Genomic DNA, 112,547 nt, shown 5'->3' with positions numbered 1-112,547 from the left:
CGCCCTCAAGAAGGGCAACCTCGCCGAGTACCAGAACCAGCTGAACCAGATGAAGCAGGCGCTCGACCGGGCATCTGCCGGTGCGGCTGTCACGCCTACGCCCACACCGAAACCGTCCGGCAGTCCGTCGTCGTCGACGACACCGTCGACAACACCGTCAGCGGGCGGCTGACCCGTAGGGCACTCCCGGGGCGGCGACACCGACACCAGTCGGGTCGCCGCCCCGTTCGTCTGTCCGGGGTGGTTGCCTACGGCATCAGGATGCTTCCGGGTGGAACCCGGCCGCGGTGTCGAGCACGTCCTCGTCGGTGAAGCGGTCGTGGTCGATCGTCACCTCGGCCGCGACGCCCGGTTCGACGAAGTAGAACACCTCGTCGCCCGCGAACAGGCCGTCGTACCCACCGACCTTGACCGGGGTGAGCTGCCAGCCCGGATCCCGCTCCTCGTACGCCACGAGGAAGTCCTTCAAGGCCTCGAGGTCGGTGAGCTTCTCACCACGGATCGTCTTCACCGTCAGGTCGACCTTGAACGCGCCGTTTTCGTCCGGGCCGGTCTCCCAGACCCGGCTGTGGAACGACACGTCCTCCCACTCGTACTCGAAGTCGCTCGGCGTGCCGATGCCGTCGGGCAGGTTCTCGATCACGAAGCCGTCCAAGGTGTCAGCCCTCTGCTCGGTCGATGGGGATCCGGATACGGCGGAGTACGTCGCCGCGGTTGCCGCGTCGGCGGTCGTCGCGAGGCAGAGGCAGGCCAGGACCACCACGCTCCCGGTCACGATACGACGGGCGGACGATACAAACGATGAACGTGACATGACAGCCTCCTGGGACCGGTGGCGTCCCGCCGGGTGCGAGACGCCTTTCGTGTCCAAGAAGGTGCACTGATCGGCCCTCGTCCGGACCGGCGAATTCGAACCTGTGGACAACCGGCCCGATCAGTGCCCGATCAGCCGGTGCAGGCGGTGGAACGTCTGCCGGAACCCGAGCCGCGGCCAGGTTCGCGAGGACAGCAGGTTCGTCACCCGCCAATCCGTCACCACTGACGTGTACCCGGTCTCCGCCGACCACTGCAGTACGGCCTCGCCCAGCGCCCGTCCCGCACCGCGTCCGCGCGCCGACGGCAACACGGCCGCGAAACCGAGGAATCCCGCGTTGTCCGGCTTCGCCAGCCCGCTGTGCGCGCTCGACTTGTCCAGCGAGCAGCCCACCGACGAGCCGATGACCTCACCGTTGTACGAGGCAACGAACGTGGCGTAGTCGTGGTCGTCGATCGACTCCTCCCAGTCGGCCACCGCCTCCTCCAGCGTCGGCACCTCGCCCGACGAGAACACCGGCGACCGCCCCTGGTGCTGGGGCAGTACGAGATCGAGCTCCGCGAGTACAGGGATGTCCGCGCGCGTCGCCCGGCGTACGACGAGATCCTGGGGTGGAGCAGTTGGCGTCGTGGGTACGGCGCGCACCGCGTGCGCGTGCTGCGAGCCGAACGCAAGCCGGAACCACGCGTCGATCAGCTCCGCGTCGTCGGGCACGAGGACGTAGTGCGCGGTGCGGCCGGCGTCGACCCAGCTTTCGGCGGCAGCGCCGTACAGGTCGCGGATGTGTTCTGGCTCACGTACCGCGTGACCGGCGGCCTCGACCCAGACGTTCGGCCCCCAGGTCGGCGACGGTTTAGGTGCTGCGAGCAAGTAACCGGTGACCTCGCCGGCCTCCACCATGACGGCTCCGGACGCGCCTTCGGTCTCCCAGGCCGCGGTGACCTCGGTGAGCGCCAGCCGCTCGTCTTCGTAGTCGGCGGGAAGCAGCGGGTGACGCTTGCGATGCGTCCTGTGCCGCTGGGCGAGCAGGCCGGCCGCGGCCGGCAGATCCGCCTCCTCGAACGGGCGGACGACGTGTCGGGACATACTCCGGACGGTACGCCGCGGAGCCGCCCACAGACACGGGTTTTCGCCGCACCGGGAACCGATTTGGTTGCTCGGCCCGGATCCTCTAAACTAAAGACACAACGACGCGGGGTGGAGCAGCTCGGTAGCTCGCTGGGCTCATAACCCAGAGGTCGCAGGTTCAAATCCTGCCCCCGCTACGGAAGAAGGCCCGGACCATCAGGTCCGGGCCTTCGTTTTGCTGACTAGGTCCTGACCTGGGCGTTTGCCTGGGCTTACTTGCTGACGTGTTCTACGTTCTTGCGGTCTTCTTGGTCCTGGCTGGGCTCGGCGGCGAACCAGGCGTCGAGGATCTCCTTGAGGAGGGGTACTGAAGTCAGTCGCAGGCTGAGCGCCAGTACGTTGGCGTCGTTCCAGCGGCGGGCGCCGTCGGCGGTGTAGGCGTCGGTGCAGAGCGCGGCGCGTACCCCTGGCACCTTGTTGGCCGCGATCGACGCACCTGTGCCGGTCCAGCAGCACACGACCGCCTGGTCCGCGGTGCCGTCGCCGACCTCGCGCGCCGCGGCCTCGGAACACACGGCCCATTGCGGGTCGTCGCCCGGCTTCAAAGCGCCGTACTCGACAACCTCGTGTCCGCGCACTCGCAGGTCCGCGACGAGCGCGCGCGCCACAGGCTCATCCATGTCCGACGAAACCGAGATCCGCATCTTCCGAGCCTAACCGGGGGCGGCGGCGACCCGTGACAATGGTGCGATGGGCATCCTGGACAAGTTCTCGTTAGCTGGGCGTACGGCGTTGGTGACCGGTGGATACCGGGGGCTTGGGTTCGCGTTTGCGAGAGGGTTGGCCGAGGCCGGGGCGGACGTGGTGATCGGCGCACGCGATGCGGCTGCGTCGAAGCGAGCTGCCGAGGAGCTCGCCGCGGCGACCGGACGGACCGTCGTCGGTCTCGGTCTCGACGTCAACGATCGGGCGTCCGGGCAGGCCGCCATCGCGGCGGCGCTGCAGGCGACCGGGCGGTTCGACATTCTGGTGAACAACGCCGGCGCCTGTGTCCACCGGCCGGCGCTCGACGTACCGGATGACGAGTGGGACGCCGTGTTCGCGACGAATGTCGACGGTCTGTGGAAGCTCAGTCAGGAAGCGGCCCGCCATTTCACCACGGTGGGTGGCGGTTCGATCGTCAACGTGGGATCGATCTCGGCGCAAATCGTGAACCGGCCGCAGTGGCAGCCGGCCTACAACGCGTCCAAGGCGGCGGTGCACCAGCTCACCAAGTCGCTGGCCGCGGAGTGGGCGCCGTTGAACATCCGGGTGAATGCGGTTGCCCCCGGTTACGTGAAGACCGAGATGGCGCCGGTCGACGAGCCACAGTTCAAGGCTCGCTGGATCGACGACGCCCCGATGCAGCGGTACGCGGCGCCCGAAGAGATCGCGCCGACGGTCGTGTACCTCGCCTCCGACGCCTCCAGTTTCATGACCGGCTCAGTGGTCGTGATCGACGGCGGCTACACCCTCCACTGAGAGGTGCCAGCTATCCGGCGGCGGCCAGGCGGAGAGCGAGGATGAAGGGGAGGCCGTTGGGGGTTCCCACGCCGGTCACGGTGTCGTAGCCCATGACGGTCACCTGGTCGGTTTCCGCCCGGTTGTGGGAGTCGAAGACGTCGACGGCTGCGCTGTCGGTGTCGTTGGCTGGGGTAAAGGCGGCGCGGTTCTGCTGCGGTGTGGACGCGGGCAGTGGGAGGACGTCGCGGTACGCCGCGGTGCCGTGCATGCGGTAGAGGAGCGGGTTGGCGAAGCCGAAGGCAGTACGCCGGCCTTGCTGTGCGTTGGCGACCATCCCGGCGACCAGTGGTGCGGACAGGCTCGTCCCCGCGTTCACCTGCGTCCGGTAGTGGTTGTCGTCGTCGGTGTAGGCGGTCGCCATGCCCGTGTCGATGTCCCCGAGTGCGGAGATGTCCGGAACGGTACGGTTCACGACGGTCCGTCCGCCGGCCCGGATGTGCGACATCGATGCTGGTACGACGCCCTTCTGGTACGCAGGCTGCGCGTAGACCTCGCTCGTCCCGCCGCCGCCCGACGTCAGGCCGACGTCGCTCCACTTGCCCGAGTCCGGGATCGCGGAGTCGGTCGACCAGCCCGTCTCGAACACCCGGCGGCCCCGGGCGTCGAGGCCCATCGTCGTACCGCCGACCGCGGTCACGAACGGGTCCGACGCGGTGGTCGTCAGGCCTGGCGTGTCGCCGGAGGAGAAGTACAGGCCGACGCCTTCGGCGGCCGCGCGTACGGCGATCGCGTGGACGGTCTGCGGCGGTACCTCGCCGATCGGGATCTGCCAGGAGTTGGACACGATCGAGGCACTCGGACGGCGGCCGTTGCCGTTCAGCACGGCGAGCACCGCGTTCAGCAGAGCCTGGTCTTCGTCGCAGCCCCCACCGACGACCATCAGCTGCTTCGCGTCCGGCGCCATCGCGTACACCGCTTCCGAATCCATCTCGGCCTCGTCGTTGTACGGTGCTGCGCTCCGCGCGTCCTGCCCGCAGCTCGAGCCGCCGACGTGGATCTCCTCGTACTGGTCGGCCTTCGGAGCGGGCAGGTGGTTGCGCCGGGCGTACTCACGCAGCGTCTGGAGCATCTTGTTGGGAGCCAGACTCTCCGTCAGGGCGACTGTCTGCCCCTTGCCGGTGAAGGCCTTGTTTGCTCCGTAGGCGCTGCGCAGTTGCTGAGCGGAATACCCGCAGATCGGCAGGGAGGCCTTGGTGAGCCCGCGGTAAGCCGGCTTGATCGACTGCACATGCTGACCCCAGTACTGCGAGCAGGTCGGCCGCACCGCTTGAGTGGTCGCGGCTGACTGCGAGCTGCCAAGCCCTGTGATGCCAAGAATGCCCGGTGGGGTAGCGGTCAGCCGCCCGGTCGCCGTGATGTACGAGCGGTCGCTACTGACCCGCACGCCGGTCATGCCGTGCCGCTTCAACCAGTCCGCGACCGTCGCGGCCGAGAAGGCGGACGGGCCGAAGCGGGCGATGTACTCGTTGGGGCTCAAGTAGTGATGGAACTCAGGACTGCCAGGCGTCGAGACGGCCGTCGCGAACCGCTCGGCACCGGCCAGGTCCGGCTTCAGCCACACCTGGATCGTCGAGCCGACGTCAGCCTGTGCCGTGGAGGCGGCAGTTGCGCCACTCGCCACCAACGCCGCGCAACCCACCATCGCAACAACAGCTCTGATCACAACATCTCCCCGTTGAGTAATAGCTCGATCACTCTATGACGCTCGAGGAGGTGCTGAGGTTGAGGTCAGTTGACGGCGAGTTCGCCGAGTTCGGACCAGTCGTCCTGCGGGAGTTTGAAGTTGACGATGCGGGGTGTCTCGACCAGGTGTGGCGGCAGGTGCTGCTGAGCGGCCTTGAAGTGGTCGGAGGTCACGTGGTGCGTCGCGGCCTCGTCGTCGGCGAACGCCTCGACCAGTACGTACTCATGCGCATCGTCGAGCGACCGGGACCAGTCGAACCACAGGCAGCCCGGCTCCGCGCGGGTCGCGGCGGTGAAGTCCGCGGTGATGGACGGCCAGTCGTCGGCATGCTCAGGCTTCACACGGAACTTCGCGGTGATGAAGATCATGAGGATCAACCTAGCGGTCACCCGCGGCAAGCTTTGTCGCAATCTGAGATCAGCGCAGCGTGAACCCGGTGCCCAAAGTGTCGCGCGGGTCGAGGGCGAACGTCGCGGTCCCGGTGCGGTACGCGGTGCCGTGCACCTCGGTGATCACGCCCTCCGGGGTCTCGGCGACGACCCGGCCGCGGAACGTCGTACCGACGATGGAGTCGTGGCGCAGAGTCTGGCCGGGACCGAGTCGGCCCTCGTCGTACAGCAGCGCCAGGCGGGCCGATGTACCGGAGCCGCACGGAGAACGGTCCGCCTCGCCGTCGGCGAAGACCGCGAGGTTGCGCTGGTACGGGCCTTCCGCCCAGGAGCCGAGGTCGTCGTACAGGATCGTCCCGTACAGGCCGCTGAGCCGTGGATCGCTCGGGTGTACGGCGACCGGGTCGAGCGCCCACTTGATCTCGCGACCGATCGCGATGAGGTCCGCGTACGACGCCGGTGTCACGGAGAGGCCGACCGACGACGCGGGCACCGAGGCGTAGAACGCACCGCCGTAGCTGATGTCCGCGGTCACTTCACCGCGGGACGTCGACGCCTGCACGGCTCGCCGCAGTACGTACGAGGGAACGTTGCGGAAGGCAACGCCATCAGGGGACACGTGAGCGGTGACTCGTCCGGACGGTACGTCGATGACGACGTCGCCCGGCGGGACGAGGCCGGTGTCGACGGCCCAGGTCGCGAGCGCGATCGTCCCGTGGCCGCAGGCGGTCGAGTACCCGTCCTTGTGCCAGAACACGACGCCGAAGTCGGCGCCGTCGTCGTCAGCCGGTACGACGAATCCGCCGTACATGTCGGCGTGCCCGCGCGGTTCGTTCACGAGCATCCGCCGAACCGCGTCGATCTCGTCGGACGACTGCGCGACGACCCGGCGATCGGCGACCGTAGCGCCGGGGAGCTGCACCGACGTCACGATCCGGAACGGCTCGCCGGCCGTGTGGTAGTCCACGACGCTGACATCTTCCACCCGATCACCCTAGACAGAACAAAGCCGCTGTCGCCCGCAGGGGGCTGACAGCGGCTGGAGCGACCTGAGGAGATCAGGCAGCTTGCGGAATCCGGTTGCGGGCGGCCCAGACTGCTCGGCGCAGTTTGGCCTTGTCGGGGTAGCCGGCCTCGCAGCCGATCACGTACACGTCGTGGCTGCGCATGTTGACCATGCCGGCCACGTACCAGACCGGGCTGCCCTCGGCCAGCATGGTGACGATCATGTTCCGGGTGTCGGTGGTGGTGTTCATTCTGACCCTCTCCTTTGGTCGCTCTTACTGATACGTCGAAGGAGAGAGGCCGGAATCGACACCTGTCTGAAAACAAAAACAGAGCGCCCCGATCGGTGATCGGGGCGCTTGTCCGTGTGGGTCCCGGGGGGATGGGACCACCACACGTTGGGGGGGACTTTGACGTTAACAAGACGAAGGGGTCACGGTCGGTCGAATTCGGTGCGTGTCCGTCGATCACTTGCCGGTACGTCGCCGGTACAGCGAAGTCGCCAGGACGATCGAGAACAGGAGCAGACCAGAACACCACGCCAACGCCAGCCGGCCGTTGTCGCCGAGCGGTGTTCCGATCAGCAGACTGCGGACCGTCTCGATCACCGGGGTGATCGGCTGGTGCTCGCTGATCGGCCTGAGCCACGCAGGCATCGACTCCGGTCGTACGAACGCGCTGCTGAGGTACGGCAGAAACAGCATGATGAAGCTGAGCGCACTGGCCGACTCGACGGACTTGGCGATCACACCGAGAGCAGCCGCAAGCCAGGACAGTGCTACGACGTACAGAAGAAGCAGACCGATCGTCCCTAGCCAGTCCAGCAACCCACCGCTCGGGCGGAAGCCCATGGCGAGCGATGCAACGATGACGATCGCCGTAGAAGTCGCGTTGCGAGCCACGCTCGCCACGACGTGTCCCGTGAGCACGGCGAAGCTGTGGATAGGTAGTGAGCGCAACCGGTCGATCATGCCGCTGTTCATGTCGTCAGCGACCGCCATGGCAGTAGAGGCAGCACCGTACCCAGTAGTGAGCAGGAGAATCCCCGGTACGACGTAGTTCACGTACTCCGTCCCCGTGTCGATAGCGCCGCCGAAGACGTACACGAACAACGCCATCATCAGTAGCGGCAGTAAGAGCGACACGAACAACGTGTCGACGTTCCGCCGCGCCAGCCGGACGCTGCGGGAGATCATGGTCATCGCATCGGCGACTGCATGTGTCATCAGGAACCTCTCAAGCCGTCAGAGCGAGGAAGACGTCGTCCAGCGTCGGCCGGTGCGACGAGACCCGCTCCGGCTCCAGCCCGTTGTCCCGCAGTACGTCGAGCACGTGGTGCAGGTGTGCCGCCGTACCGTCCGACGGGACGTTCAGTACGAGCTCACTGACCACGCCGTCGAGCACACCGTTCGCCTTGAGTACCTGTGCTCCGTCGGCGAAGCGCAGCTCGATCCGCTCGCCACCGATCTGGGTCTTGAGCGCATCCGCCGTACCCTGAGCAACGATCCCGCCTTGGTCGAGCAGCACGATCCGGTCGGCCAGCCGGTCCGCCTCCTCCAGGTACTGCGTGGTGAGCAGGATGGTCGTGCCGTCGCGGACCAGTTCGACGATCGCGTCCCACATCGCCGACCGGCTGGCCGGGTCGAGCCCGGTCGTCGGCTCGTCCAGGAAGATCACCCGCGGTCGCGCGATCAGGCTCATCGCCAGGTCGAGCTTGCGCCGCATGCCGCCGGAGTACGTCTTCACCCGCCGGTCCATCGCGTCGGTCAGCCCGAACTGCTCGAGCAGCTCGCCGGTACGACGTCGCGCCGGGCCGCGGCCAAGGTGCATCAGCCGGCCGACCATCACCAGGTTCTCCCGGCCGGTCTGGTTCTCGTCGACCGCGGCGTACTGCCCGGTCAGGCTGATCGCGCCGCGGACCTTCGCCGGTTCGCGGAGCACGTCGTACCCCGCGACCGTCGCCGTACCGGCATCGGGCCGGGTCAGCGTGGTCAGGATCCGCACCGTGGTGGTCTTGCCCGCGCCGTTCGGACCGAGCAACGCGAGCACGGACCCCTCGGTCACGCTCAGGTCGACCCCGGTCAGCACCTCGGTCGCGCCGTACGACTTCCGTAACCCGGTCGCCTCGACGATCATCGGCCCTCCCTTACTGCGTATTAGGTACGCTAAATAGCGTAGCAGGTACGCAGTACCGATGCGCAAGCCCTAAACTGACCTGGTGGAGAACAACGAGCTGCCGGCCGACGTCGCGCTGATGTGGCGGCTGCGGGAGACGCCGCGCCGCGGGCCGAAGCCGTCGCTGACCCTCGACGACATCGTCCGGGCCGCGATCGAGATCGCCGACGCCGAAGACCTGGGCGCGGTGTCGATGGCGCGGATCGCGGAACGGCTCGGCAACTCGACGATGGCGCTGTACCGGCACGTCAAGAGCAAGGACGACCTGCTGGTGATCATGTCGGACGCCGCGCTCGAACGTCCGGAGCCGTTGCCGGAGGGGATCGATTGGCGCACCGGCCTGACGTTCTGGGCCGACGGCGTGATGGCCGCGATCCGCAAGCACACCTGGTACGCGCGGGTGCCGATCTCGGGGCCGCCGGCCGGCCCGAACAACCTCGCCTGGTTCGACTCCGCGCTCGGGGCACTGAAGGACACCGGCCTTCCGGAGGCGGCGAAGGTCGGCGTGGTGATGGGCTTGATCACCTACGTCCAGGGCGAGATCCGGATGGCGTTCGACCTCGCCGCCGGGTACGCGGAGAACCCGGACTCGTTCCAGCGGTTCGGGTCGACGCTGCGGCGGGTCGCGGACCCGCGGGTCTATCCGGCGGTCGCGCGGACGGTCGAGGCGGGCGTGTTCGACGAGGTCGGCAGCTTCGAGGAGGACAACGAGGCCGACTTCGACTTCGGCCTGCAGCTCTATCTGGACGGGGTGGCCGCGTTCATCGAGCGGGTTGGATGATCGCGTCGGCGCGCGGCGCGGTGGCCGCGATCAGCTGCGCGTTGCGTTCGTCGGAGCCGTAGGTGCGGTCGTGGGCCTCCGCAGGCGACCGGCCGAAGGCGCGGTGCCTTGCTTCCAGCCGCTCGTGGCGCAGGTCCTCGGGTACCTCGACGTACCAGCACTCGTCGAGCAGGTTCCGGAGGGCGGTCCAGGGTGTCTCGTCGAGCAGTAGATAGTTCCCCTCGGTCAGGACCAGCGTGACCTCGGGGGCGACGCCGATGCTCGCGGCGATCGAGTCCTCGATGCTGCGATCGAACCGCGGCGCCCAGATCTGCTCGTCCGGACTCTCCTTCAGTCTCCTGAGCAACGCGACAAAACCGCCCCCGTCGAAGGTGTGCGGCGCGCCTTTGACATCCGCGAGTCCCAAAGCCTCGAGAACGGACTGCGCGAGGTGGTACCCGTCCATCGGTACGAGTGCGACCTTGTGACCGTCGGCGGTCAGTCGTGCGGCGAGGTGTTCGGCGTACGTCGACTTGCCGGCCGCCGGTGCTCCGGTGATGCCGAGGATCTGCCGCCGCCCATACGTCGCCAATTCGACAGCGCGCTGATAAGCGGCGGCTTCGGCCAAAGTCTGCATCTATGCAAGGTAGCCGTCCGGTCGGACGAGGATCTCGTCGCCCGGCGCCGCGTGGTAGATCGCGTACGCCTCGGGTGAGGTGATGTCGACCGTGTACGGGTGGGTCGACGGGGTGGTGGGGGAGAAGCGCAGCAGGGTCTCGTGCGGGCCGCGGAACAGCTCGAAGAGACGGGTTTTGTTGCCGTCGGCATCGGTGATGGGTGAGTCGGGTGCGCGGTCGCCGCTCGCCAGCGGGCGGGTGTCGGCGGGGTCGCGGTACGAGACGTCCAGTTGGCGGGTATTCTCGCCGCGCTCCAGCGCCGACTCGTCGCCGTCGACGTGCTTCTGCATCAGGTCCTCGCTGATCCCGAGGACACGCTGTGCGTTCGTACGGCGCTCGGTCTCGTATGTCGCGAGCACCTCCTCGCGGCCGTCGGCCAGTTTCCAGCCGAGGTTGTACGCGTCCTGGACGCCGGTGTTCAGGCCCTGGCCGCCCGTCGGCGGGTGGACGTGCGCGGCGTCGCCGGCGATGAAGACGCGGCCGACCCGGAAGCTCGCGGCCAGTCGTACGTTCGGGCGCCAGGCGGTCGACCAGGTCAGGTCGCGCAGTTTCGCCGTACCTTCCCCTGCGTACTTGTCGACGAGTGCCTGTAGCCCTTCGAGCGAGGTGTCGCCGTCCAGCGGTGCGCCGAACTGGAACTGGTCGCCGCCGGACAGCGGGGTCAGCGCGATCCCCTCCATCGGGTTGTCCAACGATCCGAACCAGTACCCGTACTGGTGGTCGAGACCGTCAGCGGCGACGTCGCCGAGCAGCATCCGGATCGACTCGTCGGTCGTCCCCTCGAACGCGATCCCGAGGTGCTTGCGGACGAAGCTCTTCCCGCCGTCGGCACCGACCAGGTAGTCGACGGTCAGGGTCTCGCCGGTCGACAGTTCAGCGGTCACCGCCGTGTCGGTCTGGGTGAAGCCGGTGATCGCGGTGCCGAGTTCGACGCTCACGCCGTACTCCGAGAGCTTGTCGCGGAGGATCTTCTCGGTGCGCGACTGGCCGAGCATCCAGGCGTTCGGGTACGGGATGTCGGGGGTGGGCTCGACCGGGTCGGCCATCCGGCGCTCGCCGACGAGTTGACCGCCGACGTGGATCTTCATCAGCGGGACGTCGCGGCCCTGCGCGAGCACCTGGTCGAGTACGCCGAGGTCCTCGAACGCCTCGAGGGTCCGCGGTTGGAGGCCGTCGCCGCGCGAACCGTCGAAGTACTCGGTCGCCTTGTCGATCAGCCGGACCGCGATGCCGCGCCGGGCCAGTTCGATGCCGAGGGTCAGGCCGGTCGGTCCGGCGCCCGCGATCAGGACGTTCACAGTGGTCTCCTTGGGTGAATTATGATTCACTGAATTCGGATTCAGTGTGGGTGTGGCTAGGGTTCGCTGTCAAGGAGGTACTCGTGACGGACACAGTGAGCCGCCGGCAGCGGGCGGCCGGGACCGAGGCGGCACTGAAGCAGGCCGCGCGCGACGTCTTCGCCGAGCGCGGGTACCTGAACACGAAGATCACCGACATCACTGCGGCGGCGGGGCGCGCGACGGGGTCGTTCTACAACCACTTCGCGAGCAAGGAGGAACTGCTCGAGGCGTTGCTCCGCGACATGCTCGCGGCCGCGGACGATGCGGTGGTCGACGTCGCCGGACACGACGCAGATTTCAGTAAGCGGTCAGCGATCCGCTGGCACGTGGCCGCGTTCTGGCGGTTCTACAAGGCGCATCTGCCCGAGATGATCGCGATCAAACAGGCCGCAATGGTCGACCCGGACCTCGGCCGGCGCCTGCAGCAGATCATGACCGACGACCGGCAGCACATGATCGAGCACTTCTCCCACCTGCCTCATCCACCGGCGGATCCACTGGTCGCCATCTCCGCGATGAACGCACTCCTGGAGGGCTTCGCCTACACCTGGCTCGTGGTGAATCCGGCCGACGGCCAGACGATAAGTGACGATCTCGCAATCGACACACTGACCGACCTCCTGCACCATGGACTGGGATAGCAGCAGTTGCGCATACGTCATGCATGCAGCGTCCGGCCGTGTGTTGGGGAGGCATCGTGGCCGACATCAAGCAGCCCAGGATCTCGCTCGGTCGCAAGGTGCGAGCCGGACTCGGCGCTCTGCTCGCCCTGCTGGTGCTGGTGACCGGCGTGGCGATCGCGCTCGTCGTCGATCTCAGCCAGGGCGACACTCGGGTGAAGGACGATGTTCCCTACGCGACGGCCATCGCCTCCGCCTCGTTGGACGCGAAGAGCGTGGCCAACGATCAGCGCGGCTTCCTGCTCACCGGCGACTCGATGTATCTGCGGGAAGCCGACCAGCGCGTCGCCGCTGCACGCCGGGATTTCGCGGCCGCCGTGCAAGCAGCCACCACAGAGGACGAACGCCGGGCCGCGGGCGACTCGAGCACCGGTTTCGAGCGCTGGTGGACGGCGACGCGGGCCGAGTTCGTGGCGTACCAGGCCGGTGACGAACAAGCGGCGATCGCGGCGTCGGTGGGGCCGGACCGGGCGCTGCGTAAGGCGTACGAGAACTCGCTGCAGCGGACGCAGAGCATCGGACAGAGCTCGCTCCAGTCCGCGACCAACTGGCTGCCCGGTTCGGCGACGAAGGCTGTGCTGATTCTGGTCGGGTGCCTGCTCGTCGCGCTTGTCGCCGGCGCGGTCATCGCTTCCTGGCTGCTGAGGCAGATCTCGCTGCCGATCTTCAAGCTGGCGGCGATGCTGACCGCGGACCCGCTCTGACGCCTACTCCTCCGGGGGCGGGGGTTCCTCGGCGCCTTCGCGTTCGTCGCGGTCGGCCCACTCCATCAGGGTGGCGAGCGAGTAGACGTTCTCGTCGATCGTGGCGTGGAGATCGCCGAGCTCGGCGTACCTTCCCGGCACGGTCGCGATCGTGAAGTCCTTCGGGTTCACGTCGTCGACCTCGTCCCAGTGGATCGGGGTCGACACGGTGCCCTCGGGGTTGCCGCGGACCGAGTACGCCGCGGCGATCGTGTGGTCGCGGGCGTTCTGGTTGAAGTCCACGAAGACCAGTCGAGGGTCCCGGTCCTTGCGCCACCAGGTGGTCGTCACGTCCTCGGGCGCGCGTCGTTCCACCTCGCGCGCGAACGCGAGCGCGGCCCGCCGTACGTCGGTGAACCCGTACTCCGGTTTCACGCGGACGTACACGTGGATGCCGCTGCCGCCGGACGTCTTCGGGTAGCCGACCGCGCCGAGTTCGTCGAGTACTTCGTGCACGACGTGCGCGACCCGGCGTACCCGATCGAACGGGCAGTCGGGCATCGGGTCGAGGTCGATCCGCCACTCGTCGGGCTTCTCGGTGTCGGCACGCCGCGAGTTCCACGGGTGGAACTCCACGGTCGACATCTGTACGGCCCACGCGACGTGCGCGATCTCGGTGACGCACAGCTCGTCAGCGGTCCGGTTGTACCTGGGGAACTTGACCCGTACGGTCTCCATCCACGGCGGCGCGCCGTGCGGCAACCGCTTCTGGTGCACCTTCTCGCCGGACACCCCCTCCGGAAACCGATGCATCATGCACGGCCGCTCGCGCAGCGCGTTCACGATGCCGTCCCCGACGGACAGGTAGTACTTCACGAGATCCAGCTTGGTCTCCCCGCGCGCGGGAAAGTACACCCGGTCCGGATTGGAGATCCGGACCGTGCGGTCACCAACTTCGAGCTCGATCGCCGGAGACTTGGCCGCCATGGAGCCAACCTAACCGGCGCCGGGGACAAACGGCATCAAGCGAGCCGGGTCAGCCAGCCGCGGGTGTCGGGGGTGCGGCCGTACTGGAGGTCGAGGAGGCTACTGCGGATCTTGGCGGTGACCGGGCCGACGCCGTGGTCGATGGAGTGGTCGCCGATCGTCAGGTCCCCGTCGGGCCAGGCGAGGCGGCCGATGGGGGTGATGACGGCGGCGGTGCCGGAGGCGAAGGCCTCGGTGATCTCACCGTCGCGGACGCCGGTCTGCCACTCCTCGGCGGAGATCCGGCGTTCCTCGACCGGGTGGCCGAGATCGGCGGCGAGTTCGAGCACCGAGGCGCGGGTGACGCCTTCGAGGATCGAGCCGGACAGCTCCGGCGTGGCGATCCGGCCGTCGGCGTACACGAAGAACATGTTCATGCTGCCGATCTCCTCGAGCCACTTGTGCTCGGCGGCGTCGACGAACGCGACCTGCTCGCAGCCGTTCGCGACAGCCTCTGCCAGGCCGACCAGGCTCGCGGCGTAGTTGCCGCCGCACTTGGCCGCGCCCGTACCGCCTGGCGTCGCACGGATCGTGGAGGTCGTCAGCCAGATCGACACCGGCTTGGGACCGGTGTTGAAGTAAGGACCGGACGGGGATGCGATGACACCGAAGAGGACCTCGTTGGAGGGCCTGACGGCCAGGGCGGCTTCAGTGGCCATCATGTACGGACGCAGGTACAGGCTGGTCTCGCCGTCCTCGGCCGACGGCACCCAGGCCTCGTCGACGGTCACCAGTGCACGCAGCGCCGCGACGAACTCGTCCTCCGGCACCTGCGGGAGCGCGAGCCGCTGTGCGCTCGCGCTGAACCGAGCGGCGTTCAGGTCCGGGCGGAACGCCCACACCGACCCGTCGGCGTGCCGGTACACCTTGAGGCCTTCGATGATCTCCTGCGAGTAGTGGAAGACAGCAGCCGCGGGGCTGAGCTTGAGCGGTGCGTACGCCGTGACCTTCGAGTCGTGCCAGCCGCGATCCGGTGTCCAGTTGGCAATCACCATGTGGTCCGTGAAGGACTGACCGAATGCAGGGTCTTTCAGTGCAGCAGCCCTGGCCTCTGCACTGGTCGGGTCGCTCCGCAGCTCGACTGCGAAGTCCCATGCGTCTGTCACTACCGTTGCCCGCTGTTCACCTGTCACTCACCGCACGCTACCCCTGCCCTCAGCTCCGCCTCGACCCGCTGCCCACACTCCGGCCATCAGCCGCCGTAGCTCGCTCGCACCGGGCTCCGCCTGTACGACGGACAGCACCCGGGCGGCAGCGTCGTACACCAAGGTGTCGTGCCACTCGTCCGGAAGCTCCACCAGGACGCGGAGGGACATCGCCAGGCCGGCAGCGACCTCTCCCGCGACAGCCAGGCACTCGGCAAGACACAGGTCGAGCCGGGCGCGCTCACCGATCCACCTCTCCGGGCAGAGCTCCCGCGCACGCTGCAGCAGCACACAGCCGGCCACCCCGTAGCCAAGGAGAGTGCACATGCGTCCCTCGACCCAGTGCATTTGGTACGTCGGGGCGAGCTCGACGCCGATCAACTCCTGCAACGCGTGACGCGCCTCCTCGCTGCGACCGAGCTCAGCCAGGACCAGTGCTCGTGCTGCCCGTGGCAGGTAACCGTGATGGTCAAGGGCGACCGCTTCCTCTGCCAGCTCCAGCAGCTCCGGCAACGGACGTCGCCCGGACAGCCCGCTCAGCACCTCCCTCGCACGCACCGTCGCGCCCGCGCCGACGTCGTCTGCCGCCGCGCGAGCAGCCCACCACCAGCGGCCTGCAGTACTCCGATCGTCCAGCCTGGTCAGGGTTTCCGCGATCAGGATGCTCAGCTCGGCCGCCTCCGGCCGGTCCGCACCGGACAGTTGGCGCACCAGTGCCGGCAGCAACGCGGCCGGAGGGACGCTGCGGAAATCACCGAGCTGCTGGTTGGGAGCTGTGCCGACGAGGCCACGCCACGCCGCCTCCAACGGATCCGGGCGCACGCGTGCACGCCTTTGCTCGAACGTGGCGGACAGCCGGCCGTCGGTGCCGAGCTCCTGGTCGCAGAGTCGCGCCAGGTCCGCGGAGCCCGGCCGCTGCCCACGCTCCACCTGCGACAGGTAGCTGTGGTCGTACCCAACCTGTGCTGCGAGTTGCCGCAGGCTCAGCCCGGCCGTCTGCCTGCACTGCCGCAGTAGGGAACCGAAAGTCACAGGACCACCCCGTTCGTCGCTTCGAGCTCATGTGGTGCGTGCCGGGAACGCTACAAGCCCTCGCCGACAAAAACCGTTCAAAACAAGGACATGTGGGCTGTGGGCTGTTCCCACAGCCCACAGCAAACACCTGTTGTCCGCAGTGTGTTCTGGGCAATTCTGAAGAGGTGAACCCGCTGCAGCCCAAGGCCCGCCTCTTCCGTCTGGTCCGCCACACCAACCCCACCGCGATCCTCGCCGAGGGCGTGGAGTGGTCCGACGGCGCAGCCACCCTCCGCTGGCGCGGCCCCTGGCCCAGCACCGCCACCTGGGACGCCGGCATCCCCGCCCTCCTGGCCACCCAAGCCCCCGACCCCCGCACCCAACTCCACTGGACCCACGAGCCCCTCCCAAGCCCACCCGACGACCCCACCCCACCCACGGATCCCACCCCCACCATCTGGCTACCATCCCCAACCCCCGAAGGCCTCTGCTCCCGCTGCGGCCAACCCTGGCCCTGCCTGAGCTGCGGTCCCTGAGCGCCGTTGCAGGTAGAGCCTTTCCCCGATTGCAGCTACATGCAGCGGGGTTGCCCTGGAACCCCTTCGAACGATACAAATTCTGTCTGACCTTCGCCGGTGTCGCTCGGGGTGCGCCGGATCCGCCCAAGTCTGGAGAGTTGATGCGTCGCGCCCGCCTGCTGCTGACGTCTGCCCTTGTCCTGTCCCTGCCGTTGAGTGCAACGATCTCTGCGGTCGCTGCGCCACAGCCGTCCATACAGATACGTGTGGAGCCCGTTCCTGCTGCGCCGACAGCCGTACAGACCTTCCCTGCCCTCGGTGGTGTCGGCGTCGCGTGGAGTGCGCCGCTCGATGCCGGGGGAACTGTTGAGGGGTACCTGGTTCAGTCGCAGCGGTCCAACGGTGTGTGGGCCGATGCCTCGAAGAAGCTGCCGGCCGGTACAACGAGCTGGGTCGACACACACGTGAAGGCGAGCGCGAGCGCGACCTACCGCGTGATCGCGGTGAACGCCGACGGTGCGGGTGATCCGAGCGCGGCCGTGACCGGCACCAGGCCCGCGACCGATCCCGCAGTCGGGCCTGACAACGTCCTCGTTCTCGATACGGATGTCGCCGCGCAACCACAGGAACTGTTCACGGACGAGGTAGCTCGTTCCGTCGTGGATTCGTCCGCGGACAGTCTCCGGACTCTCTCGGCCGGGGGGCTGCAGATCGCCGGGCCAAGCGTCTTCTCCGGTCCCGGAACGTACTCGCTCGGCGGCGCCGGTTCGTCCTTCGTCCTGCGTCAGCAGGACCATCAGTGCAGCGTTGACGGCACGCTGAATATCGCCGAGATCGCCTACACAGCGGACCTGCAGGTCGCGACGATGAGCGCGACCTACTCCGGTTCCTGTACTGGCGTCGGTTCGGTGTACGGCGACATCCGCGTCCACAGCACACAGCCGTACGCGGCGCTGTCGATCGATACGCCACGGGTAGAACTCGGTCAGGTGGCGCTGAACACGGCTTCGAGGATCGTTCGGGTCACGCTGACGAATGCCGGCACCGAGGAACTCCACGCGGGCATCAAGCCGTTGGGGAACGATCCCACCTGGACACGCAACGAGGATTTCGCCTGCCAGCAACTTGCACCGGGAGCATCGTGCAGCGTGGCGGTGACGTTCACTCCGGATCACCCCACCGATGAAACTGAGCTGCTCACTATCGAGGACAACACGGCGCGAGCGACGCACCACATCCGTCTCCACGCCAGCGTGTACTCGATGCCTGATGCGCCCGACAAGGTGAAGGTGACCGCGACGTACAGCGGTGTGGACCTGAACTGGCGAGCGAACTCCTGGGGCAACGCCGCGCCGGTCGGATTCGTCGTGGAGCGGACGGTCGACGGAATCGCGACGAGGTTCACGGTGCCGCCGTCGCAGACCAACTGGACCGAGCAACGGACCGGAACCTCGCGCTCGGTGACGTACCAGGTGTCGGCGGTCAACGAATTCTTCGAAAGCCGGCCCAGCGCCTGGGTGTCACCGGCGCCGGTCGGTCAGCAGATTGCGGCGTTTGTCGCGCCGTCGTCGGGTGGGACTGCCGTGCTCGGGAGTCTCGCAGTACCGTCGGCGTCGCAGGTTGTGCCGGTCGAGGATGCTCCGGCCGGTGACGGGGCCGAGGTTGCGAGTGGGCCGAACGGGATCGACCTTGCGTACGTACTCGCCGATGGTCTGTGGGTACGGCGGGACGGTGTCGACACGCTCGTTCGTCCGGGGACCGGGATTGCGCATCCGGCCTGGTCGCCGGACGGTACCCGGATCGCCTTCAGTACTGCGGGTTGCGTCGATGTCCTGACGTTGTCCGACGCCTCTGTGGTCAGAGTCGGCTGCAACCTCGATCATCCGATCTGGTACGCCGACAACCACTCCCTGATCGTCAACGACACAAGCCTCTCCGGGGCGCCGCTGACTCGCGTCGAGGCGGCGGAGCAGGGGGCCCGTATCGCGACCATCGAGGGCTCCGAGGGCGCCACGCAGACGGTGCTCTCGCCGACCGGGAACCTGCTGGCCTTCGTACCGGCGGGAACCGTCGGTCAGGTGGCCTTCCTGTCGCCCGAAGGTGGAACCGCGACCGTGGCTGACCTCGGCTTGGTGGAGGCGAGCATTGCCGGGATCGAGTGGGACACGGTCGGCCGACAACTCGCCGTTCTGGTCAGGCGGGACGGCCGCGACATTCTCGAGACCTTCCAGGCGGCGGACTTCCTCGGCGGCGCCCCGCTCGAGTTCGGTGTCCCCCTGTACAACACGACGACCGAGCGTCTGTCCGACTTCGCCTGGCAGGGGCACAACGTCGTCATCGGCGACACACCGGCAGCCATGGGCGCGGACGTATCGATCCCGTTCGACACGTCCGCCGTGAACGGTGAGCCGACCCAATGCATTCTGGACGGCGACTTCCTCGGTACCTGTACGTCGCCTTTCACCGCGAGCGGACTGTCGAGCGGGCCACACGTGCTGCAGATTCAGCCTGCGGCTCAAGGGACGTACCGCGCCACCGCAACCCGCATCTTCACCGTCCGATAGCGACTAGGAACAAGATCTTGACGGTCAGCTGAGGTGTGACTGGGATCACTTCTGGGGCTGGATTGCATTGGGGTACTCAGGTGTTCTGGGTTTCATTGTGCAATTCAGCTCTGGAAGGGATCTGGCGTGAGTACCAGCACTCTCGAACTGACTGCGGCGCGGGCGCCGCGTGCTTTGGGTCGGCGGGCCGGCTTTTGGGTGGCTGCTTCGGTTGCGGGTCTGAGTTTGTGGACCAGTGCGGCTCCGACTACTACGTATCCGTTGTATGCCTCGGCTTGGCATCTGACTCCTACTGCTACTACTGCGATCTTCGCCGTCTATCCGGTGGTGCTGGTCGCGTTCCTCTTGGTCTTTGGGCAGCTGTCCGACTACATCGGGCGGCGGGCGGCCATGCTGTATGGCGTTGGCGCGCTGCTCGCCGGTGTGCTGCTCTTTGCGGTTGCTCCGTCCGTGGGCTGGGTGTACGCAGGGCGCGCGCTGATGGGTGCTGGGGTCGGCCTGGCGCTCACGCCCGCGACGGCCGCGGTCGTTGAGTTCAGTCCGCTCGGCAAGGCGGCGCGTGCCTCGTCCGTGACAACTGCTGCGACAGCGGTAGGCCTCGGGCTGGCGACGACCGTCGGCGGTGGGCTGATCCAGTACGCGCCGCTGCCGCTGCACCTGGACTTCTGGGTGCTGCTCGCGGTGATCGCGGTCGTCTTCGGGTTCGTCTGGCGGCTCCCGCGCCACACCAAGGACGAGAGCCGGGGGCACTGGCGGCCACGGCCTATCTCCGTTCCCAGGAGCATCCGGGTGCTGTACGTCGCGTCCGCCCTGGCCGTGACGACTGCTTATGCGTTCGGCTCGGTCTACCTGGCACTGGGTGCGCAGATCGCGCACCAGTTGATCGGGACCGCGAATGTCTTCGTGATCGGTCTGGTGCTGGCGATCATGTCGATCACGATTGGCGTCACCGCGATCGCCGGACGTCGCTTCCCGGCTGGGCGTCTCGTCTTGGCCGGCGCAGTCGCCACTCTGGTGGACCTGGCTGTTCTGGAAGCGTCCGCGCGGCTGCACTCGCTCCCGCTGTTCATGACGGCCACAGTGCTGGGTGGCGTCAGCTACGGTCTCCTGTTCTCTGGTGGTCTTGGTCTGATTACCACGCACGCACCTGCTCATCACCGCGGCGGCACGGTGGCTGCCGTGTACCTCGTGGCGTACGTCCTGCAGGGAGCGATCGCGCTGGCACTCGGACTGGTGGCGACCGCGTCCGGCCTCGAGACGGCATTGCTGCTGGGTGCGATTGTCATCGGTAGCCTGGCGTTGCTCGTGATCGCGGCCGCTCGGGCCCTGGCGGCGAAGGAGGTCTGATGGCAACGCGTACGGCGTCCCGGCCGAACTGCTCGATCGCTCGGTCACTGGAGCTGGTCAGCGACCGGTGGACGTTCATGATCCTGCGTGAGGCGCACCTCGGCACCACGCGGTTCGCGGACTTCCGTGACTTCCTCAAGATCGCGCCGAACATCCTGGCAAGCCGGCTGACCACCATGGTCGACGCGGGGTTGCTGGAGAAGCGTGAGTATCGCGAGGAAGGCGAGCGGACGCGGTCGTCGTACCACCTGACGCCTGCAGGTGCCGACCTGAAGCTCGTACTCGCGGCCTTGCAGCAGTGGGGCGATGTGCATGTGCCGCGGGCGGACGGGCCAACCGTGCTGCGGCGGGACACGCGGTCCCAAGGCCTTGTGGACGTGGGTTTCGTGGACAAGCGCGGTCGGCAGGTTCCCGACGACGACGTGGTCTTCGAACCTGTACCCGGGACCTCCGCAGACCGCAGTACCTGGCGTTGACGGTATTCGACAGCGTCGGGTTCCCGCCGTCGTGATGCATTGACCAGGAGTTATGGAACATCTCTACTAAATAGCTATGCGATGGCTTGCGATAGTTCTGGGGGTGCTGAACGGTGCAGTCACCAGCTCCGACTACGCCCAGTGCAGCCAGACCGTGACCGTGCTGCATGTCCAGGACTACAACTCCGGTCCCGTGATGGGGCTCGACAACCAGTACCACACCATGGGTGGCGCGGATTTCCACATCGCGATGACCGACATGGTGAAGGCCGGGTTCCCCGTGGCGAACACCGGCCGGACGTTCCCGGGACTGCGCGACGACCAGATCGGTCTCGGGCTCCCGGCAGCGGTCAGCGCGGGCAACGGCTACACCGCCCCGGCAGCCGTGCACGAGGCGCTCGACTGCTTGGTGAAGGGCAAGAACTGCGGCGGCTACAGCCTCCGTGGTGGTCCTTCGCCGGGGTTCCGTGGCCTGATGACGTGGTCGGTCAACTGGGACCACTACTACGACTGGGAGTTCCAGGACAGCCACGCGCCGTACCTCGACGCCCTTCCGTAGGCCGCCCCTCGCACCCGGTTCGCGAATCAGCCCCTCGCGAACCGGGTGTGGGCCTGTGGATTACCGATCCCTGTTTGTAGGCATCCGCTGGTATGAAGGAGGCATGACAGCGTCAACGACCCGTGCGGTGATCCTCACCGTGGACGACGATCCCGGCGTTTCCCGGTCGATAGCCCGTGACCTCCGCCGCCGGTACGGCGAGGAGAACCGCATCGTCCGGGCGGAGAACCCGGCCCAGGCGCTCGACGCCCTGAAGGAGCTGAAGCTCCGCGGCGAACCGGTCGCGCTGCTGCTCGCCGACTACCGCATGCCCCAGATGTCCGGCATCGAGTTCCTCGAGGCCGCGATGGACCTGTTCCCGCTCGCTCGCCGGGTCCTGCTCACGGCGTATGCCGACACCGACGCGGCGATCCAGGCGATCAACGTGGTCGACCTCGACCACTACCTGCTGAAACCGTGGAACCCGCCGGAGGAGAAGCTGTACCCGGTGGTCGACGCGATGCTCGACCTGTGGAAGGCGACCCCGGAGCCGTCCGGCGACGAGACCCGGGTGATCGGGCACCGCTGGTCGGCGCCGTCGTTCGCGGCCCGCGACTTCCTCGCCCGCAACGCCGTGCCGTACCGCTGGCTCAACGTCGACGACGAAGAGGCCAAGCGCCTGCTCGACGCGGCCGGCGTGGACGGTACGACCCTGCCGGTCGTGATCACGCCCGACGCCGGCGTCATGGTCGCGCCGTCCGAGGCGGAGCTGGCCCAGAAGGTCGGCCTCACCACGGCGCCGGCCAAGGACTTCTACGACCTGGTCGTGGTCGGCGGCGGGCCGGCCGGGCTCGGTGCGGCGGTGTACGGCGCCAGCGAGGGCCTGCGGACCGTACTGGTCGAGCAGTTGGCGACCGGCGGTCAGGCCGGTCAGTCCAGCCGCATCGAGAACTACCTCGGCTTCCCGGACGGGGTGTCCGGGGCGCAGTTGACGGACCGGGCCCGGCGACAGGCTGTCCGGTTCGGCGCCGAGTTGCTGACCACCCGGCAGGTCGTCGGGCTGGACACGCTCGGCAACGCCCGGCGGCTGGTGTTCGCGGACGGCAGCGAGATCTCGGCGCACTCGGTGATCCTCGCGACCGGCGTCTCGTACCGGACGCTCCAGGCGCCTGGCGTCGACGATCTGTGCGGCCGCGGGATCTACTACGGCTCGGCCACCACCGAGGGACCGGCCTGCGCCGGCGCCGAGGTCTACATCATCGGCGGGGCGAACTCCGCCGGGCAGGCCGCGGTCTATTTCTCCAGGCATGCCAAGCGTGTGCATATGCTGGTAAGAGGACCATCGCTCACCGCGACGATGTCGTCGTACCTCATCGACCAGATCGACGAGATCGACAACATCGAGGTGCACACCTGCACGCAGGTCGTTTCCTGTATGGGCTCGGAGCACCTGGAACATCTCACCCTGCTGAACAGTGAGACCGGGGAGAAGCGCGAGGTGGACACGGAATGGATGTTCGTGTTCATCGGCGCGGCGCCGCGGACGGACTGGCTGCCCGGTGACCTGCTCCGCGACGAGCGAGGCTTCGTACTGACCGGTCCCGATCTGCACGGCAAGCCCACCGGCTGGCCGCTCGAGCGGGAGCCGTACCACCTCGAGACGAGCATGCCCGGCGTGTTCGCCGCGGGTGACGTACGGGCCGAGTCGGTGAAACGGGTCGCGTCGGCAGTCGGTGACGGGGCGATGGCCGTGACACTGGTGCACCGATACCTGGAGATGCTCTGATGACTGACCAGACCGTGCAGCCGCGGCGGCTGACCCCGGATGAGCTGCGCACGCTGTTCCTCTTCGAGAGCCTGACCGACGAGCAGCTGGCCTGGCTCTCCGACGCGGGGCACGTCGAGGAAGTGCACGACGGGACCGTGTTCAACGAGGGCGACGAGGCGACCTGCTGCTACGTCCTGCTCAGCGGTGAGATCCGGCTCTGCAAGCTCTCGCACGGAGAGCTCGTGGAGATCAACCGGACCGGCCAGCGCGGGGTGTACTCCGGCGCCTTCAACGCGTTCTTCGGCGCCAACGACCACAAGTCGTACACGGCGACGATGCAGGTGACGCAGCCGTCGGAGTTCTTCGTGATCAGCGCCGAGACGATGGCGACGATGATGAACACCTGGTTCCCGATGGCGGTGCACCTGATCGAGGGCTTCGTGATGGGCATGCGCCGGACCAACGAGACGCTCGGAGAACGCGAACGGCTGCTCGCCCTCGGGTCGTTGTCCGCGGGCCTGACCCACGAGCTGAACAACCCGGCCGCGGCCGCGGTCCGGGCCGCGGCGACGCTGCGGCAGCGGGTGTCCGGGATGCGCTCGAAGCTGGCGATGCTCGCGGACGGGACACTCGACGCGACCAAGCTGCACCAGATCGTCGCTTTACAGGACGACGCGGTCGAGCGGCTGGACAAGAACAAGGACAAGGACATCCCGCCGCTGGAGCTGTCCGACCGCGAGGACGCGCTCACGGACTGGCTCGACGACCACGACGTACAGGCCAGCTGGGACGTCGCGCCGGTGCTGGCCCAGGCGGGTCTCGACGTGCCGTGGATGGAGGAGGTACTGACGGCGGTCGGCCCGAAGTACCTCGAAGGCGCCGTGCGGTGGCTGATGTACACGATCGACACCGAGTCGCTGATGAACGAGATCGACGACTCGGTCACGCGGATCTCCACCCTCGTTGGTGCGGCCAAGCAGTACTCGCAGATCGACCGCGCGCCGTACCAGACGGTCGATCTGCGCGAGCTGCTGAAGTCGACGCTGGTGATGATGTCGGGGAAGCTCCAGGGGTACGAGGTCGTCAAGGACTTCGATCCCGAGCTGCCGGCGATCCCGGCGTACGCCGCCGAGCTGAACCAGGTGTGGACGAACATCATCGACAACGCGGTCAGCGCGATGGGCGGTTCCGGGACGCTGACGCTCCGGACCCGGCGCGACGGCGCGTACGCCGTCGTCGAGATCGGCGACACCGGGCCGGGCATCCCGGAGGAGATCCGGCGGCGGATCTTCGAGCCGTTCTTCACCACGAAGCCGATCGGCGAGGGCACCGGCCTCGGGCTCGACATCTCCTGGCGGATCGTGGTCAAGAAGCACCACGGCGACCTGCGCGTGGAGTCCGAACCGGGCCGCACGGTCTTCAAGATCGTGCTCCCGCTCGAACCGGAGCGCGAACTGGAGTCCGACCCGGCGCTGCTTGCCTAGGGCAACCAGTCGAGGATGGTGGTGACGACTGCCGGGTCCACGTGTCCGGGGACCTGGTAGTCGGCTGTCGTTGACGGTTCGGTGCCGGGGAAGAAGTAGTGGTTGTCGGCGTCAAGGACCGTGATCGTGGCGTCGGGGAGTCCCGCGCGCCACGCCGGGAGGTCGTCGGCGACGGTGACCTGGTAGTCGCGACCGCCTTGCAGGACAAGGATCGGTACGTCGAGCTTGGCCGCGGTGGCGACCGGGTCGTACGTTCGCTGATCGAGCCAGAACGACGCAGGCAGGCCGAACGGAAGTTCGCTCGACGGGGTGTTCGCGGAGAGGCCGGAGTCGATGACGGCGGCTTGCCGTTCGAAGAGTTCGAGGGTGCCCGCTGGTACGGCCTCGGGTGTGGTGTCGGCGAGGTAGCGGATCACGCCGACGGCGGAGTGCTGCATCGGCTGGGTGTCGCCGGCCATGATCACCAGGCCGGCGACGAGCGGCTCCTCGGCGGCGATCTTCGGGGCGACCTTGCCGCCCATGCTGTGCCCGACGAGGACCACCCTGTCCACGTGGTCATGGAGCGTACGGACGGCGGCGATCGCATACGGGAGGTACTCCGAGGTCATCGTGTAGCCGGGTTCGGTCATTGCCTCCGGGCGGTTCGCGGTCGGCTTGTCGAAGCGCAGTACGGCGATGCCGTTCGTGGCGAGGCCCCAAGCGAGGTCCTTGAGCGGCTTGTTCGGGCCGGTGGTGCCGTCGCGGTCGAACGGGCCGCCTCCGGACAGCAGTACGACGCCGACGCGCGCCGCCTGCTTCGGGAGGGTGAGGGTGCCCGGGACTGTTCGGCCGGCCCCGTCGAGGCTGAGGTCGTGTTCGGTGAACGTGGCCGGATCGGCGTACGGCGGGGGAGACCAGGTCATCGGCTTACCTTTCTCATTGTTTGAGAAAGGTAGCACGGCATGAGATCGTTGCGCCATGGATCCGTTGGAGTTGCTCGGTCATCCGGTGCGGCTGCGGATCGTGCACGCGCTGCGGGGCGAGCGGGAGCTGACGACGACCGAGCTGGGCGAGCGGATCACCGACGTGTCGAAGGCGACGCTGTACCGGCACGTCGACCTGCTCGCCGAGGGCGGGATCCTCGAGGTCGCCGAGGAGCGTCGGGTGCGTGGTGCCGTGGAGCGACGGTTCCGGTTGCGCGCGGAGCGGGCGTCGATCACACCGGAACAGCTGGCCGCGTTGACGGTCGAGGACCACCGGCGCGGGTTCGCCACGGCGATGGCCGCGCTGCTGGCCGAGTTCAACGCGTACTTGGACCACGACGGCGCAGACCCGATCGCGGACCTGGTCGGCTACCGCCAGCACGCCATCTGGCTGACCGAAGCCGAACTCCACCAGCTGATCGAGCGCCTCCGCGCCGCGATCCTCCCGGTCCTGCCGAACGAGGCGACGCCCGAACGTTCTCGCTACCTCCTCAGCCCGATCCTGTTTCCAGCTGAGTCCTAGTCGACCTGCAACCTGGCGGCGAGGAAGGTGAGGATTTCGTCGCGGGCTTGGGTTGTGGGGTGGCCGGATTCGTTGACGAGGTGGGCGGTTACTACGCTGTGCGCGCAGCCGACGATGTCGCGGAAGAATGGTGGTGGCTTCGGGTTCGCGGCCGCGGCGGGTAGGACGCGTCCGATGAACGCGTCACCCAGCAGGCGTTCGTACGCCGCGAAGCGTTGGCCGGTGCACCACCGATCGCCCTCGAAGCGGTACCCGAGCACCTGGAGGTCCTCGCGGCGAAACCGGTCCGCGATTGCTTCCGCGTCGGCGGCCGAGAGTTCGAGCTCGCCCGGCGCGTCCAGTGGCAGCGACGGGTGGTTGACGACCGGCGCGATCACCGCGGGTTCGAGCGCCATCGTGAGGGCGAAGTTGCCGGTGAAGCACAGTCCGATCGCGCCCACTCCCGGCCCACCGGATTCGGCGAGGGCGATCCGGGCGAGACCACGGAGCCAACTGCTGACCGGGCTCGTACCGCCGCCGGCGAACGCTCTGAACTCGGCGCTCACGCAGGCTCGCCGAACGATCTTCTCGCCCTCCTCGGCCGTCGGGTACGCGCCGTCGACCCCGAACAACGACGGTACGTACACGGTGAAGCCGGCGTCTCGCACCCACCGCGCGAGCCGCGCGACGTCCGGGCTGATGCCTGGCATCTCCGGCATGACGACAACAGCCGGTCCGGACCCTGTTACGTGCACCGTCTTGGCGACGCCGCCGACCTCCACGGTCCGATGGGCGAAGTCGGCAAGGGGATCATCACGGGTCATGACCTGAGACTGACCGGCTTGCGCGCCGACCGGTACTGGCGAGATCGCCAAGGACGTGGCTAATCTCGCCACATGCTCCGCCTCTCGGTCCTCGCGTACCCGGGCTGCTTCGCGTCGGAGATCTACGGCATCCCCGATCTGCTCACGATGGCGACCCGCGTCGCGCAGGCGCGCGGAGCGTCCGATCCGGCGTACGACGTACGGATCGTCTCGCCGCGGCATCGGGTACTCGCCTCCGGCGACGTGCGGATCCCGGTGTCCCCGCTGCAGGCGTCGGACGTCCTGGTCGTGCCCGGTTTCGAGGTCGGGCCGGCCGTCGATGTCGACCGGGTGCTGTCCCGTCTCGGTCCGGAGTTCGCGGCGATCCGCGCTCACGCGGCCGGCGGCGCCGCGGTCGTGTCCTTGTGCCTCGGGGCGTTCGTGCTGGCCGAGGCCGGTGTGCTGGACGGACGTACTGCCACCACCTCCTGGCTGTACGCGGACCGGCTTGCCCGCCGGTATCCGGCGATCGACGTCCGCGGCGATCAGTTGGTGGTCACCGACCGGGGCGTGACCACGGCCGCGGCGTTCAGCGCGATGTACGACTTCGCCCTCACCCTGGTCCGTTGGCACAGCGGTGAGTCCGTCGCGCGGACCACCGCGCGGATCGCGTTGATCGACGACTCGCGGACCTCGCAGACGCCGTACGTCGACCACTCCGTGCTCCCGGCCGGAGGTTCGACGTTCGCGGACGAGGTGAAGCGACGGTTGGATCAGCACCTCGATGCTGCGTACGACCTGGAGCGACTGGCCGGTGAGCTGCGGGTCAGTTCCAGGACGCTGCTTCGGCGGTTCGGTGAGACAACTGGCATGACACCGCTTGAGTACTTACAGGCGGCTCGGGTACGACGGGCCGGACAGCTGCTCGAGACGACCGGCCGGACGGTGGCCGGGATCGCCGGCGAGGTCGGGTACCGGGACCCGGCCTCGTTCAGCCGGCTGTTCAGACGTCACACGGGCAAGGCGCCGGGGGAGTACCGCGCCCAGTTCCGCCGCACGACCTAGCGGAGGGCGGTGCCTTGGGTGTGGGTGAGGAGGGTCAGGTCCTCGCGGGTGGGGAGGGATTCCCAGTCGCCGTACGCGGTGACGCAGAAGGCGCCGGAGGTGGTGGCTCGGTCGAGGCGGGCTTCGGGGGCGAGGCCGTCGAGGGTGGCGGAGAGGTAGCCCGAGACGAACGCGTCGCCGGCGCCGATGCTGTCGACAACCGTGACGGGGAGGGCCGGCCGGTGGACCGTCAGCACCTCGGGGAACGAATCGCCGGGGGGTGTGTCGGGGGCTGGTGTGGTGCGGGTGTGGGACCAGGCGCCCTTGCCGCCTGCGGTTACTACGACGGCTTGGACCGTGCGTAGTAGGTCGGTGATGGGGTCTTCGGCGTCGGTCAGGAGATCGAGTTCGTCGTCGGAGGCGAAGACGGTGTGGACGTGGGGGAGGAGTTCGCGGAGCGCCGTCGCGGCGTCGGGGCGGGACCAGAGGCGGGCTCGGTAGTTCACGTCGAGGGATACCTGCGCGGTGGTTGTGCGTACGGCGGCCAGTGTCGCGGCTCGTGCCGTGTCGGACAGCGCCGGGGTGATGCCCGTGACGTGCAGGAGCGTCGGCGACAGCTCGGCGATGGCAGCCGTGGTCTCGGCCGGGGTGAGGGTGGAGGCGGCGGAGCCGCGCCGGTGGTAGCTGACCCGCGTGATGTCGTGGGACGGCTGGTCGAACGCGATGAATCCGGTGAAGGCCTCGTCGGAGAAGCGGATCCGGGTGCCGACGTTCTCGGCGCGCAGGGTGCGCTGGATCAACCGCCCGGGCTCGTCGTTGCCGACGGCACTCAACCAGGTGACGTCGTGGCCGAGCCGTGCGACGCCGATCGCGACGTTGCTCTCGGAGCCCGCGATCGACAGGTGCGCGTCCCCACCCAGCCGCATCGGCCGCTCGGTCCGTACCGAAACCATCGTCTCGCCGAGCGTCAGCAGATCTGTCATTCGAGGGCTCCGTCAGATGTCGAGTTCGGTGCGGAACGTGCTGGCTCTGATGGCTAGTTCTGCCAGCGGGCCTCCGGTGGCAGCGTCACCGAGCAGCGGGGAGCCGACGCCGACCGCCACGGCGCCGGCGGCCAGGTACTTGGGGGCGGACTGCGCGTCCACTCCACCGACGGCGATGAGCGGCGCGTCCGGAAGCGGGGCGCGGAGTTCGGAGAAGTAGCTGGGGCCGTAGACCTTGGCCGGGAAGATCTTGGCCGCGGTCGCACCGAGATCCAGGGCGGCGACCACCTCGGTCGGGGTCAGCGCGCCGCAGAGCAGCGGAAGGCCGAGTTCGACGGAGCGATGGGCGCCGCGGGTGATCGCCGGGGTGACGGTGAAGTCCGCCCCGGCATCGGCCACGGCCACGGCCTGATCGGCGGTGACGACCGTACCGGCGCCGATCAGGATGTGCGGGTCGTACAGCGAGCGCGCCTTCGCGATCGCCTCGACGCCGCCGGGCGTGGTGAGGGAGATCTCGAGCGCGGTGATTCCCGCCTCGACGAGGGTCTCGACGCAGTCGAGTGCGGTGTCCGCGCGGTCGGCGCGGATGATCGCGAGCAGTTTCCGGCTGCGGAGTTCGGCAAGCAGATCCATGATCCCAACCTATTGGATGACGCTAGACATAGGACGTCCGATGAGCCCTGGCGTGGACGCCAAAAGTGTGGCTAAATTTCGAAGTAGACAACCGCCCCGTTGTTTACTTTCAGGAGGCATCCGCTCATGCCTAGGTTCAAAGCCCTGATGACAGCGCTCCTGCTCGCTGCGCTCACCATCCCGATCCCGACCACCGCCCAGGCAGCCGTCACCACCACAGTCCTGTTCAACAAAGGGGATGCCGGCTACGGCTGCTACCGCATCCCCGCGATCGTCAAGACCACGACCGGTGCGCTGCTCGCGTTCGCCGAGGCCCGCCGCTCCTGGTGCGCGGACTCCCAGGAGATCGACCTGGTCGTGCGCCGCTCCGACGACGACGGCCGCACCTGGTCGGCCACACAGACCGTTCTCTCCGGTACGGACGCCGACCCGAACGCGGTCGCCACCCGCGGCAACCCGGCCCCGATCGTCGACTACGAGACCGGCCGGATCGTTCTGTTGTCGACGATGGACCCAGGTACGACGAGCCGCCCGCGGACGCCGTACGTCCAGGTCAGTGACGACGACGGCCGAACCTGGAGCACGGCGAAGAACATCGGCGACCAGATCGACGACCCGGCCTGGGGCTGGTACGCGACCGGTCCTGTGCACGGCATCCAGCTCACCCGCGGCGCGCACGCCGGCCGCCTCGTCGCGGGGACCAACTACGACAACGGTGCCGGGCAGAACGCGGGTCAGCTCGTCTACAGCGACGACCACGGTGTGACCTGGCACAAGGGCGCGACCGATCTGCGTTCGGACGCGACGCCGCAGGAGATCAGCGTCGTCGAGAAGGTGGACGGCGGTGTTTACGCCGCTGCCCGCAACAACGCCGGTACGTCCGGCGCGAGCCGGATGGGTGCCGTGAGCAACGATGGCGGCGAAACGTTCGCCGCACCGTTCGCCACGATTTCCGGGCTGACCACGCCGGTCGTCCAGGGCTCCTTGCAGCGGCTTCGTGCGATCGACCAGGGTGCCAAGTACAACCGGATCCTGTTCGCGGCGCCGGCCGATCCGGACCGCCGGCGGTACATGACGATCCGGTCCAGCTTCGACGAGGGCCGGACCTGGCAGAGCGTCGACGAGGGGACGCGGATCACCAGCGACTGGTCCGGATACTCGGACATGGCGATCCTCGACACGGGTGAGATCGGACTGCTGTACGAGGGCGGGACGGTCGATGCGCGGGACCAGATCCGGTTCGCCCGGTTCACCGAGAACGACCTCGGGCTTCCGGATGCTCCGCTCGGCCCGACCACTCCGGACGTGTCCGGGTTGCACAACGACAGCTATCTGCGTGGTGGTCCGGTGACGGTCACCGGCAAGTTCGGGCAGGCGCGGGACTTCGACGGGGTCGACGATGCGATCCAGCTTCCGTTCGCGGAGTCGCTGGCGGTCGGTGCCGGGGACTTCACCGCGATGGCGTGGATCAAGTACGGCGCCTCGACGACGCCGCAGGCGATCTTCTGGGGCTACGGGATCAACGAGTTCTCGCAGTTCTGGCTGCGGGCGGAGCCTGCCGACGGGCGGATCCGCGGTCTGATCACGACCGGCGGCAACACCGCCGCCGTGCAGACGGCCCGTGCGTACAACGACAATGCGTGGCATCACGTCGCGCTGCAACGGAAGGCCGGGACGCTGTCGATCTGGGTGGACGGTACGCAGGCGGCGAGCGTCACCGCTCCGGCCGGATCGGTCAGCCCGGGCCGGCCGTTCAAGATGTACGTCGGCCAGCGCCTGGACGGAGCGCATCACTTCGACGGGTCGATGGATGAGGTACGGCTCTACAAGCGGGCGTTGACGTCGGCGGAGCTCAACGGCATCCGGACCGCCAACAGCACGTCGGTGCCCGACGTCGTACTCGATCTCCCGCTCGGGTGACATCAGACTGGCCTGGCGGAGAGGGTCAGCCGCCAGGTCAGTTCACCGCTCGCCGGTACCACGGCGGCGTCGTCGGGACCGGCTTCGGCGAGGTCGAACACCTTGCCCAGCATGGGTTCGACGCCGAGGCTTCGGTAGGGCGCGCCGGTGGGGAAGCCGCCTTGGTTGCGCCAGAGTGCTGTCGAGACTGGTTGCCCCGGGCAACTCAGTGTCATCGTCAGTTCGGCGCCGCGGTCGCGGACCGAGACCGTTGGGCAGTCCACCAGTACTGCGCCGACCGCGGTGCCGTCGGTGGGGCCGTACGTCGTGACTTTCGGCCAGGGGCTGGTCGTCCACGGTCCGTCGTCGGGGTAGAGGCGGCACTCGGAGAAGTCGGTGGTGATCGTGGCGCCCGGGAAGCAGTCGAGTAATGCGTGGGCAGCCCACACGAACCGATAGCCCGGGACTGCTTCGAGGTGGTAGTCCGCGGTGACTGTGCCGGCGGCAGTTGAGAAGGTGCGGGAGAGGACTGTGCCGTTGTGGGAGTGGCCCCAGGGGTGGTTCCAGAGGGCGCCGTGGTCGGGGGTGCCCCGGACGGTGGGGAAGCATTCGTCGAGACCGCCGGCGTCGACGAAGGTCGTCAGGCCGGTGCGGGGGCCGTCGATCAGGCCCGGTCCTTGCCACAACCACTCGCGTCCGGCCAGCCGCATCGAGGTCCAGCGACCGCCGTCAGCCAGGTCGACGGCCACGGCGGCCGCCCGGAAAGCCCCTCGGCCGAGATCTGGTCCGGCGGCGCGCCTACTTTCGCTGCGGTCGTTCACCATTCTGCGAAGGAGCCGTCGTCGTGGGTCCAGAGCGGGTTGCGCCAGGCGTGGCCGGTGCGGTCGGCTGCGCGGACGGCCTCCTCGTCCACGGTGATTCCCAAGCCGGGCAGGGGATTCCACTCCGCGTGGCCGTCGGTCCAGGTGAAGGGCGTGGGGTCGACCACGTACGAGGTGAGATCCGTCGTGTTGTAGTGGATGCCCCGGCTCTGCTCCTGGATCAGGAAGTTGGGCGTGGCGAACGACACCTGCAGCGACGCCGCGAGCGAGATCGGCCCGAGGGGACAGTGCGGCGCGAGCAGTGCGCCGTGCGCATCGGCCAGTACGGCGATCCGCCGCAGCTCGGAGATCCCGCCGGCGTGCGAGACATCGGGCTGTACGACGGCAACGCCCGCGTTCAACGGCGCAAGGAAGTCGGACCGGTGGTACAACCGCTCGCCGAGCGCCACCGGAACCGTCGACGTCGCGATGACCTCGGGAAGATGTGCCATCTGCTCCGGCAGCACCGGCTCCTCGACGAACATCGGCTGCAGACCCTCGACCGCCTGCAGAATGCGCCGCGCTCCGGCGACACCGACCCGCCCGTGCAGGTCGATCGCGACGTCGCGCGAATCACCCAGTACGGAGCGAGCGGCCGTCAGTCGTGTGACGATGTCGTTGATCTCGGCAACGGACGGCGAGATCTGGATCTGCCCGCTGGCGTTCATCTTCACGGCCGTCATCCCGGCCTCGACCTGCTCCGCGACCGCCTCGCCGATCGCTGACGGCTCGTCGCCGCCGACCCACGCGTACACGCGTACCCGGTCACGCACCCGCCCGCCGAGGAGCGCCGCCACGGGGGCGCCGTACACCTTGCCGGCGATGTCCCACAGGGCGTGGTCCAGCCCGGCGACCGCGCTGCTCAGCACCGGCCCGCCGCGGTAGAAGCCGCCCTTCGTCAGGACCTGCCAGTGCCGTTCGATCTGCAGCGGGTCCTGGCCGATCAGGTACTCCGCGAGTACGTCGATCGCGGCCCGTACCACCTCGGCGCGGCCTTCGACCACGGGCTCGCCCCACCCGACCACGCCGTCGCTCGTCTCGATCCGGCAGAACAGCCAGCGCGGCGGGACCAGGAACGTCTCGATCCGCTCGATCTTCACCGGCGCCCCTTCGAGCCACGTACCTCGGTCAGGTCCTCGGCGGCCTTCGCCAACAGTTGGCGCATCGCGAGCTCGGCGCCGTCGGGGTCGTGCGCACGGACCGCGTCGACGACCCGACGGTGACTGGGCACCGGGTCGCCGGACGGTTTCACCTTGTGTACCAGGCGGTCGCGGTCGGCGAGCCCCGTCTCCATGATCACTTCCATCTTGGTCAGCAGCTCGTTACCCGTTGCCGCGAGCAACGCCCGGTGGAACGCGAGGTCGGCGGCGACCGCGGCCAGGTCGTCCTCCGCCGACTCCATCGCCGCGAGCGCCTCGTCCAGCGCGGCCAGGTGCGAGTCGTCACCGCGTACGGCGGCCAATCGGGCGGCGGCGGGCTCCACGATGCCGCGTACCTCATGCAGTTCCTCGAGCAGCTCGGGCCGGGCGTCCGCGTCCTTGAAGTGCCAGCGGATCATGTCCGCGTCCAGGAGGTTCCAGTCCGAACGCGGCCGCACGAACGTACCGCGCTTCTGCCGCGCGTCGACCAGGCCTTTTGCAGTCAGTACCTTCAACGCCTCACGTACGGCGGTGAGGCTGACCCCGAGGTCGGCCTGCAGCTCGGTCACGTTGATGGTCGCGCCCTCCGGGATCGTCCCGGACAGGATGCGTTGCGCCATCACCTCCACGATCTGACCGTGCAGCCCGCGCTGAATCCCCGTCACTCTGCTGCTCTCCCTCACGCCGAATCCTTCACTGCCGACCATCCGCCGTCGACCACCAGGGTGGTCGCGGTCACGAACGATGCCTCCGACGAGAGCAGGAACGCCACCGCCTGCGCCACTTCATCCGGCTGACCGAGCCGCCCCAAAGCGGTCGCCTGCGCGCTGCGCTCCCGCCCCTCGGCGTCGACGCGGTCCCACATCGCGGTGACGACCGGGCCTGGGAGCACGGTGTTCACGCGGATGTGCCGACCGTACTCGACCGCGAGCTGCCGTCCGAGCGACACCAGTGCGCCCTTCGTCGCGGCGTATGCCGGATGTCCGGGGAGGCCGGCGATCGCGTGCACCGAGGACACCAGTACGACCGAACCCGCGCCGGCCACGAGGTCGTCGTACAGGGCCTGGAAGCCGAGGAACGACGCGGTCAGGTTGACGTCGAGCTGGCGTTGCCAGGACTGCGGGGAGAGTTCGTGCGCGGGTCTGACGTCGACGATGACCGCGTTGCTGACCAGGCCGTCGATCGGGCCGAGTTCGTCGCGGCCGCGGGACCGGACCTCTGCCCAGGTGTCCGGTGACGCGACGTCACCGACCACGCTGATCGCCTTGCCCGGCAGTTCCTTGCAGGGCTGGATGTCCACCTGTACGACCTGCGCGCCCTCGGCCAGCGCGCGTTCGGCGCAGGCCGCGCCGATCCCTGACGCGGCCCCGGTCACCACGATCACCCGCCCAGCCAGTCGCACGCGCGTCTCCTCGAAGTCCGGTAGTAGGGCATCAGTTCACCGTGACGGCGCTGTCCGGTCAAGCGATTTGCTCGTAATTTACGAATTAATATTGACACCTGCGACCGGCCGCCGCAAGATCGTCCGCAACACACCACTCACCCGACTGGCATCGCCGGACGGGCAGATCTCAGGAGTTCCGGCATGACCTTGGCAGCGGATCGGCGGACTTTTCTGAAAGGGCTCGGGCTGCTCGGCGCGGCCACCCTGGTTCCCGGGTGCGCGACCTCCGCGCAGAGTCCCGGCAGCGGCGGCGCGGCCACCGGTCAGGTGGCACTGCAGTCGAACCTTTCCAGCGAGCAGGCCAAGGCCGCGATGGAGAAACTCGTTGCCGCGTACAACAAGACCGGCGGTTCGCAGGTCAAGCTGAACACGGTCGCGGCGGAGATCTTCCGGACCCAGCTGCCGACGTACCTCACCTCGGCCAACCCGCCGGACGTGTACACCTGGTACGCCGGATCGGTCGCGAACTCGTACGCGAAGAAGGACCTGCTGCTCGACGTGACGAGCGTGTGGGACTCGATGGGCAACTACTCGAAGGCGATGCAGACGCTGTCGACGAGCAGCGCCGGGCAGAAGATCTTCGTACCGACCAGCTACTACTGGTGGGGGATGTTCTACCGGAAGTCGAACTTCGCCAAGTGGGGCGTGACGCCGCCGAAGACCTGGGCCGAGTTCGTTGCCGTCTGCAAAACCATTCAGAGCAAGGGGATTCCGCCGATCGGGATCGGGCTCGGGGACACGCCGTGGGTCGCGTCCGCCTGGTTCGACTACCTGAACATCCGGATCAACGGCGCGCCGTTCCACCGCAAACTGCTGGCCGGCGAGGGCGACTTCACCGATCCGAAGGTGAAGGCGGTGTTCACCAAGTGGCGCGAGGTGCTGCCGTACTTCGACCCGAAGGGCAAGTCGTTCCCGTTCCAGGAGGCGACGTCGGCGCTGCTGGCCGGCAAGACCGGGATGTTCCTGATCGGGACGTTCTTCGCGGACTCCGCGCCGAAGGATGCGCTCGACGACATCGACTTCTTCCAGTTCCCGATCATCGATCCGGCCGTACCGGTTGCGGAGGAGGCGCCGACGGACGGGTACTTCGCGTCGAAGAAGGTCAAGGATGCTGACGGGGTGAAGAAGTTCCTGGGCTGGCTGGCGACCGCCGAGGCGCAGGAGATCTACGTGCAGAACTCGTCGGGGACGGTGATTCCGGCGAACCCGGACGGGAAGGCGGCCGACACTGCGCTGGTGAAGAAGGGCAAAGCGATGATCGAGGGTGCGGCTGAGATCACCCAGTTCTTCAACCGCGACTCCTCCGACGCCCTCCAGCCCACCGCCGACGCCGCCCTCACCAAGTTCCTCGACAGACCCGACCAGATCGACCAAATCCTGAAGGACTGGCAAGCCGCCGCACAAAAGGTGTTCAAGGCGTGACTGCTACAGCTGTGGAGTCTCGGCGTCGGACCATCACCGGTGCGGCGGCACGTCGGACTCGGCGGGTCTCGCCGCTCATTCTTGCGTTTGTGTTGGTGCCGTTCTTGGTTGAAGCGGTGTGGGTGTTTTGGCCTGCTTTGCAGGGGTTTTGGTTGGCTTTGACCAGTTGGGACGGGTTGTCGGCGCCTCGGTTTGTGGGGTTGGGGAACTTCGGCGACATGGTGTCGGATCCGATCTTCCGGACCGCGTTGAAGAACACGGCGATCTGGCTGGTGTTGTTCGGTGGGTTGAGTGTGGTCGGCGGGTTCGGGATGGCCCTGCTTTTGCAGAAGGAGCGGCGCGGGGTCGGGATCTACCGGGCGGCGCTGTTCACCCCGGTTGTCTTCAGCCTGGTGGTGACGGCGCTGATCTGGCGAGTGTTCTACCAACCAGATGGACTTGTCGACACGGTGTTCCGATCCGTTGGCCTGGGCAACTTCGTCCGGCCGTGGCTGGCCGACCCCGACACCGCCCTGTACGCCGTGATCGTGCCGGCCCTCTGGCGCCAGATCGGGTACGTGATGGTGCTCTACCTGGCAGGCCTGAAAGCGGTCGACCCCGCCTTGTACGAGGCCGCCAAGGTCGACGGCGCCTCCGCCTGGCAGCGGACGCGGTACGTCACGATCCCGCAGCTCAAGGGCGTCAACTCCGTCGTACTGTCGGTCATCGTCATCGACTCGTTGCGATCGTTCGACATCGTCTGGTCGATGACGAAGGGCGGCCCGTACCACTCGTCCGAGCTGCTCAGCACGTACATGTACTCGACCGCGTTCCAGTCCACGCAACTCGGCTACGCGTCCGCGCTCGCCGTGATCATCTTCCTGCTCGCCCTGGCCGTCATCCTCGGCTACCTGATCCGCGCGTTCCGGGAGGAAGCATGATCCGCCGCGTCGGTTACCACACCGCGATGGGACTGATCTCGTTCCTCTGGATCGCGCCGATCCTCTGGGTGGTCGTGATCTCGTTCCGGTCGTTCGACGACGTCGCCGCGAACGGGCTCGGGTCGTTGCCGCATTCGTTCACGTTCTCGACGTACAAGTCGGCCTGGCAGGACGCGGACGAGTTCCGGGCGCTGATCAACAGCCTGCTCGTCACGATTCCCGCCGTACTGCTGAGCCTCGGGCTGGCGTCGGTGGCGGCGTACGGGCTGGCGCGGTACAACATCCCGTTCCGGCGGACCGTACTGCTGCTGATGTTGATGGGGAACCTGCTGCCGCCGCAGATCCTGCTGATCCCGATCTCGCGGTTCGTGGAGCTGATCGGGTACTACGACACGCTGATCGCGCTGATCGCCGTCCATGTCGGCTTCGGGCTCGGGTTCTACACGTTCGTGCTGCACGGGTTCATGCGGGACCTGCCGCGGGAGATCCAGGAGGCGGCGACGATCGACGGTGCCGGTCCGGGGCGCATCTACTCGGCGGTCATCCTGCCGCTGACCCGGCCGGCGCTGGCGGCGCTCGGGGCGTTGTCGTTCACCTGGATCTTCAACGATCTGCTCTGGTCGATCACGGTGATCAGGTCGGGCGAGAAGATGCCGGTGACGCCGGCGTTGCTCGGGCTGCAAGGGCTGTTCGTGTCGTCGTGGAACGTGATCGCCGCGGGGACGGTGATTGCGGCGGTGCCGACGGTGGCGGTGTTCCTGCGGTTCCAGAAGCACTTCGTCGGTGGGTTGGCGATCGGGGCGGTCAAGTGAGGACCTGGACGTTGCGTGGTACGTCGACGTCGTACGTGGTCGGCGTACCGGAGCACGGGTTGTGGGCGCAGTTGGTTGCCTGGGGCCCGGGGTCGGTCGAGATGATTGGTACCGAGCACTTCGTGCCGCGGGCTGATGTGGAGCCTTTGGAGTACGGCGTACGCGGGGTGCGCTACACGGCTCCTGTCGAGTTGGTGGTGAGTGGGCCGGACGGGTCTGACGAGCTGCGTCCGGTTTTTGCCGAATCATCTGTCGATGCATCACGTGATGTCTTGCCTGGGACTGAGCTGGTACTGGTGTTCGCGGATGGGGTGCGGGGAGTGCGGGTTGGGTTGCACTACCTGGTTGTGGGGGATGCGGTTGAGCGGTGGGTGTCTGTGGGGAACGACGGGGCCGACGAGCTTGTGCTGCATCGGCATGACTCGGCGGCGTTCGTGGTGCCGGCGGGGAACACGATCAGATACCTGTGGGGCGAGTGGAACAGTGAGTTCGAGCAGGGCTCGGTGACGCTGCCGCGCGGGCGGTTCGTGATCGGGAGTTCGCAGGGGATCACGGGGCATTCGTACTCACCGTTCCTCGCGACGGACGGGGAGGTCGCGTACGGCGTACAGCTGGCGTGGTCAGGCTCCTGGGAGATGACCGCCGACGTCGACACCACCGGCCTCCTGCGTATCCAAGCCGGTCGCAGCTCCTCGAGTCTGGGAACTCGGCTCGGTCCGGGGGAGACGTGGCATTCGCCGAAGGCTGTCGGCGCTTGCTCTGCTGAAGGCCCTGAGGGGCTGGCGCGGGTGTTCCATGCGTACGAGCGTGGTTTGTCGCGAGGGCGTACTCCGCACGTGTTGTACAACTCCTGGTTCGCGACCGAGTTCGACATCCGGGCGGAGCATCAGCTCGAGTTGGCCCGGCGGGCGGCAGCGATCGGCGTCGAGACGTTCGTGGTGGACGACGGGTGGTTCGTCGGGCGGTCGGACGACACCGGTGGGCTGGGTGACTGGGAGGTCGATCCGGCGAAGTTCCCGGACGGGCTGGACGGGTTCATCACGCAGTTGCGCGGGTTGGGGCTCGGCTTCGGGTTGTGGATCGAGCCGGAGTCGGTCAGCCCGCGGTCCCGGTTGGCGGCGGAGCATCCGGAGTGGATCCTGCGTACGGCGGGTCGGGAGCCGATCTTGATTCGCAACCAGTTGCTGCTGGATCTGAGTCGGGACGAGGTTGCGGAGTTTGTTTGGGGCACGCTGGATCGGTTGCTGTCGGCGTACGACATCTCGTACTTGAAGTGGGATGCGAATCGGCCGCGGTTGGACTCCGGGGATGTGCGGCGGGATGTGGACGGGCGGGTGGTGGCGAATCTTTACGCGATTCTGGATCGGCTGAGGGCCCAGTACCCAGAGGTTTTCGTCGAGGGGTGTGCTGGGGGTGGGGCTCGGGTTGATCTGGGGATGGCGTCCCGCGTTGACACGCTCTGGCCATCGGACAATACGGCGCCGTTGGATCGGCTGCGGATTCAGGAAGGGTTCCGGACAGGGTTTGCGCCGCATTTGATGAGCTCTTGGGTGACCGATGCTGTCGGCACGCATGACGGGCGGGAGCGGTCGCTGGACTTCCGGTTCCACGTGGCGATGGCGGGGGTGCTCGGGATCGGGGCGGATCTGTCGCGGTGGACCGACGATCAGTTGAAGACCGCGGCCCGGCACATCGCGCAGTACAAGGAGTTCCGCGAACTGATTGCTGACAGCAACGTCTACGGGCTGACGCACGGTGTCCAGTACGTAGGCGACCGGCGGTCGGTCGTGTTTCTGTGGGAGACCGGTGACGGCAACGTACGAGGCACCTTGCCCCATCGGCCGCGGCGGGTGCCGCTGGCCGGGCTGGATCCGGCGAAGAACTACCGGGTGGGTGACGACACCTACCCGGGCAGCTACCTGCTGCAGGTCGGGATCGCGTTCGACGGCACGACAGACTCGCTGTGCGTCGTCGTCGAGGCGCTCGACTGATCCTCCGCTCGAAGGAAGGCAAGGGATGAAACGACTGCTGGGCGGTGTACTCGCGGCGGCCCTGACGGCCGGCGTGCTCGCCGCCACCAGCACCGGAGCCGTGGCGGCTCAGGCCACGGCTCCGGTGCTCAGCCCCACCCCGTACATGGGGTGGAACACCTACTACGGTCTCGGCGGCGACTTCACCGAGGACACGATCAAGTCGGTCGCCGACTCGCTGGTCAGCCGCGGGCTCGCGAAGGCCGGCTACGACATCGTCTGGCTGGACGGCGGCTGGCAGGCCGACCAGTCACGCAGCGACGCCGGCGACCTGGTCCCGAACCCGGCCAAGTTCCCGAACGGCCTGAAGCCGCTGGTCGACTACATCCACAGCAAGGGCCTGCGCGCCGGCATCTACACCGACGCCGGTCCGTACATCCCGGGCCGCTGCGGTCTCGGCAGCGGCGGCCACTACCAGCACGACGCGGACACGTTCGCGGCCTGGGGTTTCGACGCGGTCAAGGTCGACTACCTGTGCGGGATCGCGGCGAACCTCGACCCGAAGACGGCGTACACCGAGTTCGCCCAGGCACTGCGGAACAACGCCAGCCACCGGCCGATGATCTTCAACCTGTGCAACCCGGTGACCTCGCCGGACTGGGGCAACTATCCCGAGTCGCAGCAGTCGATCAACTCCTGGTCGTACGCACCGGCGATCGCACAGTCGTGGCGGACCTACACCGACGTCGGGTTCCAGGGCGACATCAAGTTCAAGGACGTACTGCGGAACTACGACGCCAACGCGCGGCACCCGGAGGTCGTGAAGCCCGGCGCGTTCAGCGATCCGGACTACCTGGCGCCGGAGCTCGGGATGACCGACGAGGAGTTCCGTACCCAGCTGACCTTGTGGGCGGTCGCGGCCGCGCCGCTGGTGATCGGTAGCGACGTACGCAAGCTCAGCGCGACCACGATCGGGATGCTCACCGATCCTGACGTGATCGCGATCAACCAGGACAAGGCCGCCGTCCAAGCGGTACGGGTCGGTGCGGCCGGTACGACCGAGACGTGGGTCAAGCGGCTCGCCGACGGCAGCCGGGCCGTCGTACTGCTCAACCGTGGCGACAGCGCGCAGACGTTGACGACCACGGCCTCGGCGGTCGGGTTGTCCGGTGATCGGTTCAGGTTGAAGAACGCGTGGACGGACAAGGTGACCGAAAGCGGTGGCGTGATCAGCGCGGCGGTGCCGGCCCACGGTTCGGCGCTGTTCCGGGTCTCGACGGCCACCGGCGTACCGGGTGCGCCGCATGTGACGGCGGGGATTCCGCAGGTGACCAAGGTCGGTACGGATCCGCAGCCGGGTGACGCCGCGCCGGTGGTTGCCGGCGGCGACGAGCTGACCGTACAGGTTGCCGTACGCAACGACGGCCTGCAGCCGGTGTTCGCGCCGTCCGTGAGGATTGCCGGTGGGACCGGGTGGACGGTGACGCCGTTGTCGAAGGCGCCGGGCCTGATCGAGGGTGGCCAGCAGGCGACGTTCGCCTTCACCGTCAAGCTCCCCGCCGGCGCTCCACCCGGCACCGCCAGCCTGACCGCGACGACGACATACCAAACCGTACGGTTTGGTCTGCAGCGGCAGACGACCGTGCTGGCTCCGGTGGTTGTGGCGCCCGTGCCGCCGAGCGGTGTCGTGCCGTTGTCGCACCATGCGTGGATCAGCGCGACCAGTGGGTGGATGTCGCCGACGATCGACCAGAGTGTCGGCGGCGGTAACCCGATCAAGCTGACCGGTACGACGTACCCGACCGGCATCGGTGTCGCGTCGCCGTCGCTGATCCGGTACTACGTCGGCAAGGCGTGCTCGCGGCTGACCGGGACCGTCGGGATCGACGACGTGGTGAGCAACGTCGGGCCTGAAGGCGGTACGTCGACGTTCCAGGTTGTCGGCGACGGGAAGGTGCTGTACGACAGCGGCGTCGTGGATCGCTTCACGCCGAAGCAGTTCGACGTGGGCCTGACCGGCGTACGCGTCCTCGACCTGCTCGTCGGGGACGCCGGCGACGGCGGCTACAACGACCGCGCCGACTGGGCAGCACCTACAGCGACCTGCTGACGAAGGGGGCGGACCAGCAACGGTCCGCCCCCAGTGCGGATCGCCACGCCATCACAACCGGCGCTTTGCCGGGGAAGCCCGCGGCGACCGGCCGCGGGCAGGCGATTGTGGTGGCCTGCAGATCCGGACCCGGACGTGTGACACTCACCAACCGCCCGTGGGGCCGCGGATTCACGCTTGGAGCCGAGTTGGCGACGGCCCGCCGGTGGGGTTGGTGAGTGTTACAGGTCCGCAGTTCCTAGGTCCAGTCGACCTCGGTCGACTGGAGCCAGGTCCAGTTGCGGTTGCGCCAGGCGGGGGACTGCTGGGCGAGGCGGGTGGCGTACTCGGGCCAGCTGGTGGTGGTCTGGTGGGACCATGCCTTTTCGGCGAGGCCGGGGATGCGGGGGAGGAGCAGGAGTTCGAGGTCGTCGGAGTTGGTGATCGTCTCGCACCAGATGGCGGCCTCGACGCCGGCGATCTGGTCCGGGTTCGCGATGCCCGCCGGGTCCCACGTGACGCCGTGTTCTAGCGACGCCTCGCCGTAGAACTTGAGGCCGAGGCGTTCGCGGGCCTTCTCCTGCTCGGGATCCGCGGACGCGTCGGCGTGCGGGCGGTCGAAGTACAGCCAGGTGACCGGTGAGACGATCAGCTTGGCGCCCTGCTCGAGGGCCTTCGGAGCGTCGTACTTCGCTTTCCGGAGCGCCTCGACGAGCACCGGCAGCAGCTCCGCGGGCGGGGTCGGCGCGTCCGGGTTGTCGCCCATGGTGTCGATGTCGAGATCCAGCCAGTACTGCACGACGTCGTTCGGGTCGAGTTTCGCGCGGGCGATCTCCTGCCAGCCGACGACCCGCTTCCCGCGGTCCCGTACCAGCGCCGACGCCTTCTCCACGAACGCGGCGTGGTCCTCGTCGGCCATCCCCCAGGTTTCGTCGCCGCCGATGTGTACGTACGCACTGTTCGGGAACTGCGGGATCACCGCGTCCAGGACGTCCTCGACGAACGCCCAGGTCTCGTCCCGGGCCGGGTCGAGGGTGCCGAGGTTGAGCTTGTCGCCGTTGCCGAGGTCAACCGTTTGCGGCTCGACGGGTCCGAGCTCCGGGTAGGCCTTGAAGACGGCGGCGGTGTGGCCTGGCATGTCGATCTCGGGTACGACCGTGATGTACCTGTCGGCGGCGTACGCGACCAGGTCGGCCAGTTCCTGCTGGGTGTAGTACCCGCCGGGCCGGTCGCCGATCGCGCCGCTCGCACCTACTTCTGTCAGCGCCGGGCGGGACGGCACCTCGACCCGCCAGCCCTGGTCGTCGGTCAGGTGCAGGTGGAGGACGTTGAGCTTGTACAGGTCCAGCATGTCGATGATCCGGCGCACTTCGTCCGGCTCGTGGAACGTCCGTACGACGTCGAGCGACAACCCGCGCCAGGCGAAGCGAGGCCCGTCGACGAATCTGGTACCTGGAAGAACCGCAGTACCGTCCTGCAGATGTGCGGAGATGAGCTGACGGAGCGAGGTCAGTCCCCGGTGGACTCCCTCCGGCGTGGGACTCCACACCCGCACACCGCCGCTCGAAACCTCCACTCCGCACCGCTCATCAGCCACACCGCCCGCCCCCGCAGCACTTACCGCGTCCGCCGTGCCTCCCGTACCTGCGCCGTCGGCCCGTACGCCGACTGCTGGTGGTACGCCGTCTACCGGGGCTAGCTCGATGGTGATGCCGGTATCGCCGGTCAACGCCAGGCCGCTGTCGCGTTCGACGGCGGTGATGAATCGCGCGGCGACCGCCGCGAGTTCTGGGGGTGCGGTGACGCCGGAGGTTGTGGTGAGGGTGAAGGCGCCGTCGCTGGGAGTGGTCGCTGTAGGTGCGGGAATCACCGGAAGGCTCATCCCACAAGCTTGCGGCACGATGACAACAGTTTGCCGGGCGCCTACGTATGTATCGGTGACGGAGCGAGCAAGGGAGTCGGATGGCGACACGGGACGACGAGTTCAGCGCGTACGTCGAGCAACGGCGTACGCACCTGCGGCGGATCGCGTACCTGGTCTGTGGCGATGTCCATCGGGCCGAGGACCTCGTCCAGACCGCGCTGATGAAGCTGTACGTCGCGTGGAACCGGGTGGAGCGGTCTGGGAACGTCGACGCGTATGTCCGGCGGATCCTGGTGAACTCCGGGGTCGACGAGAGCCGCCGGCCGTGGCGCCGGGAGGCGCCGGGGCTGGACGGTCTGGATCCGCCCGCCGAGGCGGGGATGGCCGCGGAGGACCGGCGAGCGCTGATGGAGGCGCTGGCCGAGCTGCCGGCCGGGCAGCGCCGGGTCGTCGTACTGCGGTACTTCCTCGGACTGACGATCGAGGAGACGGCTGCCGACCTCGACTGCACCACCGGCACGGTGAAGAGCCAGAGCACACGTGCGCTGTCCAGACTCAACGAGCTGCTGACCGCTCAATTCCGGACCGTAGGAGGACCACACCGATGATTGACGAGCAGATCCTGCACGAGAGATTGACTGCGGCTGCGGCGGCGCAAGACGACCTGCTGCCGCGTACTCCGGCCGAAGACCTGAAGGCCGGCCGACGCCGGCTCCGCATCCGCCGGCTGCTGACCGGTGCCTCGGCGACCGTCGCTGTACTGGGGGTCGGAGCCACCGGATTCGCGCTGCGGGGTACGACCGAAAGTCCGGCGGCCGGCCCGGCAACCCCGGTCGCGACCCCCACGCCGCCGACGGAGGCGCAGCGTGCCGAGATGCTGATCCGGGCGCAGGCCTTCCGGGCGCACCGCCCCGCCGGTGAGCTCCCGGTGGCGCGCTACCTGAACCTCCTGGTACAGAGCAAGCGCAGCTCTGCCGGCAAGAAGGCGCAAGAACACGTCGCGGGCGACCTGGCGGCCGGCGTTACCGTCGAGCTGACCACTTACGGCACGGCGCGCAGTGGTTCCTGCTCCGAGCTCCTGGGGATGTCCAGCTGCGGACCGGCAGCCCTTCCGGACGGCGGCCGCGGACAGTACGCCGAGGGACCGAGCGGAGCAAAGTACGTTCGGACCGCACGCTACGAGTGGCCGGTCGGCGGCGAGATCGTGATCCGGGTGACCTACTCGACCACGGCGGCTCCGAAGAGCGGACCGACCCGAGCTGTCGTCCTCGGTCTGGCCGCCGACCCGCTCTTCTACCGCTAGCCGATACCGCGATGGAGCGCTGCCAGTTCCTTGAGGTACGCGGCGCTGGCCTTTGGGGTTCGTTGTTGGGTTTCGTAGTCGACTCGGACTATGCCGAAGCGTTTGGCGTAGCCGTAGGCCCATTCGAAGTTGTCCAGCAGGGACCAGGCCAGATAGCCGCGGATGTCGGCGCCTTGGGTGATGGCGTCGGCGACGGCGGACAGGTGGGACGTGAAGTAGGCCACGCGGTCGGTGTCGTTGACGTAGCCGTCGGCGTCGGGCACGTCTTCGAAGGCGGAGCCGTTTTCGGTGATGACCATGGGGAGGCCAGGGTAGTCGTGGGCGATGCTCACCAGGAGGTCGGTGAAGCCCTCGGGGACGATCTCCCAGTCCATGGCGGTGCGGGGCTTGCCGAGCGGTACGTCGCGGCTGATCGGGAGGCCGTTCGCGTCGTGAGTGCTGCCGTCTTCGGCGTAGCCGGTGAACTTCTGGCTGAAGTAGTAGTTGACGCCGAGTACGTCGATGGGCGCCGAGATGATGCCGAGGTCGCCGTCCTCGATCGGGAGCACGACGCCTTCGCGGGCCAGGTCGGCGACCACGTCGGCGGGGTAATGGCCGTGGACCAGCGGGTCCAGGTAGATGCGGCGGCCCATCCCGTCCGCCCGGCGCGCGGCGTCGACATCGGGCGCGGCGTCCGAGGCGGGGTACGCCGTGGCGACGTTGAGCGTGATGCCGATGTCGAGCTTGCGGGGTGCGGCTTCGCGCATCGCCTGCGTTGCGACGCCGTGGCCGAGGAGCAGGTGATGTACGGCGGCCAGCGCGGCAGGGTACTCGCGGCGCCCGGGAGCGTGCGCGCCGTACGCGTACCCGAGCATCGCCGAGCACCAAGGCTCGTTCAGCGTGGTCCAGGTGTCGACGCGGTCCTTCAGCGCATCGAACACCAGCATCGAGTACTCCGCGAACCGGTACGCCGTGTCGCGCTCCGGCCAGCCGCCTGCGTCCTCGAGTTCCTGCGGGAGGTCCCAGTGGTAGAGCGTCACCCACGGGTCGATGCCCTGGGCAAGCAGTTCGTCGACGAGCCGGTCGTAGAAGGCGAGGCCGGCCGGGTTGGCGGGGCCTTTGCCGCGGGGCTGGACGCGCGGCCAGGCGACCGAGAAGCGGTACGTGTCCAGGCCGAGGTCCTTGATCAGGGCGACGTCGGCCGGCATCCGGTGGTAGTGGTCGCAGGCGAGGTCGCCGGTGTCGCCGTTGTCGATCGCGCCCGGTACCTGGCAGAAGGTGTCCCAGATCGAGGGGGTGCGGCCGTCTTCGTTCACCGCACCTTCGATCTGGTACGCGGAGGTGGCGACGCCCCAGCGGAAGTTGTCGGGGAAGGTCATGGTTGCCTTTCTAGGCGGTGCGGCCGGGGAGCCAGCAGGCGACAGATCTGTTGGGGTCGTTGCGGGAGGTGGGGACTCCCAGGACGGGGATGTCGACGGAACAGCGGTCGAAGGCTTGGGGGCATCTCGGGTGGAAGGAGCAACCTGGTGGCATGCCGCGGAGGTCGGGAGGCGAACCTGGTATCCCGGAGAGCTCGCGCCGTTCTCCTCGTAATGCAGGGAAGGACTTCAGCAAGCCTTCGCTGTACGGGTGTAGTGAGTCGGTGTAGAGATCCTTGGAGCGGGCTTCTTCGACGATTCGGCCGCCGTACATGATGGCTATGCGGTCGGAGAATTCGACCAGGAGGGAGAGGTCGTGGGTGATGAAGAGGACCGAGAAGCCGAGGCGTTCGCGGAGTTCGACCAGTTGGGCGAGGATCTGGCGTTGCATGACCACGTCCAGGGCGGTCGTCGGTTCGTCCATGATCACGACCTGCGGTTCGAGGACGAGTGCCATCCCGATCATCACCCGTTGGCGCATGCCGCCGGACAGTTGGTGCGGGTACGCGTCCATCCGGTCTGCCGAGATCCCGACGAGCTTGAGCATCTCCTGAGCGCGGGCAACGCGCGCTTGCGGCGACAGTTGCGGCTCGTGCGCCTTGATCACGTCGAGCATCTGCGTCGAGACCTTGTGCACCGGGTTCAGCGAGTTCATCGCGCCCTGGAACACGATCGACGTCTCCGCCCAGCGGAACTTCCGCAGTTCCGCGTCGGTCAGCGCCATCACGTCGTACGGATCGCCCGACGCCGGGTGATAAACGACCGACCCGCCGCTGATCACCCCAGGCGGCGGCAGCAGCCGCGTCACGCCGTACGCCAGCGTCGACTTCCCGCTACCGCTCTCCCCGGCGAGTCCGAGTACTTCGCCCCGATGCAACGTAAGCGTCACGTCGCGCACGGCCTGCACCGACGAAGAGCCGAGCCCATAGTCGACGTGGAAGTTCTTGATCTCCAGCACCGGTGTCTTCACGCGACCTCCTCCTCACGACGGCGTACGACAGGTGTCACGGGCTCGCGCGACGACGAGAGAACCGGCGTGAACCCGACCCGCATGCGCACCGAGTGCCCGTCCTTCGTCTTCGAACGGGTATGACCGCTCGAGCGCAACCGCGGGCTGACGAACTCGTCGATGCCGAAGTTGACCAGCGACAGGGCAGTTCCCAACAGAGCGATCGCGAGCCCGGCCGGGACGAACCACCACCACGCGCCCTGCGCCAGCGCCTGCTGCGACTGCGCCCAGAACAGGATCGTGCCCCAGTTCCATTCGGAGATCGTCGAGATGCCGATGAACGCCAGCGTGATCTCGGACATCACCGCGAAGATCACCGTACCGACAAAACCGGACGCGATGATCGCGGTCAGGTTCGGCATGATCTCGAACGTGATGATCCGCCAGGTACTCTCACCGGTCGCCCGCGCCGCCTCGACGTAGTCCCGCCGGCGCAGCGACAACGTCTGCGCGCGCAGTACTCGCGCACCCCACGCCCAGGACGTGAAACCGATGACCAGGGCAACCATCAGGTCGCCCGCGGACGGGATCGTGGACGCGACGATGATGATCAGCGGCAACGCCGGAATCACCAGGAAGACGTTCGACAGCGCGGAAAGACTGTCGTCCGCGGCCCCGCCGAGGAAGCCCGCACTGACGCCGATCAGGATCGACAGCGCGGTTGCGACGAGCCCGGCCAGCAGCCCGACGAACATCACGCCGCGCGTTCCGACGAGTACCTGGCTGAAGATGTCCTGCCCGAGGTGCGTCGTACCGAACCAGTGCTTGCCGGACGGTGCCTGGATCAGGTCGCTGCTGCGCGCGGACGGGTCGTACGGCGCGATCCACGGGCCGATGATCGCGATCAGGCAGAAGAACGCGAGCACGACCAGCCCGGTCGCGGCCTTCGGGTTCGCGACGAACCGCAGCCGGCGGCGTTTCGCCGGAGCTACAGCGGTCGGCGTGACCGCGGCAATGGTGGCAGTCATCAGCCCTCCTTCCGGGTACGCGGGTCGAGGAGCAGGTAGGCGACATCGGCGAGCAGGTTCGCGACCAGGACCGACAGCGTGATCACCAGGAAGACGCCCTGCATCAGCGGATAGTCCTTGGCGCCGACGGCCTGGAACAGGTTGTAGCCGATGCCCGGGTACGAGAACACGATCTCCACCAGCAGGGTGCCGCCGACGATGAAGCCGAGCGACAACGCGAAACCGGAAACGTTCGGCAGCAGCGCGTTCCGGGCCGCGTAGCTGACCATCACCCGGCGCTCCGGCAGGCCCTTGGCATGGGCAACGGTGATGTAGTCCTCGGAGGCAACCGTGACCATCATGTTCCGCATGGTCAGGATCCAGCCGCTCACCGACGAGATCAGGATCGTGAGCGCCGGCAGCAGACTGTGCTGTAAGGCGCTCCCGATGAAGCTCGAGCTCCACGACGGAACCAGCCCCGGCTCGTACCCGCCGGACGACGGGAAGAAGCTGTCCGGGCCGGCCAGCAGCGCGATCGCCAGCAGGCCGAGCCAGAAGTACGGGATCGACGACAGGAATGTTGTCACCGGCAACAACCCGTCCATGATCGAACCGCGCCGCCAGCCCGCGATCACGCCCAGCGACGTACCGATCATGAAGCTCGCGAACGTGGTGATACCGACCAGCGCGATCGTCCACGGCAGGCTCTGCCGGAGGATCTCGGAAACCGGTGTCGGGAAGAACGTGAACGACAACCCGAGGTCACCGCGCAACACCTGTCCCCAGTAGTCGACGTACTGGCTCCACAGCGACGCGTGCTTGTCCAGGCCGAACAGCACGTACAGCGACTGGATCGCGTCGGTGCTCATCTGGCCCTGGAACTTGTTGATCAGCGACGTCACCGGGTCGCCCGGGATCAGCCGGGGGATGAAGAAGTTGATGGTCAGCGCGGCCCACGCCGTGAACACGTAGAACGCCAACCGCTGCAGGAGAAACTTCACTTCGCTACCTCCTCCGGCGAGTAGAGCCAGCACGCGGCCCAATGACCGGCGACAGGCAGTTCGAAGCGAGGCGGAAGATCGGTCGAGCACTTGGGCATCGCGTGCACGCAGCGCGGGTTGAACCGGCAGCCGCTCGGCGGCGCGATCAGGCTCGGCGGTTCGCCGCCGGCCTGGTCCTCCGGCGTACTCAGTTGCCCGAGCCGATCCGGGTCTGGCGCGCTCTCGATCAACAGCCGGGTGTACGGGTGCGCCGGGTTCTGGGTAACGGTCTCGGAGTCGCCGCCCTCGACCATGCGGCCTGCGTACATCACCAGCGTCTCGTCGGCGAAATACCGCGCCGACGCGATGTCGTGGGTGATGTAGAGGATGGCGAGGTTGAGCCGCTCCTTCAGGTCCCGGAGCAGGTTCAGGACGCCGAGCCGGATCGACACGTCGAGCATCGACACCGGTTCGTCCGCGAGCAGCGCCTCGGGGTCGGCGCCGAGCGCGCGGGCGATCGACACCCGCTGCCGCTGGCCACCGGACAGCTCGTGCGGGAACTTGTCGAGATAGCGCTCCGGGGGAGTGAGCTGCACCTGCTCGAGCAACGCGCGCAGGTTCTCCTCGAGATCACCGGCCCGGCCGTGGATCTTCAAAGATCGAGTCAAGTGGTATCGCACGGTGTGCGTGGGGTTCAGCGACGCGAACGGATCCTGGAAGATCATCTGGACCTTGCGCGCGTACGCCCGGAACTTGCGTCCGCCGCGAACCGTGACCGCCGAACCGTGCAGCCGGATCTCACCGGAAGTGCGTCCGTACAGCTGGGCCAGCAGCCGCGCCACGGTGGACTTGCCCGAACCGGACTCGCCGACCAGCGCGGTGACCCGGCCGCGGCGCAGCGTGAGCCGTACGTCGTCGACCGCGTGCACTGCCTTGGACGAGCGGGACAGCAGATCGCGGACGCCCCGCCGTACCGGGAAATGCTTGGTGAGGCCCTCGGCCTCCAGAACAACCTCCGTCATACGTCTCCCATCAAGCGACGGGCGCCAGGCCGCGGAGGCCTGGCGCCCTGCACCGCGGTTACTGGCTGCCGGCCGGCTTCAGGTTCAGGATGATCTGCAGAGCGTTCTGCTGGGTCGGCTGCGCCGGCCCGTACTGGTTCTGCTCGTCGGGCCAGCCGACCCAGTTCTTGGTGCTGTAGAGACCGCCGACGTTGGACGCCGAGGTGGGGATCATCGGCATCTGCTCGACCATGATCTTCTGCAACGTGTTCAGCGCGCCGGTGCGGGTCGCGTCGTCCGCGGCGTTCGCGTACTGGTCCAGCGCCTTGGTCGCCTCCGGGCTGTTGAAGCGCCCGTAGTTGCCGCTCACGCCGCCCTTGCCGACCGGCTTCAGGATCTTGCCGTCCATGATGTTCTGGTAGATGTCGTACGGCGTCGCGCCGCCGTTGGTCCAGTGCATCGCGGCGTCGAAGTTGCCGGTGTCGATGTTCTTGAACCAGGCGTCCTGGTTGGCCTTCTCGACGGTCGCCTTGATGCCGATCGTGGACAGGTTGTCCTTGATGATCTCCAGGTCGGTCTGGTAGTCGGACCAGCCGGCCGGATCGGTCAGCGTGAGCGTCACCGGCTTGCCGGCCGGGTCCTTCAGCGTGTCGCCGTCGAGCTTGAAGCCCGCGTCGGACAGCTCCTTCTTGGCGCCGTCGAGGTCGACCTTGTGGTTGAGGTCCTTGTACTCGGGGGCGATGAAGGACGCACCGGCCGGCGTCGGGATGCCGGTCATCGACTCGACCTTCGGGTAGAAGTACCCGGCCTCGCCCTGGTTGAAGATGTCGTCGCGGTTGATCACCAGGTTCATCGCCCGCCGCAGCGCGGGGTTGTCGAACGGCTTCTTGGTGGTGTTGATCCACAGGCCGTGGATGCCGAGGTTCGCCGGGAACCAGAGCTTGTGATGCGCCGGGTCCTTGTCCTGGTAGACGGCCTTCACGTTCGGTACGAACACGAAGCTCCACTCCGACGAGCCGTTCGCCAGCGCGGTGGTCTGCGCGTTGTTGTCGTTGTACGACGTGTACCGCAGTTCCTTGACCTTCGGGAGGTCCTGCCAGTACGAGTCGCGCAGCGTCAGCGTGGTGGTCTGCGGGGTGAACGACTTGACCGTGTACGGGCCGGTGCCGATCGGGTTCTTCAGGGTGTCCTGGCTCGGGTCCTTGATCGTCGACCACTGGTGCTTCGGGATCACGAACACGGTCAGGATCTTGTTCTGGTTGGTGAACTGAGACCGGGTGAAGGTCAGGTTCACCTTGTTCCCGGACGCGGTGATGGTGCCGTACGGGATCGCGTCGGAGTTCAGCGCCTCGTTGTCCTTGCGGATCTGGAACGAGTACGCGACGTCGTCGGCGGTCATCGCCTGGCCGTCGGAGAACTTCACGCCGTCGCGGATCGTCAGCGAGAGCTTGGTGTAGTTGGCGTCCCACTTCCACTCGGTCGCCAGCCAGGGCTTACCCGGTTCGGTGGGCTTGATCCCGTTGATCATCACCAGCGGCTCGAAGATCATCCAGCGGTACCCCAGCGACGCGCCCGAGGAGGAGCCGAGGAACGGGTTGTGGTTCTCGGTCTGCGGTCCGTTCGGCATGCCGATGTTGAGTACGGTCGTGCTGCCGCCTGAGCCGTTCCCGGCAGCCTTCCCGTCCCCGTTACTGCACGCAGCCAGAGTGGCTGCCGCGAGCAGGCCCGCGAGGGCCAGCGCGACGGATCGTCGTGCTCGCATCGTTCCTCCTGTGTTCCGTTGGCGGTGGCCCACCCTGAGCCGGTGGGCCAGTGCATAGTGGCGTGAAAGCGCTCTCATGGGAAGAGCTCACACCGGTCGAGCGAGTACGCCGGCGGCGGAGCAGGGGCAGCTGCCCCGCCGCCGGAGCTTTAGTGGGACCTGCTTCGGGTCCTGTTCAGTGGCCGATTCTGGGGGGCGGTTGAACTGCGGACGATCAAGGTCGTCGGCAGTACTTGCGGGGTGTCCGGCAGCGGTGTGCCGCCGAAGTACCCCATCAGCATCCGGGCCGCGGCCTGGCCCATCTGGCGCATCGGCTGATGCACCGTGGTCAGCGGCGGCTCGGTGTGTTCGGCGTACGGGATGTCGTCGAAGCCGACCACCGACACGTCGCTCGGCACGTTTCGCCCGGTCTCCCGGACGGCCTGGATCGCGCCGCCGGCGGACAGGTCGTTGTGCGCGAACACCGCGTCGAACTCGAGCCGCTCGCCGAGGGCGTGCTGAACGCCGCGGCGGCCGCTCTCGTAGGTGAAGTCGCCTTCGAACACGAGTCCCGGGTCGAGTTCGATGCCGGCTGCCGCGTAGGTGTCGCGGAAACCGTCCAGGCGTTCGTGCGTACAGCCGAAGCGCTCGACGCCGGTGATCACCAGTGGCCGGCGGCGGCCGAGCTCCAGCAGGTGCCGGGCGGCGGACTCGCCGCCGGCGTAGTTCGTGGTCGCGACGGACGGGAACTGCGGGCGCTTGTCGCGGTCGTCGATCAGGACCACCGGGAGACCACGCGCATGGAGTTGCTCGATGTAGGTGAGGGTGCCCTCGGGCTCGATCACCAGCAGGCCGTCGAACGACTGCGACGAGACCTGGGACGCGAACTGCTGCATGGATTCGGCACCACGATTGAAGGTGAACAGCAGCAGCCCGTAGCCCTCGGTCTCGACCACGTCGACCGCACCCTGCAGCACCTCGCCCATCCAGGGCCAGGTGAGTGAGGGGACCAGCATCCCGACGATCCGGGTCCGGCCGCGGGCCAGCCCGACCGCGCGGGCGCTCGGCACGTACCCGAGTTCCTCGATCACCTGGCGGACCCGTTCGGCGGTCCGCAGGTCCAGTTCGCCCTTGCCGTTGAGGACGCGCGACACCGTGGTCTTGCTGACACCGGCTCTGGCAGCCACGTCGGCGATCGTGATGGACACGCAGCTCTCCCGTCGGGGCGGTCGGGGCCGGAACCGGTTTCGGAAGCGGTTCCGTAGATCAAAGCCGAGACCGCGACAGGCCGTCAATCACGGAGTGGTAACGAATCGCGACTTAGTTCACGACTTGGAGGAAGGGAGCCCTTCCGCCGTCCGCAGGCGGCATGATGAACTCGGGGACGAGCGGCCTGCGCGGGGCCGGGCAGGGTGAGGTCGAGGATGGAAGTACGCCGGACCACGGTGCGCGACATGCGCCGGTCCAACCGCTCCGTGATCCTCACCAGCATCTACCGCGAAGGTCCGTTGAGCCGCCAGGAGCTGACCGTCCGGACGTCGCTGAGCGCCGCGAGTGTGAGCAACCTGGTCGCCGAGCTGATCGCCGAGGGTGTGGTCGAGGAGGCCGGCTCGGTCGAGTCCGAGGGCGGCCGGCCGCGGGTCCTGTTGCGGGTCGCGCCAACGTTCCGCTACGTCGTGGGCGCCGAGGTCGGCGAGACCCGGGTCCGGGTGGAGCTGTTCGATCTGGCGATGAACGTGCTTGCGCGGGCCGACCACCCGATCAGCTCGGCGACGCCCGAAGAGGTCGTGAAGCACGTACTGGAAGGGCTTTCGGCGGTCGTCGCGTCCTCCGGCGTGCAGCCTGCGCAGGTGCTCGGCCTGGGAGTGGCGGTCTCCGGTGTGGTCGAGGACAACGCCGTCGTCGACGCGCAGACGCTCGGCTGGGACGCCGTACCACTGGCCGCGATGCTTGCCGAGGGCACCGACATCCCGGTGCACGTGGACAACGGCGCGAACATGCTCGGCCAGGCGGAGATGTGGTTCGGCGCGGGCCGGGGCGCGACCGACGCGGTCGTCGCGCTGGTCGGCTCGGGCGTCGGATCCGCCTTGGTGGCAGGCGGATCCAGCTATCGCGGCGCGCGCAGCAGCGCGGGCGAGTGGGGCCACATGACGATCGTGTACGGCGGCCGGCAGTGCCGTTGCGGCGCGCTCGGCTGCCTGGAGGCGTACGTCGGCGCGGAAGGCGTGCTGGACCGGTACCGGTTGGCGGGCGGCACGCTCGAAGGTGACGAAGAGGCTGCGTTCGTCGAACTGCTCGAGACGACGTCGGAGCCGGCGGCAACGATCGTGGCCGACACGATCGGCTATCTCGCCGCCGGATTCGCGAACCTGGTCAACCTGGTCAACCCTGAGCGGATCGTCCTCGGCGGCTGGGCCGGGCTGCTGCTGGGGGAGAAGTACCTCGGCGAACTGCGCGCCGAGGTGGCCAAGCACGCGCTGCGGCGGCCGTACGAACAGGTCTCGATCGTGCTGTGCGAACTGGGCCGCGACGCCGTTGCACTCGGCGCCGCGACCCTCCCGGTGGTACGGCTACTGCGCGACGGAGGCGCGGTCCGTTAGACGATCCACTTCTGGTTGGCTGTGCCGGCGCAGGTCCAGAGTTGGGTCGGGGTGGCGTTCGCGGAATTGTTGCCGGTGACATCGAGGCACTTGTTCGCCTGTGGGTTCACCAGATCCTGGGCGGAGCTGTACGTCCATTGCTGTGCTCCGGTCCCGTTGCAGGTCCAGAGTTGTACCTTCGCGCCGTCGGCGAGGGAGCCGGCGTTCACGTCGAGACACTTGCCCAAGGCCCGGATCGTTCCGTCACCGGGACGGGTCCACTTCTGCGCGTTCGTTCCGTTGCAGTCGTAGAGCTGCACCGGTGTGCCGTCGGCGGAGTTCGCGCCGGCGACGTCGAGGCACTTGCCGGCCAGGCCGGTGATCTGTGACCCGCTCGAGCTGCTTCCCAGGGTGGAGACGCGGACGTAGTCGACGGTCATGGTCTGCGGCATCACGGTGCTGCCGTCCGGGTTGCCCGGCCAGCCGCCGCCGACCGCGACGTTCATGATCATGAAGAACGGGTGGTTGAAGACCCAGGTGTTGCCGCCGAGGTCGGCCGGCGTACGGCGCTCGTACTGCACGCCGTCGACCGACCAGGTGATCGAGTCCGGCGCCCAGTCGACCGCGAACGTGTGGAAGTCGTCGGCGAACGACCAGCCGTTCGGATGGTTGTACGCGGCACCGATCCCGTTCGCGCCGGAGTACCCCGGACCGTGGATCGTGCCGTGCACGGTGGCCGGTTCCTTGCCGATGTTCTCCATGATGTCGATCTCGCCGTCGTTCGGCCAGTTCGTGCCGCCGAGCATCCAGAACGCGGGCCAGAGTCCTTGCCCGCGGGGGATCTTGATCCGCGCCTCGAAGTGGCCGTACGTCTGCGTGAAGGTCTGCGCGGTCAGCAGCCGCGCCGACGTGTACTGGCAGGGGCCGTACCAGCAGTTGAAGCCGCCGCTCTCCTGCCGGGCGGTGATCACCAGGTTGCCGTTGCCGTCCAGGGCGGAGTTCCTGGTGCTGTTGGTGTAGTACTCCAGCTCGCTGTTGCCCCAGCCGCCGCCACCGGTGTCGTACCGCCACTTGGCGGGGTCGGGGGCCTGGCCGGCCGGGCCGTCGAAGTTGTCCTCCCAGACCGTCGCGGTCTGTGCGGCGGAGGCCTGCTGGTGGCCGCTGGCGGCGGGTTGGAAGAGGACTGTGCCGACGAGGGCGGCACCGATGGCGAGCAGCGCAAGACGTTTCATGAGTACCTCATTTCGGGGGCGTCTGAATGAGGGTGGATGTGGGCGGCAGCGTGCCGTGAGAACGCTCCCACGTCAAGCCCGCGACTAATTAAAAGATCTGAAAAAAGTCTCGGGTTCGGCGTTGACACCGCTCTTCACCGGTGGTTACCTCGTGGTGACCACCAGTTGCGGCGCGGGCAGGCGCCGTCATGAACTCCTTTAAAACAAGGGAGAACCGCCCCGTGAAACGCTTCCTGCCGCTCGTGGTCGCTGCGCTCTGCGTGGCCGCCATCGGCACCGCCGCACCGGCGCAGGCCGCCGGTGAACAGGTCAACGTCTGGCTGACCACCACCAACGACTCCGGCGGGCGCAACGTGACCCGCGGGCTGCAGCAGCAGACCCCGGTGAACTTCGGCCCGGCCGGCGGCTCGGCGAACCAGACGATCACGGTCGACGAGAACACGACGTACCAGTCCTTCGAGGGCGGCGGTGCGTCGTTCGCGGACAGCTCCGCCTGGCTGCTGAACAGCAGTGGCGTGATCTCGACGGCGACCCGCGACCAGGTGATGAAGGACCTCTTCGACCCGGTCAACGGGATCGGCCTGTCCTTCGTCCGGAACCCGATGGGCGCGTCCGACCTCGCCCGGTTCAACTACTCCTACGACGACACGTGCTGCGACCTGAACGACTTCAGCATCCAGCACGACCTTGCGGATGTCGTACCGCTGACCAAACAGGCCCGCGCGCTCAACCCTTCGTTGAAGGTGATGGGTTCACCGTGGAGTGCGCCCGCCTGGATGAAGGACAACAACGACTTCGTGCACCGCGGCTGGCTGAAGTGGGAGTACGCGCCGATGTACGCGCAGTACTTCGTCAAGTACCTGCAGCAGAACGAGGCCCAGGGCAACCACATCGACTACATCTCGGTGCAGAACGAGCCGACCTGCTGCGGCACGGACAGCACGGGGTACGCATCGATGAACTGGAACGGCTCCGGGCTGCTCGAGTTCACCAAGAACAACCTGCTGCCGGCGCTGCACGCGGCCGGGTTGACGACCAAGGTCCTGATCCTCGACTACAACTGGGGCAACTACAACGACCTCGGCTCGATCCCTCTTGCTGACGCTGCGCTGCGCAGCGACCCGAACTTCGGCGGGATCGCCTGGCACGGGTACGGCGGTGACGTCAACCTGCAGACGCAGATCCACAACCAGTACCCGTCGGTGAACGCGTACATGACCGAGCACTCGGGCGGTACCTGGATCGGGAACCAGCAGACCGAGGACATGAACAACCTGATCGACTACACCCGCAACTGGGACAAGTCGTGGGTCAAGTGGGGCATCGCGCTGGACGAGGACCACCTGCCGTACGTCGGTGCCGGCTGCAACGTCTGCACCGGGCTCGTCACGGTGCACCGCAACGACAGCCAGCGCGGCCAGGTCACCAAGACCGTCGAGTACTACACGATGGGCCACCTGACCAAGTTCGTGAAGCCCGGGGCGCTGCGGATCGACTCGACCGCGAACAGCTCGGTCAAGAACGTCGCGTGGAAGAACCCGGACGGTTCGAAGGCCCTGATCGCGTACAACACCACGGGGAGTTCGCAGTCGGTACGGGTGAACTGGGGCTCGCAGTCCTTCGTCTACACACTGCCCACGCAGACGTCGGCAACCTTCACCTGGTCCGGCTCGCAGAGCGGTGGAAGTACTAGTGGTCAGATCACAGGCCTGGCAGGCAAGTGCATGGACGTCGCCGGCGCTGCGACTGCTGACGGTACGGCGGTGCAGCTGTACGACTGCAACGGTACGACGGCGCAGCAGTGGCAGCGGCCTGGTGACGGGACGATCCGTGCGCTCGGCAAGTGCCTCGACGTGTCCGGTGGCTCCGTGGCTGACGGTGCTCGCGTACAGCTGTGGACGTGCAACGGGTCCGCCGCCCAGCAATGGACCTACACGAGTGGGAGAGATCTGGTGAATCCACAGGCGAACAAGTGTCTTGATGTGACCGGTAACAACTCTGCCAACAGCACACCGCTTCAGCTGTGGAGCTGCACCGGTGCGGCCAACCAGAAGTGGGTCGTGTCATGAAGCGGCTGCTGGTAGGGGGTGCGGTTCTCGCGCTCGGGCTCACGCTGGCCACTCCCGCGCAGGCCGCGACAGGAGCTGTCACGGGTCTTGCTGGCAAGTGCTTGGATGTGGCCGCGGCTGGGACCGCTGACGGTACGGCGGTTCAGCTGTACGACTGCAACGGTACGGGCGCGCAGCAGTGGACCCGGTCGAGCGACGGGACACTGCGAGCGCTGGGGAAGTGCCTGGATGTCTCGGGCGGTTCTGTCGCGAACGGTGCGCGCGTACAGCTGTGGACCTGCAACGGATCGGGCGCGCAGCAGTGGACGTACACGTCTGGTCGTGACCTCGTGAACCCGCAGGCGAACAAGTGCCTCGATGTCACCGGCAACAACTCCGCGAACAGCACGCCGGTACAGTTGTGGAGCTGTACGGGTGCGGCGAACCAGAAGTGGAACGTGCCCGCTGCTGACGGTGGTACGGGTGGTGCGCCGATGGCTGCTGCGCCGTACCTGTACGAAGGCTGGGGCGACCCGCCGAACCCGGCGACGGTGATGAACGCGACCGGGGTCAAGTGGTTCACGATGGCGTTCATCCTGTCCAACGGGTACTGCAACCCGCAGTGGGACGGCGGCCGTCCGCTGACCGGCGGGGTCGATCAGCAGGCGATCAACACGATCCGTTCGAACGGCGGCGACGTCGTCGTGTCGTTCGGCGGCTGGTCCGGGAACAAGCTCGGGCAGAGCTGCGGTACGGCGAGTGAGCTGGCGGCGGCGTACCAGAAGGTGATCAACGCGCTGTCGCTGAAGGCGATCGACATCGACATCGAGGACCAGGAGTTCTCCCAGGCCGCGGTCCGGCAGAAGGTCGTCGACGCGCTGAAGATCGTCGAGCAGAACAACCCGGGCATCACGACCTACCTGACGTTCGGGACGACGCAGTCCGGGCCGGACGGGAACGGGCAGGACCTGATCAACCGTGGTGCGGCGTCCGGGCTGAACCTGGACGGGTGGGTGATCATGCCGTTCGACTTCGGCGGCGGTTCGACGAACATGGGTGCGCTGACGCAGCAGGCCGCCGACGGGCTGAAGAACGCGGTCAAGGCGGCGTACGGGCTGAGTGACGACGCGGCGTACCGCAAGATCGGCATCTCGTCGATGAACGGGCTCACCGACAACGCCGGCGAACGCGTCAACCTGTCCGACTTCGAGTCGAACCTGGCGTACGCCTCCGCGCACCACCTCGCCCGCTTCACCTTCTGGTCGGCCAATCGCGACCGCCCCTGCACCGGCGGCTCCGCAGACAGCTGCTCCAACATCCCCCAAAACCCCTGGGACTTCACCAAGGTAATAGCCCGCTACGCCGGCTGACCTTGTTTGACTCTCCTGTTACCGGAGGGTGGAAGCTTGGGGACATGACGGCGACGGTGACGGTGGGGGAGTTTTCGCGGCTGACCCACCTGAGTGTGAAGACCCTGCACCACTACCACGAGATCGGGCTGCTCGCGCCGGTTTCGGTGGACTCGAGTTCCGGTTACCGGCGGTACGGGACTGGTCAGGTGGAGACTGCGCTGCTGATTCGGCGGCTTCGTGAGTTGCGGATGCCCTTGGCGGATGTGCGTGCCGTGGTGGAGGCGGGTGACGGCGCCGCGCGTGAGGAGACGCTGAAGGCGCACCTCGAGCGGATGGAGCAGGAGCTCGCGCACACCCGCGACGTCGTCGCCTCACTCCGCGAGCTGCTCACTCCGGGCCGCCCGGTCCTCGACGTGCAGTACCGGTACATCCCGCCCTTCCGCGCGTACGGCGTCCGCGGTCAGGTGCCGCGGTCCGAGATCGGGCCCTGGTGCGAGTTCGCGTACGGGCGTCTCGGCGGCGTGACCGTGGACCTGCCCGGCACCTCGGGTGCGACGTACAGCGACGAGTTCTTCACCGAGGACGAGGGTGAGGTCGTCGCCTTCCATCCGGTCCCGCCCGACCAGCCGGCGGCCGCGGGCGTGGAACTCGTCGACCTGCCCGGCGGGTACTTCGCGATCGCCGTCCACGCCGGCCAGCTGACCGACTTCGACCGCAGCTACGGCGCGCTCGGCAGTCACGTCGCGGAGTACTGCGAGGTGGCGCCCGGGCCGATCCGCGAGCTGTACCCCATCGGCCCCGGGGACGTCCCCGACCCGGCCGACTACCGCACCGAGATCTGCTGGCCGATCCAGCAGATCCCTGTCCTGAAAGGCTGAACCATGCCCATCACCCTCGAGAACATTGCCGTCGACTGCGCGAACGCGAAGTCCCTCGCGACCTTCTGGGCCGCCGTACTGTCGACGGAAGTAGCTGCCGAGGCCAACGAGTTCTTCGCGACCATCAAGACCGCGGCCGGCCCGACCCTGATGTTCCTGCAGGTCCCCGAGCCGCGCAACGGCAAGAACCGGCTGCACCTCGACCTCGCCACCGCCGACTGGTCCGCCGAGGTGGACCGCCTCGTCGACCTGGGTGCGAAGCGACTCGACGAACATACCGAGTACGGCACCCACTGGATCACCCTCGCCGACCCGGAAGGCAACGTCTTCGACCTCGCCGAGCACTAGGCGCTGTCTAATCCTTCGCTCGCCCTGGCAGCGCGAGTGCTGCCAGGGCGGCGGTCGCGGTGAGCACCACCGCCGTCCAGAACGCGGCCGGGAACGACCCACGCTGCAGGATCACCGCGAGTACGGCGGTCCCGAGCGAGCCGCCGATCTGTTGCAGGATCCGGGTCCCGGTGGTCGCGGCGGCGTACGCGGATTTCGGCAAGGTCGCGTACGTCGCCGTGATCGACGGCAGCAACGACGCGGTCAACCCGATGCCACGGACGAAGAGAGCCGACGCCAGCAGGACGAGAGGAGTGCGTGGACCGGCGATCGCGAACGGCACGGTGCCCGCGACGGCGAGCGCCAGGCCGATGAGCATGACGGTGCGGGTCGCGCCGGTCCGGTCGAGGATGCGCCCGACGAAGAGCGTGCCCGTGATAGCGCCGACGCCTTGCGGTGCGAGCAGCATGCCTGCCTCGAGCGGACTCGCGCCACGCAGCCGCTGGTAGTACAGCGGCAGCAGCAACATCGCGCCGAACAACGATCCGCCGAAGATGAACACCAGCAGCGCGGACGCGCTGAACGACCGATTCCGGAACAGCCGCAGATCGAACAGCGGATCCGCGATGCGCGTCGCATGGACGCCGTACCCGAGAAGCAGCAGGAGTCCCGCGGCCGCGCCGGCGACCGAGACGACGGTGAGCCGTCCGGCGTCGCCGTACGAGGTGAGGCCGTAGATGAGGACCGCCAGTCCGGGGGAGAGGAGCAGGAGACCGGGGACGTCGAGCAACGGCCGGGTCGCGGACCGCTCACCCTGGACCAGGTTGCGCGACAGCACGAGCGCCGCGAGCGTCACCGGGAGGTTGACCAGGAACGCCCACCGCCAGCCGAGCGTGTCGACGATCAGGCCGCCCACCACCGGTCCGACGACCGGCGCGAGTTGGGTCGGCACGATCACGAACGTCATCAACCGGCCCATGCTGCCCTGATCGGCCTGGTCCGCCAGTGCGATCCGGATCAGCGGGAGCATCATGCCGCCACCGAGGCCCTGGAGCACCCGGAACACGATCAGCGCGACCGCGGACCAGGCACATGCACACAGCAGCGATCCCAAGCCGAAGGCGATCAGGCAGAACATCCACATCCGGCGGACACCGAAGCGCGCGACGGCCCAGCCCGTCAGCGGCAGGACCGCGGTCAGGGACAGTAGGTACGCCGTGGTGACCCACTGGACCGTCGACAACGGCGAGCCGAACTCGTGGGTCAGGCGGTTGATCGCGACGCTGACGATCGTGGTGTCGAGCTGGGCCGCGACGGCACCGAGCGACAGCACCAGCGCCAGCCGGATCAACCGTGGATCGAGCCGGGTGTGCTCCGTGACGGTCATGGAAGGATCTCCAAACTAGACTTGACGGTTCAGTCTCGTTTGACGGTAAATGAGACTGAACCGTTCAGTCAAGTAAGGTGTGGTCGTGAGCTCTTCAGGCGTGGGTCCGGGGCGGCCGCCGGTACGGCAGAAGTCGCCGGCCAAACGGGCGGCGATCGTGGCCGCGGCCACGAAGCTGTTCCTCGACCAGGGCTACGAGCGCACCAGCGTCGACGCGATCGCCGCCGAGGCCGGCGTCGGGAAGCAGACCGTCTACGGGCACTTCGGCGACAAGGAACAGCTGTTCCTGGCCGTGGTCGAGGAAACCAGGCGGGAGCAGGAGGCCGCGCTCACCGGCGTACTGCAGGACACCGGTGATCCGCTCGCGGATCTGACCGCTGCCGCCGAGCTCGTGCTCGAGGGTGTGCTGTCGCCGCCGATCGCCGCGCTGCATCGGCTGACCATCGCCGAACTGCCGCACCATCCCGAACTGCAGCGGCTCTGGCGCGACCGCACGGGCAGGAACCGGCGTGAGGAGCTGATCACCGAGTACTTCCGTAACTGCGACGCGAAGGGATTGCTCCGCGTTGACGACGCGGAGCTCGCGGCCAGGCAGTTGACCTACCTGACCCTCGCCGAAGGCCGGGTCGTGACGCTGCAGGGCACCCAGCCGCTATCGAAGGCCGAACGCCACCGCATCGCCCACGACGCCGCGGACCTGCTAGTTCGCGCCCACCGACCCTGAGCCTGGAGCTACGGGGCCGACTCCGTGTCGAGGAAGAGTTGTACGTCGGCGTGGGTGCGTAGTGCCGTGCCGGGGTAGGCGGGGCTGATCGGTTGCATGAGGGTGTCGCGTACGGCCTGGCGTTTGGCGGTGCCGGGGACGGAGCCGATCAGGGCGTGCGCGTTCAGCAAGCGGGGGATCGTGACGGTGACGGCGTGCGCCGGTACGTCGGCCAGCGTCGGGAAGTTGCCCTCGTCGACCTGCTGGCGGCGGCTGGTCTCGTCGAGCGCGACCCGTCGGATGGCCTGTGGGTCGGCGAAGTCGGCCGGCGGGTCGTTGAAGGCGAGGTGGCCGTTGACGCCGAGGCCGAACAGGACCAGGTCGAACGGCTCATCGCCGAGCAGTTGGGGATAGCCGTCGTCGTCCGGATCCAGCGGGTGGAACGTTGCCTGTGGCACCTTTTCGAGGAAGGTCCGGTGCAGCCAGTTCCGGAACGACTGCGGCGCGTCCGCGCCGAGGCCGACGTATTCGTCCATGTGGAAGAAGACGACCTTGCTCCAGTCGACGTCGGATTCCGCGGCGAGCGCGGTCAGGGTGGCGGTCTGGCTCGGCGCGGCGGCGAGCAGGACGCGGGCCGTACCCGTTTCCGCGATGGTTTTCCGCAGCCTGGTCGCTGCCTCGGCGGCTGCGGCGCGGCCGAGTTCCTCGCGGTCCGGGTGAATGCTGACTCGTGGAGCGTGCTCGACAGTCATGAGGGCAAGGCTTGCACACGTTTCCGGCCGGGGGCTGTCCCCCGGTGGTTCGCCGGAGGTCGGATCGGTGGCTGACTCCAGTGTGTGACTTGTCCCGGGCCAATAGCTTCGTGGGCATGACAACGAGTGGTGTTGCCGGATGGGCTGTTGGGTTGATGGAGGATCTCGGACCGGCGGGGGCGGGCCTCGCGGTGGCATTGGAGAACCTGTTCCCACCGCTGCCGAGTGAGGTGATCCTGCCGCTGGCAGGCTTTGCCGCGGCACGCGGCGACCTCGGGCTGATCAGCGCGATCGTCTTCACCACGCTCGGGTCGATCGTGGGTGCGCTCGCGCTGTACGGCGTGGGCGCGGTACTGGGGCGGGACCGGACCCGGGCGATCGCCGCGAAGCTGCCGCTGGTGAAGCTGCGTGATGTGGACAAGGCCGAGGAGTGGTTCGTCCGTCACGGCCCGAAGGCGGTCCTGATCGGACGGCTGGTCCCGGTGGTGCGCAGCATGATCTCGATACCGGCCGGAGTGGAGCGGATGCGGGTCATGGTCTTCCTCCCGTTGACCGCGCTCGGCAGCTTGATCTGGAACACCTTGCTGATCGTGGCCGGCTACCAGCTCGGCGAGCGGTGGCATCTGGTCGAGGCGTCGGTCGGGGTGTTCCAGAAGCTCGTGATCGTCGGTGCGATCGCGGCGGTGGTCTGGTTCGTCGTCGTCAAGCTCCGTTCGGATCCTGAGAAAGTCAAGTAGGCGGCTCGACTTTGACTACTCTCGACAGTAGTTGCTTCCGAGGGTTCAGGAGATGGTGATGGCGTCAGTCGCGTTCGAGCCGAAGGTCGTACCGGACGGACCGGTGTGGCCGCAGTCCGTGGTCACCGTGGTCGGCAACCCGCGTGCCGGTTCGCGGACGGCCGCCGCCGCGGCATCCGTCGCGGAGCTGCTCGCCTCCGAGCTCGGTGCGCCGTACCGCATCGACGAGCTGATCGACCTGGTGACGTTCGCGCCGGCGATCTTCCAAGGAGACCAGGCCGGCCGCGAGGAACTGGCAAGTGCGATCGACCTGGTGTCGTCGGCGTCCGTGATCGTCGTCGCGACCCCGGTCTACAAGGGCAGCTACACGGGCCTGCTGAAGAGCTTCCTGGACGTACTGCGCCCGGCCGCGCTGGCCGGCTCCGTGGTCGTCCCGGTCACGGTCTCCGCAGCCCCGAGCCACAAGCTCCTCGCCGACCAGCACCTCCGCCCGGTCCTCGCCGAACTCGGCGCCAGCGTCCCCGTTCCCGGGGTGATCCTCGAGGAACGAGACCTCGAGGATCTGCAAGTAGTCCTCTCGTCCTGGATCCGCACCAACGCCGCCATCGTCCAGGCCACCACCATCGCCCTCCAGCCCACCCCGGAGCCGACGCCCGCGCACTAGTCGGCGTGGGTCGGTTGGGTGGGGGAGTGGTGTAGAGCGGTGGTTGCGGGGATGAGGGTGGACAGGAAGGTCAGTGCGGTTGCTGCTGCGGCGATCGCCAGGTAGATCCAGACCGGGCCGGTGGGGATGGCGCTGCCGGAGACCTTGGAGGAGTACGGGAGTAGGCAGGCGAGTGCTACCGCCGTACCCAGCGTGATGCCGGTCAGGGTGATCAGGGTGCTTTCGGTGGTGAGCATGCGGAGTACCTGGAAGCGGGTGGAACCGGTCAGGCGTTGCAGGGCGAACTCGCGGCGACGACGTAGCGTGGTCGAGACGAGTGTGTTCACCACAGAGACCGCGGTGTAGGCGATCAGCATTCCTACGAGCATGTAGTTGACCCAGGCTTGCGTTTGCAGGTCCTCGACGTTCGTGGCAACCAGCGCGCTGCGGTCTGCTACCTGTACGCCGGGGTGCGCGGCTGCGAGTTTGGCCAGGGCCGGACGTACGTCGGCGTTCGGTGCGGCGCGTACCAGGAACTGTTTGGTGAGGCCGTCCGTTGTGTGCGCGGCTACGAGTGTCGCGGGGAGCATGATCGTTTCGTAGCCTCGTTCGGCCGCGAAGGTTGCTACTACCTTCAGCTTGACGGTGGTGCCGTCGCCGAGGGTCATGGTGATGTCTGAGCCGACACCGTGGTTCGTCTTGGTGGCCATGCTTTCCGGGATCGCGGCGGTCAGGCCGGACAGTCCCGTGAGCGAGCCGGCAGTCAGGCGTACGGGAGCCGTACCGTCTGCGCCTTGGGCGTCGACGCCGACCACCGGGGCGCCGTCCTCGTCGAACGGGGCGTTGCGTGGCTCGTCGACCGCTCCCATGCTGCGTACGTACGCCGACGCGCTGGCGACTCCTGGCGTAGCTCGTACCTGGTTCAGAAGCTGTGAGGACAGGCCGGCGTCTGAGACCAGTACTGCATCTGCTCTCAGGTCGCGGGTGAATGCTGTTGAGGAGGCGTGTACCTGCGTGGTCTGCATGTACAGGTTCGCGGTGGAGATCCCTACGGCAAGCATGACCGGGGTTACTGCTGCCGACAGGGCAACGGATCGTGCGGAGAGGTTGCGGATTGCCAGGCGGCCGTTCACGCGTGTGAGGGCCTGTACCGGCCAGCGCCAGATTGCCAGGACAAGCTTGGTCCAGAACGGGCCTAGTAGGGCTACGCCGATGGCCCAGCAGAGGACGGACGGGCCTGCGGTGGCTGCGGCTAGCGGGCCGCTCATGACCGTTGCGGTGACGATCAGGAGAGCGAGTCCACCGCCCAGGGCTGCTAGTCCGAAGAACAAGCGGATCCAGCTGAACCACTTACGTTGCAGCGACGCCTCGGCGAGGGCCTCTACCGGGCGGATCTTCGCGGACTTGCGGGCGGCGATCAGGGCGGCGCCGATGGCCGCGAGTACCGCTGCTCCCGCGCCGGCGGCGAAGGGGATCAGGCCTTGGTAGAACTCGACGACCGGTGAGGCTACGCCGTGGGACGCCAGTTGGTTGAAGAGGAATCGGCCCAGGAAGAAGCCCGGGATTGCGCCTAGTGCCACGGCCGGCAGGGAGACCAGGAGTGCTTCGCCGAGGATCATGCGGCGGACCTGGCCGGGAGTGGTGCCGATGCCGCGGAGGAGGGCGAACTCGCGCTCGCGGTGCTGGGCGGCGAGCGCCAGGGTGGAGGCTACGACGAACATCATCGTCATGGTGGCGATGCCGCCGAACGAGCCGGCGATCGAGATGAGCGCCGTACGGTGGGACTCGGCGTCGGGGTGTTCGGCCAGACCGCGGTCCACGCCGGCGCGGACGGTCAGGTTCGGGTCGATCGCCTTCAGTTCCTTCTGCACCTTGTCCAGATCGGTGCCGGAGGCAACCTGTACGCCGATGTCGGCGAAGCGTGCCGGGTTCTGGACCAGGTGTGCGGCGTCGCGGTCGTTGAAGAACGCGTGTCCTGCGGGGCCTGCTGCGATGCCGCTGACGGTGTAGGTCCTCGGTTCTCCGTTGATCAGGAATGTGAGGTGCTGTCCTACCTTGCCGGACGAAACCACTACCTGTCCGGATCGTGGCGCGTGCCCAGAACTGAGGTGGTAGGGCGCGAGCACGGCCGAGGACCAGTTGTGGCCTTCGGCAACCAACGGGCCGCCGGCCCCGCCGGGTCCCGCTCCTGCGCCGGGTCCGGTGGTTGGGGTGGTGATGGTGGTGAAGGTGTAGTCGCCTACCGCGGCGGTTACGCCTTGGGTGGATTGGATTTTGGGGAGGAGGGTGGTGGGGACGCCTACTCGTTCGGGCAGGGGGGTGGCGTCTTCGGCGCCGGGGCGGAGGTGGGACTGGTTGCCGGTGACGACCAATGAAGTGGCCGCCAGGCGTTGTGGGGCGACGTTCGACCGGATGCCGGTTTCCATCAGGCCGCCGCAGGCCATCACGATCGCGGTGCCGAAGACGACGGCGACGAACGTGGCCAAGAAGCCGCCCTTGCGGTAGCGCAAGGTACGGAGGGCCAGGCGCATCATCCTGCCACCGCCTGGAGGGAACGGGCACCCAGGTGGGTCATCCGGTCGGCTACCTGCTCGGCTGTCGGCGCAGTCAGGCTGCCGGCGAGCGCACCGTCAGCCAGGAACACCACCTGGTCGGCGTACGACGCAGCGACCGGATCGTGCGTCACCATGACCACCGTCTGCCCCTGCGTACGCACGGGCTCGCGCAGCAACTCCAGTACGTCTGCAGCGGTCTGCGTGTCCAGCGCACCGGTCGGCTCGTCAGCGAAGATCACCGCCGGCCGCGCGACCAGCGCACGCGCGATCGCGACCCGCTGCTGCTGCCCACCGGACAGCTCACCCGGACGGTGCTTGTGCCGGTCACCCAGCCCGACCCGCTCCAGGACCTGCCGTACGGCGGCCTTGTTCGGGCGGCGACCGTCGAGTTCCTGCGGCAGGCAGACGTTCTGCCAGACGTTCAGCGTCGGCAGCAGGTTGAAGGACTGGAACACGAACCCGATCCGCTCCCGCCGGAGCTCGGTCAGCTTGCGTTCGCTCAGTCCGGCCAGCGGTAGTCCGTCGATGTGCACGCTGCCGGACGTCGGGCGGTCGAGCCCCGCGGCGCAGTGCAGGAACGTGCTCTTACCCGACCCGGACGGCCCCATCACCGCGGTGAACGTCCCGGGCGCGAACTTCATCGAGATCCCGTCCAGGGCGATGACGGCGTTCCCGCCACGGCCGTAGACCCGTCGTACATCCTGCAGGACGACCGAGTACCCGGTCCCGTCGACTGCTTCCCGCGCGCGTTTCCTCATGCCGACGACGCTACGGAGCACCAGCCGGCCGCCCCATGGTGCTGGACCGCCGGGCGGGGTGGGGGTAGCTCCACCTGGCAGGGGACCGGCGGACAGGTAGTGCACCGGTGAGACGCCGTACGCGCGGGACCGACCACGCTCAGGTGCACTACCCGGCGGCGGACACCTCCTGTCGTTCGGTCCCGCCTACCGCAGCAGTGCCCGCAACCCGGCCTTGTACGTCGCGGGGGTGATGTCACCGATCAGCAGTCGCTGCAGCACGAACCCGGGGATCATGCTGAACATCACCTGCGCGACACACTCGGGATCGACGTCCCGGTCGAGGGTGCCGTCGGCCTGCGCGCGGCGGGCGATCACCAGGAAGTGGTCGCGGAGCTTGCGGTACTTACCCTTCGCGATCCCGCGGATCTCCTCGTTGCGGAGCGACTCCGCCCAGGCCTGCACCGCGATCCGGGTCACGTCGCCACCGGGCCGCTGGGCGACCAGCACGACATGGTCGATCGTCGCCTCGAGCGCGGCCAGCGGGGTCAGCGGCGCGTCGGTGGCGAGCAGCCGCTCGAAGAGTTCGTCGACGGTACCGAGCGCGTCCTCGGCGATCGCCGCGACGATCTCCTCCTTGCTCTTGAAATAGCCGTACACGGCGCCCGCCGAGAGCCGGGACTCGCGGATCACGTCGGCCATCGTGGTCTTGTGGAAGCCCTGTTCGTTCATGCACGTGCGGGCCGCGGCGACGATCTGCTCGCGGCGGGCAAGGCGGTGTTCCTCGGTGACCTTGGGCACGTCCGCAACATAAAACGAATGTCCGTTCTTGACAAGGCGACGCCCGGTTGCCACCCTCGGAATCATAAAGAACGATCATTCGGTTTTAATGTCGAGGGAGTCCCGACCATGACTACTGACCGGCGCAGGCCGCCCCTGATCGCCGTCGTCACGCTGCTGACCGCGGTCCTCACCGTGTTGCTGATCGCGTTCGCCTGGCCGTCCGCGCGCTCCCAACCGCGGGACGTCCCGCTCGCCGTGTCCGGCCCGGCGCCGGCCGTCGCGCAGGTGCAGACCGCGCTGAACCAGGCGATTCCGGGCGGCTTCGCGATCACCGCCGTACCCGATCGGCAGGCGGCGGTGCAGCGGATCAAAGACCGGGACGCGTACGGCGCGATCGTGCTCGACACGGGACAACCCGAAGTGCTGACCGCGTCGGCCGGTGGCCCTGCGGTCGCGCAGATCCTCACGCAACTCGCCGGCCGGATGCACCCGGACGGAGCGGCGAAGGTGACCGACATCGTCCCGCTGCCGAAGGAGGATCCGCGTGGTGCGGGCCTGGCCGCCGGTGCGTTGCCGCTCGTTCTCGGCGGAATCATCGCTGCGGCAGGGCTGACCCAGTTGGTGCGGTCGGGGGCGAAGCGGATGATCGGTGCGTTGACGTTCGCGGTCACCGGCGGGCTCGCGCTGGCCGCCGTACTGCAGTACTGGCTCGGCTCCTTCGAGGGCAGCTACCTCGGGAACGCGGGCGTGATCGCGATGTCGATCGGCGCGATCAGCCTGACCCTGCTCGGCCTCGAGTGGCTGATCGGTGCGCCGGGGCTCGCGCTCGGCAGCGCCGTGATGATGCTGCTCGGCAACCCGCTCTCCGGGATGACCAGCGCGCCGGAGATGCTGCCGAGCGGCTGGGGCACGCTCGGGCAGTTCCTGCCGCCCGGAGCAGCCGGTACGGCGCTACGTTCGGTGAGCTTCTTCGACGGCAACGGGGCGGGCCGGCCACTCGTTGTACTCGGGTGCTGGCTGCTCGCCGGCTTGCTGTTGTGCGGACTCGGCGCACTCCGCGGCCGGGGACGCGCCGTACCCGCCAGGCATGAGGCGTCGGCGGTCGTGGCCTGACAAAGTAGGGGTATGACAACGCGGTGACCGGATCGTTACGTGCCGGTCACCGCGTTACTGCGCTACTGGGGCGACAACGTTGTCTGTCAAGCATTGACTTCGCTTGCCGGAGGCTCCTACGGTCGCGGGAAAGCCCGCAGGGTTTGGGCCGTGGTACCGGGATGACAACGATTGCCCGAAGGTGGACGTGATGGTGAAGATGAAACGTTTCCAAGCAGCGGCCGCGGTGGGTGCCGCGCTGCTGCTGGCGGTGTCGGCCTGTAGTCAGGGTTCGACGACCAAGCAGCCGGACGCCGGCGGCTCGCAGAGCGCCGGGCCCGCGCACATCAAGATCGCGTACCAGCAGTGGGGTCCGGGCGTGGTGATGAAGAACTTCCTCACCGGCGTGAAGTCCGAGTACGAGTCCGCGCACCCCGGGTCGCAGGTCGAGATCGTTCCGGTCGTGGCCAGCGAGAACGACTACTACACCAAGATCCAGTTGATGATGCGCTCGCCGAACACGGCGCCGGACATCGTCTACGAGGACACCTTCCTGATCAACTCCGACATCACCGCGGGGTACCTGAAGCCGCTCGACGACTACATCAAGAACTGGGACCAGTGGAGCCAGTTCGAGGACACCGCCAAGGGCGCGGCGCGCGGCCAGGACGGCAAGACGTACGGCATCCCGGACGGTACGGACACCCGGGCGCTCTGGTACAACAAGCAGATCTTCGCCAAGGCCGGGCTGCCGGCCGACTGGCAGCCGAAGACCTGGGACGACGTGCTCAGCGCGGCGCGCACGATCAAGCAGAAGGTGCCCGGCGTCATCCCGTTCAACATGTACTCCGGCAAGCCGATGGGTGAGGCCTCGGCCATGCAGGGCTTCGAGATGCTGCTGTACGGCACGAAGGACACGCTGTACAACTACGACTCGAAGAAGTGGGTCGTCGGCAGCCAGGGCTTCAAGGACTCGCTGAACTTCGTCAAGACGGTCTTCGGTGAAGGCCTGGCTCCGTCGCCGAAGGACGCGCTCAGCCCGAACATGGGCAGCAAGGTCGGCACCGAGCTGCTGCCGCAGGGCAAGCTCGCGATCGACCTCGACGGCTCCTGGATCTACAGCAACTGGCTGAAGTCCGGCGCGAAGCCGTGGCCGCAGTGGAGCACCGTACTCGGCCAGACCGCGATGCCGACGCAGGACGGCAGCGGCAAGGGCAAGGTCAGTCTCTCCGGCGGCTGGACCTGGGCGATCCCGGCGAAGTCGAAGAACCCCGACGCGGCCTGGGACTTCATCAAGACCCTGCAGACCCAGCAGAACGCGGCGAAGTACGCCACCGACGGCGCGCAGATCGCGGTCCGCAAGGACGTCGCGTCGGACGCTGCGTACAAGGCCTCCTCGGCGAGCACGAAGTTCTTCACCGACCTGGTGTCGGTGACGGTCTACCGGCCGGCGCTGCCCGAGTACCCGAAGGTGTCCAACGAGATCATCACCGCGATGGAATCGGTGATGACCGGGCAGTCGAAGCCGGACGACGCCGCGAAGAACTACGACCAGGCGGTCGAGGGCATCGTCGGCGGCAAGGACAGTACGACGACGAAGAGCACCGGCCAGTAGTTCGGAGGATTCTCCCCTGTGACGACGACTGTCGCTCCCTCCTCCACGGCCGCCGCTGGTACCCCCAGCCGGCGGCCGCGGGGAGCCAAACTCGTCCGGATGCTGCCGCTGTCGCCGGCCATCGGACTGATGCTGGTCTTCCTGGCCGGCCCGATCATCTACTGCGTGTACGCCGCGTTCACGAACATGGCGCTCACCGGTACCGGCGCCGCGAACGTCAAGTTCGTCGGGCTGGACAACTTCCGCAAGGCCTTCGGCAGCGGCGCGTTCACGAACGCAATCTGGCTGACGCTGGTGTTCACGTTGATCTCCGCGATCATCGGCCAGAACACGCTCGGCCTCGGGCTCGCGCTGCTGATGCGCAAGTCGACGAAGGTGGTTCGCAACTTCGTCGGTACCGCGGTGATCGGCGCGTGGGTACTGCCCGAGGTCGTCGCGGCGTACCTGCTGAGCGCGTTCTTCAACGACGACGGCACGCTGAACGTGATGCTGCACTGGGTCGGCCTGCCCGGTCAGGACTGGTTGTACGGGGCACCGATCATCGCCGTGTCGCTGGCCAACATCTGGCGCGGTACGGCGTTCTCGATGCTGGTGTACTCCGCCGCTCTGAGTGAGATTCCCAAGGAGATCGAGGAATCCGCCGAGATGGACGGCGCCGGCGGGTGGCGGCGGCTCACGTTCGTGACGCTGCCGATGATCACCCGCGCGATCATGACCAACCTGATGCTGATCACGCTGCAGACGCTGAGCGTGTTCGGCCTGATCTACGCGATGACCCGCGGCGGGCCCGGTACCAAGAGCCAGACGTTGCCGCTGTACATGTACGAGCAGGCGTTCAGCTTCTCCCAGATCGGCTACGGTACGGCGATCGCGCTGGTGATGCTGGCGATCGGCGCGGTGTTCTCGCTGATCTACCTGCGTGGACTCAACTCGGAGGCAGCGTGACAGTGCATATGGCGCGACTCCGTCGCGCTGGATCATGGGGCTGTTGCTCCCGGTCTTCCCTCGTCGCTCTGGTCGCTTCGCTCCCGCCGCTCCTCAGTCCAGACCGGGAGGCCCCATGATCGCGCGCGACCGTTTCAGCAAGGTGACGTCGAACCTGATCCTGCTGGCCATCGGTGTGCTGTTCGTCCTTCCGTTGCTGTGGGTGTTGTTTGCCTCGATCAACCGTACGGCGGGACTGCGGGTGGAGTTCCCGACGCATCCGACGCTGGGCAACTTCAAGGCTGTGCTGAACACGGACACGACGTACCGTCCGGTGTTCAACGGGATCGTGCTGTGTGGTGGGGCCGCGTTGCTCACGATGATTTGCGCGGTGCTGGCGGCTTATCCGCTGTCGCGGTTCCGGACCCGGTTCAACCGGCCGTTCCTGTTGACGGTTCTGTTCTGCACGGGGTTGCCGATCACTGCGGTGATGGTGCCTGTCTACGGGTTGTTCGTACAGCTGAACCTGGTCGACACCATTGGTGGCACCATCATGTTCATGGCGACCTCGGCGTTGCCGTTCGCGATCTGGCTGACGAAGACGTTCATGGACGGCGTACCGATCTCGCTCGAGGAAGCCGCCTGGGTCGACGGCGCCGGCAACATGCGCGCGCTGTGGGCGATCGTCCTGCCGCTGATGTGGCCGGGGATCGCGGTCGTGCTGATCTTCACGTTCATCGGCATGTGGGGCAACTTCTTCGTACCGTTCATGCTGCTGCTCTCACCCGAACGGTTGCCGGCGTCGGTCAGCATCTTCACGTTCTTCGGCCAGTACGGCGAACCGAACTACGGGCAGCTGGCGGCGTACTCGCTCATCTACACCACCCCCGTACTCCTCCTCTACCTCCTCCTCAGCCGCAAACTAGGCGGCGCCTTCGCCCTAGGCGGCGCCATCAAAGGCTGACCAAGGACACCGCTCCGCGGGCCAACGGACACCGCTTCGCGGCGGCTGTCTTTTGGCGGCCTTCGGCGCGGTGCGCGGGAGGTAGTCCCCGGGGTGCGGGCGGTCGCGCCGGGTGCTGTTGTGGTGAAGGGTGGAAAGGACACCGCTTCGCGGCGGCTGTCTTTTGGCCGCCTTCGGCGGCGTGCGCGTGAGGTGGTGCCGTGGCGGAGGTGGTCGGCGCCGGGTGCTGTGGTCCGCGTGAAGATCACCGCTTCGCGGCGGCTGTCTTTTGGCGCCTTCGGCGCGGGCGCGCTGGGTGGCCGCTGAGCTGAGTTGGCGGCGCTGGCTGGTGTGGTGCACCGGTGGGAAGGCTGCCGCTTCGCGGGAAGTCCTGTCTCGACCTGCCGCACTCCATCAGCCGTAGCGCGGGCCTATTGGCAGATCAACCTCGGGCGAGGTCATCGCCTCGTTTATCAGCGCACGCGCAGGCTGCGGCAGCACCCGCCCCAACGGCAACTCAACTCGGGGCTCTGGTTGATCGCGCACCTCACCGGGTACGCCTCGGACTGCAAGTCTGCCGCTGCTGTCCCTGCAAATCTGCCGCTCCGCAGCTGCAAACCTGCCGCCCGCCCGACTGCAGATCTGCCGCTCTTCCGGAACCGGCCGTCCGAGGAAGCAGGGCAGCCGGTGCGGCGCGCGCGTGGGGTGGTCGCGTAGCTGGGGTTGGTCGCGCGAGGGCTCGTGGTGTCGGCGGAGGTATGGGGGTGGGTGTTGTGATCGCATTGTGCCGGCGGGCGGCCCACCCCGGTTGAGGTGGCCCTGTTCGGGGAGGGAGTGTCGCGCGCGGAACGGCCCCCGAACCCAAGAATCAGAGCACCCGGCGCCATCGACTTGGACCCCACGATCGCCTCCCGCGCCACGCCGAAGGCGCCAAAGAAAAACAGCCACCGCGAAGCGCTGTCCTTTCACCCCACACCACGGCACCTGGCGCCACCGCCTGCACCCCGGGACTACCTCCCGCGCGCCGCGCCGAAGGCGCCAAAAGAACAGCCGCCGCGAAGCGGTGACCTTTCGCCCGCGGACCACAGCAGCCCTCGCGGAGCGGCGTCCTTTGGGGGCGGGGTGGTTAGCGGGTGAGGGTTTGTTTCCAGGTGGCCAGTTTTTGTTCGAAGGTGTTGGTCCATTGGGGGTCGGGGAGGGCTTGGGTGTAGCGGGTCAGGGCTGTGGGGGCGAGCGCCGGGATGGAGGCGGGGGCGGCTTCGGTGGCTACTGCCAGGCGGATGGTGAAGGTGGACAGGCGGGTCAGGCGGTCGTGGTCCGGGGTTTCGGACAGGTCTTTGAGTTGGGAGCGGAGTTGTTTGAGGGTGCGGAGGGCGGTGCGGTGGTCGCCGCGGCCGGCTGGGGTGGCTAGGTCTTCGGGCGGGATGCCTAGGAAGGTGGCGATTTCCGGGTCGGCGGTGGTGGCGGCCGGTTTGCCGAAGAGGCGGGGTTTGCCCAGGTGGTCGGTGAGGTCGGACAGCAGGGTGTCCAGGGCGGCGGCGAGTGCGGGGACGGAGCGGTCGGCGGTTTTGCGGCGGTTGGTTTCGAGGGCGGTGAGGCGCGTGTGCTCGGCTTCGACGGCCGTACGGAGAGGGCCGGGCCAGTCGTCCAGGCCGGTCAGCTCTTGCTGAGGTGGGGCCGACGGGTTGAGGGCGCTCGCGTCCAGCGGTTTGGCGCCGGAGCGGGCCGCGGTGATTTCTTCCTCGAGCTTCTTCTTGGGTCCCGGGACGATTGAGCTCACGCGTCCAGCCTACGCAGGTTCCAGACGGACGGGACGACGAGTGTGGCGACGGTGATGAGTACGAAGAGTGCGGCGCCGTACAGTTCGACGGCTTTGGCGCTGATGGCAACCGCGACGTACCCGACCGTCAGTTGGCCAACGGGCCCGGCGATGAAGGAGCCGAGCATGTCGTACGACGAGACGCGGGAGAGCTTGTCGATCGGGACGTGCTGGCCGAGGGCCGTTTCCCAGCTGATGCCGAAGATGTCGAAGCCGACGCCCAGTACGAACGCCGCGATCGCGACGGCCCACAGCTGCGGCAGCAATGCCAGGCACAGCATGATCGGTACGGTCAACAGCATGCCGAGCATCCCGGTGCGCAGCGGGCGGCGGGGTTTGAGGCGGAGCATGATGATGCCGCTGGCAACGAGTCCGGCGCCGAAGCAGGCGCTGACGAGACCCCAGCCCGTACGCCCGAAGGTCTTGTCCGCGATCACCGGGCCGAGGACTTGGTAGCACGCGGTGTAGATCAGGTTGAGCAGCGCGAACGCGAGCACGATCACCCACACCCACTGCCGGGACGCGAACTCGTGCCAACCCTCGCGCAGGTCGCTGAGCACCGAGCTGGCGGCCCGTTCGATCCGCGGGATCGACAACCGGGACAGCAGGAAGGCTCCGATCAGGAACGTCAGGCCGTCGACCGCCAACCCGATGCCTGGGCTGGTCAGGCCGACGATCACACCGGCGACCGCGCCGCCGCCGATCATTGCGGCGGAGCGCGCGAACCCCGCGATCGCGTTCGCCTGGGGGAGTTCGGAGCGGTCCACGATCGACGGCAGGATGCCGGTCATCGCGGGCATCACGAACGCGGACGCGATCCCGTTCACCGCCTCGATCGAGGCGAGCTGCCAGACGGTGGCGTGCCCGGACAGTACGAGCGCCGCCGCCAGGCCCTGGGTGAGACCGCTGATCGTGTTCGCGGTGACGAGCACGAGGTGCCGGGGCAACCGGTCCGCGATCACGCCGCCGATCAGCAGGAACACGATGTTCGGGATGCTGCGCGCCGCCAGTACGGTGCCGACCGCGCTCGCGGAGTCGGACACGTCGAGGACGGCGAACACCAGCGCGACCGGGGCGATCGACGACCCGAGGATCGAGATGAACCGGGCGGACACGAAGACCCGTACGTCGCGATGCCGCAGTACCGCCAAGTCCTGCCGGAACCCCACCCCGCCACCCCTCTCCCGAACGCGGCGAGCCTAGCCGACCGCGGCACCGGGAGCGCCGGATTATCCGTACCGCATAGAGACCGATCGGTTCCGCAAATGACGGCGTGCGGGCAGGGTCATGACTGGCGTACGGTCTGTGATTGTGAGCAGGCGTCGGCTGGCGGGAGGTATGTGGGCGGCACGCGGCAGCGTTGCGCTCGTGGTCGTTGTCTGTTGCCTGGCCGCACTGGCACTCGGCGTGGGGAAGTGGGAGCGCGAGTTCGGGTCCCAGAGCCTGGCCGCGCACCTGGTACTGGAGACCGTCAACGCGTGCGTCGCCCTCCTGCTCGCGTTCCTGGTGTACGGGCGCTTCCTGCGTACGAACACCTGGCAGGATCTCCTGCTGCTTCAGGGACTGGTCGTCATCGGTGTGGCGAACGCCCTGCTGAGCGTCACGCTGATGAAGAACGAACCGGTCGGCCCGTTCGGCATCTGGTTGCCGCCGTGTCTGCGGATCGTCGGCACGCTGCTGATCGCTGTGTCTGCCCTGGTACCGAACAGGCATACCCGGCGGCGCGGCTGGCGGCACTGGGCGCTTGCGCCTGCCGTGGTCGGCATGCTCTTGCTCAGCGCTGTTCTGTATTGGCGGAAGGCGTCGCTGCCCGCAGCGTCGGCAGCTACCTCGGACGGCTTCTTGGTTCCACAGTTGCTGACACTCGTCTTCTTCGTAGTAGCCGCGGTGGCGTTCACTCTGCAGGCCCGCAGCCGCGACGACGTTCTCCTGCGCTGGCTCGGCCCTGCTTGTGCAGTAGGTGCTTTCGCGCGTTTGAACTACCTCCTCTTCCCACCCGTACGCCCCGACTGGCTGTACTCCGGTGACGCGCTGCGGACCGCGTCGTACCTGCTGCTGCTCATCGCGGCCGGCCGTGAGATCAGCAGGCACTGGGCGCTGCAGGCAGAGATCGCTGTGGCCGAGGACAGAAGACGGCTCGCCCGCGAGATGCACGACGGCGTACTGCAGGAGCTCGGCTACATCCGCTCGGAGATCTCCACGTTCGACGGCCCGAAGGTCGAGAAGATCCTCGGCGCGAGCGACCGCGCGCTGGACGAGGCGCGGCAGATGCTGGAGGCACTCGGCCGTTCGGACGACGAGCCGCTCGGGTTCGTGCTGCACCGGGCCGTCGAGGAGCTCGCCCAGCGGTACGGCGTGACGCTCGACCTCGCGCTGGACGAGTCGATCGTGGTGGACCGCCCGCAGCGGCACGCGCTGGTACGGATCGCGCGCGAGGCCGTGCTGAACGCGGTACGGCACGGCAAGGCGGAGCGGGTACGGATCGAGTTGAGCCGGCACGGCGACGAGAGCATGCTGCGGATCGCCGACGACGGGACCGGTTTCGACTCGGCGCAGCGGCAGACGGGGTTCGGGCTGATCAGCATGCGCGAGCGCGCGGAGGCGCTGCCCGGTACCTTCGTACTGACGACGCAGCCGGACGAGGGGACGACGGTGGTGGTCAGGTGGTGACGAGGTGGTGACCGGCGAGCCGCAACGGGTGGTGATGGCCGACGACCATCCGCAGCTCAGGGCGCACATCCGGCAGGCCCTGGAGGCGGGTGGGTTCGAGGTCTGCGCGGAGGCGGCGAACGGGCCGCAGGCGGTCCGGTTCGCCGAGGAGTACGAGCCGGACGTCGTACTGCTGGACATCCACATGCCCGGTGGCGGGATCCGGGCGGCGGCGGAGATCTCCCGGCTGCTGCCGGACATCGCGATCGTGATGCTGACCGTGTCCCGCGACGACAACGACCTGTTCGACTCGCTCCGCGCCGGCGCGTCCGGCTACCTGCTCAAGGACACCGATCCGGCGCGGCTGCCGGAGGCGCTGCGCGGGGTGCTGTCCGGTGAGGCGGCGATCCCGCGGTCGCTGGTCGCGCGGATCCTCGACGAGTTCCGCGAGCCGGGCCGACGGCGCTCGGCCCGGCGGTCGAAGGCGGCCCTGCTGACGTCCCGGGAATGGGAGGTGATGGGCCTGCTCGGCGAAGGCCTGACCACCGACGAGGTGGCCAAGCGGTTGTTCCTCTCGCCGACGACGGTTCGCGTCCACATCTCCACCGTCCTGCGCAAGCTCCGGGTCAAGGACCGCCAGGCCGCCATCGAAATGCTCCGCGACGAACGCTGACCACAGGCGTCGACGGGCGCTGCGGGCGAGCGTTGGAGACGAGTGCTGAACCGGTCGTGCGGGAGGTCCCCCCTCCTCACCGCCCGCACGACCGGTCCAGCTCCTTGTTGCCTGCCGTGCACGATCCCCCCTCGCCCACGACCTGCAGTCACCCTAAGTAGCGAGCGCCCGGAGTGCCAGACCTTTGAGCGTTCAAAGACCTAAACACCGCGGGCCGGAGCGGTTGTCCGTCGTTGTCACCGGGGGTGACCGGGGGATTGCCGTTACCTTGGGGTATTGGTCCTTCGATCTGCAGGAGGCTCCGTGAAGATCAACGACGTACTGCGCGGCAAAGGCAACCAGGTCGTCACCATCTCCCCAGAAGCCACTGTCACCGAACTGCTCGCCCTGCTGGCCGAGAAGAACATCGGCGCGGTGGTGGTCAGCGCGGACGGGTCGACCGTGTCCGGGATCGTGTCCGAGCGCGACATCGTGCGGCTCTGGAACGGCACGCCGGACGCGGGCGACGTACGCGTGAGCGCGATCATGACGGCCGAGGTACACACCTGTACACCCGACGACCTGATCGACAACCTGATGCGGATGATGACCGACCGCCGGATCCGGCACGTCCCGGTCGTTGTCGACGGCAACCTTGCCGGGCTGGTCAGCATCGGGGACGTGGTCAAGTCCCGGATCGGTGAACTCGAGTTCGAGCGGGAACAGCTGTCCAACTACATCACCAGCTGACCGGCGGCTGCCCCCGACCCGTTCGGGGGCAGCCGGTCGGCTACAGCTCGACCAGGTCGCCGAGGTCGAGGCCCTCGAGCTGAGGACGGACGTCCTTGGCTTCTCCGACCACGACCACGAGCAGCCCGTCGGCGCCGACGTACCGCCGGTAGGCCTCGGTCGCCTCGACTGCGGTGGTGGCTGCGATGTTGGTGAGGTACGTGTCGGCGAAGTCGATCGGTACGCCGTTCGCGATGTTGCTGCCGACCTGCTGGGCGACCGAGTCGGCCTGTTCGTAGCGCAGCGGCGCGGTCCGGATCAGGCTGTCCTTCGCTTCCTGGACCTCCTGCTCGGTCAGCCCGTCGCGGGCCTCCCGCAGGATCCGCAGCGCGTCACCGATCGCGGCACCGGTGACCTCGGTCCGTACGGCGCCGCCGAGGCTGAACGTTCCGCCCTTGCGCGGCGCCGCGAAGCTGGTCCGCGTGCCGTACGTGTAGCCCTTCTCCTCGCGCAGGACCGTGTCCACGCGGGAGGTGATCGTCCCGCCGACGACATGGTTCGCGACCGCGGCCGCGCCCCACGCCGGATCCCGGCGGTCCGGGCCGGCGCAGCCGATCAGCAGTTGGCTCTGCACCGAGCCCGGCCGGTCGACCAGTACGACGCGGTTGCCCGGAAGGTAGATCGGCTCCGGGGTCTCCAGCGCCGTACCGGCCGTGGACGTCCAGCCGCCGAAGGCCGCGTCGATGATCCCGGCCACGTCCACGCCGGTCGCGTCGCCGGCGAACAGGATCTCCGCCCGCTCCGGACCGATGTTGTTGCGGTAGAACTCCGCGACCTCGACGTTCGTCAGCGGCCGGATCGTGTCCGGCCGGCCCGCGGTCGGCCGGGACCGCCGCGTCGACGCGTCGAACAGATGCGCCGCGAACGCCTCCCGCGCCCGGTAGCCGGCGTTCGCCCGCTCCTGGTTGATCTCGCCGAGCCGGATCGTCACGTGCCGCCCGACGTCGGCCTGGTTGAAGGCCGGCTTGGTGATCGCCTCGGCCAGCAGCTCGACGGCCGGCGCGAGGTGCGAGACCGGTACGGAGATCTCGACGTGCAGCGCGTCCGAGCTGACGTCGACGCCGTACGCGGCGCCGTGCCGCTCCAGGGCGGCCGCGAACTCGTTCGCCGAATGCAGCTCGGTGCCCTCGTCGAGGGTCCGCGACATGATCGTCGCGACGCCTTCGAGGTCCCGCGGTTCGGCGATCAGCGGCATCGCGATCGTCACCCGTACGGTGGCTACGTACTGCCCCGGGCGGTCGAAGACGTGCACCGGCGTACCGACGCTGGTCCGGGTGGTCGTCGCCTCCGGGAACCGCCACGGACGCGGCGCGCCGACGGCCGGCGGAGTGGTCAGTACCTGGTTCATTCCTGGTCTCCAGAGGTCTCGGTACGGCGGTACGTGACCTGGACGCGGCCGGTCGAACGGATCCACTTCGCGGCGGCCGCCTGGACCTGGTCGACGGTGACGGCCTGGACCTGGTCGATCCGGGTGTTGATCCGGTTCGGGTCGCCGAACAGCAGCGCGTGGTGGGAGATCTCGTCCGCCCGGCCCGCGCAGGTCGCGAGCTGCTCGAGCCAGTCGCGTTCCGCCTGCGCCTGAACGGTCGCCAGTTCGTCCTCGGTGACACCGTCGGCCGCGAGCTTCTCGATCTCCTCGAGCAGCGCGTCCTCGACCTTCTGCAGGTCGACGCCGTCGGACGCGATCCCGGTCAGCGTCCCGAACGACACCCCGCCGATCAGCGGCAGCGCGCCACCGGACACCGACTGCGCGATCTGTTCGTCGCGGACCAGGCGCCGGTTCAGCCGGCCGCTCTGCCCGGCGGCGAGGATGTCCAGGGCCAGCCCGGCCGCGTCGAGTTCCGGCGTACCGTCGACCGGCAGCCGGAACATCATCGTGACCAGGTCGGACGGTACGTCGGACGTCACGTCGTCACGCTGGACGTCGGTCATCGGGCCGATCGTGCCGTCCGGCGCGGGCGGCGGGGTCGGGATCGCCGGCAGGTGGCCGAAGTACCGCTTGGCGGCGTCGAACGCGTCCTCCTCGGACACGTCGCCGACGATCGTCAGGACCGCGTTGTTCGGCCCGTAGTACTTGCGGAAGAACGCGTGCACGTCCTCCACCGAGGCCGCGTCCAGGTCGGCCATCGAGCCGATCGTCATGTGTGCGTACGGGTGGCCCTCGGGGAAGGCGAGCTTGACGAGCCGCTCGTACGAGTCGCCGTACGGGCGGTTGTCGTAGCTCTGCCGCTTCTCCTCCTTCACCACGTCGCGCTGGTTGTCCAGGTTCTCCTGGTTGACCGCGTCGAGCAGGTAACCCATCCGGTCCGCCTCGAGCCACAGCGCCAGGTCCAGGCCGCCGCTGGGCAGCGACTCGAAGTAGTTCGTGCGGTCGAAGAAGGTGCTCGCGTTCAGGCTCGCACCGGCCGTCTCCAGCAGGCTGAAGTGCTGACCGGAGGCGACGTTGCGCGACCCCTGGAACATCAGGTGCTCGAAGAGGTGCGCGAACCCGGTCAGGCCCGGTGGTTCGTGGCGCGATCCCACGTCGTACCAGAGGTTGACTGCGAGGATCGGGACGGCGCGGTCCGAGCTGACGACGACCCGCAGGCCGTTGTCCAGCGTCTGCTCCGCGATGGGGTAGTCCAAGGGCATACCGGCCACCATACGTGGTCGGGAAACTTCCTCGTGGCGGTTGTCGATTTCGGCCGGGGTCGCGCATCGGAGTGGTAGATGCTGTAACCGAGAGAGGTGACGGAAACGTGGGCAAGTACTTGGTGATGATCTACGACGACGAGGCGAAGTGGGCCGCGGACGACGGATCGGTGATGGAGCAGAACCACAAGAACCACCGGGCCTTCGCCGAGGCCAACGGCAGTGCGATCCGCAGCGGCGGGCAGCTCGACGGGAGTGAGACCGCGACCTCGATCCGGTCCGACGGCAACGGCGGGTACGTCGTCACCGACGGGGTGTTCGCGGAGACACGGGAGGTGATGGGCGGGTACTACATCATCGAGGCCGCCGACCTGGACGAAGCACTCACGATCGCGAAACAGGTCCCGTCCCCCATGGGCGGCGTCGAGGTCCGCCCCCTGGTCAACGGTGGCTGACATCCACCCACACGGCGACCCCGGTGGCTCGGGTGGCTGATCCGGTGGTGGAGGCGGTGGCGGCGGCTCATGTTTCGGAGTGGGCCGCCGTACTGGCTGCGACCGCTCGGGTGGCGGCGGATCTGGATCTGGCTGAGGACTGTGTGCAGGACGCGTACGCGAAGGCGCTGCTGCACTGGCCTTCGGAAGGCGTGCCGCGACGGCCGGGTGCCTGGTTGACGACTGTTGCGACCCGGCGGGCGTTGGAGCATCGCCGGCGGGCGGATGTGGCGCGGCGGAAGCTGTCGCTGCTGATCCCGGCCGACGATGTCGTCGACGAGACCTTTCCCGACGACCGCCTCCGCCTGATCTTCACCTGCTGTCACCCGGCGCTGTCGCAGGAGGCGCAGATCGCCCTCACGCTGCGGTTGGTCTGCGGGCTCACCTCCGCGGAGATCGCCAAGGCCTTCCTGGTGAAGGAAGCCACCATGCAGGCCCGCATCACCCGAGCCAAACAAAAGATCTCCCGCACCGGCATCCCCTACCGCATCCCCCACCGCGCGGAACTCCCCGACCGCATCGAAGCAGTCCTCGACGTGGTCCACCTCGTCTACACCACAGGCCAAGCCGCCGGCTCAGTGCCGGGCGAGGACGGACACCACCGATCAGTGCTGGGAGAGCGGGGGATCGAGCTTGCCCGGATGATTCGGCTGCTCTTGCCGGGGAGTGCTGAGGTGACTGGGTTGCTCGCGCTTCTCCTGCTGACCGAGGCTCGGCGGGGGGCCCAGGTGGGCGGGGAACTGGTGTTGATGGAGGACCAGGACCGCTCGCAGTGGGACCGGGAGCTGATCGCCGAGGGGTTGGCGTTGGTACCGGAAGCGGTCGCGCCAGGTGGGCGGTTCGGGTTGATGGCGGCGATTGCCGCGGTGCATGTGGAGGCCGAACGCTGGGAGGACACCGAGTGGTCCGAGATCCTGGGACTGTACGACCTGTTGGTCGCGAGGTGGCCTTCGCCGGTGGTCCGGTTGAATCGGGTGGTGGCGGTCAGCTATGTGGAGGGGCCTGCGGCGGCGCTCGAGCAGTTGCCCGATGATCCGGCGTTGGCGACGTACCCGTACCTGTACTCCACCCGGGCCGAGTTGCTTCGACGGCTCGGGCGGCTCGACGAGGCACGGGTGGCGTACGAGGAAGCGCTTGTTTTCACCAGTGATCCGGCACAGGCCGCGTTCCTGCAGCGGCGGCTTACTCGAGACGTTTGAGGACTTCGTCGTGGAGGCGGCCGTTGGTGGCGACGGCGTTCGGCCCGTTCGGGCCGGGGGCGCCGTCGATCGAGGTGAACTTGCCGCCGGCCTCGTCGACGATGATCGCCAGCGCGGCCATGTCGTACAGGTTCAGCTCGGGTTCGGCGGCGATGTCGACCGCGCCCTCGGCGACCAGCATGTACGACCAGAAGTCGCCGTACGCGCGGGTCCGCCAGCAGGACTCCATCAGCTCGGCCCACTGGTTCTTCTTGCCGAGCTTCTCCCAGCCCTTCAGCGACGCGTACGACAGCGACGCGTCCTCGAGCTTGTTCACGTCGCTGACCCGGCAGGGCTGCGACGAGTGCAGCGCGCGGCCGGTCCAGGCGCCGTCGCCGTACGACGCCCACCACCGCTTCCCGAGCGCGGGTGCGGACACCACGCCGACGACGACCTGGTCCTCGATCATCAGGCTGATCAGCGTGGCCCAGACCGGGACGCCGCGGATGTAGTTCTTGGTGCCGTCGATCGGGTCCACCACCCAGCGCCGGACCCCCCAGCCGGTGGTGCCCTCCTCCTCGCCGACGAACGCGTCCCGCGGACGGGCCCGGGCGAGCGTCTTACGCATCACGTCCTCGACCTTCTTGTCCGATTCGCTCACCGGGGTGAGGTCGGGCTTGGTGGCCACGTGCAGGTCGAGCGCCTTGTAGCGGTCCATCGTGGTCGAGTCCGCGTCGTCGGCCAGGATGTGGGCGAGCCGCAGGTCATCCGTGTGCGAAGGCATGCCGGAAGGCTAGCCTGTACTGCTCCCGAGCGCGCCGGGTGCCCGCGACAAGATTGAACCGAATCGGGTCGTCGAACGTGCCATTGGTGTCCGACCACGACCTCAAGACTGCCGGGAGGCGTCAATGTTCGAGCGCTTCGGGGATCTGCCGCTGCACGTGCTGGTGATCCATCTCGCCGTGGTGGTGCTGCCGGTGAGCGCACTGACGGCGATCGCGTTCGCCGCGGTGCCGAAATGGCGTACGTTCCTGCGCTGGCCGGCGCTCGTCCTCGGCGTCGGCGCGCTGGTGTGCGCCTTCGTGGCGAAGAAGAGCGGGGACGCGTTCGTGGCCGCGCTGCCGCAGCTGCAGCAGTTGGTGCAGGTGCACCGCTCGCGGGGCAACCTGCTGCTCTGGTTCGCGCTGGCGTTCGCGATCCTGGTCGTCGCGGCCTTCCTGTTGCTGCCGACAACAGGAAGGGGTGCGGTGGCAATCAACAGCCGCCCGCTCCAGCTCGTCGTCACCGCGGCCGTCGTCGTGATGGCCGTCGTGATGATCTACCAGACCATCCGCACCGGCGACGCCGGCGCCCGCGCCGTCTGGGGCGGAACCCTGCCGAAGAAGTAGCGGACCTCCACCACTCACCAATGAAGCTCGTCCGGCGCGGCTTACGCCTGGCGAGGCGGTTCGGAGCCTCCGACGGCGGGGTTGGTGAGTGGTGCAGGTTCGGTCCTGCCCTCACGGGAGGCGAGCAGGCGCCTGAACGAGGTGACCCTGGCGGGGTCGGCCCGCCCGTCGGCGACCGCCTCGTCGAGGGCGCAGTCGGGGGCGTCGGTTGCGTGGGTGCAACCGCGTGGGCAGTCCTCGGCGAGTTCGGCCAGGTCCGGGAACGCGTGGATCAGCTTGTCCGGATCCACGTGCGCGAGCCCGAACGAGCGGATGCCCGGCGTGTCGATCAGCCAGCCGCCGTCCGGCAGCCGCAGTACGACGGTGTTCGTCGACGTGTGCCGCCCGCGGCCGGTGACCTCGTTGACGATGCCGGTGGCCCGGTCCGCGCCGGGGATGATGCCGTTGACCAGCGTGGACTTGCCGACGCCGGAGTGGCCGACCAGCACGCTCGTACGGTCCTGGAGTTGCTCGCGGAGCTCGGTCAGGTCCCCGCCCTGGTGGGTGGCGACCGACTCGACGCCGAGCGGCCGGTAGATCGAGAGCAGCGGGTCCGCGGCGGCGAGGTCGGTCTTGGTGAGGCAGAGCAGCGGCCGCATGCCGGCGTCGTACGCGGCCACCAGGAAGCGGTCGATCAGGCCGGTGCGGGGCTCGGGGTTCGCGACCGCGACGACGATCACGAGCTGGTCCGCGTTCGCCACCAGCGGGCGTTCGATCGGGTCGTCGTCGTCGGCCGAGCGCAGCAGCAGCGTGGTCCGGGGGAGGACCTCGACGATCCGGGCCAGGGTGCCTTCGTCGCCGCTCGCGTCGCCGTCGAGTTTGACCCGGTCACCGACGATCACGCCCTTGCGGCCGAGCTGGCGGGCCTTCATCGCGGTGACTTCGCGCCCCGAGTTGGTGCTGCCGACCCAGCAGGTGTAGCGGCCGCGGTCGCGGGTGATGACGAAACCTTCGGCGGCGTCGTCGTACGAGGGGCGGTCCTTGGTCCGCGGCCGGGTGCGCCGCTTGGGCCGGTCGAACCGGGCCTCCTCGTCGTACCGCGACATCAGCCGACGAGCCCTGACCAGAGTTCGGGGAATTCCGGCAAGGTCTTCGCGGTGGTGCCGATGTTCTCGATCCGCAGGTCGTCGACGAGCAGGCCGAGGACCGCGGCGGCGTGCGCCATCCGGTGGTCGTCGTAGGTGTGGAAAAGCCCACCCCGCAAGGGCTTCGGGCGGATCGCGAGCCCGTCCTCGAGCTGCGTCACGTCGCCACCGAGCGCGTTGAGCTCGGTCTCCAGCCCGGCCAGGCGGTCGGTCTCGTGGTTGCGCAGGTGCGCGATTCCCCGCAGGTACGACGGCCCGTCGGCGAAGGCCGCGACCGCGGCGATCACCGGCGACAGCTCACCCACCTCGCTCAGGTCGAGGTCGACCGCAGCCACCCGACCGGTACCGCGTACCGTCAGGTCGCCCTCCGCCAGCGTCACCGCTGCGCCGAACCGGGTGAAGATCTCGGGCAGCTGCCCGCCCGGCTGCGTGGTCTCCGCGGGCCAACCGGTGACGGTGACCGAGCCGCCGGTGACGACGGCCGCGGCCAGGAACGGTGCGGCGTTCGACAGGTCCGGTTCGATCGCGGTGTCCAGCGCCTGAATGGGGCCGGGGGCAACGACCCAGCGGTTCGGCTCGGCGTCGTCGACCTGGACGCCGCGCTCACGCAGCATCGCCACCGACATGTCCAGGTGCGGCTGCGACGGCACCGGCTTCCCGTCGTGGCGGATGTCGACGCCCTCGTCGTACCGGGCGCCGGCGAGCAGCAGCGCGGACACGAACTGGCTCGATCCGGAGGCGTCCAGCGTCACCGTGCCGCCGCGCACCGACCCGGTGCCGGACACGGTGTACGGCATCCGCCCGGTGCCGCCGTCGTCGATCTGTACGCCGAGAGCTCGCAGCGCGCCGAGGATGACCCCCATCGGCCGCTCGCGCGCGTACTCGTCGCCGTCGAACGCGACCACACCGTCGGCGAGCGCGGCGACCGGCGGGACGAACCGCATCACGGTGCCGGCCAGACCGCAGTCCACGTCGGCCGGTCCCTTGAGCGAGCCCGGAGTGACGGTGACCGTCGTACCGCTCTCGCTGATGCCGACGCCGAGCGAGACCAGGGCGGACCGCATGAGCGAGGTGTCCCGGGCCTTGAGCAGGCCGGTCAGGTGCGACGGCCCGTCGGCGAGCGCGGCGAGGATGAGCGCACGGTTGCTGATCGACTTCGATCCAGGCACCGTCACACGTCCCGAAACCGCACCCTCAGCCCGCGGCGCCGGCCATCCCTGCTCGCTCATTCCACTCCCTCAACTCAGGTATCTACCACCCTGAGCCTAGGGCATCGGGATCAGCTGAGCTCCGCCTTCGCGAGACGGGCGGCCTGCTTGGCCTCGCGGGCGAACTGCTTCGCCTCCCGCTTGGCTGCCTTCGCGCCGCGCTTGGTCTCGCGCTTGGCGGCCTTGGCGCCGTGGGTGGCCCGCCAGGCGACGCCCGGCTTGCCCTCGGTGTCGACGGCAGCGAGCAGCAGACCGCCCAGCAGCCCCAGGTTCTTCATGAACTGGATGCGCTGCTGGTTGCGGACCGCCTTGTCCTTCTCCTGCCAGAACGCGTGGCCGGCGAGCGTCGTCGGCACCAGCGAGGCGGCCAGCAGCGATGCGCCGAGCCGGCGGCCCTTGCCGGACGCCAGCGCGACACCGCCGAGCACCTGGGCCGCGCCGTTCAGCCGGACCAGGTTGGCGGTGGTGTCGGGGATCCGGTCGCTGACCGCGGGCGGCGCGACCTTCTTCACCATCGGAACGAATCGATCGGTGACCGGTTGCGCCTTGGGGACGAGCGGCTCCGGGTTGCGGATCGCGTTCGCGCCCTGCACGACGAAAATGACGGACAGCAACGGCCTGGCCAGTGCGCGCACGACAGTCATGCCTCCTTCATACACCACGTTTCGTACGAGTTCCGGTACCCACCGCTGAACCCTGCGATCAGATGGGGCATCCGTCCGGGCCGCACTCGGCGTCACCGTCGGTCGCGCCGGGAGCGGTGATCAGCGTCACGGGCTTACGGTCTGCGTTCGCTCGCCGCAGGGCCTCCTGGAAGACCTCCACCGGCTGGGCACCGCTCACGCCGTACTTCTCGTCGATGACGAAGAACGGGACGCCGTTGGCGCCGTACGCCAGGGCCTGCGCCTGATCCGCGGCGACCTCGTCCGTGTACGTAGTACCCGCCAGCACCTCACGCACCCGCTCGGTGGGCAGGCCGACCTCTGTGGCCAGGTCCGTCAGTGTGGCGTGGTCACCGACCGGGAGGCCGTCGGTGAAGTACGCCTTCAGGAGGCGCTCCTTGAAGCGGCCCTGGGTGTCAGCAGGAACCTCACCGGCTTCTGCGAGTTCACGGGCCAGGTGGAGAACACGGTGCGCATCCACGGTGTTGGCGGACTTCGCCTGGTCGAGGTGGTACTCGAGACCGACCTCCGCTGCCACCTCGGTGACGTGAGCGTTCGCCTGCACGCCCCACTCGCGGCCGCGGCCGTACTTCTCGCCCAGGCGGGTCGGCAGGTCCCGCGGGTCGTCGTTCGTCGACGACGGGTCGAGCTGGAAGCTGTGCCAGACGACCTCCGCGGTGTCACCACTGTCGGCAAGGGCCTCTTCGAGGCGGCGCTTGCCGATGTAGCACCACGGGCAGACGACGTCGGACCACACATCAATGCGCATAACTGTGGGCAACTGAGCACTACAGGGACCTATTCCCAACCAGCCACCGGTGTGACGCGTCTGACGCACCATGAGCTTCGGAATGGACGAGGAACTTCTGCGCACTCTGTTGAAAGAGCAGCACCCCGACCTGGCCGATCTGGAACTCGCGGAGGTGGACGGCGGCTGGGGCAACCAGATGTGGCGCCTCGGCGACACCCTGGCCGTACGAGTGCCCCGCAAAGACACCAAGCCCTACCCGCTCCTCAACGAACACCGCTGGCTCCCCGAGATCTCGGCCCGAGTGCCACTGCCCGTCCCGACGCCGGTCCGGCTCGGTGAGCCGTCGGAGCGTTTCCCCAAGACCTGGCTGATCACCACGTGGGTCGCCGGCGAGCCCGCCGACCGTATGCCGATCACCTCGGCGCAGGCCGCCGACACGTTGGCCGCCTTCCTGCGCGCCTTGCACACAGCCGCTCCCGTCGACGCGCCGAGGACCCCGGGACGCGGTGACGGCCTGCGCGGCCACACCGAGGGCTTCGAGAACTGGGCCGACGAGTTCGAGATCGAGGACGGCGTACGGGAGGTCTGGGCCGACGGGGTCGCCGCGCCGGAGTACACGGGTACGCCGGTGTGGCTGCACGCCGACCTGCATCCGGCGAACGTGGTCGTTGCCGACGGCACCCTCGCCGGCGTGATCGACTTCGGCGACCTGTCCCACGGCGACCCGGCCACCGACCTGTCCGCCGCTTGGCTCCTGCTCCCGGACGGCACGGTCGACCGCTTCTTCGAGTCGTACCCCGTCGACGACGCCACCTACCGAAGGTCCCGCGCCTGGGCTGCCGCCCGCGCCCTCTCCCTGATCGCCATCGGTACGGCGGGGGTGAAAGGACTGCCCGGTGGTAAGCCCACGTGGTTGCCTGCCGGGCACGCCGCGCTGAAGCGGCTGCTCTGACGGCCTCTAGACTCGGCGGCTGGCCGGACCGGTGGAGCCGGTCGAGATCCGGGTCGACCTCAGCCGCCGCACGCTCGCGGTTGAGAGCTGGTACGCCGGGATGTACGCCATCACTGCGGGCGCGGGAGGCGCCGTGGTGACCCACCGCGTGCACCGGGTCGTGCCGGGACATCCGGGCTTCGCGGACGGGATCGCAGAGCTCGGTCTGCGGGTCCGGATGCGCCGCGACCTGGACGCAGTACTGGGGGTCGTCGCCGACCGGCTCGGCTGCTGACACCCGTTCCGTCACCACGCCCGAGGCCGTGTCAGTGCGGCGGCTGCCCGGTGTCAGGCCGGCCTTCCAGAGTGGTGTCAACAACAACGAAGACAACGATCGAAAGGCACCACAATGTCTACCTTCAACACCCCGCAGGCCATCTCCGCAGTCCTGAACATCCCCGCCGGAAGCATCCAGCTGATCGCCGCCGACCGCGTCGACACCGTGGTCGAGGTGCAGCCGGCCGACCCGTCGAAGGGGCGGGACGTGAAGGCGGCCGAGGCCACGCAGGTCGAGTACGCGGACGGCGTACTGCGCGTCACGGTCGTCACCAAGAACCAGTACTTCGGCCCGAGCGGCTCGATCGCGGTCAAGGTCGAACTGCCCGCCGGTTCGCAGGTCGAGGTCAAGGCCGCGAGCGCGGAGCTGCAGTCCACCGGACCGCTCGGCGACGTGGTCGTCGAGACCTCGCACGGTTCGGTCAACCTGGCCGAGGTCGCTGCCGCCCGGCTCACCAACGTCGCCGGTGACGTCTCCGTCGGCCGCCTGAACGGCGCCGCCGAGATCCGTACCAGCAAGGGCGACATCCGGATCGCCGAGGCAGTCCAGGGCGCGCTGGTCCTGAAGACCGACGTCGGCGAGATCGAGGTCGGCGCCGCCGCCGGTGTCTCGGCCTCGCTCGACGCCGGCACCACCACCGGCCGGATCAACAACTCGCTGAAGAACTCCGAGGCCGCCCAGCTCACCATCCGGGCGACCACCACCGTCGGCGACATCGTCGCCCACAGCCTCTGACCGAAAGGACCACCCACTGATGTCAACGAACGGAATCTCCGCAGCCGCCGAGAAGCGGCTGCACCAGGTCCTGGCCTCGTACGTCGACTCCGGGAAGATTCCCGGGATCGTCGCCCTGGTCGGCCGCGGCGACGCCGAGCCGTACGTCGCGACGCTCGGGACCATGCGCCACGACGGCGGGCCGCCGATGCAGCGGGACACGATCTTCCGGATGGCGTCCACGTCCAAGCCGGTCACGGTCGCGGCCGCGATGGTGCTGCTCGACGAGTGCCGGATCCGGCTGGACGACGTGGTCGACACCTGGCTGCCGGAACTCGCCGACCGCAAGGTGCTCCGCACGATCAACTCGGAGCTGGACGACACGGTGCCGGCCAAGCGGCCGATCACCGTGCGGGACGTGCTGACCTCGACCTTCGGGCTCGGCATGGACATGACCTCGCTCGGCACGCCGATCATGAACGAGGTCTTCGCGAAGGGCCTGACGCCGAACCTGCCCGAGCCGATGCCCGAGCAGGACGAGTGGATGCGCCGCCTCGGGACCCTGCCGCTGATGCACCAGCCCGGTGAGCTGTGGCAGTACCAGATCGCCAGCGACCTGCTGGGAGTACTTGTCTCCCGGGTCTCCGGGCAGTCGTACGGCGACTTCCTGCAGGAGCGGGTGTTCGGCCCGCTCGGGATGAAGGACACCGGGTTCTACGTACCGTCCGAGGACTTGCACCGGCTGCCACCGCTCTACGTGCCGGACCCGGCGACGGGCGAGTTCCACGTGTGGGACGAGGTCGAGGGCGGCCGGCACAGCACCCCGCCGGCGTTCCAGGGCGGAGGCGGCGGGCTGAACTCCACCGCCGACGACTACTACTCGTACTTCCGGATGCTGCTGAACCTCGGTAAGCACCAGGGCGAGCGGGTCCTGTCCCGGCCGGCGGTGGAGCTGATGACCACCAACCGGTTGACGGCGGAGCAGCTGGCCTGGCGGGAGGCGATGGCCCGGGACAACGTGCACATCTCGTTCGGCCAGGGCCAGCAGGGCGGCTGGGGCTTCGGGATGACGGTCCGTACGTACCGGGGCGACTACGCGCCGGTCGGCCAGTTCGGCTGGGACGGCGGCTCCGGTACGTCGACGTACGCCGACCCGGCCAACCAGGTGGTGGGCATCCTGCTGACCCAGGTCGGCGCCTCCACCGCGACGCCGATGCAGGTCATGCAGGACTTCTGGACCACGATCTACCAGTCGCTCGACGACTGACCTCAAAGGCCGGCCGGACCACAGGTCCGGCCGGCCTTGGTCAGCGAGCGGCTTGTTCGATGAGGCGGGTGGCGGTGCCGGCATGCGACACGGCCACCAGGTGCGACGCCCCTGGCACCTCCACCGTGGTGGCGTGCGCGCGCTGGGCCATGAAGAGCTCAGCGGCCGGCGGGATCGCGTGGTCACCGGTCGGAACCAGTGCGTACTTCGGCAGCGCGGCCGGCGCCGTGACCGCGACCTGCTCGTCGAAGGCGGCTGCCGCGATCGGCCGCTGGGAGGCACCCAGTACGGCGGCCTGCCGAGCCGGGAGGTCGGCCGCGAACACCCGGTGGAAGGCTTCCGGCTTCACCACCAGGTCGACACCACCCGGGTAGCTGATCGCGTTCGTGGTGTCCGGGCCGAGCTCGCTGCCCGGGTACTTGGCGTTGAGCGCACCGATCGTCTCGCCCGCCTGCGGGATGAAGGCGGCCACGTAGACGAGCGACTTCACTCCGCTCGTCCCGGCGAGCTCGCTGACCAGCGCACCGCCGTACGAGTGCCCGACGAGCACCTTGGGACCCTGGATCCCGTCGAGGACGCCCTTGAGGTACGACGTGTCGGCCGCGATGCCACGCAGCGGTACGGCGGGTGCGACGACGGTGTAGCCGTCCCGCTGGAGCCGCTCGGTCACGCCGGCCCAGCTGCCCGCGTCGGCGAACGCACCGTGCAGGAGGACGACGGTCGGCTTCGGCTTGTGTTCGGTCTGCGCGCTCGCGGTCGTGATGCCGGTCAGGGTGAGAGCGGCCGCGGCGACGGCGGTGATCAGGTGCCGGAGATTCATCGGTCGGCACCTGCCTCGACCGCGGTCGCGATGAAGTCGGCGACCGCCTTCGGCTGGGAGACGGCGACGGCGTGCGAGCCGTCGACCTCGATCGTGGTCGCGTTCGCCCGGGCGGCCATCGTGCGCTGGCCGTCGGGGTGGATCGCCTCGTCGTGGGTGGCGACCAGGTCGTAGACCGGGAGGCGCTGCCAGCTCGCCGTACCGGACTTCTCGTCGAAGGCCGCAGCGGCGATCGGGCGCTGGGTCCGGCCGAGCAGTTCGGCGTCCTCGACGTCGGCCGCGAACAGCGCCTGGAACTTCGACCGGTCGATGCTCAGCCAGGTCTCGTCGGCGCCGTCGGCGGTCGGCAGCTGGTGCGGTACCAGACCGGCCGCGAAGTCGTTGGCGGGGAAGCTGCCGAGCAGGTCCTGCAGGCTCTCACCCTCCTCGGGGACGAACGCCGCGACGTAGACCAGCGCGGACACGTTGTCGGCCTGGTTCGCGGCCGCGGTGATCACGGCACCGCCGTACGAGTGCCCCACCAGGACGACCGGGCCGTCGATCTCCCGGACCTGGGCGGCTACCCGGCTGCCGTCGAGGGCCGGGCCACGCAGCTCGTTGGCGACCGCGACCGCCGGGAAGCCGCGGCTGGTCAGCTCGGCGATCACACCGGACCAGCTGGAGCTCTCCGCGAACGCACCATGCACCAGAACGACGGTGGCTCCCCCCACCCCCGCCGAGCGCAGCGAGGCGGTGTTTTTCTCGGTCATTTTGCTCTTCCCTTCTTGGATGCTTGCAAGAAGGAAACCGCTGACGGCCGCTCCGGCGGATCGAGCGAACACATGAACCTGGTCGCGGTGCCCGGGATCACGCTGCACCCAAATCTCATGCGTTCGGGGGAGGGGCGAACCGCTCCAGCACCAAACGGGTCAGCTGGACCCGTGAGTTCACCCCGAGCTTGCCGAACACCGCCCGCAGGTGCGTTCCGACCGTACTGGCCGACACCACGAGCTCCTCCGCCGCCGACCGGTTCGTGTGCCCTTCAGCGACGAGCAGTGCGACCCGCCGCTCCATCGGGGTGAGCGACTCCCACCCCTCCTGAGCTCTGGGCGGTACGGCGGCCCAGCGACGTCGGCGTACCCCGGCAGCCTGCAAGACCGCCTGGATCCGCCCGGACGGAGCCGTCGCACCGAGAGCAGCCAGACTGTCCAGGGCTCGCTCCAGCGCCGGTACGCCGTTCTTGCGATCCCCTGCTTCGAGAGCGGCCCGCCCGTACCGCTCCTCGGCCTGTGCGAGCAGCAATGGCCTCTCTGCTGCACGTACTTGCTCCACTGCTGCAGCCAGCTTCTGGAAGTCATCGCCCGCAGCCACCACCGCTAGCGCGCCACGGCTAGCTGCTGACGGCTGGAGCTGCTCCAGCTCCGGTCCTGCGTTGGCCTGCAGCAGGAGGTCGACGCGTTCTGGGAAGTCCCGTGGCGTGGCTGCGAGGCGGTCGACGGCGTGGGCGTCGCCGTCTGCGATGGCCAGGAGTGTGCTGATGGTCGGGTCGGTGCCGGCGAGCTTCCGTGCTTGGGAGAGGTGGCCGCGCAGTAGGGCCACGAGTGCGAGGACCTGGTCCGCGGCGGGAGCCAGTGTGCGGTCGTGTAGCTGGTCCATCCAGCGCAGGGCGGCATATGCTGCGTCCTCTGCTTCCTGCAGGTTGCCAGACGCGTACTCGAGTCGTGCGCGCAGCACACCTAGCTGTGGCGCGGCCCAGGAATCACCTGCTGTCATCAGCTCCCGCACCCGCACGAGCGCAGCGGGCAGGTCGTCTGTCTCGGCACGGCAGTACAGCTCGCCTACCTCCACCAGCGTGACCGGCAGACTCCCAAGCCCCACCGGCGCCGTGCGTGCCGCCGCATACAGCTCCCGCGCCTCACCAAACCGCCCCTCACCCCGAGCCCGCTCCGCCGCAGCCACCTGCAACAGCCCCTGGGCAATCGGGTCGATTGCCTGACTCGGAGCTTCCGCACCGCCGAGAGCGCGGTACCCGGCAAGACGTTCGGCGAGGTGGGGCGCCGCCCCAGGAACAACCAGTTCGCTCACGTCGAGACGGCGGAAGGGCGCGAGATACAACCGAAGCGTCGCCTGCACGTCCGGCGTGGCACTGCGCATCAGGTCGTCCGCAAAGGCCTTGGCGCGGTCGTACTGCCATGCAGCGACCAGAACGCTCACCACGTCCACCCCGACCTCCACCCGGAGCGGATCGTCTTCACGGGTGAGGTCGAACGCCTCCCGGATCACCTCGGCCGCGGTGATCGACATGGTCGACAGCAGCTCCCGCGCAGCCTTCCGCAATGTCGCGACGGCTTCCGTGTCACCTGGCTGCGCAACGGCCAGCACGTGTGGTGCGGCCGCTGCGGCACCGCGCCCTGCGGCCATTAGCTGGTTGGCAATCGCGCCGTGCAGCGCCCGCTGCGCGGAAGGCGGTACGTCAGCCAGCGCAGCGGACCGCAGCAGCTCGTGCCGAAAGCGCAGTACCGCACCGCCGTCAGCGAGCAGCCCTGCTTGGATCGACTCCTCCAGCGGCGCCGCCAGCCGCGCTACCGGTGCAGCCATCAGTACGGCCACGTCCTCCAGCCGGAACTCGCTCCCGAAGACAGCAGCCGTCCGTACGAGCTCCCGGGCAGTCTCGGAGAGCTCGCCCGTACGGCGACGTACACCCTCCACCAACCCCGCAGACAGGTCGTTGTCGCTGAGGTACAGCCCGGCGATGAGCTGTTCGGCCAAGAACGGGATGCCCTGAACGCCGGCGAGCTGTACGGCCAGAGACGGGTCGACCGCACGACTCAAGCGGTCCGCGGCAAGGTCCTGGATCGCCTCAACGCTCAGGGGCGTCAGCGGGATCCTGTGGATCGGTACGTTGACCGCCTCCATCAGCTGATCCGCCGTACCGCCAGGAGTCGGCCGGGTCGCCAGCAACCACAGCACCTGCGCCGCTGGGAGCCGGTCGACCACCACCCGCAGTACGAATGCCGTCAGCGGATCTGACCACTGCGCGTCGTCCAGCACGATCAGTGCGCGTACTCCGGCCAGCCGCCGCCGGATCAGGTCAGCCAACCGTTCAGCCAGCCACAAGGGCTGCGTGTTGAGCCCGGCCAGTTCCAGGAACTGGTCCGTGCCGATCAGCGGCTCAGCACCCGCGCGCAGCGCAGGAGCGAGCGAGGACAGTGGACTGATGTTGTCGGTCTGGTGAGCGACCGCACTCGCCACCAGGAAGCCCTGCCGCTCAGCCTGCTCCACAGCCGCTGCTAGTAGTGCCGACTTGCCGATGCCGGGCTCACCGCTGACAACCGCCAGCGACGCACGGCCGTTGCCCGCTGCACGCAATGCGTTCAGGAGCTTGCCCAGCTCCTCAGACCGTCCCCGCAGCGGCACCATGGTGGATTTGTATCAACCGCAGCGACGGACAGCCAGCAGGGCATACACCCGGGCCGCCTGCAGCACGTCGGCTAGTACGACGTGCTCGTCCGCCGCATGCGCGTACCGGACATCGCCCGGCCCGTACTGCAACGTCGGCACGCCCGCCGCCGCGTACTGCCGCAGGTCGGACCCGTACGGCGCTCCCTTGACTGCTGGGGACCCGCCAGACACGTCAGCCACAGCCCGCACCGTGTCGGCCAGCAGTGGATCGTCCTCCGGCAGCAATCCCGACGCGAACTCACCACCGGGCCAGCTGACCCTCACCGGGTGCTCCCGCAACCAGTCGTCCTTCGCGCACGCATCAGCCACGGCCGTCTCGAAGGCGGCCCGCGCGTCCGCCGGAGCTTCACCCAGGCGTACGCCGTACCGGCCCTCCGCAACGAGCCGATCCGGCACCGTGCTGGCCCAGTCGCCGGCCGCGATCGTGCCGACGGATAGCGGATTCGCCAGGTCGAGATGGGCGAGCAGCGGATGTGGATCCCGGTTGCGTTCCCGTTCGAGGTCCTGCAACGCCATCTGGATCACGCTGAACTTCTCGATCGCGCTCACCCCGCGACTACGGGTCGAACCGTGCGTCGCAAGCCCCGATACCTCCAGCCGGAACGTGAGCGAGCCCGCGTTCGCCGGAATCACCGTGCCCGCGGTCGGCTCGGCGATCAGGCACGCCTCGCCACGATGCCCGCGCCGCAAGGTCGCGAACGTACCGACCCCACCGTCCTCCTCGCCGACCACCGTGTGCACCGCCAACGGTTTGCGCAACCGGATGCCCGCGGCAACGATCGCCGCGACTGCACCGAGGATCGCCGCCACTCCGCCCTTCATGTCGCAGGTCCCGCGGCCCCACATCGCGCCGTCTTCGATCCGCGCATCGAACGCGTCGCCCGGGACCACGTCTACGTGCCCGTTCAGAATCAGCCCCGGCGTCCCGGCACCACCGAGGACGCCGACACACCCCCACGCCTCGGCCCGCTCGACCTCCATCCCCGGGAAGCCCGGCGCGTCGGCTCTCAGGTCGAGCCGCCAGTGGTCGACGTCCATCCCCAACCCCCGTAGACGCTCCGCGCACCAGGCCTGTACGTCGACCTCGGCCGCGGTCCCGTCGACGCTCGGGATCCGCACCAACTCCCGCAGCTCGCCGACGATCCGCTGGTCGTCGATCGCCGCCAGAACGGTCTGCTCAGTCTCGAAATCCACAAGCATCTGAATACCACCGATCGGCCGACAAGGTCTGGCCGATCGCCCGACAGACGCCGTGCGGCGAGGCTGGCAGCCTTCCGGGGAGACGGCCCACTCGGGGTCGGGGGGAAGGGAAACCGCTATGCACCGCAAGAAGAAGATCCTCATCGCCGCAGCCGCCACCCTGGTGATCGGCGCCGGCTCCGCGTTCGCCTACTGGAGCACCACCGGCTCCGGTACGGGTGCGGGGACGAACGCGGCCTCGAACGGCAACATCGTCCTGCACGCGAGCTTCGCCAACGGACTGACGCCGGGCGCCAGCACGCCGGTCACGTTCACGGCCGACAACCCGGGTTCGTCGAGCCTGCGGATCGGCACTGTGACCTCTGTTGTGTCAGCCTCGGGCACCTGTGACTCCAACTGGTTCACCATCCCGGCTGTGCTCGAGGACCAGACGATCGCCGCCGGTGCGACCGGTGTCACGCTGGCCGGCGCCGGCACGCTGACCTTCGCCGACAGCGCGGCGAACCAGGACGCCTGCAAGGGCGCCACCGTCACGCTGACGCTGACCAGCAACTAGTTCACCGTCGCGGTTTCCCGGTTTCCCGGGCGGGGTGCTCCATCGACCCAGCGCCTCGTCCGGGCCGGGACCGCAGCAGTTCTCGGGGGGAGTGAGCAACGGATGCGAGGCACGCGTACGGCGCCACGCCGGGTGATCAGGTTCGTGATCGCCGGCCTGTGCCTGGTGCTCGCCGTGGCGGGTCTGGCGTACGCGACGCAGCCGGCGAAGCCCGGCCTCACGCTGGGCATCACACCGGCCAGCCAGTCGGTGACCCGCGGCCAACCGGCGACGTACACCGTCAGCGTCACCTCGACCGGCGGTCTCACGGGCGCCGTGTCGTTCAGCGTCAACGGCCTGCCGAGCGGCTCGTCGTCCACGTTCAGCCCGGCTTCGGTGACGCTCACTTCGGGCAGTACGGCGCAGACGACGCTGACCGTGAACACCACGTCCACGACACCGACCGGATCGGTCACGTTCACCGTCCAAGGCACCAGCGGCAAGGTCAGCGGGACTGTGTCGGCCGGCTTGACCGTCAACGCGCCGCTCTCGAGTTCGATCGCCCTGTCCGCGACTCCTGCATCCGTGACTCTCGCACCCGGGTCCACCGCGGTGTACACCTTGCAGTTGACCCGTACGAACTTCCCGGGTCCGATCTCCTTCAGCGTCTCCGGCGGCCTGCCCGCGGGCGCCACCGCAGCCTTCACGCCGAACCCAGCGACGGGCACCTCGTCGACGCTGCAGATCACCACACCCGCAACGGCGTACGACGGCACCTACACGCTCTACCTCGTCGGCTCCGGTACCAGCCCGTCCGGATCCACGCAGTACGCGTACGCCTCCGTCCAACTGGTCCTCGTCACCAGCGGCAAACCGTTCACGATCAGCGGGAACCTCTCCGGCCAGCTGGCTCCAGGCGTCTCGCGACCACTCGATCTCACACTGACCAACCCGAACAAGAAGCCGATCTCAGTGACCAACCTGACAGTCGCGCTGAGCTCGGTGACGCGCACGGCCTACGCGATCAGCCACAACCAGCCGTGCGGCCCCACCGACTACCGGATCACGCAGTACTCCGGTACGTATCCGCTGACGGTTCCGGGTAACGCGGCCGTCGCTGTGCCGGCCGGATCCGCACCGCAGGTCGCCATGCTCGACACAGCCTCGAACCAGGACGGCTGTAAGGGCGCGACAGTCACGTTCACCTATTCCGGCGCCGGACAGGGGAGCTGACCATGACTCGACGTGTGTTGCTCATGCTCGGCCTGGTCGTCCTGGCGCTGACGGGTAGCGGTATCGCCTGGGCTTTCTGGTCCGCGGCGGGCGCCGGCACCAGCAGCGCTGTGACGGGCACACTGAACCCGCCGACGAACGTCAACGCGGTAGCCAGCCCGGGCATCGGTACGGTCTCGGTGAGTTGGACAGCCTCGCCACAGGCGACCGGCTACTACGTGACCCGCGTGCGGAACAGCGACAGTACGTCGGCCGCCGCGTGCGGCACGTCCCCGTCGCACCCGACCACCAGCACCTCATGCGACGATCCAGCAGTTGCTGACGGCACCTACCACTACACGGTCACCGCCGTCCTCGCCACCTGGACGGCCCTAAGCGCACCGAGTGCGAATGTCACCGTCAACAACACGCGGCCATCCGTCACGGTCAACCAGGCGTCCGGCCAGGCCGACCCGACGGCCACCGCGCCGGTCAACTTCACCGCGGTCTTCAGCGAAACGGTCTCCGACTTCACCAGCTCCGACGTCACCGTGTCCCCGAACACCGCAACAGCAACGGTGACCGGCAGCGGTACGACGTACAACATCGCCGTCAGCGGGCTGACCACCAGCGGCACTGTCAGCGTGACCATCGCAGCCAACGTGGCCCACGACTCCGCCGGCGCCGGCAACACGACGTCGACGAGCACCGACAACGCGGTGGTCTACGACATCACCGCGCCGACCGCACCGACACCGACGGCGACCGCTGCCGTCACCTTCGGATCGTTCGTCAACAGCGAGCCGGTCACCTTCACCAGCGCAGCGACCGACGCGAACTCCGGCGTTGCCTCCGTCGCGTACTACTACTGCGCCGGAGCAACCGGTAGCTGCACCTCCGCGAACTGGACAGCGATCGGATCATCGACCGCTGCGTCCAGCAGCTTCCCGGTCACGTCGCACGCACCGCTGGCCGCCGACGGAACGTACCGAATCGTCGCGGTAGCAACCGATGCTGCCGGCAACGTCAGCACGCCGAGCCCGTCCACCCAACTGACCGTGGACACCACGGCCCCGACCATCACCCGCCCAACCGTGAACGGACACTCGTGATGACGCTGAAACGAGCCTGGCTGATCGCACTCACTGCCGTTCTGGTCGCGGTGGGGATCGTCGAAGGACCCACGGCCTTCGCAGTCAGCGGACTGAGCGGTGTGACGTTCGCCGGGTCACCTCAAACCGGCGGTGCGACCGCGACCTGGGCCGTTGGGTTCACGACCAGCAGCGGGCAAGGCGCACTGGCGGCGGGGGACACGATCACCGTGACCTTCAACTCCGCGTTCAACCTGAGCAGTGCGGGCGTCTCGTTGGCGAGCGGCTTCACGAAGTGTTCCGCCTCGGCGAACGCGGCCGCGGCCAGTGTCACGATCACGCTGGCCAACAGCGGCGGTAGCTGCGCACACGGCAAGGGTGCCGCCGCAAGCGTCAACATCACCGGTGTCACGAACGCCGCCGCGGCGGGGTCGTATCCGGCGAACTCCTTCAGCGTCGCGACAGTTCAGGACGGCTCGGCCTCGCCGTCCAACCCGGTCGTCATCTCCGTCGGTGCACCTGCGAAGCTCGCGTTCACCACGGCTCCGCCTGCGACGGGCTCGGCGGGAGCACCGCTCGCAACGTTCAAGGTCTCGGTCCAGGACGCCGGCGGCAACACGGTCACGACGGCGACCGATCCGATCACGCTCGGCATCGGAAGCGGTCCGTCCGGAGGGAACTTCAGTTCGGCGCCCGCGACCTATACGAACGTCGCGGCGGTCTCCGGTGTCGCCACCTTCAGCGGCGTTGCCCTCGACCTCGCCGGGACCTACACCCTGACCGCCGGACGATCCGGCCTGACCTCGGCCACGAGCAGCGCCGTCGTCATCAGCGCCGGCGCGGCCAGCAAGCTTGCGTTCGTGCAGGGGCCGGGCAATGGGTTCGCCGGTACGGCGCTGACGCCGGCGATCACCGTGCAGGTGCAGGATCCGAACGGTAATGCGGTCGCCGCTTCCGGCGTCACTGTCACGCTGACCCCGTCGGCCGGGGCGATCGACTCCGGTGCGACTGCGACGACCAACAGTTCCGGGCGGGCGACGTTCAGCGGAGTGACGATCAACAACACCGCGCTCGGCCTCACGCTCACCGCGTCGGCATCCGGCCTCACCTCAACCGCGCCGTCGGCGACCTTCAACATCACAGTGGCGGTCAGCAGCGGAGCTGTGCTGACGAACGCGTCCACCGACGGCAGTGGCTCCGGCGTCAAGTCGGTCGCGTACTACTACTGCGCCGGCTATTCCGGCAGCTGCACGAGCACGAACTGGACGCTGATCGGCTCGTCGACCACCGCCACCAGCTACCAGGTCACCTGGACGTCCACACCCGCACCCGGCGCCTACCGAGTAGTTGCCGTCAGCACCGACAACGTCACCAACGTCAGCCAGCCCAGCGGCAGCACGCCGGTGACCGTCAGCTGAGCAACTCCAGCAGGTGGCGCCCACCGTGGTTCACCAGTTCCTGGGGGTACGTGCCGCGGTCGTGGACGAACTCCGCGACCGACGCGAATGCCGCCGCCGCGCATACTGCAACGGCGGCCCGGCCGCTGGCGCGTAGGGCGGCCTCCAGGAAGAGTCCGTCGACGCCGGACGCGGCGCCGTCGCGTGCGGCCGAGGCGGCGAGTGAGACCAGGTCGTAGCCACGCGCACCGCTGCCGGCGGCTTCGATGTCGACGATGCCGGTGATGCGGCCCTCGGACACCAGCAGGTTGCCCATGTTCAGGTCGCCGTGGACGAAGTCGTGCCGGGGCAGTACGTCGTCGCGGTACGGCCGGCACAGCTCGCCGTACCGCCGCACCAGCTCGGCCGCGTCGTCGCCGTACTCGAGCACCCGCTCCCATACGCCGTCCCAGCCGTCGAAGACGACGCCCTGCGCCCACGCCGACCAGGTCACCTCGTGGTCCTCGGGGATCAGGTCCCGCTGCAGTTCGCAGATCCCGATCAGCTCCCGCGCCAGCGCTTCGTCGAGCACGGGCGAGCTGCCCGGGACCAGTTCCTGCAACTGGTACGGCGATCCCGCCGCGGTCGTACCGACAGCCAGCCACTCGGGCGTGGGGTACCCGACGGCGCGGGCCCGGCGGACGAGCTCGGCCGCCCGCCGGACGCGCGGTGCCCAGGAAGGGTTGTCCGTCCACTTCAGCACGACGTCGCCGGTCAGCACGTACGCGGTCGACTGCAGACCACCGGTCAGTTGCCGCACGACCCGATAGTCGGTGCCCAGGGCAACGTTCAGCTCGGCGACAACCGACTCGGTGGTCTCGGTCATGAGCAAACCATCACGGCGTCAACCGGTGCAGGTCGCGCGGGAACAGCGTGACCTCACGGACGTTCTCCGCACCGGTCAGCCGGGCTACGAACCGCTCCAGCCCGATCGCGAACCCGCCGTGCGGCGGCATCCCGTGCTTGAACGCCTGCAGGTACGAGCTGTACGCCGGGGCCTCCGCCGACTCGCCGCGCGCCTCGAGGGCCGCGACGTAGTCGGAGTACCGGTGCAGGCGCTGGCCACCCGTGACCAGTTCGACGCCGCGGAACAGCAGGTCGAACGAGTTCGACCAGCGCGGGTCCGACGGCTGCGGATGGGTGTAGAACGGCCGCTTCACCATCGGGTAGCCCTCGACCGCGACGAAGTCGCTGCCGTGCTCGCGCAACGCCCACTCGCCGATCGCACGCTCGTCGGCCGGCGCCAGGTCCGGCTCGTCCGGCGAGGCGCCGGCGATCTTCAACGCTTCGGTGAAGTGCAGCACCGGTACGTCGACCGGGATCTCCGGCAACTCCACGCCGAGCCGCTCCAACGCCGACGAAGCGCGGGAACCGACTGCGGCCAACATCCCGGCGATCGCCGTCCGCAGCATCGCCAGCACGTCGCGGTGGTCGGCGATGAACCCGAACTCCGCGTCGAGCGACACGTACTCGGCCAGGTGCCGGACGGTGTCGTGTGGCTCGGCCCGGAACACCGGACCGACCTCGAAGACCCGCTCGAACACGCCGACCATCTGCTGCTTGTAGAACTGCGGCGACTGCGCCAGGTACGCCGGCCCGCCGAAGTAGTCCAGCGCGAACACGTTCGCCCCGGACTCGGTGGCCGTACCAACGATCTTCGGCGTCTGGATCTCTGTGAAGCCCTGACCGCCCAGGGCTTCCCGGAAGCCGGCCATAGCAGCGGCCGCGATCTCCCAGCCGGCCCGGACGACGGGATGCCGCAGTGCGACCGGTGCGTTGTCGAGTACGACAGGCAGCCCCGCGCCGACGGTCGGACGCCACAGCTCGATCGGCGGCGGCGCGGCCGGTTCGGTCAGCGGTGTGATCACCGGGTCGACGATCTCCACGCCACCGGGCGCCTGCGCGTTCGCGGCGACCGTACCGGTCACCTCGACGACAGTCTCCTCAGGGAACGCGTCCAGCTGTTCCGGTGATTCCTTGACGACGATCTGGGCCAGGCCGGACCGGTCGCGCAGGATCAGGAAACTGACGGCGGCGAGCCGTCGTCTTCGGTGCACCCAGCCGGCCACCGTGACGGACTGGCCTACTGCTGAGGGGATCTCATGGCTGAGAATGCGCATCGCTGTTTCACCTCCAGGTCATTTCTCGAACCCCGGAGGTGTGGGCGAAGGGGATCTCGCGGTGCCACCACACCTTCACCGAGCCCGACGGGCCCGGCCTCTTGCACAGCAGTCGCTCGGGAGTGTCTTCGCCACCGCTGCACGCATCGCCTTCCCAGCTACCGGCGACTCTCTCGGGCGTGCAGTACGGCGCTACTTGGTTCCTTCAGCGCGAACAACAACCAGGATAAGGGACCACGGCAACCCGGTTTTCACCGGCGCGACTCCGAGGGCGGAATCTGCGCGCTGTCGGTGTCCTCGCGGCCGCCGACCCGGGCATGCACGGTGAGCGCGTTGTCCGGTCCGTTGCCCGGGAACCACGCGTTCCACTCCGAGTTCAGCGGCTTCTTGTAGTTGTTCGTCCAGCAGGTCGCGCGGCGGATGTCACTGGTCCGCTCGCAGGTCCAGCCGAGGTCGAACGACGGCAGGAACACCAGGTTGCGGCCCCACGAGATGTCGAGCTCGACCCGCCGGCCCTGCGCACCGTTGACCTTCAGGAACCTGTTGTAGACAAAGGGGTTCGGGTCCTGGCCGGGCGTCGGCGTGAGGATCTGCAGCAGCGACTCGTCCTGCTGGACCCCGGGCAATACCTCGGAGTCGGTGTCGCTGACCAGGTCGGCCTGCGCCGTCACCGTGAACGTCCGCGCCGCGGCCGGCGAGTCGTCCGGTACGTCGAAGTCCGCCGCCAGCGGAGCCGGCTTGTCCGGGTCAGCTGCCGTACACGTCGCAGTCGACTGGGAACACTTCCAGCCGGCCGGGTTCGCGGCGATCGGCCACTCCAGCGCCTTGCCGTACGTGATCTTCAGCGTGACCTTGGTCCGGTTCGCCCGCGGGGCGACGGTGAGGATCCGGTGGTGCACGTCCGGGTCGGCCTTGCCGTCGAGGATCTTCAGCAGGTTCTCGTCGGTGCTCGGCGCGGCGTCCAGGGTGCGCGAGGCGTAGTCGTACAGCCGGCCGGTCTTCGCGTTCACCGTGAAGGTCCGGTCAGCGGCCGAGCCGCCGGTCGGCGCGTCGAACGTCACCGGGATCGGCTTCGGCTTCGCGGGGTCGGCCGCGGTGCAGGTCTCGGTCGCCTCGGTGCACGTCCAGCCGGCCGGGTTGCTCTTGATCGGCCAGCTGAGCTCGGCGCCGTACTTGAACGTGATCATGACCGGGTTCGCGTTTCCGGCCGGGGGCTTGATCGTGATGACGAACCGGATGCCGGCGGCCGCGCTGCCGCTCGCGCCCTTGGTAACCGGCGCGCCGCCGCCCGTCGGCATGCTGATCGTCACCATCCCGGGGTAGCGGATCGGTGTGGTCGGCGTCGGCTTCGGCGGGGTAGGGGTAGCCGGCGGAGGCGTCGGTGTCGGAACCGGTGTGGTCGGGACCGGCGTCGTCGGCGCGGTCGTGGGTGCCGTCGTCGGGGCCGTGGTCGGCGCCACCGTCGGGTTGGACGCCGACGGCTGAGTCGGCTTCACCGTCGGCGGTTTCACCGTCGGTTTGACCGGTGGAACGGTCGGGTTCGCCGGTGGCTGCGAGGGCTGGGTGGCCGGCGGCTTCGTCGGCTGCTCGATCGCGGCCGGAGGCGTCTTGTTGCCGGTGAGCGCCATCGCCGCGAGGACGGCCGCGACCGCGACCACGACGACCGCGCCGCCGCCGACGGCGGCCCGGGTGCTGTTCTCGGTGACCTTGCGCCAGCCGGTGACGAAGAAGCCGACCAGGCCGACCTTCGCGCCGGAGGCCGCGGCCAGATAGCCGAGGCCAGCGGTGCCCAGCAGGGCCGGGGCGAGCAGCGCCGGCAGCGCACTGTTGACCTCGACGAGCTCGAGGTACACCGCGGTGCACTTCGCGCACTCGTCCAGATGCTCGCGGACGTTCCGGTTCTCGCGCTTGGTCAGGCCGCCGCGGACGTACGCGCCGAGGCGCTCGGTCGTCCAGCGGCAACGATCCCCCGCGACGTCGGCCAGATGCTGCTGCAGATACGCCTGCCGCAGACCCTCACGAGCGCGGTACGCCAGCGCGGACACACCGTTCGCGGTCAGGCCGAGCAGCGGCGCGATCGCGGCCGGCTTCTCGCCCTCGACTTCGGTGTGCCACAGCACGGCCTGCCAGCGCTCGGGCAGGCTGGCGAACGCCTTCGCCGCGGCACCGCTCTCGAAGCCGGTGACGGTCGGGTCGTCGAAGCCCTCGGGCTCACGCTCGTACGAGGCGATGTCGTCGGTGGACTGCACCTTCTTACCGGAGCGGATCCGGTCGACGTGCACGCGCCGTACGGTCGTCAGCAGGTACGCGCGGAAGGAGACGTCCGGGCCACCGCCGGCGCGCAGCGCGTCCAGCACCTTCGCGAACGCGTCGCCGGCCAGGTCGTCGGCGTCGTTGGCCGGGACGAGCTGGCGGGCCATCCGCTCGGCGGCGTGGTGGTGCCGGGCGTACAGCTCGCCGTACGCCTCCAGGTCACCGTTGCGGACGCGCGCGATCAGCTCGGCATCGCTCAGCGCATCCGGCTGGCCGTCCGGCGTCTCCATCCATCTCCCCCGTGGGCTCTGTGACAACTCCTGCGACAACTCTCAGTGCGGCAACGTGACAGTCCGTCACATTTGGTTGCCGAGGACAAGGCTCCCACGTGTGACGACCGAAAGCATCATCTCTGACGCGGAACTGTGCCCCTTTCCTGACGAGATCGCCAGTGCCGAAGTTACGCGAAAAAAAGTTCTGCGAATCCGCGTCATGAATCGTCACCGGCCCTGTCTCTTCGGCGTACGACGCTTCCGGCCGACCGGTCGGGAGACTGACGGGGCTAGTTGAGGAGGGCCATGTCGCTGTTCGCGGACATCCGTCGACGGTTCGACCTGCGTCCGGCCAAGTCCCTGAACCTGGCGGGGTCGCCCGCCCGGCTCGCGCCGGAGGCGTCGTCCAACGAGCAACCGAGCGGTAGGAGGGAACCGCTCGGCACAGCTGGTACCGACCACAGCGCCTATCTCGCGATCGCCGAGGCGCTTCGGGACGGTGCCGATGTCGTGCCTGCATCGGACGAGACCGGACGCCGCCTCGCGGCCGACGGTGTCTCGCTGGTGGAGGCACTTGATGGGCTGAGTGCGCTGTACCGCTCGATCGCCGGGGGCGAGCCGGCTTTCGCCGCGGTACGCGCACTCAGTTCCAGCTGGGCCGAGGCATCTCTGGTCTACCTGCACTCGCTGTCCTGCGAGGACCCGCTGACCGGGCTGTCCAGCCTGGCGCACCTGCGGTCCCGGCTGGGCGAGCTCTACCGAGAGGCGGAATTCCGTGGAACTTCCGTACCGCAAACCCATGCACTGGTGGTTGTCGAACCGCTCAATCCGCCGGGCACTTCGCCGTTCGACCGGGAGCTCCGGCTCGTCGACGTCGCGGAATGCCTGCGGATCGTCTTCTGCGGCGGTGACGTACTGGGCCGCATCGGCTCACGCCGCGCGGCGGCGCTCGTCGGCCGCGAGCCGAACCTGCCGGAGCAGGTCGCGACGGTACGAGCCCTGATCACGCAGTGGCGGCTGGACACCGACGTACCGCAGCTGGCCCGGATCTGGATCGAGGGCCTGCCCGGCACTGACGAGATGGCCGGCCGGCTCCTCGACGAGCTCGCCAGACCTTAGACCTGCGCCCGGACGCCAACAGGGGGGCGGCCGGGCGCACTCGAACCGGCGGCGGATCGCCTAACACGGGGTGGGCGATCCGCCGCCGCCTGTCGTTCAGGTTGAAATCAGCACCTTGGTGCAGACTCTCGCGACCTGAAAATCGCTGAGAGGCAAGCTCCGCATGACTTTTCCCCTGAAGTTCACCCGCCGTCTGGCCACCTGGTGTGCCGCTTGGGTCGCTGTGCTCGGCGCCTTGCTCACGGTTGTAGCAAGCCCAGCCAGCGCGACCGGCGCCGTATCGGTGTGGTTCGGCGATGAGTTCCAGACATTCCAGGCCTCGAACGGCTACACCTATGTTCGAGTCAACTACGGTGCGTTCGTAACACTCGATCACCCCGAGCAGTACATTCACGGTGCAGAGGTCTACGTCTCCTGCTGGGGATATCGCGATCACCAGAAGGTGACTGTGTTCCAGTCCAACCACACGCAGGACTCGCCATACCCGCTCCAGGTATATACGCCCGGAGGTGGGATCTTGCTGGACGGCTCGTTCACCGTGCTCAAGGGAACCCTTCTGAACTTGAACCCCAGCGGCACTGACCGGATCACCTGTGGCGCGACCTACTACGGACAGCCACAAACAAATGTCTCCGCACCGGAGGTGACAAGAGCCGGCGACTTCTGACCTTTCAGCTTGAAGTCAGCATCTCAGTCCAGACTCTCGCAACCGAACACTCGCTGAGAGGCAGACTCCGAATGACATCGTCCTTGAGATTCCCACGCCGTCTCGCCACCTCGGCCGCTGTGCTGGCGGCTCTCCTCACAGCCGCAGCGGCTCCGGCGCACGCGACGGGCAGCGTGTCGGTGTGGTTCGGCGCCGAGATGCAGACGATCCCAGGCCCGTACGACCAGACGTACCTTCGCCTCAACTACTCGGCCTTCGTGACGCTCGACAACCCTGAGCAGAACATCCAGGACGCCGACGTGTCTGTCTACTGCTGGGGCTACGACCACCTCGGCAAGAAGGTGTCGGTGTTCCAGTCCGACCACACGCAGAACAGCCAGGCCTTTCCGTTACAGGTATACACGCCGGGAGGCGGGATCCTGCTGAACGGTTCCGTCACGGGTCTCAAGGGCGGTCTGTTCAATGTTGACCGGTGGGGCCCGGACAAGCTCCACTGTGGCGCGGTCTACTACGGACAGCCCGAGAGCGGCGTTGGCGCGCCCGAGGTGGGCATGACTGGCTACTTCTAACGATCTCCGAAGTGCCGGCTGTGGATGCCCGATCCGCAACCGGCACCTTCATGCCTGCAGCAGTTGCTCGATGAGCTCGGCGTAGCTGATCCCGGCGCCCTTGGCCGCGAGCGGGACGAGGCTGCCCGGGGTGAGCCCGGGAAGCGCGTTGACCTCGAGGCAGTACGGCGTACCCGATGCGTCGCAGCGGAAGTCGGCGCGGGAGTACGACGTACCGAAACCGAGGGCCCGATGCGCCCGGAGTGCGAGTTCCTGCAACTGCTCCGCGAAGTGCGCCGGGATGTCGGCGGGGCAGATCTCCCGAACCGCGCCCGGCTGGTACTTCGCCTCGTAGTCGAAGACCGCCGTGGTCAGCTCGATCTCGACGACCGGCAACGTCGTCGTACCGATCACCGCGACCGTGAACTCCCGGCCGCTCAGGAACGGCTCGACGAGTACCTCGCCGTCGGCGTCCAGCGCCTCCAAGGAGTCAACCTTGCGCACAGCAACGCTCGACCCGTCGGCGACCGGCTTCACCACGACGGGTCCGCGCGCCAGCAGATCCTTGACCGCGACCGGTGGCTCCGGCTGCTCCGCGGTGTTGTAGAGCACACGCGGCGGCACCGGTACGCCGGACGCCTCGAGTACGGCCTGGCTGCGACCCTTGTGCCAGGCAACGGCACAGACGTCGTGACCCGCACCGGTGAACGGCACTCCGGCCAGCTCGAGCAGCGCCTGGACGTGTCCGTCCTCACCCCACCCGCCGTGCAGCGCGATGAAGACCCGGTCGGCCCGCCTCAGGTGCTCCAGCACAGGTCCGCCGGTCAGCGCCGCGTACATCCGCTGCCTGAGCGCGGCCCGCTCCGACGTCGACGGTGGTACTGACGGCACGGGTACGGCGGCGTCGTCGACGGACACGCGCTCGGCCAGGATCGGCTCGGCGGCCGCCGGGTCGACCAGGCTCACCTCGTGGCCGCGCTCGGTCAGCGCCTTCGCGACCGCCCAGCCCGAGGACCGGGACACGTCCCGCTCCGAACTCTCGCCGCCACAGAGGACCACAACTCGCATGCGGTTGACTGTCGCACGTCAGGGGACGACCACGACGACCGGGGCGTCCTTGCGGCAGGTGAGGCGGTGGCCGAGGGAGCCGGTCAGGCGGTGCCAGCGCTTCGCGGAGCGGCCGACCACGACGAGCCGCGCGTCGACCTGGCGGGCGACGTCGGACAGCGTGTCGATCGCGTCACCGAACTCGCCGACGAAGCTCAGTCGTACGCCGGCCTCGTGCGCACGGCGTACCGCCTCCGCCTCGATCTCGCCGGCCAGCTCGCGCTGGTTGTCCCGGGAGGCGGCGTAGTCGTACGGAACACCGAGCGCGACGGTCGGATCCGAGAACGGCATCACGTACACCGCGACCAGCTGACCGTTGGTTCGGAGGGCCTCGCCGGCGGCCCAGGCGAAGGCGTCCCAACTGGTGCCTGAGCCGTCGAGGCCGACGACGATCGCCGGTGTTCCCAACTGTTGGGGGATCGGAGTGCGACGGGCTTCGGGGTTCATCGGGGTCACCTCTTCGGCAACGGGGTACGGCTGTCCTGGTCCTCGCCGGCCAGTTCGATCAAGCGCAGGATCGCCGGCGCCGCGTCGCGCAGCGCGGCAGCGTCCTGCTCGTCGAGCTTGCCGATCAGGTCGGTCAGCGTCGCCGCGCCCTCGGCCCGCAGTTCGCGGAGCCGGCGGCTGCCGGCCTCGGTGACGGCAACGAGTACGACCCGCGCGTCGGCGGGGTCGCGACGGCGCTCGACGAGCCCCTGGCCGGCCAGCTGGGTCACCAGGGACGTCATGGACGGCTGGGTGACTTCTTCGCTGACCGCCAGATCGGTCAGCCGCCGCGGCCCGGTCCGCTCCAGCGTCGACAACACCGACGCCGCGGTAAGACTCACCGCCCGCGGCCGCCGCCGGATCGCCACCGCAGCCAGCCCGAACAACGCTTCGCCAACCGTGCTCATGCCTTAAGTATAGGCACGGTTATATAGATTCAACTATGCGTCGGCGAGGGGCTCCAGGAGCTCGGGTCCGTTGTTCTTCACGCTGTTCACGGCGGTCGTGATCGCGTAGATGTCGAGGCTGCCCTGGGGCGGCGGCGCCATCAGCGCGCGGATGTCGTCGACCTCGTTGAGCCGCGGGTCGAGCCAGGCCTCCCAGTCCTTCTTCGCCACCGTCATCGGCATCCGGTCGTGGATGTGGCCGACGTCGTCGGAGGCTGTGGTGGTGATGATCGTGAACGTGATCAGCCACGCGCTGTCGTCGTCCGGCTCCTTCTCCTTGTCCCGCCAGAACTCGTACAGACCGGCGAGCGCGAGTACGTCGTCGTCCTTGCGGTGCAGGTAGAACGGCTGCTTCAGCGGCTTGCCGCCCTTGCCGAGCTGCTGGGTCGGGAACCACTCGTAGAACCCGGAGATCGGCACGATCAGCCGCCGGCTCGCGAACGCCCGCCGGAACGACGGCTTCTCGTAGACGGTCTCCGCGCGGGCGTTGATCATCCGGCCGAGCTGTGGCGTCTTGGACCACGACGGTACGAGTCCCCACTTGAGCTGCCGGAGCTGCCGGACCGGCTCGCCCTCCTTGTCGTCGCGCGGCGGCCGCGCCAGTACGACCGGCGACAGCTTGGTCGGGGCGACGTTGTAGTCCGGTTCGATGGCCTGCTCGTCGACGTTCGTGGCGTCGATCTCGAACTCACCGAGCAGGTCTTCCCGGCTCCGGGTCGAGGCATAGCGTCCGCACATTGCTTCAGTGTGCCTTGTTCAGGGTTTCGTGCCCGCGCAGCAGCGGTCCGGATGACAGGATGGGGCGGGTGACCGACGAACGGATTGTCAGGACACCGCACGGCGAGGCCCGGATCGTGGCGCACCGCGCCCGGCGCCCGGTGGCGACGCTGGCGCTCGGTCACGGTGCCGGCGCCGGGATCGAGTCGGGTGACCTGGTCGCGCTGGCCGCGCGACTGCCGAAGCAGGACATCAACGTGTTCCTGATCGAGCAGCCGTGGCGGCGGGCCGGCAAGAAGCTGGCGCCGGCGCCGAAGGTGCTGGACGAGGCGTGGATCGCCATCGTCGGGCAGCTCCGGGTCCGTACGCCGTTGGTGATCGGCGGCCGGAGCGCCGGAGCCCGGGTGGCCTGTCGTACGGCGAGCAGTCTGGGCGCTTCCGGCGTACTCGCCCTGGCCTTTCCGCTGCACGCGCCGGGGAAGCCGGAGAAGACGCGGGTCGACGAGTTGCAGGGCACCGGACTGCCGACACTCGTCGTCCAGGGGGAGCGGGACCCGTTCGGTACGCCGGAGGAGTTCCCGCCGCTGACCGAGATGGCGGTCGTCCCGGACGCCGACCACTCGTTCAAGGTGCCGAAGCGGGCCGAGCTCAACCAGCAGGAGACGTACGACCTGCTGGTCGAAGCTGTGTTCGAATGGGTCGGCCGCGAGGTGTCCGGGTAGCAGTCGGGAATGCCCCCGTGGCCGGGCGTGTT

General features: G+C 68.2%; 108 protein-coding genes and 1 tRNA gene (1 of these 109 cut by a window edge). 53 read left to right on the top strand and 56 right to left on the bottom strand.

Annotation, left to right across the window (positions count from 1 at the left end):
• A protein-coding gene (locus tag ACFYRU_RS01375) for a UPF0182 family protein (protein WP_387651698.1) crosses the window boundary here: on the top strand, positions 1–172 show its final stretch. The gene continues 2,798 nt to the left of window position 1, outside the view; 172 of the gene's 2,970 nt are visible here — the last part of the coding sequence; its start codon lies beyond the left edge, outside the window; it ends in the stop codon at positions 170–172.
• Between the two features lie 84 nt (positions 173–256).
• Here ACFYRU_RS01375 and ACFYRU_RS01370 read toward each other — a convergent pair whose 3' ends face one another.
• Together ACFYRU_RS01370 and ACFYRU_RS01365 are read right to left on the bottom strand one after the other, a co-directional pair.
• Positions 257–775 (bottom strand): hypothetical protein, encoded by a 519-nt coding sequence (locus ACFYRU_RS01370; protein ID WP_387651695.1) that lies wholly within the window; start codon positions 773–775, stop codon positions 257–259.
• Positions 776–934: 159 nt separating this feature from the next.
• Complete coding sequence (locus ACFYRU_RS01365) at positions 935–1,900, bottom strand: GNAT family N-acetyltransferase (RefSeq protein ID WP_387651693.1); 966 nt, start codon at positions 1,898–1,900, stop codon at positions 935–937.
• 105 nt (positions 1,901–2,005) lie between these two features.
• Between ACFYRU_RS01365 and ACFYRU_RS01360 the strand changes: the two genes are divergently transcribed.
• Positions 2,006–2,079 (top strand) — tRNA-Met (locus ACFYRU_RS01360).
• Between the two features lie 75 nt (positions 2,080–2,154).
• Here ACFYRU_RS01360 and ACFYRU_RS01355 read toward each other — a convergent pair.
• On the bottom strand, positions 2,155–2,586 hold the full coding sequence (locus tag ACFYRU_RS01355) for an RpiB/LacA/LacB family sugar-phosphate isomerase (RefSeq protein ID WP_387651690.1): 432 nt from the start codon (positions 2,584–2,586) through the stop codon (positions 2,155–2,157).
• A gap of 46 nt (positions 2,587–2,632) precedes the next feature.
• On the opposite strand from ACFYRU_RS01355, the gene ACFYRU_RS01350 reads away from it, so the two are divergent.
• Positions 2,633–3,403: an SDR family NAD(P)-dependent oxidoreductase gene (locus tag ACFYRU_RS01350; RefSeq protein WP_387651688.1), complete on the top strand. Its 771-nt coding sequence runs from the start codon at positions 2,633–2,635 to the stop codon at positions 3,401–3,403.
• Positions 3,404–3,413: 10 nt separating this feature from the next.
• Here ACFYRU_RS01350 and ACFYRU_RS01345 read toward each other — a convergent pair whose 3' ends face one another.
• The 6 genes from ACFYRU_RS01345 to ACFYRU_RS01320 form a co-directional block, all read right to left on the bottom strand.
• Positions 3,414–5,108, bottom strand: a complete 1,695-nt coding sequence (locus tag ACFYRU_RS01345) for a protease pro-enzyme activation domain-containing protein (RefSeq protein ID WP_387651685.1) — start codon at positions 5,106–5,108, stop codon at positions 3,414–3,416.
• 65 nt (positions 5,109–5,173) lie between these two features.
• Positions 5,174–5,497, bottom strand: coding sequence for a putative quinol monooxygenase (locus tag ACFYRU_RS01340; RefSeq protein WP_387651683.1), 324 nt, complete (start codon positions 5,495–5,497; stop codon positions 5,174–5,176).
• A gap of 49 nt (positions 5,498–5,546) precedes the next feature.
• The gene (locus ACFYRU_RS01335; protein ID WP_387651681.1) at positions 5,547–6,503 is read right to left on the bottom strand and encodes a proline racemase family protein; all 957 of its coding nucleotides are present in this window, start codon (positions 6,501–6,503) and stop codon (positions 5,547–5,549) included.
• A 73-nt stretch (positions 6,504–6,576) separates the two neighbouring features.
• Positions 6,577–6,774 carry a hypothetical protein gene (locus ACFYRU_RS01330; RefSeq protein ID WP_387651679.1) on the bottom strand — a complete coding sequence of 66 codons (198 nt, stop codon included), beginning with the start codon at positions 6,772–6,774 and terminating at the stop codon, positions 6,577–6,579.
• Between the two features lie 216 nt (positions 6,775–6,990).
• A complete protein-coding gene (locus tag ACFYRU_RS01325; protein ID WP_387651677.1) occupies positions 6,991–7,749 on the bottom strand; it encodes an ABC transporter permease in 759 nt (252 codons plus the stop codon).
• Positions 7,750–7,759: 10 nt separating this feature from the next.
• Complete coding sequence (locus tag ACFYRU_RS01320; RefSeq protein WP_387651675.1) at positions 7,760–8,659, bottom strand: ATP-binding cassette domain-containing protein; 900 nt, start codon at positions 8,657–8,659, stop codon at positions 7,760–7,762.
• A gap of 82 nt (positions 8,660–8,741) precedes the next feature.
• Between ACFYRU_RS01320 and ACFYRU_RS01315 the strand changes: the two genes are divergently transcribed.
• Positions 8,742–9,479: a TetR/AcrR family transcriptional regulator gene (locus ACFYRU_RS01315; RefSeq protein WP_387651672.1), complete on the top strand. Its 738-nt coding sequence runs from the start codon at positions 8,742–8,744 to the stop codon at positions 9,477–9,479.
• On the opposite strand, the gene ACFYRU_RS01310 is transcribed toward ACFYRU_RS01315, so the two are convergent.
• Both ACFYRU_RS01310 and ACFYRU_RS01305 read right to left on the bottom strand, forming a co-directional pair.
• The gene (locus ACFYRU_RS01310; RefSeq protein WP_387651671.1) at positions 9,460–10,095 is read right to left on the bottom strand and encodes a nucleoside/nucleotide kinase family protein; all 636 of its coding nucleotides are present in this window, start codon (positions 10,093–10,095) and stop codon (positions 9,460–9,462) included. The two genes, ACFYRU_RS01315 and ACFYRU_RS01310, sit on opposite strands and share 20 nt — an antisense overlap.
• Positions 10,096–11,433, bottom strand: a complete 1,338-nt coding sequence (locus ACFYRU_RS01305; protein ID WP_387651669.1) for an FAD-dependent monooxygenase — start codon at positions 11,431–11,433, stop codon at positions 10,096–10,098.
• An 83-nt stretch (positions 11,434–11,516) separates the two neighbouring features.
• Between ACFYRU_RS01305 and ACFYRU_RS01300 the strand changes: the two genes are divergently transcribed.
• Positions 11,517–12,116, top strand: coding sequence for a TetR/AcrR family transcriptional regulator (locus tag ACFYRU_RS01300; RefSeq protein ID WP_387651668.1), 600 nt, complete (start codon positions 11,517–11,519; stop codon positions 12,114–12,116).
• 56 nt (positions 12,117–12,172) lie between these two features.
• A complete protein-coding gene (locus ACFYRU_RS01295; RefSeq protein ID WP_387651666.1) occupies positions 12,173–12,859 on the top strand; it encodes a hypothetical protein in 687 nt (228 codons plus the stop codon).
• 3 nt (positions 12,860–12,862) lie between these two features.
• Here the strand turns inward: ACFYRU_RS01295 and ligD are convergent, their stop codons facing one another.
• Genes ligD through ACFYRU_RS01280 form a run of 3 tightly spaced genes read right to left on the bottom strand, consistent with a single transcriptional unit; the run spans position 12,863 to position 16,041 of the window.
• Positions 12,863–13,825 (bottom strand): non-homologous end-joining DNA ligase, encoded by a 963-nt coding sequence (gene ligD / locus ACFYRU_RS01290; RefSeq protein ID WP_387651663.1) that lies wholly within the window; start codon positions 13,823–13,825, stop codon positions 12,863–12,865.
• A 35-nt stretch (positions 13,826–13,860) separates the two neighbouring features.
• Positions 13,861–14,970, bottom strand: a complete 1,110-nt coding sequence (locus ACFYRU_RS01285; protein ID WP_387651661.1) for a branched-chain amino acid aminotransferase — start codon at positions 14,968–14,970, stop codon at positions 13,861–13,863.
• A 27-nt stretch (positions 14,971–14,997) separates the two neighbouring features.
• Positions 14,998–16,041 carry a multiprotein-bridging factor 1 family protein gene (locus ACFYRU_RS01280; RefSeq protein ID WP_387651658.1) on the bottom strand — a complete coding sequence of 348 codons (1,044 nt, stop codon included), beginning with the start codon at positions 16,039–16,041 and terminating at the stop codon, positions 14,998–15,000.
• Positions 16,042–16,208: 167 nt separating this feature from the next.
• On the opposite strand from ACFYRU_RS01280, the gene ACFYRU_RS01275 reads away from it, so the two are divergent.
• From ACFYRU_RS01275 to ACFYRU_RS01245, 7 genes are all read left to right on the top strand, one after another.
• Entirely contained in the window at positions 16,209–16,559 is a 351-nt protein-coding gene (locus ACFYRU_RS01275; protein WP_387651655.1) for a hypothetical protein, read from the top strand.
• 248 nt (positions 16,560–16,807) lie between these two features.
• Positions 16,808–19,105, top strand: a complete 2,298-nt coding sequence (locus ACFYRU_RS01270) for a fibronectin type III domain-containing protein (protein WP_387651652.1) — start codon at positions 16,808–16,810, stop codon at positions 19,103–19,105.
• Positions 19,106–19,231: 126 nt separating this feature from the next.
• Positions 19,232–20,452, top strand: coding sequence for an MFS transporter (locus ACFYRU_RS01265; RefSeq protein WP_387651650.1), 1,221 nt, complete (start codon positions 19,232–19,234; stop codon positions 20,450–20,452).
• Positions 20,452–20,928, top strand: coding sequence for a winged helix-turn-helix transcriptional regulator (locus ACFYRU_RS01260; RefSeq protein ID WP_387651648.1), 477 nt, complete (start codon positions 20,452–20,454; stop codon positions 20,926–20,928). Before ACFYRU_RS01265 ends, ACFYRU_RS01260 begins: the two co-directional genes overlap by 1 nt.
• A 76-nt stretch (positions 20,929–21,004) precedes the next feature.
• Positions 21,005–21,487 carry a hypothetical protein gene (locus ACFYRU_RS01255; protein ID WP_387651645.1) on the top strand — a complete coding sequence of 161 codons (483 nt, stop codon included), beginning with the start codon at positions 21,005–21,007 and terminating at the stop codon, positions 21,485–21,487.
• A gap of 103 nt (positions 21,488–21,590) precedes the next feature.
• Entirely contained in the window at positions 21,591–23,252 is a 1,662-nt protein-coding gene (locus tag ACFYRU_RS01250; protein WP_387651642.1) for an FAD-dependent oxidoreductase, read from the top strand.
• On the top strand, positions 23,252–24,718 hold the full coding sequence (locus ACFYRU_RS01245; RefSeq protein ID WP_387651639.1) for an ATP-binding protein: 1,467 nt from the start codon (positions 23,252–23,254) through the stop codon (positions 24,716–24,718). The genes ACFYRU_RS01250 and ACFYRU_RS01245 overlap by 1 nt, the downstream gene beginning before the upstream one ends.
• Here ACFYRU_RS01245 and ACFYRU_RS01240 read toward each other — a convergent pair.
• Positions 24,715–25,620 carry an alpha/beta hydrolase family protein gene (locus ACFYRU_RS01240; RefSeq protein ID WP_387651636.1) on the bottom strand — a complete coding sequence of 302 codons (906 nt, stop codon included), beginning with the start codon at positions 25,618–25,620 and terminating at the stop codon, positions 24,715–24,717. The genes ACFYRU_RS01245 and ACFYRU_RS01240 overlap by 4 nt on opposite strands.
• 55 nt (positions 25,621–25,675) lie before the next feature.
• Here ACFYRU_RS01240 and ACFYRU_RS01235 point away from each other — a divergent pair, with 55 nt between their 5' ends.
• Entirely contained in the window at positions 25,676–26,203 is a 528-nt protein-coding gene (locus ACFYRU_RS01235; RefSeq protein ID WP_387651634.1) for a helix-turn-helix domain-containing protein, read from the top strand.
• On the opposite strand, the gene ACFYRU_RS01230 is transcribed toward ACFYRU_RS01235, so the two are convergent.
• Positions 26,200–27,006, bottom strand: a complete 807-nt coding sequence (locus ACFYRU_RS01230) for a dienelactone hydrolase family protein (protein WP_387651631.1) — start codon at positions 27,004–27,006, stop codon at positions 26,200–26,202. The two genes, ACFYRU_RS01235 and ACFYRU_RS01230, sit on opposite strands and share 4 nt — an antisense overlap.
• Positions 27,007–27,078: 72 nt before the next feature.
• On the opposite strand from ACFYRU_RS01230, the gene ACFYRU_RS01225 reads away from it, so the two are divergent.
• On the top strand, positions 27,079–28,050 hold the full coding sequence (locus ACFYRU_RS01225) for a GlxA family transcriptional regulator (RefSeq protein WP_387651628.1): 972 nt from the start codon (positions 27,079–27,081) through the stop codon (positions 28,048–28,050).
• Here ACFYRU_RS01225 and ACFYRU_RS01220 read toward each other — a convergent pair.
• Positions 28,047–29,012 (bottom strand): sugar kinase, encoded by a 966-nt coding sequence (locus ACFYRU_RS01220; protein ID WP_387651626.1) that lies wholly within the window; start codon positions 29,010–29,012, stop codon positions 28,047–28,049. The genes ACFYRU_RS01225 and ACFYRU_RS01220 overlap by 4 nt on opposite strands.
• A 12-nt stretch (positions 29,013–29,024) precedes the next feature.
• Entirely contained in the window at positions 29,025–29,645 is a 621-nt protein-coding gene (locus tag ACFYRU_RS01215) for a bifunctional 4-hydroxy-2-oxoglutarate aldolase/2-dehydro-3-deoxy-phosphogluconate aldolase (protein ID WP_387651624.1), read from the bottom strand.
• 126 nt (positions 29,646–29,771) lie between these two features.
• Between ACFYRU_RS01215 and ACFYRU_RS01210 the strand changes: the two genes are divergently transcribed.
• A complete protein-coding gene (locus tag ACFYRU_RS01210) occupies positions 29,772–31,565 on the top strand; it encodes an exo-alpha-sialidase (RefSeq protein WP_387651621.1) in 1,794 nt (597 codons plus the stop codon).
• 2 nt (positions 31,566–31,567) lie between these two features.
• Here ACFYRU_RS01210 and ACFYRU_RS01205 read toward each other — a convergent pair whose 3' ends face one another.
• The 4 genes from ACFYRU_RS01205 to ACFYRU_RS01190 all read right to left on the bottom strand — a co-directional run bounded on the left by ACFYRU_RS01205 (position 31,568) and on the right by ACFYRU_RS01190 (position 34,945).
• Positions 31,568–32,293, bottom strand: a complete 726-nt coding sequence (locus ACFYRU_RS01205; RefSeq protein ID WP_387651618.1) for a hypothetical protein — start codon at positions 32,291–32,293, stop codon at positions 31,568–31,570.
• A 68-nt stretch (positions 32,294–32,361) separates the two neighbouring features.
• Entirely contained in the window at positions 32,362–33,504 is a 1,143-nt protein-coding gene (gene dgoD, locus ACFYRU_RS01200) for a galactonate dehydratase (protein WP_387651615.1), read from the bottom strand.
• Complete coding sequence (locus ACFYRU_RS01195) at positions 33,501–34,208, bottom strand: FadR/GntR family transcriptional regulator (protein ID WP_387651612.1); 708 nt, start codon at positions 34,206–34,208, stop codon at positions 33,501–33,503. The genes dgoD and ACFYRU_RS01195 overlap by 4 nt, the downstream gene beginning before the upstream one ends.
• A 14-nt stretch (positions 34,209–34,222) precedes the next feature.
• Positions 34,223–34,945, bottom strand: coding sequence for an SDR family NAD(P)-dependent oxidoreductase (locus ACFYRU_RS01190; protein ID WP_387651610.1), 723 nt, complete (start codon positions 34,943–34,945; stop codon positions 34,223–34,225).
• 183 nt (positions 34,946–35,128) lie between these two features.
• On the opposite strand from ACFYRU_RS01190, the gene ACFYRU_RS01185 reads away from it, so the two are divergent.
• The 5 genes from ACFYRU_RS01185 to ACFYRU_RS01165 all read left to right on the top strand — a co-directional run bounded on the left by ACFYRU_RS01185 (position 35,129) and on the right by ACFYRU_RS01165 (position 42,221).
• Positions 35,129–36,409 (top strand): extracellular solute-binding protein, encoded by a 1,281-nt coding sequence (locus ACFYRU_RS01185; RefSeq protein WP_387651608.1) that lies wholly within the window; start codon positions 35,129–35,131, stop codon positions 36,407–36,409.
• 152 nt (positions 36,410–36,561) lie between these two features.
• A complete protein-coding gene (locus tag ACFYRU_RS01180; RefSeq protein ID WP_387651605.1) occupies positions 36,562–37,329 on the top strand; it encodes a carbohydrate ABC transporter permease in 768 nt (255 codons plus the stop codon).
• Positions 37,326–38,141 (top strand): carbohydrate ABC transporter permease, encoded by an 816-nt coding sequence (locus ACFYRU_RS01175; RefSeq protein WP_387651603.1) that lies wholly within the window; start codon positions 37,326–37,328, stop codon positions 38,139–38,141. The genes ACFYRU_RS01180 and ACFYRU_RS01175 overlap by 4 nt, the downstream gene beginning before the upstream one ends.
• Positions 38,138–40,132, top strand: coding sequence for an alpha-galactosidase (locus ACFYRU_RS01170; protein WP_387651600.1), 1,995 nt, complete (start codon positions 38,138–38,140; stop codon positions 40,130–40,132). Before ACFYRU_RS01175 ends, ACFYRU_RS01170 begins: the two co-directional genes overlap by 4 nt.
• A gap of 25 nt (positions 40,133–40,157) precedes the next feature.
• Entirely contained in the window at positions 40,158–42,221 is a 2,064-nt protein-coding gene (locus ACFYRU_RS01165; RefSeq protein WP_387651598.1) for an NPCBM/NEW2 domain-containing protein, read from the top strand.
• A 238-nt stretch (positions 42,222–42,459) separates the two neighbouring features.
• Here the strand turns inward: ACFYRU_RS01165 and ACFYRU_RS01160 are convergent, their stop codons facing one another.
• On the bottom strand, positions 42,460–44,082 hold the full coding sequence (locus ACFYRU_RS01160; protein ID WP_387651595.1) for a beta-N-acetylhexosaminidase: 1,623 nt from the start codon (positions 44,080–44,082) through the stop codon (positions 42,460–42,462).
• An 80-nt stretch (positions 44,083–44,162) separates the two neighbouring features.
• Here ACFYRU_RS01160 and ACFYRU_RS01155 point away from each other — a divergent pair, with 80 nt between their 5' ends.
• The gene (locus ACFYRU_RS01155) at positions 44,163–44,672 is read left to right on the top strand and encodes a SigE family RNA polymerase sigma factor (RefSeq protein WP_387651592.1); all 510 of its coding nucleotides are present in this window, start codon (positions 44,163–44,165) and stop codon (positions 44,670–44,672) included.
• Entirely contained in the window at positions 44,669–45,367 is a 699-nt protein-coding gene (locus ACFYRU_RS01150) for a hypothetical protein (RefSeq protein WP_387651590.1), read from the top strand. Before ACFYRU_RS01155 ends, ACFYRU_RS01150 begins: the two co-directional genes overlap by 4 nt.
• Here ACFYRU_RS01150 and ACFYRU_RS01145 read toward each other — a convergent pair.
• The 7 genes from ACFYRU_RS01145 to ACFYRU_RS01115 all read right to left on the bottom strand — a co-directional run bounded on the left by ACFYRU_RS01145 (position 45,364) and on the right by ACFYRU_RS01115 (position 53,650).
• A complete protein-coding gene (locus tag ACFYRU_RS01145; RefSeq protein WP_387651587.1) occupies positions 45,364–46,725 on the bottom strand; it encodes a GH1 family beta-glucosidase in 1,362 nt (453 codons plus the stop codon). The two genes, ACFYRU_RS01150 and ACFYRU_RS01145, sit on opposite strands and share 4 nt — an antisense overlap.
• Before the next feature lie 10 nt (positions 46,726–46,735).
• Positions 46,736–47,734, bottom strand: a complete 999-nt coding sequence (locus tag ACFYRU_RS01140; RefSeq protein ID WP_387651584.1) for an ABC transporter ATP-binding protein — start codon at positions 47,732–47,734, stop codon at positions 46,736–46,738.
• Positions 47,731–48,741, bottom strand: a complete 1,011-nt coding sequence (locus tag ACFYRU_RS01135) for an ABC transporter permease (protein WP_387651581.1) — start codon at positions 48,739–48,741, stop codon at positions 47,731–47,733. Before ACFYRU_RS01135 ends, ACFYRU_RS01140 begins: the two co-directional genes overlap by 4 nt.
• The gene (locus tag ACFYRU_RS01130; RefSeq protein WP_387651579.1) at positions 48,741–49,721 is read right to left on the bottom strand and encodes an ABC transporter permease; all 981 of its coding nucleotides are present in this window, start codon (positions 49,719–49,721) and stop codon (positions 48,741–48,743) included. The genes ACFYRU_RS01135 and ACFYRU_RS01130 overlap by 1 nt, the downstream gene beginning before the upstream one ends.
• The gene (locus ACFYRU_RS01125; protein WP_387651577.1) at positions 49,718–50,722 is read right to left on the bottom strand and encodes an ABC transporter ATP-binding protein; all 1,005 of its coding nucleotides are present in this window, start codon (positions 50,720–50,722) and stop codon (positions 49,718–49,720) included. The genes ACFYRU_RS01130 and ACFYRU_RS01125 overlap by 4 nt, the downstream gene beginning before the upstream one ends.
• A gap of 58 nt (positions 50,723–50,780) precedes the next feature.
• Complete coding sequence (locus ACFYRU_RS01120) at positions 50,781–52,463, bottom strand: ABC transporter substrate-binding protein (RefSeq protein WP_387651575.1); 1,683 nt, start codon at positions 52,461–52,463, stop codon at positions 50,781–50,783.
• 149 nt (positions 52,464–52,612) lie between these two features.
• Positions 52,613–53,650: a LacI family DNA-binding transcriptional regulator gene (locus ACFYRU_RS01115; RefSeq protein WP_387651573.1), complete on the bottom strand. Its 1,038-nt coding sequence runs from the start codon at positions 53,648–53,650 to the stop codon at positions 52,613–52,615.
• A gap of 216 nt (positions 53,651–53,866) precedes the next feature.
• Here ACFYRU_RS01115 and ACFYRU_RS01110 point away from each other — a divergent pair, with 216 nt between their 5' ends.
• Complete coding sequence (locus ACFYRU_RS01110; RefSeq protein WP_387651572.1) at positions 53,867–55,042, top strand: ROK family transcriptional regulator; 1,176 nt, start codon at positions 53,867–53,869, stop codon at positions 55,040–55,042.
• On the opposite strand, the gene ACFYRU_RS01105 is transcribed toward ACFYRU_RS01110, so the two are convergent.
• A complete protein-coding gene (locus ACFYRU_RS01105; RefSeq protein ID WP_387651570.1) occupies positions 55,039–56,253 on the bottom strand; it encodes a lectin in 1,215 nt (404 codons plus the stop codon). The genes ACFYRU_RS01110 and ACFYRU_RS01105 overlap by 4 nt on opposite strands.
• A 221-nt stretch (positions 56,254–56,474) precedes the next feature.
• On the opposite strand from ACFYRU_RS01105, the gene ACFYRU_RS01100 reads away from it, so the two are divergent.
• Genes ACFYRU_RS01100 through ACFYRU_RS01085 form a run of 4 tightly spaced genes read left to right on the top strand, consistent with a single transcriptional unit; the run spans position 56,475 to position 60,879 of the window.
• Positions 56,475–58,322, top strand: coding sequence for a lectin (locus tag ACFYRU_RS01100; RefSeq protein ID WP_387651569.1), 1,848 nt, complete (start codon positions 56,475–56,477; stop codon positions 58,320–58,322).
• A complete protein-coding gene (locus ACFYRU_RS01095) occupies positions 58,319–59,671 on the top strand; it encodes a lectin (RefSeq protein WP_387651566.1) in 1,353 nt (450 codons plus the stop codon). The genes ACFYRU_RS01100 and ACFYRU_RS01095 overlap by 4 nt, the downstream gene beginning before the upstream one ends.
• Positions 59,672–59,715: 44 nt before the next feature.
• Entirely contained in the window at positions 59,716–60,531 is an 816-nt protein-coding gene (locus ACFYRU_RS01090) for a MerR family transcriptional regulator (protein WP_387651565.1), read from the top strand.
• A gap of 3 nt (positions 60,532–60,534) precedes the next feature.
• Positions 60,535–60,879: a VOC family protein gene (locus ACFYRU_RS01085; protein WP_387651562.1), complete on the top strand. Its 345-nt coding sequence runs from the start codon at positions 60,535–60,537 to the stop codon at positions 60,877–60,879.
• A 7-nt stretch (positions 60,880–60,886) separates the two neighbouring features.
• Here ACFYRU_RS01085 and ACFYRU_RS01080 read toward each other — a convergent pair whose 3' ends face one another.
• The gene (locus ACFYRU_RS01080) at positions 60,887–62,245 is read right to left on the bottom strand and encodes an MDR family MFS transporter (protein WP_387651560.1); all 1,359 of its coding nucleotides are present in this window, start codon (positions 62,243–62,245) and stop codon (positions 60,887–60,889) included.
• Between the two features lie 85 nt (positions 62,246–62,330).
• On the opposite strand from ACFYRU_RS01080, the gene ACFYRU_RS01075 reads away from it, so the two are divergent.
• A complete protein-coding gene (locus tag ACFYRU_RS01075; protein WP_387651558.1) occupies positions 62,331–62,969 on the top strand; it encodes a TetR/AcrR family transcriptional regulator in 639 nt (212 codons plus the stop codon).
• Positions 62,970–62,977: 8 nt separating this feature from the next.
• Here the strand turns inward: ACFYRU_RS01075 and ACFYRU_RS01070 are convergent, their stop codons facing one another.
• The gene (locus ACFYRU_RS01070; protein ID WP_387651555.1) at positions 62,978–63,700 is read right to left on the bottom strand and encodes a 6-phosphogluconolactonase; all 723 of its coding nucleotides are present in this window, start codon (positions 63,698–63,700) and stop codon (positions 62,978–62,980) included.
• 116 nt (positions 63,701–63,816) lie between these two features.
• Here ACFYRU_RS01070 and ACFYRU_RS01065 point away from each other — a divergent pair, with 116 nt between their 5' ends.
• Entirely contained in the window at positions 63,817–64,437 is a 621-nt protein-coding gene (locus ACFYRU_RS01065; RefSeq protein ID WP_387651553.1) for a DedA family protein, read from the top strand.
• Positions 64,438–64,495: 58 nt separating this feature from the next.
• On the top strand, positions 64,496–65,101 hold the full coding sequence (locus ACFYRU_RS01060) for an NADPH-dependent FMN reductase (RefSeq protein WP_387651550.1): 606 nt from the start codon (positions 64,496–64,498) through the stop codon (positions 65,099–65,101).
• On the opposite strand, the gene ACFYRU_RS01055 is transcribed toward ACFYRU_RS01060, so the two are convergent.
• The 3 genes from ACFYRU_RS01055 to ACFYRU_RS01045 form a co-directional block, all read right to left on the bottom strand.
• Complete coding sequence (locus ACFYRU_RS01055; RefSeq protein ID WP_387651548.1) at positions 65,098–67,614, bottom strand: ABC transporter permease; 2,517 nt, start codon at positions 67,612–67,614, stop codon at positions 65,098–65,100. The genes ACFYRU_RS01060 and ACFYRU_RS01055 overlap by 4 nt on opposite strands.
• Complete coding sequence (locus tag ACFYRU_RS01050) at positions 67,611–68,393, bottom strand: ABC transporter ATP-binding protein (RefSeq protein WP_387651545.1); 783 nt, start codon at positions 68,391–68,393, stop codon at positions 67,611–67,613. Before ACFYRU_RS01050 ends, ACFYRU_RS01055 begins: the two co-directional genes overlap by 4 nt.
• A gap of 186 nt (positions 68,394–68,579) precedes the next feature.
• On the bottom strand, positions 68,580–69,173 hold the full coding sequence (locus ACFYRU_RS01045) for a TetR/AcrR family transcriptional regulator (protein ID WP_387651542.1): 594 nt from the start codon (positions 69,171–69,173) through the stop codon (positions 68,580–68,582).
• Positions 69,174–69,281: 108 nt separating this feature from the next.
• Between ACFYRU_RS01045 and ACFYRU_RS01040 the strand changes: the two genes are divergently transcribed.
• The 4 genes from ACFYRU_RS01040 to ACFYRU_RS01025 all read left to right on the top strand — a co-directional run bounded on the left by ACFYRU_RS01040 (position 69,282) and on the right by ACFYRU_RS01025 (position 73,750).
• Positions 69,282–70,268: a hypothetical protein gene (locus ACFYRU_RS01040; protein WP_387651539.1), complete on the top strand. Its 987-nt coding sequence runs from the start codon at positions 69,282–69,284 to the stop codon at positions 70,266–70,268.
• A gap of 190 nt (positions 70,269–70,458) precedes the next feature.
• A complete protein-coding gene (locus ACFYRU_RS01035; RefSeq protein WP_387651536.1) occupies positions 70,459–71,862 on the top strand; it encodes an extracellular solute-binding protein in 1,404 nt (467 codons plus the stop codon).
• An 18-nt stretch (positions 71,863–71,880) separates the two neighbouring features.
• Positions 71,881–72,807: a carbohydrate ABC transporter permease gene (locus tag ACFYRU_RS01030; protein ID WP_387651534.1), complete on the top strand. Its 927-nt coding sequence runs from the start codon at positions 71,881–71,883 to the stop codon at positions 72,805–72,807.
• Between the two features lie 115 nt (positions 72,808–72,922).
• Complete coding sequence (locus ACFYRU_RS01025) at positions 72,923–73,750, top strand: carbohydrate ABC transporter permease (RefSeq protein ID WP_387651532.1); 828 nt, start codon at positions 72,923–72,925, stop codon at positions 73,748–73,750.
• 1,105 nt (positions 73,751–74,855) lie between these two features.
• Here ACFYRU_RS01025 and ACFYRU_RS01020 read toward each other — a convergent pair.
• Positions 74,856–75,509, bottom strand: a complete 654-nt coding sequence (locus tag ACFYRU_RS01020) for a hypothetical protein (RefSeq protein WP_387651530.1) — start codon at positions 75,507–75,509, stop codon at positions 74,856–74,858.
• A complete protein-coding gene (locus tag ACFYRU_RS01015; protein ID WP_387651528.1) occupies positions 75,506–76,717 on the bottom strand; it encodes an MFS transporter in 1,212 nt (403 codons plus the stop codon). The genes ACFYRU_RS01020 and ACFYRU_RS01015 overlap by 4 nt, the downstream gene beginning before the upstream one ends.
• Positions 76,718–76,859: 142 nt before the next feature.
• Between ACFYRU_RS01015 and ACFYRU_RS01010 the strand changes: the two genes are divergently transcribed.
• From ACFYRU_RS01010 to ACFYRU_RS01000, 3 genes are all read left to right on the top strand, one after another.
• A complete protein-coding gene (locus tag ACFYRU_RS01010; protein WP_387651525.1) occupies positions 76,860–78,218 on the top strand; it encodes a sensor histidine kinase in 1,359 nt (452 codons plus the stop codon).
• A 4-nt stretch (positions 78,219–78,222) separates the two neighbouring features.
• A complete protein-coding gene (locus ACFYRU_RS01005; RefSeq protein WP_387651523.1) occupies positions 78,223–78,870 on the top strand; it encodes a response regulator in 648 nt (215 codons plus the stop codon).
• Positions 78,871–79,173: 303 nt separating this feature from the next.
• A complete protein-coding gene (locus tag ACFYRU_RS01000) occupies positions 79,174–79,599 on the top strand; it encodes a CBS domain-containing protein (RefSeq protein WP_387651521.1) in 426 nt (141 codons plus the stop codon).
• A 40-nt stretch (positions 79,600–79,639) separates the two neighbouring features.
• Here ACFYRU_RS01000 and ACFYRU_RS00995 read toward each other — a convergent pair whose 3' ends face one another.
• Both ACFYRU_RS00995 and ACFYRU_RS00990 read right to left on the bottom strand, forming a co-directional pair.
• Complete coding sequence (locus ACFYRU_RS00995; RefSeq protein WP_387651518.1) at positions 79,640–80,986, bottom strand: M16 family metallopeptidase; 1,347 nt, start codon at positions 80,984–80,986, stop codon at positions 79,640–79,642.
• The gene (locus ACFYRU_RS00990; RefSeq protein WP_387651515.1) at positions 80,983–82,269 is read right to left on the bottom strand and encodes a M16 family metallopeptidase; all 1,287 of its coding nucleotides are present in this window, start codon (positions 82,267–82,269) and stop codon (positions 80,983–80,985) included. The genes ACFYRU_RS00995 and ACFYRU_RS00990 overlap by 4 nt, the downstream gene beginning before the upstream one ends.
• A 107-nt stretch (positions 82,270–82,376) precedes the next feature.
• On the opposite strand from ACFYRU_RS00990, the gene ACFYRU_RS00985 reads away from it, so the two are divergent.
• The gene (locus ACFYRU_RS00985) at positions 82,377–82,724 is read left to right on the top strand and encodes a YciI family protein (RefSeq protein WP_387651512.1); all 348 of its coding nucleotides are present in this window, start codon (positions 82,377–82,379) and stop codon (positions 82,722–82,724) included.
• 32 nt (positions 82,725–82,756) lie between these two features.
• Positions 82,757–83,962, top strand: a complete 1,206-nt coding sequence (locus ACFYRU_RS00980; protein ID WP_387651509.1) for an RNA polymerase sigma factor — start codon at positions 82,757–82,759, stop codon at positions 83,960–83,962.
• Here the strand turns inward: ACFYRU_RS00980 and hisN are convergent.
• A complete protein-coding gene (gene hisN, locus ACFYRU_RS00975; protein ID WP_387651507.1) occupies positions 83,946–84,725 on the bottom strand; it encodes a histidinol-phosphatase in 780 nt (259 codons plus the stop codon). The genes ACFYRU_RS00980 and hisN overlap by 17 nt on opposite strands.
• A gap of 124 nt (positions 84,726–84,849) precedes the next feature.
• Between hisN and ACFYRU_RS00970 the strand changes: the two genes are divergently transcribed.
• Positions 84,850–85,329, top strand: a complete 480-nt coding sequence (locus ACFYRU_RS00970; RefSeq protein WP_387651505.1) for a DUF2231 domain-containing protein — start codon at positions 84,850–84,852, stop codon at positions 85,327–85,329.
• 41 nt (positions 85,330–85,370) lie between these two features.
• On the opposite strand, the gene rsgA is transcribed toward ACFYRU_RS00970, so the two are convergent.
• The 4 genes from rsgA to ACFYRU_RS00950 are packed head-to-tail and all read right to left on the bottom strand — an operon-like array spanning position 85,371 to position 89,092.
• Entirely contained in the window at positions 85,371–86,414 is a 1,044-nt protein-coding gene (gene rsgA, locus ACFYRU_RS00965) for a ribosome small subunit-dependent GTPase A (RefSeq protein ID WP_387651502.1), read from the bottom strand.
• Positions 86,414–87,682 (bottom strand): 3-phosphoshikimate 1-carboxyvinyltransferase, encoded by a 1,269-nt coding sequence (gene aroA / locus ACFYRU_RS00960; RefSeq protein WP_387651499.1) that lies wholly within the window; start codon positions 87,680–87,682, stop codon positions 86,414–86,416. The genes rsgA and aroA overlap by 1 nt, the downstream gene beginning before the upstream one ends.
• Positions 87,683–87,732: 50 nt before the next feature.
• A complete protein-coding gene (locus tag ACFYRU_RS00955) occupies positions 87,733–88,305 on the bottom strand; it encodes a DoxX family protein (protein WP_387651497.1) in 573 nt (190 codons plus the stop codon).
• A gap of 58 nt (positions 88,306–88,363) precedes the next feature.
• Positions 88,364–89,092, bottom strand: coding sequence for a DsbA family protein (locus ACFYRU_RS00950; RefSeq protein ID WP_387651494.1), 729 nt, complete (start codon positions 89,090–89,092; stop codon positions 88,364–88,366).
• 82 nt (positions 89,093–89,174) lie between these two features.
• On the opposite strand from ACFYRU_RS00950, the gene ACFYRU_RS00945 reads away from it, so the two are divergent.
• From ACFYRU_RS00945 to ACFYRU_RS00930, 4 genes are all read left to right on the top strand, one after another.
• Complete coding sequence (locus ACFYRU_RS00945; RefSeq protein ID WP_387651492.1) at positions 89,175–90,026, top strand: aminoglycoside phosphotransferase family protein; 852 nt, start codon at positions 89,175–89,177, stop codon at positions 90,024–90,026.
• 31 nt (positions 90,027–90,057) lie between these two features.
• Positions 90,058–90,300: a hypothetical protein gene (locus ACFYRU_RS00940; protein WP_387651489.1), complete on the top strand. Its 243-nt coding sequence runs from the start codon at positions 90,058–90,060 to the stop codon at positions 90,298–90,300.
• A gap of 114 nt (positions 90,301–90,414) precedes the next feature.
• On the top strand, positions 90,415–91,077 hold the full coding sequence (locus ACFYRU_RS00935) for a DUF4097 family beta strand repeat-containing protein (protein ID WP_387651486.1): 663 nt from the start codon (positions 90,415–90,417) through the stop codon (positions 91,075–91,077).
• A 19-nt stretch (positions 91,078–91,096) separates the two neighbouring features.
• On the top strand, positions 91,097–92,323 hold the full coding sequence (locus ACFYRU_RS00930) for a serine hydrolase domain-containing protein (RefSeq protein WP_387651483.1): 1,227 nt from the start codon (positions 91,097–91,099) through the stop codon (positions 92,321–92,323).
• Between the two features lie 40 nt (positions 92,324–92,363).
• On the opposite strand, the gene ACFYRU_RS00925 is transcribed toward ACFYRU_RS00930, so the two are convergent.
• The 4 genes from ACFYRU_RS00925 to ACFYRU_RS00910 all read right to left on the bottom strand — a co-directional run bounded on the left by ACFYRU_RS00925 (position 92,364) and on the right by ACFYRU_RS00910 (position 97,778).
• Positions 92,364–93,143: an alpha/beta fold hydrolase gene (locus ACFYRU_RS00925; RefSeq protein ID WP_387651480.1), complete on the bottom strand. Its 780-nt coding sequence runs from the start codon at positions 93,141–93,143 to the stop codon at positions 92,364–92,366.
• The gene (locus ACFYRU_RS00920; protein ID WP_387651478.1) at positions 93,140–93,892 is read right to left on the bottom strand and encodes an alpha/beta fold hydrolase; all 753 of its coding nucleotides are present in this window, start codon (positions 93,890–93,892) and stop codon (positions 93,140–93,142) included. The genes ACFYRU_RS00925 and ACFYRU_RS00920 overlap by 4 nt, the downstream gene beginning before the upstream one ends.
• Positions 93,893–94,007: 115 nt before the next feature.
• On the bottom strand, positions 94,008–96,542 hold the full coding sequence (locus ACFYRU_RS00915; RefSeq protein WP_387651477.1) for an ATP-binding protein: 2,535 nt from the start codon (positions 96,540–96,542) through the stop codon (positions 94,008–94,010).
• 12 nt (positions 96,543–96,554) lie between these two features.
• Positions 96,555–97,778 (bottom strand): ArgE/DapE family deacylase, encoded by a 1,224-nt coding sequence (locus ACFYRU_RS00910; protein ID WP_387651474.1) that lies wholly within the window; start codon positions 97,776–97,778, stop codon positions 96,555–96,557.
• Between the two features lie 124 nt (positions 97,779–97,902).
• Between ACFYRU_RS00910 and ACFYRU_RS00905 the strand changes: the two genes are divergently transcribed.
• From ACFYRU_RS00905 to ACFYRU_RS00890, 4 genes are all read left to right on the top strand, one after another.
• The gene (locus ACFYRU_RS00905; protein WP_387651472.1) at positions 97,903–98,340 is read left to right on the top strand and encodes a hypothetical protein; all 438 of its coding nucleotides are present in this window, start codon (positions 97,903–97,905) and stop codon (positions 98,338–98,340) included.
• A gap of 102 nt (positions 98,341–98,442) precedes the next feature.
• A complete protein-coding gene (locus ACFYRU_RS00900; RefSeq protein WP_387651469.1) occupies positions 98,443–99,552 on the top strand; it encodes a hypothetical protein in 1,110 nt (369 codons plus the stop codon).
• A gap of 2 nt (positions 99,553–99,554) precedes the next feature.
• Positions 99,555–100,643 carry an Ig-like domain-containing protein gene (locus tag ACFYRU_RS00895; protein ID WP_387651467.1) on the top strand — a complete coding sequence of 363 codons (1,089 nt, stop codon included), beginning with the start codon at positions 99,555–99,557 and terminating at the stop codon, positions 100,641–100,643.
• Entirely contained in the window at positions 100,643–102,040 is a 1,398-nt protein-coding gene (locus tag ACFYRU_RS00890; protein ID WP_387651464.1) for a hypothetical protein, read from the top strand. Before ACFYRU_RS00895 ends, ACFYRU_RS00890 begins: the two co-directional genes overlap by 1 nt.
• On the opposite strand, the gene ACFYRU_RS00885 is transcribed toward ACFYRU_RS00890, so the two are convergent.
• From ACFYRU_RS00885 to ACFYRU_RS00875, 3 genes are all read right to left on the bottom strand, one after another.
• Positions 102,033–102,884, bottom strand: coding sequence for a phosphotransferase family protein (locus tag ACFYRU_RS00885; protein ID WP_387651462.1), 852 nt, complete (start codon positions 102,882–102,884; stop codon positions 102,033–102,035). The genes ACFYRU_RS00890 and ACFYRU_RS00885 overlap by 8 nt on opposite strands.
• Positions 102,885–102,894: 10 nt before the next feature.
• Positions 102,895–104,178 carry an aspartate--tRNA(Asn) ligase gene (gene aspS, locus ACFYRU_RS00880; RefSeq protein WP_387651459.1) on the bottom strand — a complete coding sequence of 428 codons (1,284 nt, stop codon included), beginning with the start codon at positions 104,176–104,178 and terminating at the stop codon, positions 102,895–102,897.
• A gap of 251 nt (positions 104,179–104,429) precedes the next feature.
• A complete protein-coding gene (locus tag ACFYRU_RS00875) occupies positions 104,430–106,721 on the bottom strand; it encodes a sigma-70 family RNA polymerase sigma factor (RefSeq protein ID WP_387651456.1) in 2,292 nt (763 codons plus the stop codon).
• Between the two features lie 288 nt (positions 106,722–107,009).
• On the opposite strand from ACFYRU_RS00875, the gene ACFYRU_RS00870 reads away from it, so the two are divergent.
• The 3 genes from ACFYRU_RS00870 to ACFYRU_RS00860 all read left to right on the top strand — a co-directional run bounded on the left by ACFYRU_RS00870 (position 107,010) and on the right by ACFYRU_RS00860 (position 109,058).
• Positions 107,010–107,822: a hypothetical protein gene (locus ACFYRU_RS00870; protein WP_387651453.1), complete on the top strand. Its 813-nt coding sequence runs from the start codon at positions 107,010–107,012 to the stop codon at positions 107,820–107,822.
• 163 nt (positions 107,823–107,985) lie between these two features.
• A complete protein-coding gene (locus ACFYRU_RS00865) occupies positions 107,986–108,489 on the top strand; it encodes a hypothetical protein (protein ID WP_387651450.1) in 504 nt (167 codons plus the stop codon).
• 71 nt (positions 108,490–108,560) lie between these two features.
• On the top strand, positions 108,561–109,058 hold the full coding sequence (locus tag ACFYRU_RS00860; RefSeq protein WP_387651447.1) for a hypothetical protein: 498 nt from the start codon (positions 108,561–108,563) through the stop codon (positions 109,056–109,058).
• A 48-nt stretch (positions 109,059–109,106) separates the two neighbouring features.
• On the opposite strand, the gene ACFYRU_RS00855 is transcribed toward ACFYRU_RS00860, so the two are convergent.
• The 4 genes from ACFYRU_RS00855 to ACFYRU_RS00840 are packed head-to-tail and all read right to left on the bottom strand — an operon-like array spanning position 109,107 to position 111,814.
• Entirely contained in the window at positions 109,107–110,105 is a 999-nt protein-coding gene (locus ACFYRU_RS00855; RefSeq protein ID WP_387651444.1) for an ATP-grasp domain-containing protein, read from the bottom strand.
• An 18-nt stretch (positions 110,106–110,123) separates the two neighbouring features.
• A complete protein-coding gene (locus tag ACFYRU_RS00850) occupies positions 110,124–110,591 on the bottom strand; it encodes a universal stress protein (RefSeq protein WP_387651441.1) in 468 nt (155 codons plus the stop codon).
• 5 nt (positions 110,592–110,596) lie between these two features.
• Positions 110,597–111,037, bottom strand: a complete 441-nt coding sequence (locus ACFYRU_RS00845) for a MarR family winged helix-turn-helix transcriptional regulator (protein WP_387651439.1) — start codon at positions 111,035–111,037, stop codon at positions 110,597–110,599.
• Between the two features lie 33 nt (positions 111,038–111,070).
• Positions 111,071–111,814, bottom strand: a complete 744-nt coding sequence (locus ACFYRU_RS00840) for an SOS response-associated peptidase (RefSeq protein WP_387651437.1) — start codon at positions 111,812–111,814, stop codon at positions 111,071–111,073.
• A 59-nt stretch (positions 111,815–111,873) separates the two neighbouring features.
• Between ACFYRU_RS00840 and ACFYRU_RS00835 the strand changes: the two genes are divergently transcribed.
• Complete coding sequence (locus ACFYRU_RS00835; RefSeq protein ID WP_387651435.1) at positions 111,874–112,515, top strand: alpha/beta family hydrolase; 642 nt, start codon at positions 111,874–111,876, stop codon at positions 112,513–112,515.
• The last annotated feature ends 32 nt before the right edge of the window (positions 112,516–112,547 follow it).

The sequence above is a fragment of the Kribbella sp. NPDC004536 genome (genome assembly GCF_042873835.1).
Classification (GTDB): Bacteria; Actinomycetota; Actinomycetes; order Propionibacteriales; family Kribbellaceae; genus Kribbella.
The sequence above is the reverse complement of the archived record's forward strand: the minus strand, read 5'-3'. Positions and strand labels throughout refer to the sequence as shown.

Excerpts from the sequence above, each read along its gene's own strand:
- ACFYRU_RS01365 (WP_387651693.1), bottom strand. The coding sequence starts at position 1,900 with ATGTCCCGACACGTCGTCCGCCCGTTCGAGGAGGCGGATCTGCCGGCC.
- ACFYRU_RS01355 (WP_387651690.1), bottom strand. The coding sequence starts at position 2,586 with ATGCGGATCTCGGTTTCGTCGGACATGGATGAGCCTGTGGCGCGCGCG.
- ACFYRU_RS01350 (WP_387651688.1), top strand. The coding sequence starts at position 2,633 with ATGGGCATCCTGGACAAGTTCTCGTTAGCTGGGCGTACGGCGTTGGTG.
- ACFYRU_RS01340 (WP_387651683.1), bottom strand. The coding sequence starts at position 5,497 with ATGATCTTCATCACCGCGAAGTTCCGTGTGAAGCCTGAGCATGCCGAC.
- ACFYRU_RS01330 (WP_387651679.1), bottom strand. The coding sequence starts at position 6,774 with ATGAACACCACCACCGACACCCGGAACATGATCGTCACCATGCTGGCC.
- ACFYRU_RS01325 (WP_387651677.1), bottom strand. The coding sequence starts at position 7,749 with ATGACACATGCAGTCGCCGATGCGATGACCATGATCTCCCGCAGCGTC.
- ACFYRU_RS01320 (WP_387651675.1), bottom strand. The coding sequence starts at position 8,659 with ATGATCGTCGAGGCGACCGGGTTACGGAAGTCGTACGGCGCGACCGAG.
- ACFYRU_RS01310 (WP_387651671.1), bottom strand. The coding sequence starts at position 10,095 with ATGCAGACTTTGGCCGAAGCCGCCGCTTATCAGCGCGCTGTCGAATTG.
- ligD (WP_387651663.1), bottom strand. The coding sequence starts at position 13,825 with ATGGCGGCCAAGTCTCCGGCGATCGAGCTCGAAGTTGGTGACCGCACG.
- ACFYRU_RS01260 (WP_387651648.1), top strand. The coding sequence starts at position 20,452 with ATGGCAACGCGTACGGCGTCCCGGCCGAACTGCTCGATCGCTCGGTCA.
- ACFYRU_RS01255 (WP_387651645.1), top strand. The coding sequence starts at position 21,005 with ATGCGATGGCTTGCGATAGTTCTGGGGGTGCTGAACGGTGCAGTCACC.
- ACFYRU_RS01250 (WP_387651642.1), top strand. The coding sequence starts at position 21,591 with ATGACAGCGTCAACGACCCGTGCGGTGATCCTCACCGTGGACGACGAT.
- ACFYRU_RS01245 (WP_387651639.1), top strand. The coding sequence starts at position 23,252 with ATGACTGACCAGACCGTGCAGCCGCGGCGGCTGACCCCGGATGAGCTG.
- ACFYRU_RS01240 (WP_387651636.1), bottom strand. The coding sequence starts at position 25,620 with ATGACCTGGTCTCCCCCGCCGTACGCCGATCCGGCCACGTTCACCGAA.
- ACFYRU_RS01235 (WP_387651634.1), top strand. The coding sequence starts at position 25,676 with ATGGATCCGTTGGAGTTGCTCGGTCATCCGGTGCGGCTGCGGATCGTG.
- ACFYRU_RS01230 (WP_387651631.1), bottom strand. The coding sequence starts at position 27,006 with ATGACCCGTGATGATCCCCTTGCCGACTTCGCCCATCGGACCGTGGAG.
- ACFYRU_RS01225 (WP_387651628.1), top strand. The coding sequence starts at position 27,079 with ATGCTCCGCCTCTCGGTCCTCGCGTACCCGGGCTGCTTCGCGTCGGAG.
- ACFYRU_RS01220 (WP_387651626.1), bottom strand. The coding sequence starts at position 29,012 with ATGACAGATCTGCTGACGCTCGGCGAGACGATGGTTTCGGTACGGACC.
- ACFYRU_RS01215 (WP_387651624.1), bottom strand. The coding sequence starts at position 29,645 with ATGGATCTGCTTGCCGAACTCCGCAGCCGGAAACTGCTCGCGATCATC.
- ACFYRU_RS01210 (WP_387651621.1), top strand. The coding sequence starts at position 29,772 with ATGCCTAGGTTCAAAGCCCTGATGACAGCGCTCCTGCTCGCTGCGCTC.
- ACFYRU_RS01185 (WP_387651608.1), top strand. The coding sequence starts at position 35,129 with ATGACCTTGGCAGCGGATCGGCGGACTTTTCTGAAAGGGCTCGGGCTG.
- ACFYRU_RS01175 (WP_387651603.1), top strand. The coding sequence starts at position 37,326 with ATGATCCGCCGCGTCGGTTACCACACCGCGATGGGACTGATCTCGTTC.
- ACFYRU_RS01165 (WP_387651598.1), top strand. The coding sequence starts at position 40,158 with ATGAAACGACTGCTGGGCGGTGTACTCGCGGCGGCCCTGACGGCCGGC.
- ACFYRU_RS01160 (WP_387651595.1), bottom strand. The coding sequence starts at position 44,082 with ATGAGCCTTCCGGTGATTCCCGCACCTACAGCGACCACTCCCAGCGAC.
- ACFYRU_RS01155 (WP_387651592.1), top strand. The coding sequence starts at position 44,163 with ATGGCGACACGGGACGACGAGTTCAGCGCGTACGTCGAGCAACGGCGT.
- ACFYRU_RS01150 (WP_387651590.1), top strand. The coding sequence starts at position 44,669 with ATGATTGACGAGCAGATCCTGCACGAGAGATTGACTGCGGCTGCGGCG.
- ACFYRU_RS01145 (WP_387651587.1), bottom strand. The coding sequence starts at position 46,725 with ATGACCTTCCCCGACAACTTCCGCTGGGGCGTCGCCACCTCCGCGTAC.
- ACFYRU_RS01135 (WP_387651581.1), bottom strand. The coding sequence starts at position 48,741 with ATGACTGCCACCATTGCCGCGGTCACGCCGACCGCTGTAGCTCCGGCG.
- ACFYRU_RS01125 (WP_387651577.1), bottom strand. The coding sequence starts at position 50,722 with ATGACGGAGGTTGTTCTGGAGGCCGAGGGCCTCACCAAGCATTTCCCG.
- ACFYRU_RS01120 (WP_387651575.1), bottom strand. The coding sequence starts at position 52,463 with ATGCGAGCACGACGATCCGTCGCGCTGGCCCTCGCGGGCCTGCTCGCG.
- ACFYRU_RS01110 (WP_387651572.1), top strand. The coding sequence starts at position 53,867 with ATGGAAGTACGCCGGACCACGGTGCGCGACATGCGCCGGTCCAACCGC.
- ACFYRU_RS01105 (WP_387651570.1), bottom strand. The coding sequence starts at position 56,253 with ATGAAACGTCTTGCGCTGCTCGCCATCGGTGCCGCCCTCGTCGGCACA.
- ACFYRU_RS01095 (WP_387651566.1), top strand. The coding sequence starts at position 58,319 with ATGAAGCGGCTGCTGGTAGGGGGTGCGGTTCTCGCGCTCGGGCTCACG.
- ACFYRU_RS01090 (WP_387651565.1), top strand. The coding sequence starts at position 59,716 with ATGACGGCGACGGTGACGGTGGGGGAGTTTTCGCGGCTGACCCACCTG.
- ACFYRU_RS01085 (WP_387651562.1), top strand. The coding sequence starts at position 60,535 with ATGCCCATCACCCTCGAGAACATTGCCGTCGACTGCGCGAACGCGAAG.
- ACFYRU_RS01080 (WP_387651560.1), bottom strand. The coding sequence starts at position 62,245 with ATGACCGTCACGGAGCACACCCGGCTCGATCCACGGTTGATCCGGCTG.
- ACFYRU_RS01070 (WP_387651555.1), bottom strand. The coding sequence starts at position 63,700 with ATGACTGTCGAGCACGCTCCACGAGTCAGCATTCACCCGGACCGCGAG.
- ACFYRU_RS01065 (WP_387651553.1), top strand. The coding sequence starts at position 63,817 with ATGACAACGAGTGGTGTTGCCGGATGGGCTGTTGGGTTGATGGAGGAT.
- ACFYRU_RS01060 (WP_387651550.1), top strand. The coding sequence starts at position 64,496 with ATGGCGTCAGTCGCGTTCGAGCCGAAGGTCGTACCGGACGGACCGGTG.
- ACFYRU_RS01055 (WP_387651548.1), bottom strand. The coding sequence starts at position 67,614 with ATGATGCGCCTGGCCCTCCGTACCTTGCGCTACCGCAAGGGCGGCTTC.
- ACFYRU_RS01050 (WP_387651545.1), bottom strand. The coding sequence starts at position 68,393 with ATGAGGAAACGCGCGCGGGAAGCAGTCGACGGGACCGGGTACTCGGTC.
- ACFYRU_RS01040 (WP_387651539.1), top strand. The coding sequence starts at position 69,282 with ATGACTACTGACCGGCGCAGGCCGCCCCTGATCGCCGTCGTCACGCTG.
- ACFYRU_RS01035 (WP_387651536.1), top strand. The coding sequence starts at position 70,459 with ATGGTGAAGATGAAACGTTTCCAAGCAGCGGCCGCGGTGGGTGCCGCG.
- ACFYRU_RS01025 (WP_387651532.1), top strand. The coding sequence starts at position 72,923 with ATGATCGCGCGCGACCGTTTCAGCAAGGTGACGTCGAACCTGATCCTG.
- ACFYRU_RS00995 (WP_387651518.1), bottom strand. The coding sequence starts at position 80,986 with ATGAACCAGGTACTGACCACTCCGCCGGCCGTCGGCGCGCCGCGTCCG.
- ACFYRU_RS00990 (WP_387651515.1), bottom strand. The coding sequence starts at position 82,269 with ATGCCCTTGGACTACCCCATCGCGGAGCAGACGCTGGACAACGGCCTG.
- hisN (WP_387651507.1), bottom strand. The coding sequence starts at position 84,725 with ATGCCTTCGCACACGGATGACCTGCGGCTCGCCCACATCCTGGCCGAC.
- ACFYRU_RS00970 (WP_387651505.1), top strand. The coding sequence starts at position 84,850 with ATGTTCGAGCGCTTCGGGGATCTGCCGCTGCACGTGCTGGTGATCCAT.
- rsgA (WP_387651502.1), bottom strand. The coding sequence starts at position 86,414 with ATGTCGCGGTACGACGAGGAGGCCCGGTTCGACCGGCCCAAGCGGCGC.
- aroA (WP_387651499.1), bottom strand. The coding sequence starts at position 87,682 with ATGAGCGAGCAGGGATGGCCGGCGCCGCGGGCTGAGGGTGCGGTTTCG.
- ACFYRU_RS00955 (WP_387651497.1), bottom strand. The coding sequence starts at position 88,305 with ATGACTGTCGTGCGCGCACTGGCCAGGCCGTTGCTGTCCGTCATTTTC.
- ACFYRU_RS00950 (WP_387651494.1), bottom strand. The coding sequence starts at position 89,092 with ATGCGCATTGATGTGTGGTCCGACGTCGTCTGCCCGTGGTGCTACATC.
- ACFYRU_RS00945 (WP_387651492.1), top strand. The coding sequence starts at position 89,175 with ATGGACGAGGAACTTCTGCGCACTCTGTTGAAAGAGCAGCACCCCGAC.
- ACFYRU_RS00935 (WP_387651486.1), top strand. The coding sequence starts at position 90,415 with ATGTCTACCTTCAACACCCCGCAGGCCATCTCCGCAGTCCTGAACATC.
- ACFYRU_RS00930 (WP_387651483.1), top strand. The coding sequence starts at position 91,097 with ATGTCAACGAACGGAATCTCCGCAGCCGCCGAGAAGCGGCTGCACCAG.
- ACFYRU_RS00925 (WP_387651480.1), bottom strand. The coding sequence starts at position 93,143 with ATGAATCTCCGGCACCTGATCACCGCCGTCGCCGCGGCCGCTCTCACC.
- ACFYRU_RS00920 (WP_387651478.1), bottom strand. The coding sequence starts at position 93,892 with ATGACCGAGAAAAACACCGCCTCGCTGCGCTCGGCGGGGGTGGGGGGA.
- ACFYRU_RS00915 (WP_387651477.1), bottom strand. The coding sequence starts at position 96,542 with ATGGTGCCGCTGCGGGGACGGTCTGAGGAGCTGGGCAAGCTCCTGAAC.
- ACFYRU_RS00905 (WP_387651472.1), top strand. The coding sequence starts at position 97,903 with ATGCACCGCAAGAAGAAGATCCTCATCGCCGCAGCCGCCACCCTGGTG.
- ACFYRU_RS00900 (WP_387651469.1), top strand. The coding sequence starts at position 98,443 with ATGCGAGGCACGCGTACGGCGCCACGCCGGGTGATCAGGTTCGTGATC.
- ACFYRU_RS00895 (WP_387651467.1), top strand. The coding sequence starts at position 99,555 with ATGACTCGACGTGTGTTGCTCATGCTCGGCCTGGTCGTCCTGGCGCTG.
- ACFYRU_RS00890 (WP_387651464.1), top strand. The coding sequence starts at position 100,643 with ATGACGCTGAAACGAGCCTGGCTGATCGCACTCACTGCCGTTCTGGTC.
- ACFYRU_RS00885 (WP_387651462.1), bottom strand. The coding sequence starts at position 102,884 with ATGACCGAGACCACCGAGTCGGTTGTCGCCGAGCTGAACGTTGCCCTG.
- aspS (WP_387651459.1), bottom strand. The coding sequence starts at position 104,178 with ATGCGCATTCTCAGCCATGAGATCCCCTCAGCAGTAGGCCAGTCCGTC.
- ACFYRU_RS00875 (WP_387651456.1), bottom strand. The coding sequence starts at position 106,721 with ATGGAGACGCCGGACGGCCAGCCGGATGCGCTGAGCGATGCCGAGCTG.
- ACFYRU_RS00870 (WP_387651453.1), top strand. The coding sequence starts at position 107,010 with ATGTCGCTGTTCGCGGACATCCGTCGACGGTTCGACCTGCGTCCGGCC.
- ACFYRU_RS00865 (WP_387651450.1), top strand. The coding sequence starts at position 107,986 with ATGACTTTTCCCCTGAAGTTCACCCGCCGTCTGGCCACCTGGTGTGCC.
- ACFYRU_RS00860 (WP_387651447.1), top strand. The coding sequence starts at position 108,561 with ATGACATCGTCCTTGAGATTCCCACGCCGTCTCGCCACCTCGGCCGCT.
- ACFYRU_RS00855 (WP_387651444.1), bottom strand. The coding sequence starts at position 110,105 with ATGCGAGTTGTGGTCCTCTGTGGCGGCGAGAGTTCGGAGCGGGACGTG.
- ACFYRU_RS00850 (WP_387651441.1), bottom strand. The coding sequence starts at position 110,591 with ATGAACCCCGAAGCCCGTCGCACTCCGATCCCCCAACAGTTGGGAACA.
- ACFYRU_RS00845 (WP_387651439.1), bottom strand. The coding sequence starts at position 111,037 with ATGAGCACGGTTGGCGAAGCGTTGTTCGGGCTGGCTGCGGTGGCGATC.
- ACFYRU_RS00840 (WP_387651437.1), bottom strand. The coding sequence starts at position 111,814 with ATGTGCGGACGCTATGCCTCGACCCGGAGCCGGGAAGACCTGCTCGGT.
- ACFYRU_RS00835 (WP_387651435.1), top strand. The coding sequence starts at position 111,874 with ATGGGGCGGGTGACCGACGAACGGATTGTCAGGACACCGCACGGCGAG.